This is a genomic window from Paratractidigestivibacter sp., from assembly GCF_963660155.1.
GTDB lineage: Bacteria > Actinomycetota > Coriobacteriia > Coriobacteriales > Atopobiaceae > Paratractidigestivibacter.
The window spans coordinates 1-115,343 of record NZ_CAVKWG010000017.1; the positions used below are offsets into that span (position 1 = coordinate 1).

Annotated in this window: 103 protein-coding genes and 2 tRNA genes (1 of these 105 running past the window's edge); 83 read left to right on the plus strand and 22 right to left on the minus strand. The window is 65.4% G+C overall.

Annotated features, from left to right (window positions below; translation table 11 throughout):
• The first annotated feature begins 104 nt into the window (after positions 1-104).
• Positions 105-1,070: a DNA polymerase III subunit delta gene (gene holA / locus U5709_RS02280; protein WP_321970961.1), complete on the plus strand. Its 966-nt coding sequence runs from the start codon at positions 105-107 to the stop codon at positions 1,068-1,070.
• A gap of 315 nt (positions 1,071-1,385) precedes the next feature.
• Here the strand turns inward: holA and rpsT are convergent, their stop codons facing one another.
• Positions 1,386-1,649: a 30S ribosomal protein S20 gene (gene rpsT / locus U5709_RS02285; protein ID WP_321970960.1), complete on the minus strand. Its 264-nt coding sequence runs from the start codon at positions 1,647-1,649 to the stop codon at positions 1,386-1,388.
• Positions 1,650-1,781: 132 nt separating this feature from the next.
• On the opposite strand from rpsT, the gene lepA reads away from it, so the two are divergent.
• From lepA to mtaB, 7 genes are all read left to right on the plus strand, one after another.
• On the plus strand, positions 1,782-3,593 hold the full coding sequence (gene lepA / locus U5709_RS02290; protein ID WP_321972678.1) for a translation elongation factor 4: 1,812 nt from the start codon (positions 1,782-1,784) through the stop codon (positions 3,591-3,593).
• Positions 3,593-4,696 carry a tRNA dihydrouridine synthase gene (locus U5709_RS02295; RefSeq protein ID WP_321970958.1) on the plus strand — a complete coding sequence of 368 codons (1,104 nt, stop codon included), beginning with the start codon at positions 3,593-3,595 and terminating at the stop codon, positions 4,694-4,696. The genes lepA and U5709_RS02295 overlap by 1 nt, the downstream gene beginning before the upstream one ends.
• On the plus strand, positions 4,689-5,942 hold the full coding sequence (locus U5709_RS02300; protein ID WP_321970957.1) for a coproporphyrinogen-III oxidase family protein: 1,254 nt from the start codon (positions 4,689-4,691) through the stop codon (positions 5,940-5,942). The genes U5709_RS02295 and U5709_RS02300 overlap by 8 nt, the downstream gene beginning before the upstream one ends.
• Positions 5,943-6,029: 87 nt before the next feature.
• Positions 6,030-6,506 carry a dCMP deaminase family protein gene (locus tag U5709_RS02305; RefSeq protein ID WP_321970956.1) on the plus strand — a complete coding sequence of 159 codons (477 nt, stop codon included), beginning with the start codon at positions 6,030-6,032 and terminating at the stop codon, positions 6,504-6,506.
• An 86-nt stretch (positions 6,507-6,592) separates the two neighbouring features.
• Positions 6,593-7,723 (plus strand): DnaJ domain-containing protein, encoded by a 1,131-nt coding sequence (locus U5709_RS02310; protein ID WP_321970955.1) that lies wholly within the window; start codon positions 6,593-6,595, stop codon positions 7,721-7,723.
• A gap of 63 nt (positions 7,724-7,786) precedes the next feature.
• Positions 7,787-8,962, plus strand: coding sequence for a molecular chaperone DnaJ (gene dnaJ / locus U5709_RS02315; protein WP_321970954.1), 1,176 nt, complete (start codon positions 7,787-7,789; stop codon positions 8,960-8,962).
• On the plus strand, positions 8,959-10,236 hold the full coding sequence (gene mtaB / locus U5709_RS02320) for a tRNA (N(6)-L-threonylcarbamoyladenosine(37)-C(2))-methylthiotransferase MtaB (RefSeq protein WP_321972679.1): 1,278 nt from the start codon (positions 8,959-8,961) through the stop codon (positions 10,234-10,236). The genes dnaJ and mtaB overlap by 4 nt, the downstream gene beginning before the upstream one ends.
• A 426-nt stretch (positions 10,237-10,662) precedes the next feature.
• Here the strand turns inward: mtaB and U5709_RS02325 are convergent, their stop codons facing one another.
• On the minus strand, positions 10,663-11,055 hold the full coding sequence (locus U5709_RS02325) for a hypothetical protein (RefSeq protein WP_321972680.1): 393 nt from the start codon (positions 11,053-11,055) through the stop codon (positions 10,663-10,665).
• 247 nt (positions 11,056-11,302) lie between these two features.
• On the opposite strand from U5709_RS02325, the gene U5709_RS02330 reads away from it, so the two are divergent.
• The 5 genes from U5709_RS02330 to recO are packed head-to-tail and all read left to right on the plus strand — an operon-like array spanning position 11,303 to position 14,881.
• The gene (locus U5709_RS02330) at positions 11,303-12,277 is read left to right on the plus strand and encodes a PhoH family protein (protein ID WP_321970951.1); all 975 of its coding nucleotides are present in this window, start codon (positions 11,303-11,305) and stop codon (positions 12,275-12,277) included.
• Entirely contained in the window at positions 12,270-12,779 is a 510-nt protein-coding gene (ybeY, locus tag U5709_RS02335) for an rRNA maturation RNase YbeY (protein WP_321970950.1), read from the plus strand. The genes U5709_RS02330 and ybeY overlap by 8 nt, the downstream gene beginning before the upstream one ends.
• On the plus strand, positions 12,776-13,159 hold the full coding sequence (locus tag U5709_RS02340; RefSeq protein ID WP_321970949.1) for a diacylglycerol kinase family protein: 384 nt from the start codon (positions 12,776-12,778) through the stop codon (positions 13,157-13,159). The genes ybeY and U5709_RS02340 overlap by 4 nt, the downstream gene beginning before the upstream one ends.
• A 39-nt stretch (positions 13,160-13,198) precedes the next feature.
• Positions 13,199-14,122, plus strand: a complete 924-nt coding sequence (gene era / locus U5709_RS02345; protein ID WP_321970948.1) for a GTPase Era — start codon at positions 13,199-13,201, stop codon at positions 14,120-14,122.
• 9 nt (positions 14,123-14,131) lie between these two features.
• On the plus strand, positions 14,132-14,881 hold the full coding sequence (gene recO, locus U5709_RS02350) for a DNA repair protein RecO (RefSeq protein WP_321972681.1): 750 nt from the start codon (positions 14,132-14,134) through the stop codon (positions 14,879-14,881).
• Between the two features lie 92 nt (positions 14,882-14,973).
• Here recO and U5709_RS02355 read toward each other — a convergent pair whose 3' ends face one another.
• The 5 genes from U5709_RS02355 to ppk1 all read right to left on the minus strand — a co-directional run bounded on the left by U5709_RS02355 (position 14,974) and on the right by ppk1 (position 23,436).
• Positions 14,974-15,567 carry a Maf family protein gene (locus U5709_RS02355; RefSeq protein WP_321970946.1) on the minus strand — a complete coding sequence of 198 codons (594 nt, stop codon included), beginning with the start codon at positions 15,565-15,567 and terminating at the stop codon, positions 14,974-14,976.
• A gap of 101 nt (positions 15,568-15,668) precedes the next feature.
• Complete coding sequence (locus U5709_RS02360) at positions 15,669-15,854, minus strand: ferredoxin (protein ID WP_321970945.1); 186 nt, start codon at positions 15,852-15,854, stop codon at positions 15,669-15,671.
• Positions 15,855-16,064: 210 nt separating this feature from the next.
• Positions 16,065-19,283 (minus strand): response regulator, encoded by a 3,219-nt coding sequence (locus U5709_RS02365; protein WP_321970944.1) that lies wholly within the window; start codon positions 19,281-19,283, stop codon positions 16,065-16,067.
• A 315-nt stretch (positions 19,284-19,598) separates the two neighbouring features.
• The gene (rlmD, locus tag U5709_RS02370) at positions 19,599-20,912 is read right to left on the minus strand and encodes a 23S rRNA (uracil(1939)-C(5))-methyltransferase RlmD (RefSeq protein ID WP_321972814.1); all 1,314 of its coding nucleotides are present in this window, start codon (positions 20,910-20,912) and stop codon (positions 19,599-19,601) included.
• Between the two features lie 136 nt (positions 20,913-21,048).
• On the minus strand, positions 21,049-23,436 hold the full coding sequence (gene ppk1 / locus U5709_RS02375) for a polyphosphate kinase 1 (protein ID WP_321970942.1): 2,388 nt from the start codon (positions 23,434-23,436) through the stop codon (positions 21,049-21,051).
• Positions 23,437-23,600: 164 nt separating this feature from the next.
• Here ppk1 and argF point away from each other — a divergent pair, with 164 nt between their 5' ends.
• Positions 23,601-24,596, plus strand: a complete 996-nt coding sequence (gene argF, locus U5709_RS02380; protein ID WP_321970941.1) for an ornithine carbamoyltransferase — start codon at positions 23,601-23,603, stop codon at positions 24,594-24,596.
• 285 nt (positions 24,597-24,881) lie between these two features.
• On the opposite strand, the gene trpS is transcribed toward argF, so the two are convergent.
• On the minus strand, positions 24,882-25,931 hold the full coding sequence (trpS, locus tag U5709_RS02385) for a tryptophan--tRNA ligase (protein WP_321970940.1): 1,050 nt from the start codon (positions 25,929-25,931) through the stop codon (positions 24,882-24,884).
• Between the two features lie 135 nt (positions 25,932-26,066).
• On the opposite strand from trpS, the gene U5709_RS02390 reads away from it, so the two are divergent.
• Complete coding sequence (locus tag U5709_RS02390) at positions 26,067-26,663, plus strand: 5-formyltetrahydrofolate cyclo-ligase (RefSeq protein WP_321970939.1); 597 nt, start codon at positions 26,067-26,069, stop codon at positions 26,661-26,663.
• A gap of 253 nt (positions 26,664-26,916) precedes the next feature.
• On the opposite strand, the gene aroQ is transcribed toward U5709_RS02390, so the two are convergent.
• The 9 genes from aroQ to U5709_RS02435 all read right to left on the minus strand — a co-directional run bounded on the left by aroQ (position 26,917) and on the right by U5709_RS02435 (position 36,675).
• Positions 26,917-27,888, minus strand: a complete 972-nt coding sequence (aroQ, locus tag U5709_RS02395; RefSeq protein ID WP_321970938.1) for a type II 3-dehydroquinate dehydratase — start codon at positions 27,886-27,888, stop codon at positions 26,917-26,919.
• A 451-nt stretch (positions 27,889-28,339) separates the two neighbouring features.
• Positions 28,340-29,623, minus strand: a complete 1,284-nt coding sequence (locus U5709_RS02400; RefSeq protein ID WP_321972682.1) for a shikimate kinase — start codon at positions 29,621-29,623, stop codon at positions 28,340-28,342.
• Positions 29,623-30,774: a bifunctional chorismate mutase/prephenate dehydratase gene (locus U5709_RS02405; protein WP_321970936.1), complete on the minus strand. Its 1,152-nt coding sequence runs from the start codon at positions 30,772-30,774 to the stop codon at positions 29,623-29,625. The genes U5709_RS02400 and U5709_RS02405 overlap by 1 nt, the downstream gene beginning before the upstream one ends.
• A 48-nt stretch (positions 30,775-30,822) precedes the next feature.
• Positions 30,823-31,947, minus strand: a complete 1,125-nt coding sequence (aroC, locus tag U5709_RS02410) for a chorismate synthase (protein ID WP_321972683.1) — start codon at positions 31,945-31,947, stop codon at positions 30,823-30,825.
• A gap of 1 nt (position 31,948) precedes the next feature.
• Entirely contained in the window at positions 31,949-33,235 is a 1,287-nt protein-coding gene (aroA, locus tag U5709_RS02415) for a 3-phosphoshikimate 1-carboxyvinyltransferase (protein WP_321972684.1), read from the minus strand.
• Complete coding sequence (gene aroB, locus U5709_RS02420; protein ID WP_321972685.1) at positions 33,235-34,368, minus strand: 3-dehydroquinate synthase; 1,134 nt, start codon at positions 34,366-34,368, stop codon at positions 33,235-33,237. The genes aroA and aroB overlap by 1 nt, the downstream gene beginning before the upstream one ends.
• Positions 34,365-35,249, minus strand: a complete 885-nt coding sequence (locus tag U5709_RS02425; RefSeq protein WP_321970932.1) for a prephenate dehydrogenase — start codon at positions 35,247-35,249, stop codon at positions 34,365-34,367. The genes aroB and U5709_RS02425 overlap by 4 nt, the downstream gene beginning before the upstream one ends.
• Positions 35,250-35,255: 6 nt before the next feature.
• Complete coding sequence (aroF, locus tag U5709_RS02430) at positions 35,256-36,281, minus strand: 3-deoxy-7-phosphoheptulonate synthase (protein ID WP_321970931.1); 1,026 nt, start codon at positions 36,279-36,281, stop codon at positions 35,256-35,258.
• Positions 36,282-36,598: 317 nt separating this feature from the next.
• A tRNA-Arg gene (locus U5709_RS02435) sits at positions 36,599-36,675 on the minus strand.
• Positions 36,676-36,852: 177 nt separating this feature from the next.
• Here U5709_RS02435 and U5709_RS02440 point away from each other — a divergent pair.
• The 19 genes from U5709_RS02440 to rsfS all read left to right on the plus strand — a co-directional run bounded on the left by U5709_RS02440 (position 36,853) and on the right by rsfS (position 58,177).
• Positions 36,853-39,264 carry an HAD-IC family P-type ATPase gene (locus U5709_RS02440; RefSeq protein WP_321972686.1) on the plus strand — a complete coding sequence of 804 codons (2,412 nt, stop codon included), beginning with the start codon at positions 36,853-36,855 and terminating at the stop codon, positions 39,262-39,264.
• A gap of 854 nt (positions 39,265-40,118) precedes the next feature.
• Positions 40,119-40,664: a peptidylprolyl isomerase gene (locus tag U5709_RS02445; protein WP_321971443.1), complete on the plus strand. Its 546-nt coding sequence runs from the start codon at positions 40,119-40,121 to the stop codon at positions 40,662-40,664.
• 22 nt (positions 40,665-40,686) lie between these two features.
• Positions 40,687-42,042 carry a tetratricopeptide repeat protein gene (locus U5709_RS02450; RefSeq protein WP_321971442.1) on the plus strand — a complete coding sequence of 452 codons (1,356 nt, stop codon included), beginning with the start codon at positions 40,687-40,689 and terminating at the stop codon, positions 42,040-42,042.
• A 38-nt stretch (positions 42,043-42,080) separates the two neighbouring features.
• Complete coding sequence (locus U5709_RS02455) at positions 42,081-43,124, plus strand: rod shape-determining protein (RefSeq protein ID WP_321971441.1); 1,044 nt, start codon at positions 42,081-42,083, stop codon at positions 43,122-43,124.
• 14 nt (positions 43,125-43,138) lie between these two features.
• Entirely contained in the window at positions 43,139-44,146 is a 1,008-nt protein-coding gene (gene mreC, locus U5709_RS02460; RefSeq protein WP_321971440.1) for a rod shape-determining protein MreC, read from the plus strand.
• A gap of 12 nt (positions 44,147-44,158) precedes the next feature.
• A complete protein-coding gene (gene mreD, locus U5709_RS02465) occupies positions 44,159-44,695 on the plus strand; it encodes a rod shape-determining protein MreD (protein ID WP_321971439.1) in 537 nt (178 codons plus the stop codon).
• 9 nt (positions 44,696-44,704) lie between these two features.
• Entirely contained in the window at positions 44,705-46,741 is a 2,037-nt protein-coding gene (gene mrdA / locus U5709_RS02470) for a penicillin-binding protein 2 (RefSeq protein ID WP_321971438.1), read from the plus strand.
• A 9-nt stretch (positions 46,742-46,750) separates the two neighbouring features.
• On the plus strand, positions 46,751-47,968 hold the full coding sequence (locus tag U5709_RS02475) for an FtsW/RodA/SpoVE family cell cycle protein (protein WP_321971437.1): 1,218 nt from the start codon (positions 46,751-46,753) through the stop codon (positions 47,966-47,968).
• A gap of 26 nt (positions 47,969-47,994) precedes the next feature.
• A complete protein-coding gene (locus tag U5709_RS02480; protein WP_321972687.1) occupies positions 47,995-48,990 on the plus strand; it encodes a hypothetical protein in 996 nt (331 codons plus the stop codon).
• Positions 48,987-50,864, plus strand: coding sequence for a TIGR03960 family B12-binding radical SAM protein (locus U5709_RS02485; RefSeq protein ID WP_321971435.1), 1,878 nt, complete (start codon positions 48,987-48,989; stop codon positions 50,862-50,864). The genes U5709_RS02480 and U5709_RS02485 overlap by 4 nt, the downstream gene beginning before the upstream one ends.
• Complete coding sequence (locus U5709_RS02490) at positions 50,861-51,610, plus strand: TIGR03936 family radical SAM-associated protein (RefSeq protein WP_321972688.1); 750 nt, start codon at positions 50,861-50,863, stop codon at positions 51,608-51,610. The genes U5709_RS02485 and U5709_RS02490 overlap by 4 nt, the downstream gene beginning before the upstream one ends.
• Positions 51,611-51,869: 259 nt before the next feature.
• The gene (gene rplU / locus U5709_RS02495; protein WP_321971433.1) at positions 51,870-52,178 is read left to right on the plus strand and encodes a 50S ribosomal protein L21; all 309 of its coding nucleotides are present in this window, start codon (positions 51,870-51,872) and stop codon (positions 52,176-52,178) included.
• Between the two features lie 29 nt (positions 52,179-52,207).
• On the plus strand, positions 52,208-52,468 hold the full coding sequence (gene rpmA, locus U5709_RS02500) for a 50S ribosomal protein L27 (protein ID WP_321971432.1): 261 nt from the start codon (positions 52,208-52,210) through the stop codon (positions 52,466-52,468).
• A gap of 117 nt (positions 52,469-52,585) precedes the next feature.
• Positions 52,586-53,974 carry a GTPase ObgE gene (gene obgE, locus U5709_RS02505; protein WP_321972689.1) on the plus strand — a complete coding sequence of 463 codons (1,389 nt, stop codon included), beginning with the start codon at positions 52,586-52,588 and terminating at the stop codon, positions 53,972-53,974.
• Positions 53,974-55,083: a glutamate 5-kinase gene (gene proB / locus U5709_RS02510; RefSeq protein WP_321971430.1), complete on the plus strand. Its 1,110-nt coding sequence runs from the start codon at positions 53,974-53,976 to the stop codon at positions 55,081-55,083. The genes obgE and proB overlap by 1 nt, the downstream gene beginning before the upstream one ends.
• Positions 55,084-55,096: 13 nt before the next feature.
• Entirely contained in the window at positions 55,097-56,362 is a 1,266-nt protein-coding gene (locus tag U5709_RS02515; RefSeq protein ID WP_321972690.1) for a glutamate-5-semialdehyde dehydrogenase, read from the plus strand.
• The gene (nadD, locus tag U5709_RS02520; RefSeq protein WP_415913444.1) at positions 56,359-57,066 is read left to right on the plus strand and encodes a nicotinate-nucleotide adenylyltransferase; all 708 of its coding nucleotides are present in this window, start codon (positions 56,359-56,361) and stop codon (positions 57,064-57,066) included. Before U5709_RS02515 ends, nadD begins: the two co-directional genes overlap by 4 nt.
• A complete protein-coding gene (gene yqeK, locus U5709_RS02525) occupies positions 57,067-57,711 on the plus strand; it encodes a bis(5'-nucleosyl)-tetraphosphatase (symmetrical) YqeK (protein ID WP_321971428.1) in 645 nt (214 codons plus the stop codon).
• Positions 57,712-57,754: 43 nt separating this feature from the next.
• Positions 57,755-58,177: a ribosome silencing factor gene (gene rsfS, locus U5709_RS02530; protein ID WP_321971427.1), complete on the plus strand. Its 423-nt coding sequence runs from the start codon at positions 57,755-57,757 to the stop codon at positions 58,175-58,177.
• 596 nt (positions 58,178-58,773) lie between these two features.
• Here rsfS and dinB read toward each other — a convergent pair.
• The 3 genes from dinB to U5709_RS02545 form a co-directional block, all read right to left on the minus strand.
• Positions 58,774-60,048 carry a DNA polymerase IV gene (dinB, locus tag U5709_RS02535; RefSeq protein ID WP_321972691.1) on the minus strand — a complete coding sequence of 425 codons (1,275 nt, stop codon included), beginning with the start codon at positions 60,046-60,048 and terminating at the stop codon, positions 58,774-58,776.
• Positions 60,049-60,221: 173 nt separating this feature from the next.
• Entirely contained in the window at positions 60,222-61,457 is a 1,236-nt protein-coding gene (locus U5709_RS02540) for a HAMP domain-containing sensor histidine kinase (protein WP_321971425.1), read from the minus strand.
• Positions 61,458-61,536: 79 nt separating this feature from the next.
• Positions 61,537-62,208, minus strand: coding sequence for a response regulator transcription factor (locus U5709_RS02545; RefSeq protein ID WP_321971424.1), 672 nt, complete (start codon positions 62,206-62,208; stop codon positions 61,537-61,539).
• Positions 62,209-62,442: 234 nt separating this feature from the next.
• Between U5709_RS02545 and rpsP the strand changes: the two genes are divergently transcribed.
• The 29 genes from rpsP to U5709_RS02690 all read left to right on the plus strand — a co-directional run bounded on the left by rpsP (position 62,443) and on the right by U5709_RS02690 (position 92,157).
• Positions 62,443-62,784, plus strand: a complete 342-nt coding sequence (rpsP, locus tag U5709_RS02550; RefSeq protein ID WP_321971423.1) for a 30S ribosomal protein S16 — start codon at positions 62,443-62,445, stop codon at positions 62,782-62,784.
• A 5-nt stretch (positions 62,785-62,789) separates the two neighbouring features.
• Positions 62,790-63,083, plus strand: coding sequence for a KH domain-containing protein (locus tag U5709_RS02555; RefSeq protein ID WP_321971422.1), 294 nt, complete (start codon positions 62,790-62,792; stop codon positions 63,081-63,083).
• A 4-nt stretch (positions 63,084-63,087) separates the two neighbouring features.
• A complete protein-coding gene (locus tag U5709_RS02560; protein WP_321972692.1) occupies positions 63,088-63,609 on the plus strand; it encodes a 16S rRNA processing protein RimM in 522 nt (173 codons plus the stop codon).
• Between the two features lie 3 nt (positions 63,610-63,612).
• Positions 63,613-64,353 (plus strand): tRNA (guanosine(37)-N1)-methyltransferase TrmD, encoded by a 741-nt coding sequence (gene trmD, locus U5709_RS02565; protein ID WP_321972693.1) that lies wholly within the window; start codon positions 63,613-63,615, stop codon positions 64,351-64,353.
• A 5-nt stretch (positions 64,354-64,358) separates the two neighbouring features.
• Positions 64,359-64,922, plus strand: a complete 564-nt coding sequence (gene lepB / locus U5709_RS02570) for a signal peptidase I (protein WP_321971419.1) — start codon at positions 64,359-64,361, stop codon at positions 64,920-64,922.
• 37 nt (positions 64,923-64,959) lie between these two features.
• A complete protein-coding gene (locus tag U5709_RS02575) occupies positions 64,960-65,871 on the plus strand; it encodes a glycine--tRNA ligase subunit alpha (RefSeq protein ID WP_321972694.1) in 912 nt (303 codons plus the stop codon).
• Positions 65,872-67,968, plus strand: a complete 2,097-nt coding sequence (gene glyS / locus U5709_RS02580; protein ID WP_321972695.1) for a glycine--tRNA ligase subunit beta — start codon at positions 65,872-65,874, stop codon at positions 67,966-67,968.
• A gap of 69 nt (positions 67,969-68,037) precedes the next feature.
• Positions 68,038-68,424, plus strand: a complete 387-nt coding sequence (locus U5709_RS02585; protein WP_321971416.1) for a kinase/pyrophosphorylase — start codon at positions 68,038-68,040, stop codon at positions 68,422-68,424.
• A 303-nt stretch (positions 68,425-68,727) separates the two neighbouring features.
• Entirely contained in the window at positions 68,728-71,493 is a 2,766-nt protein-coding gene (ppdK, locus tag U5709_RS02590; protein WP_321971415.1) for a pyruvate, phosphate dikinase, read from the plus strand.
• Positions 71,494-71,621: 128 nt separating this feature from the next.
• Complete coding sequence (locus U5709_RS02595; RefSeq protein ID WP_321971414.1) at positions 71,622-72,620, plus strand: DUF6273 domain-containing protein; 999 nt, start codon at positions 71,622-71,624, stop codon at positions 72,618-72,620.
• A 109-nt stretch (positions 72,621-72,729) separates the two neighbouring features.
• On the plus strand, positions 72,730-73,071 hold the full coding sequence (gene rplS / locus U5709_RS02600) for a 50S ribosomal protein L19 (RefSeq protein WP_321971413.1): 342 nt from the start codon (positions 72,730-72,732) through the stop codon (positions 73,069-73,071).
• 63 nt (positions 73,072-73,134) lie between these two features.
• Positions 73,135-73,926 carry a ribonuclease HII gene (locus tag U5709_RS02605; RefSeq protein ID WP_321971412.1) on the plus strand — a complete coding sequence of 264 codons (792 nt, stop codon included), beginning with the start codon at positions 73,135-73,137 and terminating at the stop codon, positions 73,924-73,926.
• Positions 73,927-74,122: 196 nt separating this feature from the next.
• Complete coding sequence (locus tag U5709_RS02610; RefSeq protein WP_321972696.1) at positions 74,123-74,635, plus strand: YraN family protein; 513 nt, start codon at positions 74,123-74,125, stop codon at positions 74,633-74,635.
• Positions 74,635-76,119, plus strand: a complete 1,485-nt coding sequence (locus U5709_RS02615) for a YifB family Mg chelatase-like AAA ATPase (protein WP_321971410.1) — start codon at positions 74,635-74,637, stop codon at positions 76,117-76,119. The genes U5709_RS02610 and U5709_RS02615 overlap by 1 nt, the downstream gene beginning before the upstream one ends.
• 9 nt (positions 76,120-76,128) lie before the next feature.
• Positions 76,129-77,025, plus strand: a complete 897-nt coding sequence (locus U5709_RS02620; RefSeq protein WP_321971409.1) for a DNA-processing protein DprA — start codon at positions 76,129-76,131, stop codon at positions 77,023-77,025.
• A gap of 38 nt (positions 77,026-77,063) precedes the next feature.
• Entirely contained in the window at positions 77,064-78,383 is a 1,320-nt protein-coding gene (gene trmFO, locus U5709_RS02625) for a methylenetetrahydrofolate--tRNA-(uracil(54)-C(5))-methyltransferase (FADH(2)-oxidizing) TrmFO (protein ID WP_415860333.1), read from the plus strand.
• The gene (locus U5709_RS02630; protein ID WP_321971408.1) at positions 78,380-79,291 is read left to right on the plus strand and encodes a tyrosine recombinase XerC; all 912 of its coding nucleotides are present in this window, start codon (positions 78,380-78,382) and stop codon (positions 79,289-79,291) included. Before trmFO ends, U5709_RS02630 begins: the two co-directional genes overlap by 4 nt.
• A 222-nt stretch (positions 79,292-79,513) precedes the next feature.
• Complete coding sequence (rpsB, locus tag U5709_RS02635; RefSeq protein ID WP_321972697.1) at positions 79,514-80,260, plus strand: 30S ribosomal protein S2; 747 nt, start codon at positions 79,514-79,516, stop codon at positions 80,258-80,260.
• A gap of 47 nt (positions 80,261-80,307) precedes the next feature.
• A complete protein-coding gene (tsf, locus tag U5709_RS02640; protein WP_321972698.1) occupies positions 80,308-81,177 on the plus strand; it encodes a translation elongation factor Ts in 870 nt (289 codons plus the stop codon).
• 176 nt (positions 81,178-81,353) lie between these two features.
• Positions 81,354-82,079 carry a UMP kinase gene (pyrH, locus tag U5709_RS02645; RefSeq protein ID WP_321972699.1) on the plus strand — a complete coding sequence of 242 codons (726 nt, stop codon included), beginning with the start codon at positions 81,354-81,356 and terminating at the stop codon, positions 82,077-82,079.
• 3 nt (positions 82,080-82,082) lie between these two features.
• Entirely contained in the window at positions 82,083-82,628 is a 546-nt protein-coding gene (frr, locus tag U5709_RS02650) for a ribosome recycling factor (RefSeq protein WP_321972700.1), read from the plus strand.
• 1 nt (position 82,629) lies between these two features.
• Positions 82,630-83,409: an isoprenyl transferase gene (locus U5709_RS02655; protein WP_321972701.1), complete on the plus strand. Its 780-nt coding sequence runs from the start codon at positions 82,630-82,632 to the stop codon at positions 83,407-83,409.
• Between the two features lie 49 nt (positions 83,410-83,458).
• Positions 83,459-84,361, plus strand: coding sequence for a phosphatidate cytidylyltransferase (locus U5709_RS02660; RefSeq protein ID WP_321971993.1), 903 nt, complete (start codon positions 83,459-83,461; stop codon positions 84,359-84,361).
• Positions 84,358-85,566 carry a 1-deoxy-D-xylulose-5-phosphate reductoisomerase gene (gene dxr / locus U5709_RS02665; protein ID WP_415860334.1) on the plus strand — a complete coding sequence of 403 codons (1,209 nt, stop codon included), beginning with the start codon at positions 84,358-84,360 and terminating at the stop codon, positions 85,564-85,566. Before U5709_RS02660 ends, dxr begins: the two co-directional genes overlap by 4 nt.
• A gap of 1 nt (position 85,567) precedes the next feature.
• Complete coding sequence (locus tag U5709_RS02670) at positions 85,568-86,953, plus strand: M50 family metallopeptidase (protein ID WP_321971994.1); 1,386 nt, start codon at positions 85,568-85,570, stop codon at positions 86,951-86,953.
• A 3-nt stretch (positions 86,954-86,956) separates the two neighbouring features.
• Entirely contained in the window at positions 86,957-88,057 is a 1,101-nt protein-coding gene (gene ispG, locus U5709_RS02675) for a flavodoxin-dependent (E)-4-hydroxy-3-methylbut-2-enyl-diphosphate synthase (RefSeq protein WP_321972702.1), read from the plus strand.
• Positions 88,058-88,159: 102 nt separating this feature from the next.
• Complete coding sequence (locus tag U5709_RS02680; protein ID WP_415913445.1) at positions 88,160-89,878, plus strand: proline--tRNA ligase; 1,719 nt, start codon at positions 88,160-88,162, stop codon at positions 89,876-89,878.
• Positions 89,879-89,970: 92 nt separating this feature from the next.
• Positions 89,971-90,999, plus strand: a complete 1,029-nt coding sequence (locus tag U5709_RS02685) for an alpha-hydroxy-acid oxidizing protein (protein WP_321971996.1) — start codon at positions 89,971-89,973, stop codon at positions 90,997-90,999.
• Positions 91,000-91,014: 15 nt separating this feature from the next.
• Positions 91,015-92,157: a pyridoxal phosphate-dependent aminotransferase gene (locus tag U5709_RS02690; RefSeq protein ID WP_321971997.1), complete on the plus strand. Its 1,143-nt coding sequence runs from the start codon at positions 91,015-91,017 to the stop codon at positions 92,155-92,157.
• Positions 92,158-92,282: 125 nt separating this feature from the next.
• On the opposite strand, the gene U5709_RS02695 is transcribed toward U5709_RS02690, so the two are convergent.
• Positions 92,283-93,761 (minus strand): DEAD/DEAH box helicase, encoded by a 1,479-nt coding sequence (locus tag U5709_RS02695; protein ID WP_321971998.1) that lies wholly within the window; start codon positions 93,759-93,761, stop codon positions 92,283-92,285.
• 162 nt (positions 93,762-93,923) lie between these two features.
• Between U5709_RS02695 and U5709_RS02700 the strand changes: the two genes are divergently transcribed.
• Positions 93,924-93,999, plus strand: a tRNA-Ala gene (locus tag U5709_RS02700).
• 85 nt (positions 94,000-94,084) lie between these two features.
• Here the strand turns inward: U5709_RS02700 and U5709_RS02705 are convergent.
• A complete protein-coding gene (locus U5709_RS02705) occupies positions 94,085-95,983 on the minus strand; it encodes an acyltransferase family protein (protein WP_321972703.1) in 1,899 nt (632 codons plus the stop codon).
• Positions 95,984-96,152: 169 nt separating this feature from the next.
• Here U5709_RS02705 and U5709_RS02710 point away from each other — a divergent pair, with 169 nt between their 5' ends.
• The 19 genes from U5709_RS02710 to U5709_RS02800 form a co-directional block, all read left to right on the plus strand.
• The gene (locus tag U5709_RS02710; RefSeq protein ID WP_321972000.1) at positions 96,153-98,144 is read left to right on the plus strand and encodes an ABC-F family ATP-binding cassette domain-containing protein; all 1,992 of its coding nucleotides are present in this window, start codon (positions 96,153-96,155) and stop codon (positions 98,142-98,144) included.
• A complete protein-coding gene (locus U5709_RS02715) occupies positions 98,137-98,442 on the plus strand; it encodes a hypothetical protein (RefSeq protein ID WP_321972001.1) in 306 nt (101 codons plus the stop codon). The genes U5709_RS02710 and U5709_RS02715 overlap by 8 nt, the downstream gene beginning before the upstream one ends.
• Before the next feature lie 24 nt (positions 98,443-98,466).
• Positions 98,467-99,168, plus strand: coding sequence for a site-2 protease family protein (locus tag U5709_RS02720; protein WP_321972002.1), 702 nt, complete (start codon positions 98,467-98,469; stop codon positions 99,166-99,168).
• Complete coding sequence (locus U5709_RS02725) at positions 99,169-100,110, plus strand: ScpA family protein (RefSeq protein WP_321972003.1); 942 nt, start codon at positions 99,169-99,171, stop codon at positions 100,108-100,110.
• Positions 100,110-100,850, plus strand: a complete 741-nt coding sequence (gene scpB, locus U5709_RS02730) for an SMC-Scp complex subunit ScpB (RefSeq protein WP_321972004.1) — start codon at positions 100,110-100,112, stop codon at positions 100,848-100,850. The genes U5709_RS02725 and scpB overlap by 1 nt, the downstream gene beginning before the upstream one ends.
• A complete protein-coding gene (locus U5709_RS02735) occupies positions 100,843-101,652 on the plus strand; it encodes a pseudouridine synthase (protein ID WP_321972035.1) in 810 nt (269 codons plus the stop codon). The genes scpB and U5709_RS02735 overlap by 8 nt, the downstream gene beginning before the upstream one ends.
• A 43-nt stretch (positions 101,653-101,695) precedes the next feature.
• Entirely contained in the window at positions 101,696-102,400 is a 705-nt protein-coding gene (gene cmk / locus U5709_RS02740; RefSeq protein WP_321972005.1) for a (d)CMP kinase, read from the plus strand.
• On the plus strand, positions 102,401-103,165 hold the full coding sequence (locus U5709_RS02745) for a lysophospholipid acyltransferase family protein (protein ID WP_321972006.1): 765 nt from the start codon (positions 102,401-102,403) through the stop codon (positions 103,163-103,165). It abuts the gene before it with no gap.
• 2 nt (positions 103,166-103,167) lie between these two features.
• On the plus strand, positions 103,168-104,013 hold the full coding sequence (gene ispH / locus U5709_RS02750; protein WP_321972704.1) for a 4-hydroxy-3-methylbut-2-enyl diphosphate reductase: 846 nt from the start codon (positions 103,168-103,170) through the stop codon (positions 104,011-104,013).
• Between the two features lie 274 nt (positions 104,014-104,287).
• Positions 104,288-105,622 carry a ribosome biogenesis GTPase Der gene (gene der, locus U5709_RS02755; protein WP_321972008.1) on the plus strand — a complete coding sequence of 445 codons (1,335 nt, stop codon included), beginning with the start codon at positions 104,288-104,290 and terminating at the stop codon, positions 105,620-105,622.
• Entirely contained in the window at positions 105,622-106,569 is a 948-nt protein-coding gene (locus tag U5709_RS02760; RefSeq protein WP_321972009.1) for a glycerol-3-phosphate acyltransferase, read from the plus strand. The genes der and U5709_RS02760 overlap by 1 nt, the downstream gene beginning before the upstream one ends.
• Positions 106,566-107,603: an NAD(P)H-dependent glycerol-3-phosphate dehydrogenase gene (locus U5709_RS02765; RefSeq protein ID WP_321972705.1), complete on the plus strand. Its 1,038-nt coding sequence runs from the start codon at positions 106,566-106,568 to the stop codon at positions 107,601-107,603. Before U5709_RS02760 ends, U5709_RS02765 begins: the two co-directional genes overlap by 4 nt.
• A gap of 2 nt (positions 107,604-107,605) precedes the next feature.
• Positions 107,606-108,283, plus strand: a complete 678-nt coding sequence (gene rpe, locus U5709_RS02770) for a ribulose-phosphate 3-epimerase (protein ID WP_321972011.1) — start codon at positions 107,606-107,608, stop codon at positions 108,281-108,283.
• A 6-nt stretch (positions 108,284-108,289) separates the two neighbouring features.
• Complete coding sequence (locus tag U5709_RS02775) at positions 108,290-109,468, plus strand: cysteine desulfurase family protein (protein ID WP_321972012.1); 1,179 nt, start codon at positions 108,290-108,292, stop codon at positions 109,466-109,468.
• A 60-nt stretch (positions 109,469-109,528) separates the two neighbouring features.
• Positions 109,529-110,254 carry a zinc ribbon domain-containing protein gene (locus U5709_RS02780; RefSeq protein ID WP_321972013.1) on the plus strand — a complete coding sequence of 242 codons (726 nt, stop codon included), beginning with the start codon at positions 109,529-109,531 and terminating at the stop codon, positions 110,252-110,254.
• A complete protein-coding gene (gene coaBC, locus U5709_RS02785; RefSeq protein WP_415913446.1) occupies positions 110,255-111,478 on the plus strand; it encodes a bifunctional phosphopantothenoylcysteine decarboxylase/phosphopantothenate--cysteine ligase CoaBC in 1,224 nt (407 codons plus the stop codon).
• Positions 111,479-112,321, plus strand: coding sequence for a deoxyribonuclease IV (locus tag U5709_RS02790; protein ID WP_321972707.1), 843 nt, complete (start codon positions 111,479-111,481; stop codon positions 112,319-112,321).
• 6 nt (positions 112,322-112,327) lie between these two features.
• Complete coding sequence (locus U5709_RS02795) at positions 112,328-114,142, plus strand: ABC-F family ATP-binding cassette domain-containing protein (protein WP_321972708.1); 1,815 nt, start codon at positions 112,328-112,330, stop codon at positions 114,140-114,142.
• A gap of 123 nt (positions 114,143-114,265) precedes the next feature.
• Positions 114,266-115,343: the 5' portion of an NAD(P)/FAD-dependent oxidoreductase gene (locus U5709_RS02800; protein ID WP_321972709.1), read on the plus strand. The gene runs 401 nt beyond the window's last position; 1,078 of the gene's 1,479 nt are visible here — the first part of the coding sequence; the start codon lies at positions 114,266-114,268; the stop codon falls past the right edge of the window.

A 115,343-nucleotide genomic window follows, 5' to 3' on the forward strand; every position in this document is an offset into this window, starting at 1 on the left:
TGCGAAAAGGGGACTGTCCCCAAACCGCAGGCCGCCTGCCCTGAGCCGCAGCGTCGACCCGCGACCATCTCAAGCGCTATTATGGCTAGGTCGAAAGGAACCATATGCCCGCCAACGCCCCGCTCCTCGCCGCATATCTCGCCGTCGGCCCCGACGAGCTCAAGAGAAAAGAGGCGCTCACTCGCCTGAAGGCGCGCGTGGCAGGTCCTTTTGAGGCATTTAACCATGAGGAGATCCAGGTCGCCCCCGACCTTGAGCCACAGCAGGTCACCGCTTCCCTGAACACGTTGCCCATGGGCGCCGATACCCGCATCGTCGTCATCGAGAACGCTGACAAGCTGCCCAGGCCGGTCTCGGAGGCTATCATCGCCTATTTGCGCGATCCTAACCCTGCCTGCACGCTCTGCCTCACGGCCACGACCCTCGCCAAGTCGACGCGTCTCTACAAGGCCGTCGCGAAGGTTGGGCCCAAGGCGATCATCGATTGCGCTGCCAAGAAGGGCAGAGAGCTCGGCCCCTATGTGCAGAAGCTCGCGCGAGCCCACAGCCTGACCATCTCACCCGATGCCGCGACGGAGCTTGTCGCCCGCGTCGGCGAGTCCTCGACCATGTTGGACACGCAGCTCGCGAGCCTGTCCGCGCTTCTCGGCGGGGGAGGAAATGTGACCATCGACCTCATCGAGGCCAACGTCGCGCGCATCGTCGAGGTGAAGCCTTGGGAATTTCTCGATCGCCTCTCGCAGCGAGACCTCAATCGCAGCCTTCAACTGCTCCGTCTTCTGGGCGACGGTTCGCCCATCGGCCTCGTCTCGCTCATAACGGGCCGTGTCCGGGAGCTCATCTGCGCCCAAAGCCTTGCCGCCCGCGGCGAATCCGGCCGCCTTGCATCCGAGCTCAAGAAGGCCGACTGGCAGGTCCGCAACCTCTTCCGCTGGGCCAACGGCTTCTGTGCCGGCGAGCTCGAGCACCTCTTGGCCCTTTGCGCTCAAACCGACGCCTCCCTAAAATCCGGCGCCGACCCTACCTCCGCCCTCACCACCCTAGTCATGGGTTTTGCGAAGCACGCCTAAACGCTTTGCGAAGTCCGTCTAAACGCTTCGCGAAGCAAAGCAACACATTTTATTCCCCTTGCCCAACAGCTTCCAGCAAGTAGCTTCTTTTGGTTTTCGTGCTCTCGGTATCCACCGGGGCCCTTTTGCTATGCGCGCCCCCGGCGCCGCAGCGGGTTTGAAATGAGTTCCGCATGAGCCGAACGTGACTAAATGTCACGTTCGTGCGAAGAGGACTGTCCGAAATTTCAAACCCGCTGCGGCGCCGGGCGCGCGCATAGCAAAAGGGTCCCGGGCAGCACCCCGGGACCCTTAGCACGTTCTTTGTGGAAGAAGCTACTTGATGGTGTTGACGAGCTTCTGGACGCCGGACTTGCGCTGGGCAGCCTGGTTCTTGTGGATGATGCCCTTGGAAGCGGCCTTGTCGAGGAGCTTGCCGGCCTTGTTGGCGGCAGCCTGAGCGGTCTCGACGTCCTCGGCCTCAACGGCGGTGCGGACAGCCTTGACGGCGGTCTTGAGCTCGGAGCGGACTGCGCGGTTGCGAACGCGAGCCTTCTCGGCAGTGATGATGCGCTTCTTCTGCGACTTGATGTTAGCCACGTGCGGTTCCTTTCGATTCCAAATACATGAGCCCTCTTGCGGAACCGATTGTGGGGTTTGTCGGCTCCTGACACGGCGAGGTCAACTTCGCGAGTATAGCATGATGGCCTCGATTTCGCTATGATTCATCCCATGACTACTTTTGATACCTCACATATTCGCAACTTCTCTATTGTCGCGCACATCGACCATGGCAAGTCGACCATCTCGGATCGCATCCTTGAGCTCACCCACACGGTGGAGGAGCGCGACATGGAGGCTCAGCTGCTCGATACGATGGACATCGAGCGCGAGCGCGGCATCACCATCAAATCGAACGCCGTGCGCGTGGCCTATGACGCCGACGACGGCGAGACCTACCAGTTCAACCTCATCGACACCCCGGGCCACGTCGACTTTACCTACGAGGTCAGCCGCTCGCTCGCCGCGTGCGAGGGCGCCGTCCTCGTGGTCGACGCGACGCAGGGAGTTGAGGCGCAGACCGTCTCGAACGCGACGCTCGCCATGAACGCCGACCTCGACATCGTGCCCGCCATCAACAAGATCGACCTGCCCTCGGCCCATCCCGACGAGGTCAAGGACGAGATCGAGGAGGAGCTCGCCATCCCGGCCGACGACGCCGTGTGCGTCTCCGGCAAGACGGGCGAGGGCATCCACGATCTGCTCGAGGCCATCGTCTTTCTTGTCTCGCCGCCTGCAGGCGATGCGAAGGCGCCGCTCAAGGCCCTGATCCTGGACTCCTACTTCGACGAGTACCGCGGCGTTGTCGCCACGGTGCGCATCTTCGACGGCTCCATCAAGAAGGGGCAGTCGCTGCGCATGATGCAGGCCGACCACGACTTTCTGGTCGACGGCGTGGGCGTCAAGCGCCCTGCCGAGCAGCTCCTCGATGAGCTGGGCGTGGGCGAGGTCGGTTTCGTCGTCACGGGTCTCAAAGACCCCGATGCCGTCCGTGTCGGCGATACCCTCACCTACGCCGACAACCCTACCGCGGAGCCCTTGCCGGGTTATCGCGAGGCAAAGCCGATGGTCTTCACGGGGCTTTTCCCCATCGACAACAAGGACTATGAGAACCTGCGCGACGCCCTCGACAAGCTGCACGTCAACGACCCGTCGCTGACGTGGGAGCCCGAGACGTCGGTGGCGCTGGGCTTCGGTTTCCGGGTCGGCTTCCTCGGCCTGCTGCACATGGAGGTCGTCAAGGAGCGCCTCGAGCGCGAGTTCAACCTCTCGCTTATCGCCACGTCGCCCTCGGTGGACTACCATGTCTACAAGACCGACGGCACCATGATCGAGGTCCGCAGCCCTCAGGACCTGCCGGACGTCACGCGCATCGAACGCATCGAGGAGCCTTATCTCAACGCCAAGGTCATCGTGCCGCCTGAGTTCACGGGCGCCGTCATGCAGCTCGGTATCGAGCACCGCGGCGAGATGCGCGACATGGTCTACCTCACCGAGAAGTCCGTCGAGATGCACTTCGACGTGCCGCTCGCCGAGCTGATCCTCGACTTCTTCGACCAGCTCAAGAGCCGCACCAAGGGATATGCGTCCCTGGACTACGAATTCTCCGAGTATCGCGCGAGCGACCTTGTCAAGCTCGACATCCTGCTCTCCGGCGACGAGGTGGACGCGCTGTCGTTCATCGTTCATAAGGACAAGGCCTATAACCTCGCGCGCGGTCTCTGCGACAAGCTCAAGGAGATTATCCCGCGCCAGCAGTTCGAGGTGCCTATCCAGGGCGCCATCGGCAACAAGATTATCTCCCGCTCCACGGTCAAGGCGGTGCGCAAGGACGTCCTGGCCAAATGCTACGGCGGCGACGTCTCACGTAAGCGCAAGCTGCTCGAGAAGCAGAAGGAGGGCAAGAAGCGCATGAAGGCGATCGGCTCCGTCGAGGTGCCGCAAGAGGCCTTCCTCGCGGTCCTCAAGGTGGACGACGAGTAATGGGAGACGCTTTGCACAAGGATTGTTGCAAGCCTACCGACGTCCTGGCCGAGTTCGGTCCGGGCGTCGGTCTTTGTGGGGAGCTTCGGGTGTTCGCCGGTGGCGAGAGGAATGTGCCGCTAGCTGAGCGCCTTGCGAACAACCCGCTGCTCATGGCCCCTATGGCCGGCGTGACCGATTCGGCGTACCGCATGATGGCGCGCGCCGCCGGGGCCGACTTGGCCTACTCTGAGATGGTCTCTTGCGCAGGGCTGCACTACGGCGGCAACGGCAGCTGGGAACTCACGGAGTGCGCCGAGGGGGAGCCCGACCTCGCTGTGCAGCTCTTTGGGAGCAAGCCTGAGCTCTTTGCCGAGGCGGCTACCGGCGTGGCCGAGCACTTGGGCGACAAGCTCGCGCTTATCGACATCAATATGGCGTGCCCCGTGCCCAAGGTGACCAAGAAAGGCGAGGGTGCGGCGCTTATGGAGACCCCTGAGGTCGCGGAATCCCTCGTGAGGGCGTCAGTCGGCGCGCTCCAGGGCACCGGCGTGCCCGTTACCGTCAAGATTCGCCGCGGTCGAAGGGACGGGGCCGAGGTCGCGCCCGAGTTCGCAAAGCGCATGGAGGCTGCCGGAGCGCAGGCGGTCGCTGTGCATGGGCGCTACGCCACGCAGTTCTACACAGGGTGCTCTGACCGGGGGGTCGTTGAGCGCGTCGTCGAGGCGGTCGGCATCCCGGTCATCGGTTCCGGCGACGTGAGGAGCGCCGCCGACGCCGTGGGGATGCTCACCGAGACCGGTGCCACGGCCGTCATGGTGGCCCGAGGCAGCTACGGCAACCCGTGGATCTTCGCACAGGCCAAGCAGATTCTCGCAGGCCTCGAGCCCGAGCCCGTGAGCCTGGTGCGGCGCGTCGAGGCATTCGAGTGCCACATGCGGATGCTCGCCGCGACGGGCGCGCATCTGAAGCGCGGACGGAGCCTGGCCACGTGGTTCTTGCGCGGGATGCCCGAGGCAGCGTATTGGCGCGGGCGCGCGAACGAGTGCGCGACGCTCGAGGAATTCCTCGCGGTGAGCGCGGAGCTCAAGGGCGCTATGGCCGAGGCCGAGATTCATGACTAGCGAGAATTGGGGCGCCCGCCTGCACCAGGCCGGCGCCTATTCCTTATACCTGCACGTTCCGTTCTGTGCCCAGAAGTGCGCCTATTGCGACTTCGCGTCCTGGGCCACCGGAAGGCACGACCCGCTGATAGCGCGCTACGCCTCCGCTCTGTGCTCGCAGATCGATGAGGCGCGCGAGCTCGGGTTGCTCGGGGACGTGCGGACGGCATATATCGGGGGCGGGACGCCGACGATGCTCGGAGCAGGTTCCTTGGGCAGGCTCGTCTCGGCGGCATCGGGGCTCGGAGTGGGTGAGCTCAGTTGCGAGGCGAACCCCGATTCGTTGAGCGATGAGGTTTTAACGTGCATGGTCGATGGAGGCGCGACTCGCGTCTCCATCGGTGTGCAGAGCCTCGACGACTCGGAGCTCAAGGTGCTGGGGAGGCTTCACGATGCGGCTCTTGCCAAGAAACGCGTGCGCGCCGCTGTGGCATCGGGACTTGATGTGTCGTGCGATTTAATGTGCGCGCTGCCCGGGCAGACGGATGTCTCTTGGGCAGCGACGCTCGATGAGTTTTTAGCCCTCGGTGCAGGCCATGTGAGCGTGTATCCCTTGATGATCGAGGAGGGGACCGCCTTCGACAAGCTTTACGGCGATGAGGATTGCGATTGGAACTCCGACGAGGTGCAGGCCCGCCGAATGCAAATGGCTCAAGCTGAGCTTGAGGGTCAAAACCTCAATCGATATGAGGTAGCTAGCTACGCAAAGCCAAACTGCCGTTGCTTGCACAACATCGCGTATTGGACAGGAAGACCTTATTTAGGCCTCGGAACAAAAGCCTCGAGTATGCTTACCCTCGAGGGCTACATTAGGCTTTTAAAGACGGCGTGCAATCTCCCTCCTGCACCTTCCGACACCGCCCGTGTCCGCTTGCGCGCGCTAAACGGGCGAGACGAGATCGCGGCCGACCCTCGCCTCGAATCTCTTCGCTTCAGCATAGAGTTTCTAACCGAAGGGCAGGCGGCGGCCGAGGACCTCATGCTCGGTGCGCGTCTTGCCGAGGGGTTGCACCCCTCGCTCATCGACCACGCGCGCGCTGTCTTGCCTCCAGGGTCGCTCGATGCCTGTTTGGACGGGCTTATTGCCGACGGGTACATCAAATTCGTAAACGGCAGTTACTCGCCTACTGAGCGCGGGTGGCTTCTTGGCAACGAGCTCTACGGACGTTTGTGGGACCTTGCCCCGGGCGATGTTCTTGAAGTCTGACGGCCCGTGCGGGGCGGTCCCGCTTGCATAAATCTCAAGCGTGGCGCATTATTTCGGCAATTACCCACATCTGGACGGGGGAGAGGCATGCCGGGTAAGCGCGAGGGCGTCATCAGCTGGGACGAGTTCTTCATGAAGGTCGCCGTGGCGGCGAAGCTCCGCAGCAAGGACCCGCGCACACAGGTCGGCGCCTGCATCGCCGATCACGATCACCGCATCCTCTCGGTCGGCTACAACGGAACGCCCGCCGGCATAGACGACGACGAGTTCCCGTGGGGGTCCACCGGCGACCCCCTCACCGACAAGCACAACTATGTGATCCACGCCGAGGCCAATGCCATCCTCAACTACCGCGGCTCCAACAAGGACCTTTCCGGCGCGACCATCTACGTCACCCTTTTCCCGTGCCACGAGTGCGCCAAGACCCTCGTGCAGGCGGGGATCGGCGAGGTCGTCTACCTCGATGACAAGTACCACGACACCGAGGACGGCCTTATCTCCCGCTCGATCCTGGACCGTTGTGGCATTCGGTATCGTCAGGTCTGCGTGGATGTGGAGGGGTAGTTTCCCGCGCGAGTTTGGGACCCGCCAAAGCTGGATATACTAAAAGCTGTTGACTATTTGCCCCTATATCAGCAGGAGCCAGCCTTATGGCCTCAATGAACGAAAAGGACTACTACGAGATTCTCGGCGTCGACAAGGACGCGACCACCGAGCAGATCCGCAAGGCATTCCAGCAAAAGGCGCGCAAGCTTCACCCCGACGTGAACAAGGAGCCGGACGCCGAGGACCGCTTCAAAGAGGTCTCCGAGGCCTACGCCGTGCTCTCCGACGCCGATAAGCGCAAACGCTACGACGCGATGCGGTCGGGCAACCCCTTTGCCGGGGCTTCCTCCGGCTCTCCTTCCGGATACGGCTACGGCGACCCCTTCGGCGGCGCCGGCCCCTTCGGTTGGGGCCCCTTCGGCGCGGGCTACAACACGGGCGCAGGCAGAAGCGCCCGCGCCCGCGCTTACCGGCCGTGCGCAGGCAAGGACGTCGTCTTCGAGGTCAGCGTCTCCGCCGAAAAGGCCAAGGAGGGCTGCAGCCGCGGTATCACCTACCAGCGCTACGTCTCGTGCGAGGCCTGCCACGGCCAGGGCTCGGTCCAGGCCGAGCACTCGGAGACCTGCCCTACCTGCTCCGGTTCGGGGCGCATCGAGGTCGACCTCAGCGGTATCTTCGGCGTCGGCGTCATGACCATGGAGTGCCCCGAGTGCGAGGGTGCCGGCAAGGTCGTCGTCGACCCGTGCTCGGCGTGCGGCGGCTCCGGCCGCGTGCTCTCCGCGAGCGAGATCGTCATCAGCGTGCCCGCGGGCAGCCACGACGGCGACGAGGTGCGCCGGGAGGGCATGGGCAACGCCGGCACGAACGGCGAGGCCGCAGGCGATTTCGTCGCCCGCGTGACGGTTCCCGAAGAGCGCCTGAGCGCTCGCGCCACCAGGGGTTTTTACCTGTTCGGCTTCGCCCTGCCCTTCCTTGTGTGCGGCTTTTTCGCCGGAACCTTGGGAACGGTCGCCGCCTTCGTTGCCGTCCTGATGGCCCTTGGCCTCTTCATGGGGTTCCGCGAGGGTGTCCGCAAATCGGGCCGTTGGTGGCGACACGTGGCCGAGGCGGTTGGCAACGGCATAAGCTCCGGCCTCATCCTCGCGCTCTTCTTTACCGCCCTGACTTCTTGTACAGTCGGGCTCGGGCGGTCCGGCTATATGGGGCCTTATGGTGCCGGCGGCATCAGGGGTTAAGTATTTCTTCACAGCTTACCTGCGGTTTATTTGTTTGGCACGAGTTGGTTGGGATTGGTGAGATTGGAACCGAAGAGGGATTACTACGAGGTGCTCGGCGTCGATAAGGACGCCGACGCGAGGACCATCAAGCGCGCGTTCCTCAAGCTGGCGCGGACGCTCCACCCGGACGTGAACAAGGAGCCCGACGCTGAGGAGAAGTTCAAGGAGGTCAACGAGGCCTACTCCGTCCTCTCCGATGATCAGAAGCGCGCTAACTACGACCGCTACGGCGACCCGAACGGCCCCGCGGGCTTCGGTTCCGACTACGTCGACGTCTCCGATATCTTCGGCGGCTCGGGCTTCGGCTTCGGCGACATCTTCGACTCCTTCTTCGGCGGCGGGCGCGGCGGCGCCGGTGCCCAGGCGCGCACGCGTGGCCGCGACATGGGTATCCACCTGCAGATAACCCTCGAGGAAGCCGCCGCCGGCTGCGCCAAGACCCTGAGCTACGAGCGTCTTGCGCCCTGCGACGACTGCAACGGCACCGGCGCCGCGGTCGGCGGGCGCATGCAGACCTGCTCGCGGTGCCACGGCACCGGGCGCGTCGTCGAGGTCCAGCGCACCATCTTCGGCCAGATGCAGACCCAGTCGGCCTGCCCCGACTGCGGGGGCTCCGGCCAGGTCATCGACCACCCGTGCGAGACCTGCGATGGCCAGGGCAGGACGCCTTCCCGCGAGAAGGTCGAGGTCAAGATTCCCGCGGGCATCCATTCCGGCCAGAGCGTCAAGGTCGAGGGCAAGGGCGAGGCGGGCCTTCGCGGCGAGGTCTCCGGCGACCTTGTCGTGAGCGTCGAGATCAAGCCTTCCGAGCGCTTCGAGCGCCAGGGCGACGACCTCTACTGCACCGTCAAGGTCGATTCCCTGCAGGCGATCCTCGGCACCAAGGTCGTGCTCGACGGCATCCTCGAGGGCGAGAAGGCCGAGGTCGAGATCCCTGCCGGCTGCCAGTTCGGCCAGCAAGTCGTCATTGAGCGCCGCGGCATGCCCCGCATGGGCATGATCGCCCGCGGCAACCTCGTTGCCGTGGTCCAGGTGGAGACCCCGACCGACCTCACAAAGGCGCAGCTTCTCTCCATCAGCGCCATTGAGGCTGAGCGCTCGCTCGGGTCAGCTGCCGCCCCTGAGGCAAGCGAGGAGGGCGGCGCCGACGACAAGTGGCGCGCCCCCAAGAACCCGTTCAAGGGCAAAAAGAAGTGAGTTGCCGCGCCGGGTTGGCGAACGTTGCGCTCGTGAACCTCGGGTGCCGCGTCAACCGAGTCGAGCTCGATTCGATTGCCAATAAACTTGAGGCCGCTGGATATGTTCTCACCGGCGACGCCGAGGCCGACGTCATCGTGATAAACACGTGCGCCGTGACGGGCGAGGCCGAGGCCAAGACGCGCAAGGCGATTCGCCATGCCGCCTCGAGGCCTCGCTCGCCGCTCGTGGTGGTCACCGGCTGCGTGGCCTCGCTCTTTTCCGACGAGCTCGCGGCTCTTGCCGATAACGTTGAGGTCGTTGCGAATAAACGCGAGGTCGCGGACTATGTGATCGGCCGGTTCGGGTCATATGAGGCCGAGCCTGCGGCGGCGACCGATGTGCACTTGACGGTGACGCCGACGGGCCGGACGCGTCCCGGCGTCCAGGTCCAGGACGGCTGCGACAACCGCTGCACGTACTGCATCATATGGAAGGCGCGTGGCGCTGCCCGCTCCTTCGACCCCGCGGGCATTATCGACGAGGTCCGGGCGGCCATGGCGCGCGGCGCCCACGAGGTCGTGCTCACCGGCATCAACCTCGGCGATTATCGCTGGGCCGTCGATGGGGGAGAGATGAGGCTCCCCGGCCTCATCGACCATGTGCTTGCGCAGACGGGCGTCGAGCGCCTGCGCCTGTCTTCCATCGAGCCACCCGACGTAGACGGCGAGCTGCTTCGTGCCATGGCGGCGGCCGGCAGCCGCGTGGCCCCGTTCCTGCACATTTGCCTGCAGTCCGGTTGCGACGAGACGCTGCGCCGCATGGCCCGCGTCTACCGCACCGACCTGTTCGCCCGTGCCTGCGAGCAGGCCCGCGGCACGCTTCCCAACGTGGCGCTCGGCACGGACCTCATCGTCGGCTTCCCCGGCGAGACGGACGAGCAGTTCGAGGAATCGCTCGCGTTCTGCGAGCACATGCGTTTTGCCAAGATGCACATCTTCCGCTACTCGAGGCGCCCCGGGACCCCGGCCGCGGGCTGGGATTGCCAGGTCGACTCCAAGGTGATGGCCGAGCGCTCCCGCCGGGCCCATGAGCTTGCCGATCGGATGCGCATCGAGGAGGCTAGCCGGCTCGTCGGTACCGATGACCTGGTACTTGTTCAATATCCGGGCCGCGGTGTCTCCGGCGGGCTCTTCGATGTGGAGGTCGATCCCTCGGTTGCCGTAGACACGCTCTTGCCCGTGCGCCTCACCGATATGCGCGACGACGGCACGCTGAGAGCGGCCGCGCTTTAGGCGGGCGGCTGCAGTTGGGGACAGACACCTTTTGACTGCAATTTGGGGACAGACACCTTTTCGCACACGAACCTCAATTTCGGCGGGTTGGCCCAAAGATTCGGTTACTGCAATTTGGGGACAGACACCTTTTCGCACACGAACCTCAATTTCGGCGGGTTGGCCCAAAGATTCGGTTACTGCAATTTGGGGACAGACACCTTTTCGCACACGAACCTCAATTTCGGCGGGTTGGCCCAAAGATTCGGTTACTGCAATTTGGGGACAGACACCTTTTCGCACACGAACCTCAATTTCGGCGGGTTGGCCCAAAGATTCGGTTACGAGCTTGCAACCGCGACGCGTGTGCGAAAAGGTGTCTGTCCCCAAACTGCAGTCAGGTTCGTGTGCGAAAAGGTGTCTGTCCCCAAACTGCAGTCGCGAGGACTAGAACTGGAGCGCCATCTGGAGCTCGTTCACGGCCTCGACCGTCGTCTTCTTGCGCTTCTTCTTGGCCGGCTTGGGTTTCGGCTGCTCGGCGGCGAAGGCCTTGCCCTCGGCGAAGTAGCGGTTGTAAACGCCGTCGATGACGGTCGAGACGAGGTCGAGCGACTCGGCGGCGGTGACGGCCTCGGCGAGCTTCGGGTCGCAGCAGGTGGCCACGCCCTCCTCGGTGAGCCTGCCGGTCTCGTCTGAGAAGGCCTGGATCCACGTTGCGATCTGGGCGGACATGGTCGTGTTGTTCGCCTCGGCGATTCTGCGAAGGCGCTCGTGCTCCTCGTCCGAGAGCCAGAAGGCCATGCGGTGGCGTCCCTCGGGGTTGTATTGCTTGGTGCCCATAAGCACGTCCTTTCACCTGCGAAAATATATGAATTGCAGCATTGCTTGGCACAAGTATAGCGCATCGATTCCCGGGGTTGTGGCAACACTTGCACAAACGACAGATCGCCCGCTCCGGGCCCCGCCCGCGCCGACGCCCATAACCTCCGTTGCTCGAAACCGCAGCTCGTGGGCCTTGCGCTTACGTTAAGATGTGTTTAGAAAAAGGCGGGCTAGGCCCCGCGAACCCAAACACCTCTGGAGGAGCATGGAGCCCACGCACGTCCGTCTCACCATTCCCGATTCCATAGACCCGACCGAGCTTATGGGCCCCGCCGACTCGTTGCTCCGCCGAATCGAGGCCGCCTTCGACTGCATGGTCTCGGTGCGCGGCAACCACATCTCGCTCGCGGGTGCTCCCGACGAGGTGGAGCTCGCGACCAGCGTCTTCTCGCGTCTGATCCGCGTCGTGGACGCCGGCGAGGGCCTCACCACCGACGACGTCGACCAGCTCATCGACCGCGTGCGCCACGGGGCCTCGCGCATGGATGTGCTTGCCGAGGACGTGCTGCTCACCTACCGCGGGCGTGCCCTGCGCCCCAAGACCGCGGGCCAGAAGCGCTACGTCGACTCAATCCGCCGTAACACCATCACCTTCGGCATCGGCCCCGCCGGCACGGGCAAGACCTACCTCGCCATGGCCATGGCCGTGGCCGCGCTCAAGCGCAAGGAGGTCGGGCGCATCGTGCTCGCGCGCCCCGTCGTCGAGGCGGGGGAGTCGCTCGGATTTCTGCCCGGCACCCTCCAGGAAAAGCTCGACCCCTACGTGCGCCCGCTTTACGACGCGCTCTTCGACATGACGGACATGGAGCGCGGCAACTCCCTCATTGAGCAGGGCGTCATTGAGATTGCTCCGCTGGCCTTCATGCGCGGGCGCACCATGAACGATGCCTTCGTCATCCTCGATGAGGCCCAAAACACCACGCCCGAGCAGATGAAGATGTTCCTCACGCGCCTCGGCTTCAACTCCAAGTTCGTCGTCACCGGCGACGCTTCCCAGAAGGACCTCAAAGGCGCCTCCGGCCTCGACCACGCGCGTCGGGTCTTGGCCGATGTCGACGACATCGAGTTCGTCGACCTCGACCGCAACGACATCGTGCGCCATACGCTCGTTGCCCGCATCGTCGACGCCTATAACGACGACGCGGAGTCGCGAGCCAGAAAGGAAACCCCCAATGCCTAGCTCATGCGACATCTCTAACGACGATGAGCTTGTCTTCCCATTGAATGAAGACCAGGTCAAGACGCTTGTCGACGCAGTGCTCGCCCACGAGGGCGTTGAGCGCGAGTGCTACGTCTCCGTCTCCATCGTCTCCGACGAGGACATTGCCGAGACGAACGCCGAGTGGCGCGGCGTCGAGGCCCCGACCGACGTCGTGAGTCTTGAGTGCGAGCGGCCCGACGACCCTGACCTCGCCGACGGCGAGCCCTGTGAGCTCGGCGACATCGTCCTCGCGCCGGCCTACATCGAGGCCCAGGCGTCCCGCTTCGGCACAACCTTCGCCGACGAGTGCAGGCTGCTTCTCGTCCACGGGGTGCTTCACCTGCTCGGTCACGACCACTTGGACGACGAGTCCGCCGAGGCCATGGAGGCGCTTGAGGACCAGATCCTCTCTTCCGCAGAAAACGACGGCACGCTCGGTCACGTGGTCATCACTCGCCACCGCACGGAGGAGGAGCCATGATCCCCGGTTCTAAAAGCGACCACCCGAGTTTTCGCAAGAGCTTCGGCTTCGCCTTGCAGGGGTTCCGCTTCGCCGTCGCCACCGAGCGCAATATCAAGGTCATGCTCTGCGGCGGCGCGTTCGCGGTTCTCATGGGACTTATCCTGCAGCTAGACCTGGTGAGCTGGGCGATCATCCTGCTTAGCTGCGGAGTCGTCCTCGCCGCCGAGCTCGTGAACACCGCCATCGAGACGGTCGTGGACCTCGTGAGCCCCGAGTATCACCCGCTTGCCGGCCACGCCAAGGATATCGCCGCGGCCGCAGTCTACGTCCTGTCCCTCTTCGTCGCGCTCGTGGGCATCTGCGTCTTCGCGAACGCGATCATTAACAAGTTCTTCTGACCGTAAGTTCTGACGACCGATCGTTAAGGAGCACCTCATATGAGTTCCGAAACCACCGAGCCCACGTTCCACAGCGGCTTCGTCGCCCTCGTCGGGCGACCCAACGCCGGGAAATCCACGCTGCTCAACGCCTGTATGGGCGAGAAGATCGCCATCACGAGCCCCGTTGCGCAGACGACGCGAAAGCGCATGCGCGCCGTTATCAACACGCCGACCTCGCAGCTCGTCATCATCGATACCCCGGGCCTACACAAGCCCAAGGATGCCCTCGGAAGCGAGCTCAACAAGTCCGCTTTGGGCGAGCTCGCCGACGCCGACGTCGTGGCCTTCCTTATCGACGCCACCAAGGCCGTCGGCACCGGCGACGAGTGGGTCGCCAAGCATGTGGCGGCCTCCGACGCAGATTACAAGCTGTTGGTCCTTACCAAGGCCGACATCTCCAAGCCCGAGCAGATGCAGGCGCAGCTCGAGGCCGCGCAGAAGCTCTGCGACTTCGACGACGTCATCGTGACCTCGGCTACCGAGAGCTTCAACGTCGACGGCTTCGTGAGCCTCGTCTCTGAGCACCTGCCCGAAGGCCCGAAGTGGTTCCCCGATGGTATGGACACCGACACGACCGACGAGGAACTCGTCGCCGAGTTCGTGCGCGAGAAGCTCTTCCTCAACCTGCGCCAGGAGCTCCCGCACTCCGTAGGCGTCATGTGCGAGGACGAGATCGAGATCGCTGACGATGGCCATGCTTCCATCGCCTGCACCATCTTGGTCGAGCGCGAGGGCCAGAAAGGCATCGTTGTCGGCAAGGGCGGCTCGATGATCAAGAAGGTGGGCATCGAGGCCCGCCGCGACATCGAGCGCCTGCTCGGGCGCAAGGTCTACCTCGAGCTCAAGGTGCGCGTCGAGCCGCAGTGGCGCCGAAACGCCAACATCATCCAGCGCCTCGGCTACTCCGTCGAGGACGAGTAGGCGAGGAGCTTGGCCGGTCGGCGCACATACCGCTGCCGCGCGATCGTTCTCGACCGGACGAAGCTCGGCGAGACCGACCTGATTCTCACGTTGCTCGCCGATGACGGCCGGCGGCTGCGTGCCGTGGCCAAGGGGGCCAGAAAGCCCGGCGGGAAGCTTGCCGGCAAGGTGCAGCTGTTTTGCGAGTGCGACTTTTTGCTTGCCTGTGGGCGCAGCCTCGACGTGGTGAGCGAGGCGTCGCTCGTGGATGCGCATGCCGGGCTGCGCGGCGACCTCGAGCGCGTGAGCGCCGCCTCCGCGGTTTGCGAGGTGGCGCGCCTTTGTTGCTACGAGGACGCCGAGGACCCGTTTGTCTATGCCATAACGGCGCGGGCACTCTCGACCTGTGAGGAGGCACGCGACCGCTCTCACCTGAACCTTATTGACGCGGCGTATGCTTTTAAGCTGCTCGCGCACTTGGGGTGGCGCCCTGAGCTCGGGTGTTGTGTCGCGTGCGGCGACGAGGCGGCGACCCGCATCTCCTGTGCCGCCGGAGGGGTTCTTTGCGAGAGCTGCGCCAAAGACGTCGCCGGTGCCGAGCCCGTCTCCGCGCCGCAGCTCGCGTGGCTGCGGGCGCTCATCGGGGCCACGTTCGACGACTTGTTGGCGGCGCACGTGGGTGAGGAACTCGCGGTATGGCTGCTCTCGATGGCTCACCGCTGGTGCGCCACGCATCTCGATGCACGCCTGCGGGCGATGGAGTTCGCCATCAGCTGCTGATATAGCTGCAAAAAGGGGACAGTCCCCAAATCGCTGCACATTGGGGACAGTCCCTTTGCGGACAGAAGGGACAGTCCCCGAACGGCAGGTGGTTAGGCGAGAAGCGCCTCGATCTCGCGCGCCAGGCGGGAGACGGGCAGGCCCACCACGCTGAAGTAGTCTCCGCGAATCCCGCGAACGAGCACGCGTCCCTTGCCCTGGATGCCGTAGGCGCCAGCCTTGTCCATGGGCTCGCCGCTCGCTATATAGACATCTATCTGCGCATCGTTCAACGGCCAGAACTCGACGTCGGTCGTCTCGACGAACGAGGCGCGCTTTTTTGCGGCGAGGCCGTCGTCCAGCGCGACGGCGCAGCAGCCGGTCGAGACATGGTGGATGCGGCCCGCGAGCGCCCGCAACATGCGCCGCGCGTCCTCTTCGTCGGCCGGCTTGCCGAGCACGCGGCCCTCGTCGTCCCACACGATGGTGTCCGCCGCGACCAGAAGCCCGTCGGCGTCGACCAGGCCACGCTCTGTGGCCAGAAGGCGACTCGCCTCGGCCTTCTGCTCGGCGAGGCGGCAAACGAGCTCGACGGGAGTCTCACTGGGCTGCGGCGCCTCGTCGATGTCTGCGGGCAGGATGGCGAGCGTATAGCCGAGCTCTTCAAGGAGCTGCCGGCGGCGGGGCGACTGTGAGGCGAGAATCATCGGGGTTTCCTTTCTGCGGGTTTGTCGCACCTAAACATAGCAAAAGGCCCCGCTCGTGATGAGCGGGGCCTTGCGAACCTGCTTTGAGGTTTAGTTCTTGCCTACTCGCACTCGATGGCGGAGACGGGGCAGTTGTCGGCGGCTTCCTGGCAGGCGTCCTCGGCCTCCTCGGGAACCTCCTCGACGGTGGCCTCGGCGACGCCGTCGTCGTTGATGGCAAAAACGTCCGGGCAGGTGCCCTCGCACATACCGCAGCCGATGCAATCCTCGTTGACCGTAGCCTTCATGGTGAATCCTCTCTCTTGTTCGGGCCCCTTACCCGAATTTCCTTTTCTTTGTACCCCGAATGCCGTGCGGGCGCAACAAGTTTTGCTGATAAGCCCAAAAAGTCGCGTACCCATCTAGCTGCGGGAATTCCCACCAGTTAACCGATATTAACTTCACGCCTTTATGCAGTGGGGGGAGCAATAAGACGAGGGGCTGTCCTCTTGTCTTATTTAGCCTGGGAGCACCCTGTCGAGAACCTCTGTGATCGCCTCGAGCGAGATCGGCTTGATGATGTGGCCATCCATGCCGGCCTCCAGGGCCTTCTGACGGTCCTCCTCGAACGCGTTGGCCGTCATGGCCACGATCGGCACGTTCGCCTTCTCGTTGTCCGTAAAGGTGCGAATCTCGCGCGTCGCCGTGTAGCCGTCCATGCGGGGCATCTGGATGTCCATGAGCACGAGGTCATAGGTGCCGGCAGGGGCCTTGTCTATAGTCTCGACGGCCTCGTCGCCGTCCTCCACGGTGTCGAGCATCATGCCGGTCTGGTCGAGAATGGCGCACGCGATCTCTCGGTTGAGCTCGTTGTCCTCGACGAGAAGCGCGCGCTTTCCGACATAGCTGTGCTCGACTCGCTGCTCGTCATCTTTGGGCTCGCTGTCCTCTGCCACCGGTTGCGTGAGGACCTGGCGCAGCTCGCTCATGAAGATCGGCTTGGAGACGAAGGCTGTGACGCCCGCCTCGCGGGCCTCCGCCTCAAAGTCCTCCCAGTCATAGGCGGTAAGCACAATGATGGGCACGTCGTCGCTGATGACCTTGCGGATGCGGCGCACCGTCTCGATGCCGTTCATGTCGGGCATCAAATAGTCGATGATGTAGACCTTGTACTCGTCGCCGGCCTCGGCGGCGTCCTGGGCGCGGACGATCGCTTCCTTACCCGATGAGCTCCAGTCGGGGCGCATCTGGATGTCTCGCAGCATCTTGCTGACGCTGCGGCAGGTGTTGAGGTCGTCGTCGACGACAAGGGCACGGGCACCCGTGAGCTCGGGGATGGGCTCGGTTTTCTGGGGTTCGTTCGCAAGGCGCAGGTGCAGCGTCACGGTGAAGCAGGAGCCCTTGCCCTCCTCGCTTTCCACCGAGATGTCTCCGCCCATCATGTCCACGATGTTCTTGGTAATTGCCATCCCGAGGCCCGTGCCCTGCTCGCCGCTGACGGTCGAGCTGTACTCGCGCGAGAAGGTATCGAAGATGCGCCCGAGGAACTCCTCGGACATTCCGATGCCGTTGTCCTTGACCGAGAACTCGAAGGTGGTGCGCTCTCGCATGGCGCAAGGCTTCTCGACAAGGCGGATGATGATGTCTCCGCCGGGCTGGGTGTACTTGATGGCGTTGCCCACGATGTTGATGAGCACCTGGTTGAGGCGCAGCTTGTCGCAGAAAACGTCCTCGTGCACGACATCCTGCGTGTCGATGAAAAGGTTCTGGTTCTTGGAGCTCACGAGGCCCTGGATCATCGTTCTGAGGTCGTGCAGCAGGTCGGGGATGTGGACGGGCTTCTCGTCGAGCTTGACGGTGCCGGACTCGATGCGGCTCATGTCCAGGATGTCGTTGATCAGGGAGAGCAGGTGCGTGCTGGACGTGCTGATCTTCGTGAGGTAGTCCTGCACCTGGGTGGTGTTGTCCAGGTGCGTCTGCGCCAGCGCCGTGAAGCCGATGATGGCGTTCATGGGCGTGCGGATGTCGTGGCTCATGCTGTTGAGGAACGTGGACTTGGCGCGGTTTGCCTGCTGCGCGGCGGCAAGAGCGTGCGAGAGCTGCTCCTGGTAGGCGAGCTCCTTTTCCTTCTCGTTCGTGTAGTCGCGCGCGACGTAGAGAACCTCGTGAAGCTGGCCTGCCTCGTCGCGCCGCTTGGCGATGAGGCGGGCCTGGAACCAGCGGCCGGCCGGGTTCTGGTACTCGGCGACCACCGTGTTGACGTCGGCCATGCGCTGGGCCAAGGTGCTGAGGTCCAGGAACTCTCGCATGGGCGCCTGGAACTCCGGGGCCATGAAGGCCCCGATGACGGCGTCCATGACTTCGTCCCAACTCTCGCCGGCAGAGCCCGCCACATCGCCCATGAGGGCCACGCTGGTCAGTACCTTGTAGGAGTGCGTGTCCACGTCTACCTGGACGATCGTCGAGTAGATCGTGGAGAGAGACGAGATGACCTCGGTGTGCTCGCGCTCCTCCTCGATGATGCCGTCGATGTTCTGGAAGCCGGCGACGACGTGGGTGTCGTCGACCTTCTTCAGCTTGAACTGGTAGTTGCGGTAGTCGCCCGTCTCGCAGCTGCGGTAGTTGCCCACGCACTCGTCCTGCGTGGCGAAGACGCGTCGAAGGTTCTCGATGCTGATGGCCTGGAGCACGCGGTCGCGGTCGTCGGGGTGGGCGAACGCTTGCCCCCACTGCTGCATAATCGGCTCGAAGGGAAAGGACGTGCCCCTGAGGCGGACCATCTCGTCGTAGCCGTACTCGGAGGGAACACGAATGGCCGTGGCTGTCCTGTCCTCGAGGTTGGCCAGGTAGATGGTCATGAAGTCGCTCGAGAGGGCGTCGATGATGGCGAACTGCTCCTCGAGCTCGCGACGGTGCGCGGCCTCCTGCGCGGCGTGCTCGGCAATGATGCCGTCGATGTTCTGGAAGCCGGCGACGACGTGGCCCGTCTGGTCCATGCGGCACAGGTTGTACTGGTAGTTGTAGACATGGTCCTCGATGAGCATCCGGTAACCGCCGGTCAGCTCGTCTTGTGCGGGGAAGATCTCTCGCAGGTTGGCCAGGCTGAGAGCCTGCGTGAGCGCTTGGCGGTCGTCGGGGTGGACGGCCTCGGAGATCCAGGCGCCAAGGAAGGGCTCGAAGGGGAAGGGCCGCCCCAGTACCTCGTCGAGGCGGCCATCCTGGAACTCGTCCTCGAGCTTCACGACCTTGGCCGAGCCGTCGTTGAGGTCGACCGTGTAGACGTTCTTGAAGTTACGGGAGAGGACGCGCAGTACCGACTGCGACTCCTCGATTCTCTCGGCGGCCTGGCGGCGCTCGAAGACCTCCTGCTTGATATCGGTGAGGGTGCAGGCGCAGATGCCGTCCATGCCGGTGGGGAAAGCAACGATGTGCAGGTACAGGTCGATTTCCTCGGAGAGCTCGTCGAACTCGACGGGAGCGTTCCGGAACGCGGCGCCGCTGTAGTAGTCGAGCCACTTGCGGTTGCCGTCGGGGAAGATGCTGTAGAAGCGCTGGCCAAGAAGCTCCTCTTTGGGCTTTCCCTCAAGCTTGGCCAAGGCGTCGTTGCAGTAGAGGAAGGTGAAGTCCTCGGGACTGCCCGCATCGTCTGTCTCCACCCGTATAAGGCAGAAGGCATTCGGGTTGTAGTCGTTGATGGAAATCGAGAAGTCCTGCGTAACCAGAGCCTCGTTCGACATCGTTTTAACCCCCCCCCGCAGCCATGGTTTGCTTCGGTGCCATAGCCTGCGCGGCCGTAACTAACACAAACCTAATTAATTTAAGGCAAACGCGCTGATAAAGAGTGGTGAAATTGTGTTTATGAGCCACGATTGTGCGCGTAGCGTGAGGGTTGATTGCAGTTTGGGGACAGACACCTTTTGGCACACGCGTCGCGGCTGCGAGTTGGACGCCGAATCTTTGGGTCTATTCGCTGACACTGAGGTTCGTGTGCAAAAAGGTGTCTGTCCCCAAACCGCAGCCAAAAGGGGACTGTCCCCAAACCGCAGGTGGGTTTAGCGGCGCTTGAGGATGGTCACGTTCTCCACGTGGAAGGTCTGGGGGAAGAGGTCGACGGGCGTGATCTTCTCGGGCGAGAAGGTACCGGCCTCCTCGAAGCGCGCGAGGTCGCGGGCGAGCGTGGCGGGGTCGCAGCTCACATATGCTATGGCGCGTGCGGGCTGCTCCGAGAGCTGGGCCACGACGTTCTCGGCGAGGCCCGCGCGCGGCGGGTCCACCACGATGACGTCGGCGCCGGTGTCGGGAAACTCCAGGCCCGCGTCGCCGCCGATGGGGTCGACGTTGTCCAGGCCCGCGTCGCCGAGGTTGCGGCGAAGGTCGCGCACGGCCGGGCCGTAGGACTCCACGGCGCTGACGAAGTCGGCGCGCCGCGCCAGCGGCAGCGTGAAGGTGCCGGCGCCGCAGTAGAGGTCCATAGCCTCCTCGTCCTGCCGGGGTCCGAGCCCCTCGAGAACGAGCTCCACGAGCTTCTCGGCGCCCTTGGTATTCACCTGGAAGAAGGACGGTGCGGAGACGCGCATGTGCTGGCCGGCCACGACCTCTCCCCAAGAGCCCTTGCCGGAGAGCACCTCCACGCCGGCGATCTTGCGCGCCTTGGCCGGGCCCTTCTGCATGACGCGCACGATGGAGGAGGCCTTCACGGCGTCGCCGAGGATCTTGGCGGCCTGCGCGCGGGGGAAGGGGCCGGGGCGGTCCCAGAGCGCGACCTCGACCTCGTTCGTGTTGAGGGCGGCGCGGATCCCCACGCGCTCGAGCTCGAGGCCGTGGGAGTTCGCGAAGTAGTTGAGGGCGCCGGCGACGGCCTTGACGTCCTTGGCGCGTTTCTTGGCGAGAAGGGCGCAGCGGTCCACCTTGACGACGCCCGATCCGTTTGCGGCGTGCATGCCGAGGGAGAGGCGCCCGTTCTGCGCGACGGCGGCGAGCTCGACCTTGTTGCGGTAGCCCCAGGGCTTGCTGGGGGACTCGATGGACCTGACCAGGGCCTCCGCGCGGTCGCGGTCGAAGTGGCCGATGCGCACGAGCGCGTCCACGACCCCGTCGCGCTTGGCGCGCGCCTGGGCCTCGTAGCGAATCGCGGCCCACGGGCAGCCGCCGCAGACACTGGCGTAGGGGCATTCGGGGAGCACGCGGTCGGGGGAGGCCTCCAGGACGGTCTCGACGTGGGCCTTGAGGTAGTTCTTGGCCTCAGCGTCGATGACGGCCTCCACGGTATCGCCGGCGACCGCGCCGGCGACGAAGACGGCCCGGCCGTCCTCGGCGTGGGCGACGCCGTCGGGGCTGTACCCCATGCGCTCAATCTTGAGCTTCATCTTGTCGCCAGCCGCCACAGCTACCTCCATGTATCCGATTCCGCAACCTGAACAGTGTATGCGAAGAGGCGCCCTGTGGCCTCGCGGCCGGGGCGCCTCCATCGATTGAGCTTGGCTTATTTGCGCTGCAAGTGGGTTACTTGCCGCCGAAGAGCGTCTTTATGCCCTCGCCGATGAGGGAGAGGGCGTGCGAGAAGCGTCCGGGCCGGGCGCCTGCGCCCGCGGCGGGCGCGGCGGGGGAGACTTGCGCCGCGGTGCCCGCCGGCTCTGCCGCGCATGCTTGCACAGCCGGGCCAACAGGTAGGCTGAACTGCGTCTCGTTTACATTAAGCTCCTCTTCTGGGCCGTACTCGGGCGCGGGTTCGACCCTCGGTTCCTGTATGGCCCTGGCGGCGTCGGCGGCGTCGCGCGCGCGGGCATAGGCCTCTTGGAAAAGCGTCTCCTGGCTGTTTTCCGGCGCCTCGCCATCGAGGACGGGCACAGGTTGCCACTCTCCGTTCTCGTCGAGCTGGCGGGCCTTCACGTTGTCGGCGTGCTGCAGCTCCATGAAGTGCTTGACGAACTCTCGGCAGGTCGCGTCCAAGATGGGGTAGGCGATCTCGACGCGGCGCTCGGTGTTGCGGGTCATCATGTCGGCCGAGCTCAGGTAGATGAGGTCTGCGTCGGTGCCGAAGGCGTAGATGCGCGCGTGCTCGAGGAAGCGGCCGACGATCTGGCGAACCTGCAGGCCGTCGGTCTTGCCGGGGACGCCCGCCTTGATGCAGCAGATGCCGCGGATGGTCATCTGGACCTCGACGCCCGCCTCGCAGGCCTCCGAGATCTTGTCGATGACGTCGCGGTCGGTGAGCGAGTTCATCTTGAGGAAGATCTTCGCCGGCTCGCCCTTGCGCGCACGGCCGATCTCGCGGTCGATCCCGCGCATGACGAGGGGCTTGAGCGAGAGCGGCGCCACGCCGAGGTACTTGTACTGCCCGCGGAGGTTGCCGAGGCTGAGGTTGCGGAAGAAGACGTTGCCGTCCTCCGCGATGCCCGCGTTGGCCGTGAGCAGCATGAAGTCGGAGTAGAGGCGCGCGGTCTTCTCGTTGAAGTTGCCGGTGCCCAAACACGTGATGCGGCTGATGCCGGAGGCGTCGTGGTAGGTGATCTGGCAGATCTTCGAGTGGCACTTGAAGCCCTCGGAGCCGTAGATCACGGTGCAGCCGGCGTCTTCCAGGCGCTCGGCCCATGCGATGTTGTTTGCCTCGTCGAAGCGGGCGCGCAGCTCCATGAGGACGGTCACGTCCTTGCCGTTCTCGGCGGCGGCGATGAGGCTCTCGCACAGATGGCTGCTCTTGGCCACGCGGTAGAGGGTGATCTTGATGGAGATGCACGAGTCGTCGGCCGAGGCCTCGCGCAAAAGCTGCAGCAAGGGCGCCATGGACTCGTAGGGGTAGGTGAGAAGGACGTCGTGGTCCTCCACTTGCGCGCGCATCGGTTTTCCTGCGTTCACCATGATTGAGGCCTGCGGCTCGAAGGGCGCAAAGACCACGTCCGAGTGGTAGAGGTCGGGGATCTTGGCCTCGATGCCGTAAACGAAGCCCAGGTCAAGCGGGTGCTCGACGCGGAAGACGCGCCGTTGCTCGAGGCCGAGCTCGCCCATGATGAGCTTCTCGAGCTTGGGGTCGATGGAGCCCATGATCTCGAGGCGCACCGGCTGCAGGCGCTGGCGCATCTTGAGGACCTTCTTCATGTGCTGGCGGTAGTCCTCCTCCTCCGCCACGCCCTCGCCGTCCGGATCGATGTCGGCGTTTCGCGTGACGCGCAGGACGCAGGCGTCGAGCGGGCGGTAGTCGCCGAAGCAGGACTCGAGGCAGGCGCGCAGGACATCCTCGACGAGCGTGTAGCGAAAGCGCTTCGGGGTGCAGGCGAGCTCGACCACGCGCTGCTCGGCGGTCGGGACCTCGATGAGGCCGAGAAGGCCCTGCTCCTTGGGGCCGACGAGCGAGCAGGCCACGAAGAGGCGGCCGCTGCGCAGGTTGGGGAACGGGTGGCGCGGGTCAATGACCAGCGGGCTCACGATGGGGGAGAGCTTCGTGTCGAAGAACTTTCGAACGGCGGCAAGGTCGTCGGGGGTGTAGTTAGCGGGCGTCACGCGCTCGAGCCCTGAGGAGGCGAGCTTTCCCTCAACGAGGCGGAAGGCCTCGTCGTGGCGCTGTATGAGCGGCGGCAGCGCGGCGAAGATGGACTCGAGCTGCTCTGCCGGGGTCTCGTTGGAGCGGCAGTCCTTGGGTTGGTTCTTGAGGGAGGCGAGGTCCGAGAGGCCGCCGATGCGGATCATGAACCACTCGGTGAGGTTCGACTCGAAGATCTCGCAGAACTTGAGGCGCTCGAACAGCGGCACGCGCTCGTCGAAGGCCTCGTCGAGCACGCGGTTGTCGAAGCGCAGCCAGCTGAGCTCGCGGTTCTGGGTGTAACTGTAGTCGCGCCCGTCCTTGGCCTGCTTGGCCTTGGGCTTCGAGCCCTTCTCGTTCTTATCCTTGCCCATGGGGCCTCCAATCTGAGGGGTATTTCCAGTTTAGGATACTTGGGGCGGGCGATCGCGGCGCAAAGGGGGAGAAATCGGTGAGGCGAGGCCAAACAAACCAAAGCTCACGGCCCTCTTTGCGATACAATCGTCCAATCACGCAAGACACGAACGAAGGAGAAGCCATGGCAGTCGATCTTTCCGGCCGCAACTTCCTCAAGCTCCTCGACTTCACGCCCGAGGAGATCCAGTACCTCATCGACCTCTCCGCCGACCTCAAGGCCAAGAAGAAGGCCGGCGAGCCGCACCGCTACCTCGAGGGCAAGAACATCGTCCTGCTCTTTGAGAAGACTTCCACGCGCACCCGCTGCTCCTTCGAGGTTGGAGGCCACGACCTTGGCATGGGCGTGACCTACCTCGACCCCGGCTCGTCGCAGATGGGCAAGAAGGAGTCCATCGAGGACACCGCCCGCGTGCTCGGCCGCATGTTCGACGGCATCGAGTACCGCGGCTATGCGCAGGAAATCGTCGAGACGCTCGCCGAGTACGCCGGCGTGCCGGTGTGGAACGGCCTCACCACCGAGTTCCACCCCACGCAGATGATCGCCGACATGCTGACCATCCAGGAGGAGTTCGGGCGCGACCTTTCCGGCCGCAAGCTCACCTTCATGGGCGACGCGGGCAACAACGTGGGCAACTCGCTCATGGTCGTGTGCGCGAAGCTCGGCATGGACTTCTGCGCGTGCGGGCCTGCCGAGCAGATGCCCTCGGCCGAGCTCGTCGCCGAGTGCCGTAAGGTCGCCGAGAAGTCCGGCGCCACCATCACCCTCACCGAGGACGTCGATGAGGGCGCCGCGGGCGCGAGCGTCATCTACACCGACATCTGGGTCTCGATGGGCGAGCCCTACGAGCTCTGGGAGAAGCGCATCGGGCTTCTTGCCAAGTACCAGGTCAACGCGGAGCTCATGGCCAAGACGGCCGACGACGCCATCTTCATGCACTGCCTGCCCAGCTTCCACGACCGCAAGACCACCATCGGCGAGGACGTGTACCAGAAGTTCGGCATGAGCGAGCTCGAGGTCACCGATGAGGTCTTCGAGAGCGAGCGCAGCCGCGTCTTCGACGAGGCCGAGAACCGCATGCACTCGATCAAGGCCGTCATGTACGCCACGCTTAAGTAGGTTCTACCTGCCGCGCATTTAAATTCGGCCCGTCGCTTTCGTGGCGGGCCTTTTTTTGTTGTGCGACTCGGTGCGCGCAAAGAAAACGCCTCCACTTGGTGCCGGCGGGGCAGTGCCGCAAAGAAAACGCCGCGACTTGGTGCTCTGGGGCCTTGTTTGCAAAGAAAACGCCTCCACTTGGTGCGTTTACGACCAAGTGGAGGCGTTTTCTTTGCAAAGCGACCAAGCGGGCGCGATTTCTTGGCAGCAACGGGGCTACGTGACCAAGCGGGCGGTGTTTCTTGGCTAGTACACCATGCCCATGGCCTCGCGGACCTCGGCGAGCGTCTGGGTCGCGACCTCGCGGGCCTGCTGGTTGCCGTCGTGGATCACGTCCTTGATGTAGTCCATGTCCTTGATAAGCTCCTCGCGGCGCTCGCGAATCTCGGCGAAGCGGCCGTTCACGGCCTCGGTCACGACCTTCTTCAGCTGGCCGCCGCCGCCCATGCCGATCTCGTCGGCGAGCTCCTTGGGGTCGCGCCCGGAGCAGATGCCGGCCGTGGTCAGCAGCGCGGAAACCTCGGGGCGGTTCTCGGGGTCGAAGGTGATGTTTCGCTCGGAGTCGGTCTTTGCCTTCTTGATGAGCTTGGCCGTCTCCTCGGCCGTCATCGAGAGGCTGATGGCGTTGCCGTAGGACTTGCTCATCTTGCGGCCGTCGAGGCCCGGCAGCAGCGGCGTGGAGGTAAGAAGCCCCGTGACCTCGGGGAACACCTTGCCGTAGCGCTTGTTGAACTTGCGGGCGATCTTGTTCGTGGCCTCGATATGGGGCAGCTGGTCGCGACCCACGGGCACGATGTTGCCCTTGCAGAAGAGGATGTCGCAGGCCTGGTGCACGGGGTAGGTCAGAAGCAGGCCCGTGAGCTCGTGGCCGGAGGCCTCCTGCTCGGCCTTGACGGTGGGGTTGCGCTCCATCTCGGCCTCGGTGATTAGCGACAAAAACGGCAGCATGAGCTGGTTTTCCTCAGGCACGGCGGAGTGCGTGAAGATCATGGTCTTCTTGGGGTCGATGCCGCACGAGAGGTAGTCCACGACCATGTTGTACACGTTGTCCTGGATGTTCTTGGTCGTGTCGCGGTCGGTGATCACCTGGTAGTCGGCGATTACGATGTTGGTCTTGATGCCCATGTCCTGCAGTCGGACGCGGTCGACCAGCGTGCCGAAGTAGTGGCCGAGGTGCAAACGGCCCGTCGGGCGGTCGCCGGTGAGCATGGTGTACTTCTCGGGGTTGACGAGAAGGTCGGCGTGGACCTCCTCGCTTCGGCGCAGCGACGCCTCGTAGCTTCCCTCGTTGGGCATATGGGCTCCTTTGTAAGGCTTGGATTCACATCAGGCAATATGGTACGTCAAATGCGCGTTAATGGTCACACGGCGACCGGGCTTGCTGCTAGAATGACTATTCGTCTGAACGCAACGCGATGGAGAGGGGCTGGCGTGGCAAGCTCGTATGGTACCGATGCAGATAAGAGCTCGCTTCGCGGCAATTACCTCGCTGCCCGCCGGCGCATCGACCCCGCGACCAAGGCGGCGCTCGACGCGAATATCCTGAAAAACCTCGAGGGCTTCGACATCTACGACGGGGCGCACCTGGTGCTCGCCTACGTTTCGTATAACAACGAGGTCGACACGCGCTCCGTTATCGAATCCGCCTTTGCCGCGGGCAAGCGCGTGGCCGTCCCGCGCGTTACGGCCCGCAAGCACAGCATGTCGTTCTTCGAGATCGAGTCCATGGACGACCTGGTCGAGGGCTACAAGGACATCCTCGAGCCCCGAGCCGACATCACCGCGCCTCTCGGCACCAAGGACTTCTGCGGGTCGGTCTGCCTCGTCCCCGGCCTTGTCTTCGACGCGCAGGGCTACCGCATCGGCTACGGCGGCGGCTACTACGACCGCTTCCTGCCGTTCTACCCCGGCGACAAGATCGCGCTTGCCCGTTCGTCCCAGATGAGCAGCAACCCGCTGCCCGCCGACTCCTGCGACGTCCCCGTGGACTTCATCGTGACCGACACCACCGTCTGGACCTGCCGCTAAAGTCCCGCGGTACTGTTACCGCTCCAGCCACGTTCTCATAACAGGTGGTTCTTTTAGTGTTGCCAGGGTCCTCATCGCAGGTAGCCCGCCCGGTGACCCTCGCCCTCCCCGATAAGCTCCGCCGATACCCTCCCGAGGTCTCGCCCTTCTTCCCCCTCAAAATGAGTTCCGCAAAAAAGCCCCTTGCAAGAGGGGCCTTTTGAGGACTGTCTGAATTTTTTTGGGGGGGGAAGAAGGGCGAGACCCCGTAGCGCTAAAGCCCGAGCTTATCGGCGAGGTCGATGATCGCCCGACGATACCCCTGGATGCCCATCCCCGTGATGGTTTCGAAGCAGGCGGAGCGGATGTAGCTCACCTGGCGGAACTCCTCGCGCTCCTCGACCTTGGAGATGTGCACCTCGACCATGGGAATGTTGACGGCCTTGGCTGCGTCGAGAATGGCAATCGAGGTGTGCGTGTACGCGCCGGGGTTGATCACGATGCCGTCGTACTTGCCGTATGCGCCCTGGATGGCGTCGACGAGGTCGCCCTCGTGGTTGGACTGGAAGCACTGGCAATCATCGAAGCCCAGCTCGTCGGCGGTGTCGCGGCAAAGCTTGAGCAATGCCTGGAAGTTCTCTGTGCCGTAGATGCCGGGTTCGCGGATGCCGAGCATGTTGATGTTCGGGCCGTTGATGACGAGTAGCTTTGCTCTCGGGCACGTCTGCTCGTCGTCGACGCTTTCCGTCGCCTTTTTGGGCCGTGCGGCCCGAGCGTCCGCTTCCACGGCGCCGCTCTTCTCGTTAAGAAGCCAGATAAGGTCCTTTACCTGTGCCAAATCGTCTTTCTCATCTGCTGCGGCGCCCTCGGGATTCTGCGCATAGGCCCTGGCCGAGGGGACTTCCGCCTGAGCGGACTCGTCTCTCTCGCCAGAGACGATGACGTTCATGGGGGAGGTCGCGCGGGCATCGGTGTACTCGTCTATGTCCTCAACACCCGTAAGGTTGGCTATTGCCTCATGGACCTCCTCGGCGCGGCCGGGCCCGAAGACTACCTCGATGCCCTGGTTTCCGTGCTCGACGATGCCCAGCACGCCGCGCATCGACGCGATCTGCTCGGAATCAATGAGGCTGGCGTCCTCGGTACGGATGCGAAGCCGGGTCATGCAGAGCTCGTTGCCGGTGACGTTCTTCTTGCCGCCGACGGCCGCGAGAACCTCTTGTGCTATTTGGAGCGCCTTGCTCACGTGATCGTCCCCTCTGGATCGGGTCCAAGATGTTCGCCGGCCGCGCCCCCGGTGCGGCCAACAGGACGGTACTTTACGGCAACACGTGGTTCTGGTGTTTTTCGCTTCGGCAAAGCGAAATTCCGCGCCGGGCGAGCGGCAATAACGGGCCGGTCAACGGCCTGCCTTCGCTAAAAACCCAATTTCGGCACGTTCCCAGACGTAAAGCGGCGTCTTCTTGGGGGCTGCTGCGAAAAATCCGGGATGGCGGCAGTTTTTTTGCGGACCCTCCGAGTAGCCTGCTATTTGAGCCGAATAAAACCGCAGGTAGAAGGGTTGCCTTGAAATCGGCTACTCGAGCGGTAAGCCAAAAACTGCCGCCATCCCTGTTTTTTGGGCGCACGGGGCCGCGCCGGGCCCTGTGGGCGGCACTCGGCTCCGCGGAAGAGCTAAAGTTTGCGGCGGCAGTGTGCTAGAAGCCCAATTTTTGCGTGATAAGGGCGGCGTCGCCGTCGGCTGTGCCCGTGCACTTGACGATGAGGTCTGCCCAGGAGCGGTAGGCGCCCATGCGCTCGTGGGCGAGCTGCTCGACGCCCTTGGCGCGGCTCATGGGCCGGCCCTTCGACGAGAGCTCGTCGAGCTTCCGGTCAAGCATCACCACATGGCCGTTCTGACGCAGCAGGTCTCGGTTCTCGGGACGCGTCACCACGCCGCCGCCGCAGGCGATGATAAGGCCCGGCTTCGCCGCGACGTCGCCTGTGACCTGGGTCTCGATGGCGCGGAAGGCGTCCTCACCCTCGGATTCGATGATCTGCGCCGCGCTTCGGCCCTCTCGCTGGGCAATGGCCTCGTCGATGTCCACGAAGGGGCGGCCGAGGGCGCGCGCGAGCCGCTTGCCGGCGCTCGTCTTGCCGGCGCCCGGCATGCCGATGAGCACGATGCTCTCGGTCTTTCGGCGGATGGAGGCGAGGATGGACTCGCAGAGCCCCTCGTCGAGCGCCTTGCCCTGGAAGAGCTCGCTCGCGAAGAAGGCCTGTGCCACGAGCATGGGCAGCCCGGTCTCGTAGGCGATTCCCGCCCGCTCCGCGTCGAGGCAGATCTTCGTGCGGCAAGGGTTGTAGACAACGTCGAGGACTCCGACGAGGCCGCCCATGGCCTCGAGCGCGCCGTCCGGCAGGGGAGAGGCGGGGCAGTTGGGGAACATGCCCACGGGCGTCGTGTTCACGATGAGCGCGGCGTCGGCGTGGCGCTCGAGGAGGTTTCCGTAGTTGTCCTCGCCTGAGCGGGAGACCACGACGACATCGGCGCCGGCCTCGCAAAGAGACGCCTGGATGGCCTGCGAGGCGCCGCCCGAGCCGAGCGCCAGGGCCTTCTTGCCGGCGAGCGCGCTCGCCGCGTCGCAGCCGAGCGCCTGCTCGCAAAAACGCCCGAGCATCCAGGAGAAGCCGAGGACATCGGTGTTCTCGGCGAAGATCGTGCCGTCCTCGCGGCGGACGAGGGTGTTCGCGACGCCGAGGGCGGCCACGCGCGGGCTCTGCTCGTCGGCGGCCGCGGCGGCGTCCGCCTTGTAGGGGATGGTCACATTGAGGCCGCGCCAGTCGGTGTTCTCGCGGATAAAGGGCGTCACATCGGCCGGCTCGAGCTCGAGGTGGCTGTACGGCGCGCTGCCGAGCTGCTCGTGGATGGGCCGCGACCAGCTGTGGCCGAGCTTGCGCCCGAGCAGGCCGTAGGGCGTCTGCATCTGCGGGGCCGCCATTAGATGATCTCCGAGTAGCTGCCGAGGTAGCGGAAGTCCTGGCAGAGGCCCTCGATGGTCGACATGAGGGCGCGGAACTCCTCGGAGGCCACGGGGCAGTCGATGTCGAAGTAGAAGCCGAAGTCGAAGTCGCGCTCCGGGATGGGGCGGCTCTCGAGCTTGACGACGTTGATGTCGAGCGCGTAGAACTTTGCGAGCAGCTTGTAGAGGGAGCCCGGCTGGTGGGGCGTGACGAGCGTCATCGAGGAGCGCTCGGCGCCGGGGTAGATCTCGAGCTTCTTGCTGATGCAGGCGAAGCGGGTGTAGTTGTTGTCGCGGTCCTGGACGGCGGAGCCGAGGACCGACAGGCCGTAGAGCTCGGCGCAGTTGCGCGAGGAGAGGGCGGCCACGTCGGCGCGGTCGGAGTCGGCGACCATTTGCGCGGCCACAGCGGTGTTCTCGCAGACGTGGACGCGGGCCTCGGGCATGGTCGCGAGGAAGGCTGCGCACTGGCGGATTGCTTGCTCGTGGCTGTAGATGTCGCGTACGTCTGCGAGCGCGGTGCCCTTCTTGGCGAGCAGGCAGTGGTCGACCTTGACGCGGGTGGAGCGCACGATGTGGAACTCGTGGGCGCCCATGAGGTCGAAGACCTTGTTCACCGAGCCGGCGGTGGAGTTCTCGATGGGCAGGACGCCGTAGTCGACCTCGCCGTCCTCGACGGCCTGGAAGACGTCCTCGAAGCTCTGCAGGTAGCGGATGTCCGGGTGGCGGAAGAACTTCTCGGCGGCGAGCTGGGAATAGGCGCCCTCGACGCCCTGGCAGGCCACGCGGCCGGCGCGGGGGAAGACCTCGGGGGTCTCGCGTCGGGCGGCGTCTATGGCCGCCACCAGGTCGTTGTTGTCGGCGTCGCCGAGAAGCTCGTGCTGGCGGCTGCGCGAGGCCTCCATGAGGAGGTCCATGAGAACCTGGCCGTAGGTGGCGAGGTCCTCGGGCACGCGGGACGCGGCGTCGGCAATCTTTTGGCGCTCGCGGACGGGGTCGAAGACGCGCATGTTGTTCGCGCGCTTGTACTCGGCCACGCCGGCGGCCACCTCGGCGCGCTCGCCGAAGAGCCGGAAGATCTCGGTGTCGATGCGGTCGATGTCCCGCCGCAGCTCGATCAGGTCTTTCATATATCAAACCTCCAATGGGACAAAGGGACTGTCTCTTTGTCCCATTAATTAATTAATGGGGTCGGCAGGCCAGGTGAGGAGGGCGTCGGCGATGGCGCAGGCGGCAACGGCCTCGACGACGGGGACGGCGCGGGTTACGGCCGTGGCGTCGTGGCGGCCGCGGACGGCGAGACGGGCGGGCTCCATGGCCGCGAGGTCGACAGAGTCCTGCTCGATGCCGATGCTGCTGATCGGCTTGAGCGCGCAGCGGAAGTGGAGCGGGGCGCCGGTGGAGATGCCGCCGAGGATGCCGCCTGCGTTGTTCGTCCGCGGCACGCAGGCGCCGTCTCGGACCTCGTAGGGGTCGTTGTTCTCGCTGCCGCGAAGCCGCGCGGCCGCGAAGCCGGCGCCGAACTCGATGCCCTTGACGGACGGGATGCCGAAGACGGCGTAGGCGAGGGTGTTCTCGAGGCCGTCGAACATGGGCGAGCCGACGCCCGCGGGAAGTCCGGTGGCCACGCACTCGATCATGCCGCCGACGGAGTCGTCGTCGGCCTTGGCGGCCATGATGGCGCAGGTCATGAACTCGGCTGCGGCCGCGTCGATGGCCGGGAAGTCGCGGCCGTCCGCCAGGGCGTCCATCTGGGCGGCGAGGCGGGCGTTGGAGGCGGCCGAGTTGTCGAGGGCGCAGAAGGGCTCGTCGGCGACGCCCGCGCACTCGGCCACGTGGGCGCTGACGCGGATGCCGCGCGCCTCGAGCCACTGCAGGCAGATGCCGCCGGCGACGCACAAGGGGCCCGTGAGGCGGCCCGAGAAGTGGCCGCCGCCTGGGATGTCCTGCTCGCCGTGCCACTTGGCCCAGGCGGTGAAGTCCGCATGTCCCGGTCGCGGGACGCCCATGATGTTGCCGTAGTCCTGCGAGCGGGTGTTCGTGTTCTCGATGACGGCGGCGAGCGGCGCGCCGCAGGTGCGGCCATCGGGGTTCAGGCCCGAGAGGATGCGCGGGGCGTCCTTCTCCTTGCGCGGTGTCGTCCACGGCGCGCTGCCGGGCGCGCGGCGGGCCATGAACGCGGCGAGGCGCTCCTGGTCGACCACGAAACCGGAGGGCAGGCCCTCGACGACGCAGCCGACGCCGGCCGAGTGCGATTGGCCGAAGACCGTTACCTTGAGCGTTGTTCCGAAGGTGGACGGCATGCTAAACCTCCTGGCAAGAACCGCCGAGGGCGCGCAGGTCCTCGAAGAATGCGGGGTAGGACTTGGCGACGCACTGGGCGCCGCGGATGGTGGTCGGCGCCTGCGCGCGGGCGGCGAGGATGGCCGCCATCATGGCGATGCGGTGGTCGTTCGCCGCGTCGACCTCGCCGCCGGTAAGAGTGTCGACACCATCGATGACCAGTCCGTCGTTTGTTTGCTCGACGTGCCCGCCGAGGGCGTTGACAGCGTCTTTGACGGTCTGGAGGCGGTCGGACTCCTTAATGCGCAGACGGGCTGCGCCGACGATGGTCGTCTGGCCTTGCGCGCAGGCCGCCATGGCCGCGAGCGGCGGCACGAGGTCGGGGCAGCTCGAGACGTCCAATCGGCAGCCCTTAAGACGATCCGGGCGCACGGTGACGCTTCTCGCCCCGCGCTCGACGCGCGCGCCGAGTAGCGCGAGGGCGCCGAGGATGGCGCGGTCGCCCTGGGTCGAGCGCATGTCGACCCCCTCGACGGTGATGCCGCCCTCAAAGAGCGCGCCCGCTGCGAGCCAGAACGCCGCGTTGGACCAGTCGCCGCCTACCCGGACGCTGCCCGGCGTGCGGTAGCGGGCGCCGGCCGGGATGCGGAAGAGCAGGCCCGACACGCTGTCTTGCGTGTATTTCTCGCGCGAGACCTCGACGCCGAACTGGGCGAGCGCGGCGCAGGTTATGTCGATGTAGGGGAGCGACTCGACGGGCTCGGTGACGAAGACCTCGACGGGGCCGTCCATGAGCGGGGCGGCCATGAGAAGGCCGCTCACGTACTGAGAACTCACGTTGCCGGCGATTTCGAAGCGCCCCGCCGATACCTTGCCGCCGACGGGCATGGGCACGGTGCCCTGGGACCCGAGCTCGGCGCCGTGCTCGATAAGGACCTCGTACAGAGGGGAGAGCGGCCGCTCGGGCAAACGCCCGTGGCCGGTGAGGCTCGCGTCGCAGCCGAGGGCGGCGACGACGGGCAGAAGGAAACGCATGGTCGAGCCGGACTCGCCGCAGTCGAGAAGGGCGCGGCGGGCGGTCGTTGCCGCGGGCACGACGCGGAACCCCTTCTTTGTACGGGTGACGCGCGCGCCGAGCCCGCGCAGGCAGGCGGCGGTGGCGTCGATGTCCTGCGAGGTGGTGTTGCAGTCGATGTCGGTCACGCCGTCGGCGAACGCGGCGCAGATCAGGAGCCTATGGGCCTCGGACTTGGAGGCGATGGCGCCGATGGTGCCGCCGAGGGCGGAGGGATTGACCTGCATGTCCATTAGCGCGCCTCGCCTTCGGGAATCGGCTCGTTGCCCGCGGCGCATCCGCAGCCGAGGTCGACGAGCTCGCGGAGTTCGGCCAGCGTGACCTTGCGGACGCTCACGCGGCCGATCTCGTCGGGGACGACGATGTTCATCGAGTCGCCGTGGCGTTTCTTGTCGTGTGTCATGTAGTCGAAGATGACGTCGTGGGCAAGGGCAGTGTCGGTGGGCAGCCCCTGCGCGGCCATGGCAGCGACGATGGCGTCGCGGGTCCCGGGCTTGCACCAACCCTTGACACAAGCCGCCCGAGCCATGCAGCAGAGCCCGGCGGCCACACAGGATCCGTGGCCCAGGGCGAAGTCGCTCGCGGCCTCGATGCCGTGGCCGATGGTGTGGCCGAGGTTGAGCGTCTGGCGAAGCCCACGCTCCTTCTCGTCGGCGTTCACCACGTCGCGCTTGATCTGGATGTTCTTGGCTACGATTCTGGTAACAAGCTCGTCGGGGTAGCCCGCTCCGTTCATGGGATGGTCGGTCAGGTCGGCGAGCATCTGCGGGTCGGCGAGGACGGCATGCTTTACCACCTCGCCGATGGAGTCGGTGTAGAGCTCTGGCGAGATGGTGTGCAGGCACTCGACGTCGGCCACGACGGCGCTCGGCTGCCAGAAGAAGCCGCAGAGGTTCTTTCCGTGGGCGAGGTCGACGGCCACCTTGCCGCCGACGCTGGAATCCACCATGGCAAGAAGCGACGTCGGCGCCTGGACGACCTGAATGCCGCGCAGGTACATGGCCGCGGCGAGGCCCGCCATGTCGCCCGTGACGCCGCCGCCGAGCGCGATGACGACGTCGTCGCGGGTAAGGGCTGCCTCGGCCAGGCCCTCGAGCAGGCCCTCGAGCGTCGAGAGGCGTTTGTTCTGCTCGCCGGCGGGGAAGGTGAGGGTGCTCACCTCGTAGCCTGCGGCGGCAAGGGAGGACTCGACGCGCGCGGCGTAGAGCGGCCCCACGTTCGTCTCGGTTATGACGCATGCGCGGCTGCCGCCCGCGGAGGCACGCGTGATCTTGCCGATGTTGTCCAGGATCCCGCGGCCCACGTTCACGTCATAGGCGCGCGACGGGGTGTTGACGGGTACCGTGACCTCGTTCTTATTGCTCATCGGCCCTCGATCTCCCTCTTGATGCGGTCGCCGTCGGCAAGCAGCTGCTCGAGCTTCTGGGCGTCGGCGGCGTCGATGGCGTCCTTGTAGTCCTGCAGGTTCTTGATGATGAGGCCAAGCTCGTCGGAGAGGTAGTCGGCGTTGTCCAGGAAAAGCTCGGTCCACATGGGGGCGTTCAGGTGCGCCACGCGCGTGAGGTCGCGGTAGCTGCCGGCGGAGAAGCCGTGGTGGTCGCGCGAGCTCGGGCTCTTGACGAAGGCGTTGCTCACCACGTGGCAGAGCTGCGAGGTGAAGGCGATCATGCGGTCGTGGACAGGCGCCGTGGCCAGCGTGAAGCTGCCGAAGCGGCAGGGCTCCAGGAGCTTCTTCAGGCGCTCGAGGATCTCCACGCGCTCAAAGTCGTCCATGCGCGAGGGCGGCACGACGACCATCGGCGCCCCTTTGAACATCGTGGCGCGCGAGTGGGCGAAGCCCGAGTACTGGGTGCCCGCCATGGGGTGGCAGCCGACGAAGGTCCAGCGCCGGCCAGCGGCGATTCTCTCGCACTCGGCGCAGATCTTTCGCTTGACGCCCACAGTGTCGATGACGATGGCGCCGTCGGCGATTAAATCGGCGTTCTCGGAGAGCCAGTCGACGGCCGACTGCGGGTAGCCGGCCAGTATGATGAGCTCGCAGGCGGGGATGGTCTTCTCGTCGAGCTCGCCGCGAACGGTCTCGATCATCGCGAGCTCGAGCGTGGAGCGCGTACGGTTCCAGGCGAAGACGTCGACGCCCGCCGCCTTGAAGGCGCGGGCGAATGAGCCTCCCATGAGGCCTAGGCCCACGACGCCGATGCGCCCGGGAACGTAGGCCTTGACCTGCGATTCGTTTTTCTTTGCCATAGGGGCCTACGCCTCCTCGATGTCGGCGCACACGGCCTCGCGGATAAGGGCGATGCGGCGCATGGCGTCGGCGAACATGTCGGGCGTGAGGGCCTGGGCGCCGTCGGACCACGCCTCGGAGGGGTTGTTGTGGACCTCGATCTGAAGGCCGTCGGCGCCGGCCGCCGTGGCGGCGTAGGCCGCGGGGCGCACGTAGCGCGTGTAGCCCGTGGCGTGCGACGGGTCGCCGATGACGGGCAGGTGGGTGAGGTGGTGGAGGACCGGGATGGCGTTGACGTCGAAGGTGTTGCGGGTGCGCGTCTCGAAGGTGCGGATGCCGCGCTCGCAGAGGATTACGTTCTCGTTGCCCTCGCTCATCACGTACTCGGCCGCCATGAGGAACTCATCGATGGTCTCTGACATGCCGCGCTTGAGCAGGACCGGGGTGGTCGTCTTGCCGACCTCGCGCAGCAGCGGGAAGTTCTGTGCGTTGCGCGCGCCGATCTGCATGATGTCGACGCCCTTGTCCAAAAACAGCTGGACGTCGCGCGGGTCCATGACCTCGGTGACCACCGGCATATCGAGCTCGGCGCCGGCCTCCATGAGTAGGTCGAGGCCCGCCTCGCCCATACCCTGCGATGTGTAGGGAGAGGTGCGGGGCTTGAAGGCGCCGCCGCGAAGGATCGTGGCGCCGGCGGCCTTGACCGCGCGGGCGATCTGGGTGAGGTTGTCGCCCTCTACGGAGCACGGGCCGGCCATGACCTGGAAGTTGCCGCCGCCGATGAGCACTCCGTGGCCGCAGTCGACCACGGAGTCCTCGGGGTGGAACTTGCGGTTCGCCTTCTTGAAGGGCTCGGTGATGCGCTGGACGCGCTCGATGATGTCCATGCTCTCGAGCAGGAAGGGGTCGATCTTGGTGGTGTCGCCGATGATGCCGACGATGGTGACCTCGTCGCCGCCCGACACGTTGGTCTTATAGCCGCGATCCTCGATCCACTTGACGAACTGAGCGAGTTGCTCGGGCGTGGCGGTGTTCTTGACTTCGGCGATCATGGCTTCCCCTTCTGGGTATACGTTGCAAGTCTAAGCATGGTAACACGCGCCCACGGCCGCCCCACCCGCTGCTACCAGCCCGAAACATCCCCCCGCCCCCTTGCTAAGCGCCCCTCTTTTAAAGTTCGGAAGCCTTCCAAACTTCGGAAGCCTTCCGAACTATAATTAAAATTTACATAACAGCAGGTAGACGTGTTGTTGAGAAGGCAACATCTGGGCAGAAAAAGTTTGGAAGCCTTCCGAACTTTGAAGGGGAATCCCCCTGCGGGGCGCATCGATATGAAAAAGCCCCTCGGGTGAGGGGCTGATTGATCACGTGGCGCGCCCAGGGGGATTCGAACCCACGACCTTTCGCTCCGGAGGCGAACGCTCTGATCCACTGAGCTATGGGCGCAATGTTGAGAGCAGTATAACCCAACGGGGGCGCTTGTGCTCAAAGCATCGTTACGGGTTTGCGAGGTTGGGCCGAGAAGGCCGGCCCGGGGCGCCATGCGCTACCATCTACAAAGCGTTTATCGATGAATTGGGCCGACTTCGCCTGGCTTCGGCCCTCGCTTATATAGGAGTCTCCATGCAAGAGAACCAGCCTGAGCTTACAGGCCTCACTTCCTCCGAGGTCGAGGCGCGCGTCGCCGACGGCCGCATCAACCACGACACCGACGTCAAGACCAAGTCGACCTGGCAGATCTTCGCCACGCACGCGTTCACGCTTTTCAATGCGGTGAACCTCGCCATGGCCGTCGTGATCTTCCTCACCGGCCAGTACCGCAACATGCTCTTCCTCACCATCGTCGCCGCGAACCTCTTCATCGGGGTCTTCCAAGAGGTCCGCGCAAAGAACATGGTGGATAAGCTCACGATCATGACGCAGAAGGAGGTCACGGTCCTGCGCGACGGCGCCGAGTCGAGCATCGCCCCCTCCGAGCTCGTCATCGACGACCTCATGCGCCTCTCCCACGGCGACCAGGTCCCGGCCGACTGCGAGGTCGTCTCTGGCAACGTCTACTGCGACGAGTCCCTGCTCACGGGCGAATCCGTCCCTGTTGCCAAGAAGCCCGGCAGCCCGCTTTACTCCGGCAGCTTCATCGAGAGCGGCAGCCTCGTCGCCCGCGTCACCAAGGTCGGCAAGGACGGCTTCGCGGCGAAGATCAATGCCGAGGCCAAGTACGTCAAGGCGGTCAAATCCGAGATCCTTGCCACGCTCAAGGCCATCATCCGCATAGGCACGATGCTGCTCGTGCCCCTGGGCATCGGCCTTTTCGTCCGCACTTACTTTACCGAGGGGACGACGCTCGTCGAGGCGACGCTCTCCACCACCTCGGCCGTCCTTGGCATGATCCCGCAGGGCCTCGTGCTCCTCACCTCTTCGGTCCTCGCCATCGCGACGACCCGCCTCGGCATGAAGGGCGTCCTCGTCCAGCAGTCCTACTGCGTCGAGACCCTCGCCCGCGTCGACACCCTTTGCCTCGACAAGACCGGCACCATCACCTCCGGCGAGATGGAGGTGGCTCACGTCGAGCCCGTGAAGGGAAGCACCGAGGCCGACGCGGTCTCCGTCTTCGCCGCCATTGCGCGCGCCAACGTCTCCGATGCGAACGAGACCGCCAAGGCGCTTCTCGCCTACGCCGACGCCAACGGCGACGGTGCCCCAATCCAGGTCAGCCGCGCGGTGGCGTTCAGCTCTGCGCGCAAGTACTCCGGCTGCGTCACCGCCGACGGCCGCGGGTTCGTCATGGGCGCCGCGCAGTTCGTGTTGGGCGAGGCCCGCATGTCCGAGGCCGACGCGCTCTGCGAGGGCTTCGACGCCATCGAGCGTCGCATGGTCATCTGCTCCTGCGGCGGCTTCGACGCCTCCGACGCGATTCAGGGCTCGCCTTCGATCATCGGCTGCGTCGGCATTCGCGACAAAGTGCGCGAGACCGCGCCTCAGACCATGCAGTACTTCATTGAGCAGGGCGTTGAGCTGCGCGTCATTTCCGGCGACGACCCCCGAACCGTCTCGGCTATCGCCAAGATCGCGGGCGTGCCGGACGCCGATCGTTACGTCGACGCCGCGACCCTCGACACCCCCGAGAAGCTCGACGCCGCCGTCGACGCTGCGCGCGTTTTCGGCCGCGTGACCCCCCAGCAGAAGCGAGAGCTCGTCGACGCGCTGCACCGCCGCGGCCGCACCGTCGCCATGACGGGCGACGGCGTGAACGACGTGCTTGCCCTTCGCGAGGCGGACTGCTCCGTCTCTATGGCCTCGGGCTCGGCCGCCGCGCGCAACGTCTCCGAGATCGTCCTTGCCGACAACGACTTCTCGCACATGCCCGAGGTCGTGGCCGAGGGGCGCCGCTCCATCAACAACCTGCAGCGCTCGGCTTCGCTGTTCCTCGTCAAGACGGTCTTCACGGCGCTGCTCGCCCTTATCTGCATCGTTATCCCGCCATATCCCTTCATCCCGATCCAGATGTCGCTTATCTCGACCATCGTCATCGGCGTCCCGTCGTTCGTCCTCGCCCTCGAGCCCAACCACGAGCTGGTCAGCGGCAATTTCTTGGCGAACGTCCTCTCCAAGTCGTTGCCGGCTTCGGCCTCGATCACGCTGTTCTTGCTTCTCGAGCTCGTGCTCGGACGCCTGCTCGGGCACGAGTTTGCCGAGATCTCGACTGTCTGCATGTTCATCACCATCGTCGTCGGACTCGCACTCATCTACCGCATCTCGGTGCCGCTCACGAAGCTACGCTTCGCGCTGCTCGTGGCTATGGGCGCGGCCGCTGCCATCGCCTGCACCGCCTTCCGCGACTTCTTCACCGTGGCCTGGCTCCCGCTCGACGTGTTCATCGCCACGGCCATCTTCTGCGCGCTCGCCGTCGTCACCTTCCTCATCCTGGCCGCGCGCTTCGAGCGCAAGGCCGGCGACTCGCGCGTGCTCGCGGCGCTCGTCGAGCGCATCGAGTCCGGCGTCGAGGTGCCCCGCGCCGCCCGTCCGCGCTCCTAGCGCACGGCATTGCGCATAATCCGTCGCGCCTGATCGGGCGCCCGCCTCGGCGGGGTAGCCTTATCGAGACGCACGCCTGTCTCATAGAAGGAACCCGGCATGAACTGCCCCAATTGTCCGCGACCCGTACCAACGGGTTCTTCGAATGCGCCTATCGCCACGAGCCACTGAAAATGAGGCAGCGCATCGGCCTCGACGAGGTGTGCCGATGCTACGTCTGCGGCGCCCTTCTCGCGCCGGGCGCGCGGTCCCGCGAGAAGGGCGGCGCGCCGGTACCCTTGGCGCCGGCGCGCCGCGTCTCTGCGCAAATAGGCCGACGACGACTCGATTTTCAACCCATCTTTGAGTTCGTATGAGCAGCCCAGGTTGTTCGCCGGCCGCATCGATGTCAACGTGGCGGCCCTGCGCTCGACCGGCGTCTCGGTCATGGGAGGAGGAGCGTGCGGCCGACCTCGCCGAAGCCGAGACCCTCCCTGTCGAGGCCTCGTACGCCACCAACACCACCAGGAACGCCCCCGACGGGGCGGGCGCCTACATGCAGGCCATTTCTAACAAGACCAGGCTTGGCAACTGGCTGCTCAAACGCTGCGACGGCGTCACGTCGTGTCGGTCGGTCTTCGCAGCCTCGGGGGCCCGTGCAGGACTCGGCCTCGATCCTCTCGGGCATCTCTGCCAACGTCGGGTACAGGAAGCTCTTCGGGGACAACCGCGCTACTGCCAAGCCGGTTCTTTCGCGAGCCGAATAACGGCCGCTTGTCTACCGATTGTGTGAAATGCCGACGGTACTGGTATCATCGAGAAGTTGAAACGATTCGTGCCGACGCCTCGGCGCAGATGAGAAACGAGGAGAGACAATGGGATTTTTCGGGGAGCCTCTCTATACCCCTGAGTATAAGGTCGCCGGCGACGAGGTCGCCGTGTTCGACACGAGCAAGGGAACGATTCGCGTCAAGCTCGACGGCGCCGGTGCCCCGATCCACGTCGCCAATTTCTGCGAGCTTGCTGGCTCCGGCTTCTACGACGACCTCAAGTTCCATCGTTACGTCCCTGGTTTCGTGATCCAGGGCGGCTGCCCCAACACCCGCGAGATGGACGCCTCCGACGTCGCGCGCGGCGCCGCGGGCCCCGATGGCCGTCCCGGCACGGGCGGCCCCGGCTACCGAATCAAGGAGGAGTTTTCGTCGAACCCGAACAACTCCCATGTCGACGGCGCGCTCGCCATGGCACGTTCCATGGACCCGAACTCGGCCGGCTCCCAGTTCTATTTCTGCCTCGGACCCCAGCACAGCCTGGATTCCGGCTACACTGTCTTCGGCACCACTCTCGAGGGCAAGGACGTTATCTCTCAGCTTCGCGCCGGCGACGTCATCAATTCAATACGCATCGAGCACGCGGCCTAGCTCGCGAACTTAGGAGGAACGCATGGACCAACAGGCATTCGAGAGCGGCAAGGCCGCGTACCAGTCCGGCGACTTGATCTCTGCCATCAGCCTTCTTTCCGACGCCAAGGGCGCAGACGAGCTCAACGGCTCAATCGACCATCTCATCGGCAACGCCTACATGAAGCTCGGTCGCTACGACTCCGCCGCCGACGCCTACGCGAGCGCCCTTTCCGACTCTTCCTATGGCAAGGTCGGTGCCCTTTCGTGTAACCGCGGGCGCGCGCTTCTCGCCGTGGGCCGTGTCCCGGAGGCCATCCAGGCCCTTACCACCGCGGTGCAGGACCAGCAGTACTCGACTCCCTACAAGGCTTATCTTGTCCTCGGCCGCGCCTATGAGTCGGCGGGCGACGTGCGCAACGCCGGCATCGCCTACCGTAGCGCCGCCATCGACGAGAACAACCCCGCGCCAGCCGGTGCCCTTTCCGACCTCGGCAGCTGCTTCATGAGGCTCGGCCGCCCGATCGACGCGGTGGAGGCCTACCGCACTGCCCTCGACTTCACCGCGGCCGGCGAGAGCCAGGCCAAGGTCTATAGCGACCTCGGCCTGGCTTATGTGGCCGCTAACCGCATGCCCGAGGCGGTCGACGCCTTCGGTCACGCGGCCTCCGACCCGAGCTTCTCGCTTTCCCCAGAGGCTCAGGCCTCCTACGATGCCGCGCGCAAGGCCATCGCCGCCGCGGCCGCCAAGCAGGGTGACGCGGCCTCGAGCTCCGACACGGACGGCTTCCTCGCCGCCGCGGGTTACGGCGCGGGAATGGACCCCCTCGACCCCATGGGCTCCTCTGGCGTCCTTATCCCCAGCGCCGAGGACACCGGTTTCTTCTCAGTCACCGAGGAGGAGCTCGTCCAGCAGGGTAAGAAGGAGCGCAAGGTGCGCCGCAAGAAGAAGCGCGGCGGTCTCAAGGTCTTCATTTTGCTGTTCATCTTGGTCGTCCTCGTCGCCGGCGCCGGCGCCTTCGGCTACATGAACGGCTACGGCTGGCCCACCCAGGAGTCTATCGCCGAGTCCCTCTTCAAGGCCAAGACCGACGGCTCCGAGATCGGCAAGTACATCGCCGACTCCGCCCAGAACCAGGCGCAGGCTATCTCCGACACCCTGCCCTCCGGCGCGACCGTCTCCGTCGACGGCGTCGACCGCTCGAAGGACGAAACCACAGTGCACCTCGTCGCCACGCTCTCCGGTGGCGGCCAGCAGCAGTACACCGTCAGCATGGTGCGCGACATCATCTCTTGGAAGGTCACCTCGGTGAGCACCGAGTTCGCCTCTGAGGACGCGTCCGACGCTGCCGACACAACTGCTGCTATCGGCACGACCGCCGTCTCGGCCACCAACTAGTTACCGTGCTCACCCCATGCCCTAGATAAGGAAAGCGGATGTCTTTCTTCGATTCACTGTTCGGCGAATACGGCGGCGACCTCGCCATCGATCTTGGCACCGCGAACACCCTCGTGGCTGTTCGCGGGCAGGGCATCGTCATCAACGAGCCCTCGGTTGTTGCCATCGACAGGTCCGAGAGCCGCGTGTTGGCCGTCGGCGCCGACGCCAAGCGCATGATTGGCCGTACCCCCGGCTCCATCATCGCCGAGCGCCCGCTGAAAGACGGCGTCATCGCCGACTTTGACGTCACCGAGGTCATGCTTCGCTACTTCATCGAGAAGGCCCGCGAGCGCCGATACCCTTGGAGCCCGAGGCCCCGCGTTGTCGTGTGCGTCCCCTCCGGCGTCACCTCCGTCGAGAAGCGCGCCGTATTCGAGGCCACTATCCAAGCCGGCGCCCGTCAGGCGTACCTCATCGAGGAGCCCATGGCCGCCGCTATCGGCGCTGACCTGCCCATCGAGGACCCGACCGGTTCCATGGTTGTCGACATCGGCGGCGGGACCACCGAGGTCGCCGTCGTCTCCATGGGCGGCATCGTCGTTTCGCAGTCCATCCGCACCGCCGGCGACGAGTTCGACCAGACAATCCTCCAGCACGTTCGCGACGCCTACAACCTCTCCATCGGCGAGCGTACCGCCGAGGACATCAAGATCAAGGTTGGCTCCGCGGCGCCCCTGATCGAGGAGCTCGATGTCGAGGTCAACGGCCGCGACGTCATGAGCGGCCTCCCCAAGACCGTCCGTATCGAGTCCGAGGAGATTCGCCGCGCGCTCGACCGTCCCCTCGACGAGGTCACCAAGGCCGTCAAGGACGCGCTCGACGCGACGCCTCCCGACCTCGCCTCCGATCTCATGTACTACGGCATTCTCCTCACGGGCGGCGGCGGGCTTCTCCGCGGTCTCGACCACCGTCTTCGCGAGGAGACCGGCGTGCCCGTCAACGTGAGCCCAACGGCTCTTGAGAACGTCGTCAACGGCTGCGCCAAGGTCCTCGAGGCCAACGCTCTGTCCGGTGGCTTCGTCCAGAGCACCGGACAGTAGGAGACGGTTCGAGAGTGCGTTATTCCGGTCTTGGCCGGGCAGGCGGCCCGGCTCTCGGCAACAATTCGAATAACGGCGGGGGGGCGCGGCTCATCGTCTGCTGCACCGCCTCCGTCGTCCTCTTTACCGCGAGCTGCCGGATGGGTTCGAGCGGTCCCTTGGAGGCTGTCCGCGCGGCGTTCCAGTCCGTGACAACCCCGGTGTGCTATATCGGGGCCGTGATCAGCGTCCCGTTCCAGGGCTTGGGCAACATCTTCGCCAACTTAACGACCGACCAGGAGACCCTCTCCGAGCTCAAGCAGCTGAACGCCGAGCTCCAGGCCCGCAACACTGAGCTCGAGGAGTCCGAGCAGACCGCGAAGCGCCTGCAGGACCTCCTCGGCCTGCAGGATTCCTACAGCCTGCAGTCAAAGGGCGCGCGCATCATCTCCGGCTCGGTAGACTCCTGGACCTCGACCGTGACCATCAACCTCGGCAGCGTCTCCGGCGTCGGGGTCGGCATGCCCGTCACCGCCTCGAACGGCGTCATCGGACAGGTCATCGAGAGCAGCGCTACTACCTCCACGGTCAGGCTGCTCTCCGACGAGAACTCCTCCGTCTCGGCGATGATCCAGTCGACGCGGGCCCAGGGCATGCTCAACGGGTCGGCCACGGGTCAGCTCTCCCTCGATCTGATCACCACCGATCAGACGGTCTCGGTCGGGGACGTCGTCGTTACGAGTGGCCTCGGCGGCGTCTTCCCCAAGGGCCTGCCCCTCGGCAGGGTCACGAACGTCGAGAAGACCCCGGGTGCGCTTTATCTACAGGTTTCCGTCGAGGCCTTCGCCGGTACCGAGAACTTCGAGGAAGTGCTGGTCATCACCTCGCTCACCGAGGAACAGCAGGCCAGCGCCGAGGATATCCAGGAGGCCGACTCGCAGGAGACGTCCGCCGCCAAGGCCTCTGCAGAGACCGGCAACACCGAAGACTCGTCCGATTCCGAGGACTCCGACACAATCTACGACGACGCGCAGGCCGAGTAGGGGGCGATTCGCATGCAGATCAACGACAAGACCCACGACACCGGCGGCCTCGTCGCCTTGGCCGTCATTTGCGCCGTGTGCCAGCTCGCGCTCGCCCCCAACATCGGCATCGCGAGCGGTCGCGCCAACTTCGCGCTCGTGTTCGCCGCCTGCTACGCGCTCACGCGCGGCGGCGACGCGGCCATTTCCGCCGGGTTTTTCGCCGGCCTGCTCTTCGACCTCTCCACGACCGGCCCCATCGGCCTCATGGCCTTCATCCTGACGCTCGTGTCGCGTTTTCTCGGCGCCGAGCAGCGAACCCGCATGGCCGCCGATTTCTCGAGCTGCGTCGTCATGACGTTCGCGGCGAGCCTCGCCTCGGCGCTTGCGTACTCGCTCGCCATGCTCCTCACGGGGAACTCCTCATCCATCCTTGACGCCCTCGTTTTCCGGGCGATCCCGTCGGCGTTCCTCACCATCGTCGCGTTCCTCCCGTTCGCGTATTATTTCTTGCGGGTCCGCTCTGGCTCGTCGCTCGGTGCGGGCCGCTTCTCTTCTAAGGGACTCTAGGGGGAGCACATGGACCTCTCCCTCGTGATCGTCATTGTCTGCGCGCTCATCGCCTGCGTGCTTATCATCCTCTACATCGTCTTCGGGCGCTCCGAGGCGGCCTATACGCTCGACATCGGCGGGGCGGCACCGCGCGCCGCGGGCGGCCGCGATGAGTCGTCGGAGTCTGCCTATTCCTCCCGCCTCATGGGGTTTGCCGTGGTCATCGGCGGCGTCTTCACCACGCTTCTTGCCCGCTTGTGGTCGATGCAGCTCGTCTCGAGCGAGGACTACATCGAGCAGGCCGAGTTGAACCGCACGAGGACCGTCACGACCGCGGCCCCGCGCGGGCGCATCCTCGACCGCAACGGTGAGGAGATCGTGACCAACCGCTCGAGCCTCACGGTCGTCGCGGAGTCCGGCGTGTCTGAAGACGAGATCGAGATGCAGATCCTCGCCAATCTTATCGGCATGCCTAAGCAGGCCGTCTATCGCAAGATCATCGATACCAGCGAGGGAGCGCAGAGTCTGAGGACCGTCTCTACCGATGTCTCGCGGCGCGTCGTCGCCTTCATCGGCGAGCACCCGTCGGTCTTCGAGGGCGTCACCGTCCAGCAGCGCTCGCAGCGCTCCTATCCGCAGGGTTCGCTCGCCGCCCACGTGGTCGGCTACACCGGCACCGTTACCTCAGAGCAGCTGGAGGGCAGCGACTCCGGCGATGACTCGGCCGTCGAGTACAAGTCTGGCGACATCGTGGGGCAGTCGGGCGTCGAGTCGATGTACGAGAGCGTCCTTCAGGGAATCCGCGGAGAGCAGACCGTCTACGTCAACTCCAGCGGCGAGGTCCTCTCGACCTCGACGACCATTGACCCCCAGAGCGGCAGCGACCTTGTCCTCACCATCGACCTAGCTATCCAGAAGGCGGCCGAGGAGTCACTGCAGGCAATCCTCAAGTCCGCGAAGGACCGGGGCAATGACGCCGTCGGCGGCTCCGTGGTCTGCCTCGACTGCACGAACGGCGAGATACTCGCCATGGCGAGCGCCCCGACCTTCTCGCCCTCCATCTTCGTCGGCGGCATCGCGACTTCGGACTGGGAGTCCCTGACCGATGAGGACTCGAATTACCCGCTGCTCAACCGCGCAATCTCGGGTCAGTACCCCTCGGCGTCGACGATAAAGGCGATGACCTCGTTCGCTGCGCTCGACTACGGCGTCGCCACGCCCCAGACCGGCTACGATTGCACAGGCTGGTGGACCGGCTTCGGCGAGTCCTACGGCATGCACTGCTACGACTACTCGGGTCACGGCCACCTCAACCTGCAAGGCGGCATCACTATGTCCTGCGACACCGTCTTCTATGAGATCGGCAAGGGTTTCTACAACTCCAGTAACCAAGAGGGGATGCAGGAGACGTTCCGCAAGTACGGCCTCGGCTCCAAGACCGGCATCGACCTGCCGAGCGAGTCGGAGGGGCGCGTACCCGACGCCGAGTGGAAGTGGAACCACTTCTCGTACCTGCCCGACGTCGATCGCCAATGGCAGCCGGGCGAGTACTGCAACATCGCCATCGGGCAGGGCGACATCCTCGTCACTGCCCTGCAGATTGCGCAGGCCTACTCGAGCATCGCCAACCGAGGCCCTATTTACAAGCCGCACGTGCTCAAGAGCGTCAAGAGCAGCCTCGGCTCCGGTTCGGTCGTCGAATACAGCATCTCGCAGGTCGCCGACATCAAGGAGGACGCCGCCTACCGTACGGTCGTCGAGAATGGTCTGCGCGGCGTCATCTATGACGAGAGCGAGGTCCAGGCTTCCCACTGGAACAACCTCTCCGTCAAGGTCTGCGGTAAGACGGGCACGGGCGAGCAGTCATCGACCGGCAGAAACATCTGCTGGATGGTCGCCTACGCGCCAGCGGACAACCCTAAATACGTCATCAGCGCAAACGTCGACGGCGGCGATTGGGGCTCCACCACCGCGATGTACATCGTCCGAGACGTCTTCGGGCAGATTTATGGCGAGGCCGACGAGATCGACAGGTCCTCGACCTCGAGCGCGACGCAGGATTAGGGGGCGAACATGGCAAACGATATGATCGAGCGCGGCGCGGGCGGCGGCTTTCTCGCCGGTCTCGCCCAGAAGGTCGCTGGCCGCGAGGCGTCCAAGAGGGTCTCCGGCAAGACGAGGCCTCTCTCGAACTTCTATCTGTCGCAGTTGATACCCGCGATGCTGCTCGTCATCATAGGCGTCGTGACCGTTTGGTCTGCTTCGCTCACCATCGCCGAGGCGCGGTTCTCGAGCCACCTCATCGGCATCGCGCTCGGGACCGTTTGCGCGGTGCTCATTTGGCGCTACGATACCCGCGCCCTCTCGGGGATGACGAAGGTCCTGCTCATCGCCGCCTGCGTGCTCATGATCATGCCATACCTGCCGGGCCTCGGCTACGAGGCGAAGGGCATGACGGGTTGGGTGCAGATTCCGATCATCGGGTTCCGCTTCCAGCCGTCGGAGCCCTCGAAGCTCGTCGTCATCTTCCTCATGGCGAGCGCGTGCGCCCAGCACAACGGCAAGATCGAGACGTTCGCCGACTACTGTAAGCTCTGCGGGACGCTGCTTCTGCCCCTCGGCCTGCTCGTCGTCACCGACCTCGGCACGGGCCTCGTCGTCCTCTTCGCGGGCGCGACAATCATCATCTGCTCCGGCGCCCCGGCGAAGTGGGTACTTCCCACCATCGGCCTCATCATAGGCGCCGTCGCCTTGGTCATATGGTCGTCGATGACCGACGGCATGCCCGATATCCTCAAGGATTACCAGCTCAAGCGCCTGCTCGTCTTTATCGACGAGTCGGTGGACCCCACGGGCAGCGGCTATAACCTCGCGCAGGCGAAGATCGCCGTCGGCTCCGGCGGGCTTCTCGGCAAGGGCATCGGCAACGCGAGCCAGGCCGGCAGCGGGTTTCTGCCCGAGGCGCACACCGACTTCGTCTTCGCGCTCTTTGCCGAGCAGTTCGGTTTCGTCGGGTCCGTCGTCCTCCTGATCCTCTTCGTCTGGATGATCCTCGCCACGCTCCTGCTCGCCGTCAAGATGGACAACGTGTTCTGCAAGCTCGTCCTCGTCGGCTGCTGCGGCATGTGGACCTTCCAGGTGCTCGAGAACATCGGCATGTGCATTGGCGTCATGCCGATCACGGGCATTCCTCTGCCCTTCATCAGCTTCGGCTCCTCTTCGATGGTCACGCAGCTCACGGCCGTCGGAATCGTCCAATCTATCTGGCGCCACCGCCAGAAGGCCGCGTAGGCGGCGCATTTCCAAGGAGTATTCGTATGGCGTGTCGCGCGAACAGCTCAAAGAAGAAGGGCTCGGGTTTTTCGGTTTCGACCGTTTTCGATGTGGCCTCCTCTGCCAAGGAGAGCCTCGACTCGATGGACGCCGAGGTCCGGATTCGCGTGCACGTGGGCACGGGCGTTGCCCGCGGTCTGGTCCTGGCGACCAAGGAGGCGCTCACGGCGGAGCGCCCCGGCGGCTCCGTCGAGGTCATGGGGCTTGAGGTCCCGGCGGCCTCCGCGGCCGATCCCGATGCGGTCGTCGTCCTCGCCGCAGCCGACGAGCCCGGCGCGGGGCCGCTCGTCCGCTACTACCTCGCGTGCGGCGTGCCGTGCGCGCTCGTGGCCGAGTCCGCCCTCGATGCCGACGGCCTCGGTGCCGGTAACGAGGCCCTTTTCGGCGTCGTTTCGGCCTCGACGCCCGACGCCCTGCCCCCGAAGCTCGGGGCGTGGCTCGCCTCGCAGGTCGACAATAAGGTGGCCCTCGCTGCTAATTTCGCGTGCTGCCGCCAGGCGGTCATCGACTCCCTCGCGAAGACCTGCGCGGCCGAGAACGCGGCCATCGGCGCCTTCGCGTTCATACCCGGCTCCGATTTCCCGCTCATGACGGTGAGCCAGGCCAAGCTCGCGCTGGACATCGCCGCAGCCTACGGGCGCGGTGTCGAGCCCTCGCGCGCGGCAGAGCTCGTGGGCGTCGTGGGCCTGGGCCTCGCGTACCGTGGGCTCGCCCGCACGGTGGCCGACCTTGTCCCTGGCGCCGGCTGGGCGCTCAAGGGCGCGATGGGCTTCGCGGGCACCATGGCCACGGCCAAGGCCGTCCAGGCACGGTTCGAGGCGGGCGACCTTCTCGGCAAGCGCGCCGAGGGCGATTCCGGCAAGAAGTCCAAGGCCCCCTCGGAGCCCGTCATCGTGCGTCTCCCTGCTGCTTCCGGCGACGCCGAGGTCTCCGGCCGTGACGCCTACCTGGTCATCGGCGACGATCGGGGAGCGCGATGAGGGTTGAGCGAGAAAATCTCTTCCATAGAATCGAGCCGCTGCTTCCGCACGTGGAGCACCCGAGCCGCTACCTCGACCACGAGTGGGGCGCCTGCGAGGAGCAGGACGGCCCCTTCCACCTGTGTATGTGCTACGCGGACGTCTATGAGGTCGGCCAGCCGAACCTGGGCGTAGCCATTCTCTACAATGCCGTCAACGCGCAGGAGGGCATGAGCTGCGAGCGCGCGTACCTTCCGTGGAAGGACATGTCGGCCCTTATGCGCGAGCGCGGCGTGCCCATGCTCTCGCTCGAAGGGGCGGCGCCCCTCGCGTCATTCGACGCCATCGGCTTCACGCTTGCCCATGAGCTCATCTGGACGAACGTCCTCGAAGCCCTTGACCTGGCCGGCATTGCCCTTACGAGCGCCGAGCGCAACGAGGACGACCCCGTCATCCTCGCGGGCGGCCCCTCGGCCTGGAACTGCGAGCCCATGGCCGACGTCTTCGACGCCGTTCTTCTGGGCGACGGCGAGGAGTCGATCGTCGAGGTGTGCGCGAAGATCCGTGAGCGCCGCGCCGCCGGCGACACCCGCGCCGAGCTGCTGCTCGCCCTGTCTCGCCTGCCCGGCGTGTATGTGCCCTCCCTTTACGATATCGTAGTCGACGAGTTTTCGACCCGCTGGGGCTACGCCGTGCCCAAGCAGGGCACGGGCGTGCCCGCCGTCGTCAACAAGAGCTGCATCCCCGACCTCGCCGCCACGCCCGCCGTCGCCGGCAAGATCGTGCCCTACATGGGCATCGTCCAGGACCGCCTCTCTCTAGAGGTGCTCCGCGGCTGCGCGCGCGGGTGCCGCTTCTGCCAGGCCGGCATGACCTATCGGCCGGTCCGCGAGCGTCCCTGTGAGCAGATCGTCGAGGCCGGCGAGGCGGGGCTTCTCACAAGCGGCCACGACGAGATCAGCCTGACGTCGCTTTCGACGACCGATCATTCGCAGTGCGCGCAGATCCTCAACCGCATGCACTCCGACCTGCGCGACCGCGGCATCCGTGTCTCCATCCCGTCGCAGCGCCTCGACTCCTTCGGCGTCGAGATGGCCCTCGCGGTCGGCGGCGGCAAGAAAGGCGGCCTCACCTTTGCGCCCGAGGCTGGCAGCCAGCGCCTGCGCGACGTCATCAACAAGAACGTGACCGACGAGGACCTTGAGCGCGCGGCCCGAAATGCCTTCGAGAACGGCTGGCGCCGCTGCAAGCTCTACTTCATGATGGGCCTTCCCACCGAGACCGACGAGGACATCGTCGGCATAGTGCGCGCTGCCGAGCGCGTGCTGCAGATCGGCCGGGATGTCGTGGGGCGCGGATACAAGAGCGGCGTCTCCGTCTCCATCTCGGTGGCCGTTTTCGTGCCCAAGTGCTACACGCCCTTCCAGTGGTGCGGCCAGCTCGCCCCCGACGAGGTCCGCCGCCGCCAGCAGCTGCTGCTGCATTCGTGCACCGACCGTGGCGTGCGCATCGCCTACCACGATTCGTCCACCTCGCTCATCGAGGGCGCCATCTCCAAGATGGGGCGCGCCGGCTTCGAGCTCATCCGCGAGGCGTGGTCGCGCGGGTGCCGCTTCGATGCCTGGACGAGCGAGTTCTCGTTTGAACGATGGGCCGAGGCTGCCTCTGCCTGCGGTTTCGACCTTGAGGACATCGCCTGCGAGCAGTTCGACCTCAATGCGCGCCTGCCGTGGGACCACACTTCTCCCGGCGTCTCCAAGGGATTCCTTCAGCGAGAGTGGCGCCGGGCCGCCGAGGGCGTCACGACGCCTGACTGCACGCGCGACAGCTGCGTCGGGTGCGGGGTTTGCCCAACCCTTGGTGTAAGCAACGTGATCGTGGAGGAGCGCAAATGAGCGGAGCCAGGCCCCAGCCCTGGGGAGACGCGAAGCCCCAGGACCTCTCGCTGATCAAGGAGCTGCCGCGCCTGCGCGTGGAGTACCGCAAGGACGACCGCCTGGCCTACCTCGGGCACCTGGAGGTCCTCGAGGCGGTGAGCCGCTGCATCCGCCGCGCCCAGCTGCCCTTCTCGGTGGGCAACGGCTTCGCCCGGCGCATGCGCATCCAGTTCTCGCAGGCGCTGCCCGTCGGCGCTTCTTCTGACTGCGAGTACTTCGACCTGCGGCTATCCGAGGACATCGGGCCAGAGGCCGCGCTCGAGCGCCTGCGCGCGGTCACGCCCTCGGCTCTCTCGCCGTCGCGTGCCGCCTACGTCGACGGCCGCGCCCCCGCACTCGAGAGCTGGCTCACTCGCTCTCGCTGGGAAGTGCTCGTCAAGGACTGCTCGCTCGGCCCCGAGAGGCTCGCGAGCCGTATCGCCGATCTTAAGCGCGCGGGAGACCTCGAGTATCTGCGCGGCGAGAAGGTCAAGCACATCGACGTCGCCTCGGCCCTTGTCTCCTTCGAGGCGAGCGGCGCCGAGGGTGGGACGGCGCTTCTTCTCGACACGCGCTCGAGCAATGCCGGGGCCCTTCGCCCCCAGATCCTCATCGACGCCGCGCTCAGGCTCGCGGGGGAGGGCGCGGGTTACGACTGCCTCAAGGTCCGCCGCGTCTCGCAGGCGCACGAGGCCGAGGACGGCTCGCTGGTGCTGCCGCTCTGATCAGCCGCCAGCAGAGCGCTTCTTCGGGCATGTTCCACAACGAATAGTGGCCTTCTTGTGAAACTGCCCGGCATGTTGTCTCCAGGCAGGTCAAGACCTCTATATTTTTACAGGTTGCATGACCGCCGACGAACAGCCGGTACCGCTACCGTTTCCCCGGTGGGACCTGCTGCTCAACAACTTGCTCCGTTGACCGGTCAGAGCGACTTGAGTAATATCAGTACCTGTTGCATCAATGCCAGCAATGAAGGGTTCAAGAATGTACGCAATCATCGCAACTGGTGGCAAGCAGTATAAGGTTGCCGAGGGCGACGTCCTCGCCGTCGAGAAGCTCGACGCGCAGCCTGGCGACAAGGTGGAGCTCCCCGTCCTGCTTCTCAGCGACGGCAAGAGTACTGTCGTTGGCTCTGCCCCTCTTCAGGACAAGACCGTCACCGCCGAGATCCTCGAGCAGTTCAAGGGCGAGAAGGTCCGCGTCTTTAAGTTCAAGAAGCGCAAGCGCTACCAGCGCGACAAGGGTCACCGTCAGCAGCTGACGAAGATCAAGATCGCCAACATCCCCGCGTAGCACTCGTTTTATAGAAGGTAGGTAGCACAATGGCACACAAGAAGGGCCAAGGCACTTCCAAGAACGGTCGCGACTCCGCGGCTCAGCGACTCGGCACCAAGCGCTTCGGCGGCCAGAACGTCAAGGCCGGCGAGATCCTTGTCCGTCAGCGCGGCACCCACATCCACCCGGGCCAGAACGTGGGCATCGGCAAGGACGACACCCTGTTCGCCCTCAAGGCCGGCAAGGTCGAGTTCACCCGTGGCGCCAAGCACATGGTTCACGTCCGCGAGGTCGTTGCCGAGGCTTAAGAGCCATCGAGCTTTTCATTAATTTTTTTGAGAGGGGCCCCGGTTACCGGGGTCCCTCTTTTTGTTCGGGTTTATGCTGGCAAGCGTTGCAATTCGAGTTTTACAGGAGCCATACACGTGGACAACACCTTTACCGACCTCTCCCACATCAACGTCAAGGGCGGAGACGGCGGCGCCGGCTGCATGAGCTTCCGCCGCGAGGCCTTCGTGCCCAAGGGCGGTCCAGACGGCGGCGACGGCGGGCACGGCGGCGACGTCATCGTCGTTGCCGATGCTCAGCTCTCCTCGCTTATCGACTACCGCTATAAGCATCACTTCCGCGCCGGCCGCGGCACCCACGGCAAGGGCGCCCGCCGTCACGGGTCTGCGGGCGACGACCTGATCCTGCGCGTGCCGCTGGGTACCGTCGTGCGCGAGCTCGATCCCGACACGCAGAAACCCGTCTTCGAGATCGCCGACCTCACACAGCCCGGAGAGCGCGTCATCGTGGCCCCCGGCGGCCGCGGCGGCCTCGGCAACACCCACTTCGTCACCTCCGTGCGCCGCGCCCCGGCCTTCGCCGAGAAGGGCGAGCCGGCCCTCGAGCACTGGATCGAGCTCGAGATGAAGCTCATGGCCGACGCCGCCCTCGTGGGCATGCCGTCTGTGGGCAAGAGCTCCATCATCGCCCACATCAGCGCCGCGCGCCCCAAGGTCGCCGACTACCCGTTCACCACGCTCGTGCCGAACCTCGGCGTCGCGCGCGCGGGCAACGGCCAGTCGTTCGTCGCGGCGGACGTCCCGGGCCTCATCGAGGGGGCGAGCGAGGGCAAGGGCCTGGGCCATCAGTTCCTGCGCCACATCGAGCGCACGGCCCTTATCATGCACGTCGTCGACATCACGGGCGGCTATGAGGGCCGCGACGTCGTCGATGACTACAAGACCATCAACGCCGAGCTCGAGGCCTATGCCGCCGAGCTCGCTGAACGCCCGCAGATCGTCGTGGCCAACAAGTGCGATCTTCCCGGCTACGAGGACCAGATCGAGCGCTTGCGTGTCGCAGCGGAGGCCGACGGCCACCAGTTCTTCGCCGTCTCCGCGGCGACTGGCGCGGGCCTCGACGAGCTCGTTACGGTCGTTGCCGGCGAGGTCGCCAAGCTCCGCGTGGAGCTCAAGGCCGTCGAGCCCGAGCGCGACCTCTCCGAGCAGTGGGAGCGCCAGCGCCAGCGTCGCGACTCCTCCATCCGCATCACGCGCGAGGACGGCTGCGCCTGGCGCGTCGAGGGCGGCGCCATCGAGCGAATGGTCATCCAGACCGACTGGGAGAACGAGGACGCCGTGGCCTACCTGCAGCACCGCTTCAACCGCTGCGGCCTCGACGACAAGCTGCGCCGTGCAGGCGCCGCCAACGGCGACGAGGTGCGTATCCTCGGCTTCGAGTTCGAGTACGAGGGCGACGGCCCCGACGACTTCGCCGAGATCGAGGAGGCCGAGGAGGAGCTTCTCACCGATGAGGTGGGGGAGTAGTGGCGGGCAGGCTCATCGTGTTCAAGATCGGCTCCTCCACCTTGGTGGATGCCGAGGGCAAACTCGACAGGCCCTTTATCCGCTCGCTCTGCGACCAGATCGTGCGCCTGCGCGATGCCGGCGATAGGGTTGTCGTCGTCTCTTCGGGCGCCTCTGCCGCCGGCCGCGACGTGCTCGGCTTCTCCGAGCGCCCGAGCGACATCGCGACGCTGCAGGCCTGTGCCTCCGTCGGGCAGACGGCGCTCACCGAGGCCTATGCGGAGGTGCTGCGCGAGCGCGGCATCGCCTGCGGCCAGGTCCTGCTCACCCGCCGCGACGTCGTCGACCGCGACGGTTACCTCAATGCCCGAAACACCTTGACCAGGCTCCTTGAGCTGGGTGCGGTTCCCGTGGTCAACGAGAACGACACCGTCTCGGTCGCCGAGTTCACCTTCGGCGACAACGACATGCTGGGGGCAATCGTCTCGGGTCTCGTGGACGCCGACCTCTACATCATCATGTCCGACGTCGACGGCCTCTACACGGCCAACCCGCAGCGGGACCCGACGGCCGAGCTCATCGACGTCGTTACCGAGGTCGATCACAGCATCTCGGCCATGGCGGGCGACTCCGCCTCGAGTTTCGGCACCGGCGGCATGTCCTCCAAGGTTCGCGCCGCCCGCGCGATGATGGCCGCGGGCATCCCGACCGTCATCTGCGAGGGCCGCCGCAAGGGCGTGCTTCTCGACGTCGCCGCCGGCAAGAAGGTCGGCACCCTTTTCCAGCCGCAGTCCGACGGTGGCCACGAGATGGGGCGCAAGCTCTGGATCGGCCTGGCCGAGGTCGTGCGCGGCACGCTCGTTCTCGACGAAGGCGCCGCCCGCGCGGTGCTCGGCAACGGGGCCTCCATCCTTCCTGTCGGCGTGACGCGCATCGAGGGCGATTTCGCCTCAGGCGAGGTCGTCAACGTGACGAGCCCTGCCGGCGACCTCATCGGCCGCGGCGTCGTGCGATACTCTTCGGAGGACATGGGCCGCGTCCGCGGCCTCAAGCTCGACGTCATCGCCCGTTTCCTCGGCGACGACGCGGCTGTGCCCGCTATCCACCGAGACGAACTTCTCGTTTTCTAAGCAAAGGAGATTCATGGGACAGGCACTCGATAAGGCTAGCCTCGCCCGCGAGGCCTCGTTTGAGCTCGTGAAGGCCTCGGCCGAGGTTCGCTCGAAGGCCATCTCGGCCGCAGCCTCGCTGATGCGAGAGAATGCGGCGCAGGTCGTTGCGGCAAATGCGCTCGATATGGACCGCGCCCGCAAGGCCGGCATGAAGGAGAGCCTGCTCGACAGGCTCTATCTCGACGAGGCGCGCGTGCGCGGCATCGCCGACGCCATGGACGAGGTGGCCGCCCAAGCTGACCCAATCGGCCGCGTCCTCGACGGCTACATCAACGCCGACGGCCTGCGCATCGAGAAGGTCACAGTGCCCCTGGGCGTCGTTGCCATGGTCTACGAGGCGAGGCCGAACGTGACGGCCGACGCCTTCGCGCTCTGCATGCGCGCGGGCAACGCGTGCCTGCTCAAGGGCGGCAGCGCCGCCAACGCGAGCTGCATGGCAATCGCCGAGCTCTGCCGCCGCGCCTGCGTCGAGGCCGCCCTTCCCGCCGATTCCGTGGCCTATATCGAGGACGACGCTGAGCACACCCAGACGGCCGAGCTCCTCGGCGCCGCGGGCCTCGTCGATGTGCTCATCCCGCGCGGCGGTGCCGGACTTATCCAGACCTGTGTTCAGAACGCCAAGGTCCCCACCATCGAGACGGGCACCGGCAATTGCCACATCTACGTGCACGCAGATGCCGACCTGAATAAGGCCATCCCCATACTCCTGAACGCCAAGACGCAGCGCATCGGCGTCTGCAACGCCGCAGAGTCGCTGCTCGTGGACGAGGCGATCGCCGATGTGGCGCTTCCGAAGCTCGTCGGTGCCCTCGCTGACGCCGGCGTGCTCGTCCACGGTGACGAGGCCGCGCGCGCGGCCGCGAAGGAAGCGGGGGCCCTTGAGCACTTCGAGGACGCTACTGAGGATGATTGGGGCCGCGAGTACCTCGCGCTCGAGTTGAGCGTGCGCGTCGTATCCGGCCTCGACGAGGCCATCGCCCACATCAACCGCTACGGCACCCGACACTCCGAGGCCATCGTGACAGAGTCTTACGCGGCAGCTGAGCGCTTCTTGAACGAGGTCGATGCCTCAACCGTCTACGTCAACGCCTCGACGCGCTTCACCGACGGCGGCGTCTTCGGCCTCGGCGGCGAGATCGGCATCTCGACGCAGAAGCTGCACGTACGCGGCCCCATGGGCGCAGGTGCCCTGACCAGCACGAAGTACCTGGTCCGTGGATGGGGGCAGACGCGATGAGCTACGACGCCGAGCGGCTGAGGGAGATGGGCTTGCCCGAGCTGGGCGTGACGCCCGAGAAGACGTACCGTCTCGGCATCATGGGCGGGACCTTCGACCCTATCCACCACGGTCACCTCGTCGCCGCCGAGCAAGCGTACTCCGACCTCAAGCTCAACGTCGTTCTTTTTATGCCTGCCGGGCGGCCCGCCTTCAAGCAGGATAAGGAGGTGACATCTGCCGAGGACCGCTACGCGATGACGCTTCTGGCCACGGCCGACAACCCCCACTTCTTGGCCTCGCGCTTCGAGATCGACCGCGAGGGCGTGACGTATACGGCCGATACGCTTCGACTTCTTCGTGAAGCGTACCCGGAAAACGTCGAGCTCTACTTCATAACGGGCGCCGACGCCATCGCCGAGATCGTCACGTGGCACGAGGCTGCGACCATAGCCGCCAACGCCCACCTGGTCGCGGCCACGCGCCCCGGGTACAATCTCGACCACGCGATGGACGCCATCGAGAATTCCGGCATCGATTTTGACGTCACCTACCTCTCGGTCCCGGCGCTCGCCATCTCTTCCTCCTATCTGCGCGAGCGCGTTGCCGAGGGGCAAGGGCTGCGCTACCTCACGCCGGACTCCGTGACGGGCTATCTCCACAAGCACCGTCTTTACGGCGCCTCTACTCGCCACTTCGGACAGACCGGGGATGTGTTCGCTTAAATGGCATCGAAGAAGAATAAGGCGTCAAAGATGCGCGGCGCTTGTTATACCCCTTCCCAGCTGGCCTTTATTGCCCAAGTAGAGGCCGACCTTGCGATTCAGCTCCAATCAAAGCCCAAACGCCTGGCACACTCGATGTCGGTCGCTTCCACAGCGGAGTCGCTCGCGCTCATGTACGGCGTCGACCCGTTCCTCGCTCGGGTCGCCGGTCTTTTGCACGACTGGGACAAGGTGTTGTCCGACGAAGAGCTCATTGCCCGCGCCGAGGCACTCGAGCTTGATTTCGGGGGAGACGACTACAAGGACGTGAAGCCGCTGCTTCATGGCTGCGTCGCCGCGCGTGAGCTGCCCGAGCGCTACCCCGACCTTCCCGACGAGGTCTGGCACGCCATCAGTGTCCATACGACCGGCGGCTATCGGATGGGCCCGCTCGACAAGGTCCTCTTCGTGGCCGACGGCATCGAACCCTTGCGTCCAGCATCCAAGGGGATCGAGGAGACCCGCGCCCTCGTCGGCCGCGCCTCTCTTGACGACCTCTTCTGGAATTCCTTTGTGGGAGGCATCATCTACGTGCTCAAAGGCGGGCGCCATCTCTACGAGGGAACGATAAGGTTTTATAATGCACTGGCTGCCGAGCGCTCATAGAAGCGCCGCCAGAAACAAATGATCCGTTAGGAGAACCATCTTTATGGCTGCAAGCTCCCTTGACATCGCCCGCGTCGCGGCCCTCGCCGCCGACTCCAAGAAAGCAACCGACATCGTGCTCATCGACCTTATCGGCACGACTGACGTCTGCGACTATTTCCTCATTTGCTCCGGCAACAACAACCGCATGGTCGACTCCATCGTCGATGAGGTCCGCGAGAAGGTCTTCAAGAACTGCGGTATCCGCCCTATCTCGTGTGAGGGTCGCGAGGGACTGAACTGGGTCCTCGTCGATTACGGCTCCGTCTGCGTCCATGTCTTCAACCCCGAGACGCGCGACTTCTACCGACTCGAGCGCCTCTGGGGCGACGCTCCCCGTGTCCATCTCGACCTTGAGGGCGCCATGGCCGACGAGGCCCACGCCGCCGCCCTCGAGGGCGACGAGCCCACCCAGCCCGAGGGATAAGAGGCTGCGTCCACATCACCTGCCCGGGAGCAGCGGATTCTCTCTCATGGCTCAGCGATCGCTTCGCTCGCTGCGCGAAATCGCCCTGAGAGAGAATCCGGTGCTCCCAACCATAAAGCGGGCCGCAAAGAAAACGGTTTCGCTTGGTCCATTGGCGAAGAAAACCTGTCGGCTTGGTCTGTTTTGCCAAGAAAATGGCCCCGCTTGGTCCATTTGCAAAGAAAGCGCCTTCGCTTGGTCTGTTTGGGACCAAGTGAAGGTGTTTTCTTTGCAAAACCACTCCGAGAGCACCAAGCCGAGCCGTTTTCTTTGCGGGCGACCCGGCGGCTCGCCGCCCGGGGCCTTCCGATTCTGCTTTACTGCTCAGAGCTCGCTCTCTTGCGCGAAATCGTAGTAAGGAAGAATCGGGAGGCCCCTACCTATGAGCGGCCCGCAAAGCGGGCTGCAACTGTATTCCCTTCTCTTGTTCTTTGTTGTGGGACGAGAGCCTTCCAACCCTGTAGCCGCCCCGCGCCCCTTTTGGGCGATTTCGCGCAGCGAGTGGACGAAGTGAGCGCTGAGCCCAAAAGGGGCGCGGGCCCGGGGCGGCCCAGTAGCTAGAACTTCTCCTTGTTCATCGGCTGCGTATCGCTGACGCGTCCATCGAAGCGCAGGTCACGCCCATAGCGCACCGAGTCGTCGCCGAACCGCGCCTTCAGCGCGTCTGTCGCCGCCGCCAGCCTCTCGGCCTTCTCGTCGCGCACCTCCTGGTCGGTCTGGAAGAGCCCGAGCTGCACGGGCTCGGCTTCGTCGAACCCCGACACCCCGACCCCGAGCAGGCGCACCTTCATCCCCGGCGACCAGATCTGCGGCAGGAGCCGGAGCGCCTCTCGGCCGAACACGCTCTCCTGGTCGGTCCGGGAGGGGAGGGCGGCCTGCGCCGTGTGGCCCGTGCGGGCGTCGTACTTGAGCTTGAGCGTTACCGTGCGGCCTTTGAGCCCCTTGGTCCGCAGCCGTCTGCCCACGAGCCCCGAGATATGCATCACGGCGGCCTTGACCTCGTCTTCGTTGATAAGGTCCTCGCCAAAGGTGCGCTCGTTCGACACGCTTTTGGGCACCTCGTGTTCCGCTGCGGCGGCCACGGCGCTTCTTTCCAGCCCGGCGGCCCTCATGACCATGCGGGGGCCCGCCACGCCGAACATGCGCTGCGCATCGGTGCAAGAGAGGCGGGAGAGCTGCCCGAGCGTCTTTATGCCCATGCCCTCGAGCTTTGCCTGCGTGGCCGTCCCGATGCCGCTCATGGCTCCCACGGGCAGCGGTGCCAGAAACTTCCTCTCGGTGCCCGGCCACACGGCGGTGAGGCCGCGCGGTTTTTCCTGCTCCGAGGCGATCTTGGCTACGGTCTTGTTCGGGCCTACGCCAATCGAGCACGTGATGCCCAGCTCGGCCACGCGTGCCTGGACGCGGGCGCAGATGGCGACCGGGTTCTCCCGCGAGAAACGGCCGGGCGTCACGTCGAAGAACGCCTCATCTATGGACACCTGCTCCACGAGCGGCGTCTCATCCAGCAAGAAGCTCATAACGATGTCGCTCATCTCGTGGTAGCGCTCGTAGCGTCCCTGCGTCCAGATGGCCTGCGGGCAGAGCCTCTCGGCCTGGAACGCCGGCATCGCTGAGTGCACACCGAAACGCCGCGCCTCGTAGGAGGCCGTGGAGACGACGCCGCGCTTCTTGGACGAGCCGCCCACGATGACGGGTTTCCCGCGCCAGTCGGGGTGGTCAAGCTGCTCGACGGACGCGAAGAAAGCGTCGAGGTCGAGAAGTCCGATGGCCGGCCCCTTCCACTCGAGGGCGCCGTTTTCGGTGTCGCGGTATGTCTCGTGTTGTCCCATAGGGCGATTATAGGTCGGCGGCCCACGACTCGCCTGCCATTTGGGGACAGTCCCCTTTTTGCATGCGACACGTCGTTTCAAGCAAGTCGCCCACCGATCCGGCGACGAGCTCGCGGCCTCCTCGCGCGTGCAAAAAGGGGACTGCCCCCCAAACGGCAGGCGGGCCGTGCATCCTAAAGGGTTACGTGGAAGGTGGTCCCGCTGGCGGCGTCGCTCGTGGCCCAGATCTTGCCGCCGTGGGCATCGACGATGCTCTTGGCGATTGCGAGCCCTAGCCCGAAACCGCCTGTCTCTTCGCGGCTGCGCGCCTTGTCGGTGCGATAGAAGCGGTCGAACAGGTGCGCGAGGTCCTCGGCATCGATGACGGCGCCCTTGTTGTTCACGGTAACGTGCGCCTTCTTGCCGTCGCGCCGGGCGGACAGCTTGACCTCCGAATCCTTCGCCGCGTACTTCGTGGCGTTGTCGACGAGTGTGTTCATCACGCGCTCGAGCTGCTGCTTGTCGCCGGTGACCATAACCTCGGGCTCCGTCTCGCAGCTAATGGTGCAGCCACGCTCGAAAGCGACGGCGTCGAACTCGAGTGCGCACTCGTCGACGATCTCGGAGAGGTCGAGCTCCACCATCGGCCCCGCTGCCCCGACGGATCCCGCCTTGGCCTCGTCGGCGCGCGCGAGGGTGAGAAGGTCCTCGACAAGGCCCTTCATGTGCTCGGCCTCGTCGGCGGTGCGACCCACCCAGCGCATGTCCTCGGCGCTCATATCCTTAGACCTCTGCAGGATCTGCACGTTTGCCAAAATAACCGCGAGCGGGGTCTTGAGCTCGTGCGACGCGTCGGATATAAAACGCCGCTGCGCGTCCCAGGCTTCGCTTACGGGCTTGATCGATCGGTTCGCGAGCGCCCGGGAGACCGCGTAGAGCGCGCAGAGCGACATGAGGAAGATGATGACGCCCGAGATGCCTTGCCTAATGAGCGAGACGTCCCTCGAGTAGGTGTCGCAGATGGCGATCCTCAGGCCATACACGGTGCTCTTCTTGGCCCATGCGAGGTGCCTCGCCCAATTGGTTCCGCTCGTCTCGCTACCCGAGACGGCCTTCGCCACGATCTCGTCGAGCGCGTCCTCGTCGAGGCCGACGGGAGATTCGGACTTGTTGAGGACGATGCCGCTCGGGGTGACGTCGACCGAGACGGTGAGCATCGAGTCTGCGCCCACGGTGCCCTCGCGGTCCTTCGACCCCATCTGCGGGTTCAACGCGTGCCCCACCTCCAGGCCACGGTTGAGCAGCGACATCGTCACGTTGTTTTGCATGGTCACGTTGCTCACGAAGGTCATGACGAGGGCTATGAGCAGGACCACGCCGGAGAGACCGAACGTAATGAGCGTGAATTCGCGTCGTAGCTTGTCGAGCATCGCGTGTCTCCTCGAGCGATGGTTCTTGGCACAAAATAAGGCCGCCGACGAAGCGCCGGCGGCCGCAGTCCCCTAAAGGTTAAAGCACCTCGAGGCGGTATCCAAGCATGCGCAGCGTGGTTACCTGCACCTTGGAACCGACATGGGCGAGTTTCTTGCGAAGGAAGCTCACGTAGGCCTCGACGGAGTTCTCGGAAGCCTCGCCGTCGGTGCCCCACACACGGGTGAGCAGGTCCTGCTTGGACACGACGCGGGAGTTCGAGCCCATGAGGATGCTCAGGACCTCGAACTCCTTGCCGGAGAGATGGACGGACTTCTCGCCGCACGAGAGGTCGTGGGTCGTGAGGTCGAGCACGATGTCGGCGAACTTGATCTCGTCGATAAGGACCTCGCCGCGGCGGCGGGTGAGCGCGCGGAGGCGGGCGAGGAGCTCCGGCGCCTCGAAAGGCTTGGTCATGTAGTCGTCGGCGCCAGCGTCGAGGCCGGCGACCTTGTCCTCGGTGGAGGTGCGCGCGGTGAGCATGAGCACCGGGGTCGCCACGTTCTCGCGGCGCATCTGGTGCACGACGTCGTAGCCGCTCATGCCGGGCAGCATCACGTCGAGCACAATAGCATCGTACAGGCCACTCTTCGCGCAGGTCAGGCCAGCTTTGCCGTCATAGGTGGCCTCGGCGTTGTAACCTTCGTCCTCAAGGATCTTGACGATGGCGTCGGCGAGGTTACGCTCGTCCTCGACAACCAGGATGTTCATGCTCTACCTCCGATTTTTCAGGCAGCTGAGTGCTTTGATTTGCGCCTATACTACCTACAGGCGCTTAAAAACCACTGAACCACAGGTCTCGACCACGATTTCTGCGCGCAGGTTCACAAAAACTGCACCTTGCGCGCCAAAACTTATGTCGTAAGATAAGAAATTGCTTTGTGGCCCTGCGGTGCGGGCCCACCTTTCCTACTTCGCGCACCGCTCGTACAGAGGAGTTTTACTTTGGCAGTCAAGATTCGCCTGGCCCGTCACGGTGCCAAGAAGCGTCCGTACTATCGCGTCGTCGTCGCCGACAGCCGCATGCCCCGCGACGGTCGCTACATCGAGCTCGTCGGTCGCTACAACCCGCTGACCAACCCCAAGACCATCGAGATCAACCTCGACAAGGTCGATGAGTGGATCGGCAAGGGGGCTCAGATGTCTAACGCGGTCGAGCACCTCGTTGCCATCGTCCGCGAGGGCGAGCCGGTCAAGCAGGAGAAGAACAAGATCTCCAAGAAGGCCGCTGCCAAGGCCGCCGCTGCTGCTGAGGCTGCTGCTGAGGCTGCTGCCGACGCCGAGTAGTCCCCATGGAGACCACCGAAAGCGTCGAGCTCTCGGCCACGGACTCCGAGGAGATGCCCTCCGACAAGGTCGCTGACCTGGTCGAGTACATTGTTTGCGGGCTTGTTGACGACGAGGACTCCGTTTCGCTCGATGTCACCGATTCCGAAAGTGGCGCGCTCATCGAGGTTTCGTGCTCCGAGGAGGACGCAGGCCGTGTGATCGGCCGCAAGGGTCGCACCATCAAGGCTATCCGCACGCTTGCGCGCGCCCTCGGGCAGCGCGTTGGCACCGAAGTCGAGGTCGAGGTCTTGGGTTAGGTCCATGCGAGAGCGTTATAGATGCATAGCCCGTGTGCAGAAGTCACACGGTAAAATAGGGGAGGTCGTGGCGGTTCCCGTCCACGGCCTTCCCGCCGTATTGGCCGAGGGGCTCGACGTGTGCGTGGTGCCGCCGCGGCTTAAGGGCGAGCGCTGGAAAACTGTCGAGTCCTGTTTCGAGGACAACCGCGAGGGCAGCCTCATCCATCTTTCAGGGGTGGACGGCATCGACGAGGCCAAAGCGCTCGTCGGCCGCTACCTTCTTGCCCGTGAGTCCGACCTGCCTGACGACATCGACCTGCACGACGTCGATCGGCTCCTCGGGCGCGAGGTCGCAGACGAGAGGCTCGGCCTTAGCGGTCGCATCACCGAGGTCATGCGCGGCGTCGCCAACGACGTCTGGGTCATCGACGCAGGCGGCGAGGAGCTGCTGTTGCCGGTCATCGAGCGCGTCGTGATGGAGGTGCCCGAACAGGGTGCCATCACCGTCGACGCCGAGGGCTTCTACGGCCTCGAGGGGAGGTAGCCCTTGATTTTCGAGACCATCTCCGTCTTCCCGGACGTGTTCGAGCCCTATCTCGGCGCCTCCATCATGGGCCGCGCCGAGAAGGCCGGTATCGCCGAGTTTTGCCATCACGACCTGCGCGACTGGACCCATGACCGTCACCGCACGGTCGACGACGCGCCCTTCGGCGGCGGGCAGGGCATGCTCATGAAGCCTGCGCCCATCTTCGAGGCGGTCGAGGCTGTCCGCGACGGGCGCCCCGAACGGGCCCGCGTCGTGTTCTTCTCGCCGGTCGGCACCCCGTATACCCAGCGCTGCGCCGAGCGCCTGAGCCAAGAGGAGCGCCTTATCTTCGTGTGCGGGCGCTACGAGGGCATGGACGAGCGCTGCTACACCCTCGCCGACGACGTCATCTGCCTCGGGGACTACGTGCTCACGGGCGGCGAGCTGCCCGCGCTCGTGGTCATCGATTCGGTGGTGAGGCTGCTTCCCGGGGCCCTCGGGGACTCCATGAGCGCCGTCGACGAATCGTTCTCCGACTCGGGGCTGCTCGAGTACTCCCAGTACACGCGCCCCGCGAGCTACCGCGGCATGGACGTGCCGCCCGTGCTCTTGTCCGGCGACCACGCCAAAGTGGACGCCTGGAGGCGCGCCGACGCCGTTGAGCGCACCGCGCATTGGCGCCCGGACCTTATCGATGGCGCCGACCTCACCGCAGACGAGCTTGCCCGCGCGCGCTTGTTTATAGATCCGGAAGGGGAGTGAGCCGAATGCCCTCCGACAACAAAGAAGGCCGCGGCGTGCTCGGTTTTATCGTTGAGCTCATCGTGACCGTTGCCATCGCCATCGGCGTCGCCTTCGCGCTTCGCACCTTCGTGTTCGGCGTCTACGTCGTCCCCACCGGCTCGATGCTCGATACCATCCAGAAGGGCGATATGCTCATCGGCGAGAAGGTCACGCTTCACTGGCAATCCCCGCAGGTTGGCGACGTCGTCACCTTCGATAGCCCGACCGAGCCCGGCACGACGCTCATCAAACGCGTCGTCGCCGTGGGTGGCCAGACCATCGACCTGCGCGACGGCAAGCTCTACGTGGACGGCGTCGAGCAGAACGAGCCCTATACAGAGGGTAAGGAGACCGCGTCTTTGTCGGATTACTCCGGCAGCGCCGGGATCACCTATCCCTACACGGTCCCCGAGGGCTATATATTTTGCATGGGCGATAACCGCACGAACTCGCTCGACTCACGTTATTTCGGCCCGGTCTCGGTTGATGCCGTATCATCTAAGGGCCTGTTCATCTACTGGCCGCTCAGCGACGCCCGTCTCCTCTAGGCGCTAAGCGGACACGGCAAGAAGAAGGAAGCGAGAAATGAACAAAGACGCGCTTACGTTCCAGGACATGATCCTTGAGCTCGAGCGGTATTGGGCCGGCCACGGCTGCACGGTCATGCAGCCCTACGACTCCGAGGTCGGCGCCGGCACGTTCCACACCGCCACGACGCTTCGCAGCCTCGGGCCCAACGCCTGGCGCACCTGCTACCCGCAGCCGTGCCGCCGCCCGGCCGACGGCCGCTACGGCGAGAACCCCAACCGCATGCAGCACTACTACCAGTTCCAGGTCATCCTGAAGCCCTGCCCGGTCGATTCACAGGACCTGTACCTGGGCTCGCTCAAGGCCATCGGCCTCGACCCCGCCGAGCACGACGTCCGCTTCGTCGAGGACGACTGGGAAAGCCCGACGCTGGGCGCCTGGGGCCTTGGCTGGGAGGTCTGGATGGACGGCATGGAGGTCACCCAGTACACCTACTTCCAGCAGGTCGGCGGCATCGAGGTCGACCCGGTTCCCGTTGAGATCACCTACGGCCTCGAGCGCATCGCCATGTACGCTCAGGGCGTCGACTCCGTCTACGACCTCATCTGGAGTTACCTGCCCGACGGCACGCCCATGACTTACGGCGATGTCTTCCACGAGAACGAGTTCGAGTTCTCGACCTACAACTTCGAGGTCGCCGACGTCGACATGATGCGCCGCAAGTTCGATGAGTACGAGGCCGAGTGCCACTCGTGCCTTGACCACAAGCTGCCGCTTCCCGCCTACGACTGCGTCATGAAATGCAGCCACGCGTTCAACATCCTCGACGCCCGCGGCGCCATCTCGGCCACCGAGCGCGCCAACTACATCCTGCGCGTGCGCGCCGTCGCCAAGGCGTGTTGCGAGAGCTATCTCGCCGAGGTCGCCGGCAAGAAGGACACGTATTCAACGAAGGGCGAGGTGGCCTAAATGGCAGATACCTTGGATTTCCTGCTCGAGATCGGCGTCGAGGAGATGCCTTCGGCTCCGCTCATCAACGCTTCCAAGCAGCTCCCTAAGCTCGTCGAGTCCCGCCTCGACGCGGCTGGGCTTTCCCATGGCGCCGTCCGCGTCGTGAGCTCGCCTCGCCGCCTCGCCGCCATCGTGGAGAGTGTCGCCTGCGAGACCGAGGCCATCCATGAGTCGTTGCGCGGCCCCAAAGCCCAGATTGCCTTCGACGCCGACGGCAACCCCACCAAGGCGGCCCAGGGCTTCGCCCGTAAGTGCGGCATCGACGCCTCCGAGCTCAGTCGTGCCGTGGCCGATGACGGCAACGAGTACGTCTTCGCCGAGAAGAACGTGCCTTCCGCGCCCGCGATGCCGATCCTGTCGACTCTCGGCCACGACGTCATCGCGGCCATCGAGTGGCCGAACTACCGCTCCCAGCGCTGGGGTTCCGAGCACGAGACCTTCGTTCGCCCGATCCGCTGGATCTGCGCGCTTCTTGGCTCCGAGGTCGTGCCCATGAGCTACGCCGGCGTGACCAGCGCAAACGTCACTTTCGGCCACCGTGTGCTGGCTCCCGGCGCACGCGTGGTCGCAGACCCCGCCGCCTACGAGGGCGTCCTCGAGGCCGCCTACGTGCTCTCCGCTGAGCGCCGCGAGGCCGTCATCCGCGAGAGCATCTCCAAGATCGAGTCCGAGCGGCCGGGCTCCTCGGTCGACACGCCGAAGCGCATCTTCGACGAGGTCGTGAACCTTTGCGAGTGGCCGACGGTCCTCGTCGGCAAGTTCGACGAGGAGTACCTCAAGGTCCCGCAGGAGATCATCTGCGAGTCCATGCTCTCCAACCAGCGCTATTTCCCGATCTTCGACGCCGAGGGTAAGCTCACCCGCGAGTTCGTCATCGTCTCCAACGCCGATCCCAAGGTTTCAGCAACCGTCGTCTCCGGCAACGAGCGCGTCGTGCGCCCGCGCCTCGACGACGCGAAGTTCTTCTTCGAGGAGGATTTGAAGCACCCCATGGAGGACTTCGTCCAGCGTCTCGGCATCGTCACCTTCCAGGAGAAGCTCGGCACCACGCTTCAGAAGGTCGAGCGCATGGAGAAGATCGCCGGCGCCGTGGCCTCCGCGGCGGGGGAGAATGAGCAGGGCGTCGCCGACGCCGTCCGCGCCGCGCACCTCGCCAAGGCGGACCTCGTGTCCCAGGCCGTCGTCGAGTTCACTAACCAGCAGGGCGTCATGGGCGGCTACTACGCCGAGGCCGCCGGCGAGAACGCCGAGGTCGCGTGCGCCATCCGCGAGCACTACCGCCCGCGTTTCGCCGGCGACGAGCTTCCCAGCAACACCTGCGGCAAGTGCGTGGCTATCGCCGACAAGCTCGACACCTGCTGCGGCATCTTTGCCATCGACGAGCCGCCCACCGGCTCCTCAGACCCGTTTGCCATCCGCCGCTCGGCCATCGGCATCATCCAGATGCTGCGCACCATGCCGAGCGTGCACCTGGCCGAGCTCGTCGACCTTGCTCTCGCGTTCTATAAGGAACAGGGCCTCGAGTTCGACGCTGAGGCCGTTTCCAGGAAGGTGTGTCAGTTCTTCGCCGGTCGCCTCAAGTCCATTGCCAAGGACGAGGGCATCCACCTGGACTCCATCGAGGCCGTCTCGGCCGTCGGCGTCATCGACCCCGCCGAGTTCATCGCCCGCGCGCGTGCCCTCGACACGGCGCGCGCCGAGCAACCCGAGGTGTTCGACGACCTCGCCGCCGCGTTCACCCGTGCCCACAACCTCGCCGACGCCTCTCTTGGCACCGAGGTCGACGAGTCCAAGCTCGGCAACGCGGAGCGTGCCTTGCTCAGCGCCTGTGTAGAAGGTGAGGAGAAAGTCTCCTCGGCGCTTGCCGACTCTGATTTCGAGGCCGCTTGCGGCGCTCTCGCGGCCCTTAAAGAGCCCATCGACCGATTCTTCGACGATGTGCTGGTCATGGACGAGCATATTGATGTAAGGGAGAACAGGCTCCGTCTGCTCAACCGCTTCGCCGGCGTCTTCGCGGGCGTGGCGGACATCAGCGCCCTTTCTCGTAAGAAGTAATGTCCGCTCTTCGGCGGCCTTTCCGGCGCCGCCCCCGCGAAAAGCGGGGAAACCATTTGGGGGTAACAGATGGCCAAGCTCGACATCGACGACGATCTCTTCGGTGAGAGCGTTCCTATGATCTACGTCCTGTCGGACGCGCGCGGCGAGACCGCCAACACGGTCGTCATGGCGGCTGCCGCCCAGTTCGGGCCCGAATCCGTCGAGATCGCTCGCCTCTCGAACGTGAACGATGTCGACACCGTTCGCGCTTATTTCGACGACAACTACGATTCCGAGCGCCCGACGGCCGTGTTCCACACCTTCGCTAACGGCACGCTTCGTCGCGAGATCCGCCGCGAGCTCGATCGCAGGGGCATTCCCTCGATCGATCTTCTGGGCCCCGCCGTCACGGTTCTGTCCACTCTCACGGGCGAGGAGCCGACCCACGCGATCGGCGCCACCTACGGCAACTAGCCAAGAAAACGCCCCGTCAGCGAAAAGCCGGCGGGGCGTTCAGTTGCACCCAAGATTTAAAAAACAAAAATCGTTTCTATCGTACAACGAATCCGGCTTTCGCGCTCGCGGGGGCCGAATTCGCTTATTTTTCGCCCCGTTCACCCGCCACACGCTACCAGTTATCAAATGAGTCGCAGCGTAGCGGCCTCATGTTGCTAGAATTCTCTAGTCATGTGAGAGCTATACCTCTCGCGTGACCGTTCGTAGTAAGTGCGTCCGGCTCCAACCGGACGTCAAGCACTCAAGAAGCAAGGGGTAAACATGGCTGAAAAGCACGTGTACCGCTTCGGCGCCGGTATCGACGGCGTCAATGCGACCGAGCCCGCCGGCGAGACCGTCGACGAGGCCAAGTGGATCGTCGGCGGCAAGGGCGCTAACCTCGCCGAGATGGCCAAGATCGGCCTTCCTGTCCCTCCGGGATTCTCCATTACCTGCCAGACCTGCGTCGCGTACGCCAACGCCGGCAACAAGTGGGCCGACGGTGTCCTCGACGAGATTGACGCTGCCCGCGAGAACCTCGAGCAGCGCATGGGCAAGAAGCTCGGCGACGCCGAGGACCCGCTGCTGGTCTCCGTCCGCTCCGGCGCTCCCTTCTCCATGCCGGGCATGATGGACACCGTCCTTAACCTCGGCCTCAACGACATCTCGGTCCAGGGCCTCATCAAGCAGACCGAGAACGAGCGCTTCGCCTATGACTCTTATCGTCGTTTTATCCAGATGTTCTCCAACGTCGTAATGGGCGTCGACGGTGACCTCTTCGAGGATGCTATCAACGCCAAGAAGGCCGAGAAGGGTGTCAAGCTCGACACCGAGCTCGATGCCGCAGACCTCAAGGACCTCGTCGAGACCTTCAAGCAGATTTTCGCCGTCAACGTCGACTCCCAGGCTCACCCCGAGGTCGCTCCCGACGGTCGTGCCGCTTTCCCGCAGGACCCGCTGCTCCAGCTCCGCTTGGCCATCGAGGCCGTCTTCGGTTCCTGGATGAACGAGCGCGCCATCATCTACCGCAAGCAGAACAAGATCTCCGACGACCTCGGCACCGCCGTCAACGTCCAGGTCATGGTCTTCGGCAACAAGGGCGATACCTCCGCTACCGGCGTCGCCTTCACCCGCAACCCCGCCGATGGCACCAAGGAGTTCTACGGCGACTTCCTGGTCAACGCCCAGGGCGAGGACGTCGTGGCCGGCATCCGCAACACCGAGCCGATCGCCGACCTCAAGACCATCCCGGGTCTCGAGGAGGCCGGCCAGCAGCTCGACGACATCTTTGTCAAGCTCGAGGAGCACTACCACGACATGATGGACATCGAGTTCACCATCGAGCAGGGTAAGCTCTGGATGCTGCAGACCCGCGTCGGCAAGCGTACCGCCATGGCCGCGCTCGCCATCGCCATGCAGTTCGAGTCCGAGGGTGCCATCACCAAGGAGGAGGCCGTCATGCGCGTGGCCCCCGAGCAGCTCGACCAGCTCCTCCACCCGCAGTTCGACCCCAAGGCCGACTTCAAGGTCCTCACCAAGGGCATGAACGCTTCCCCCGGCGCCGCCGTGGGCCAGGTCGTCTTTTCCGCTGAGGACGCCGTCCACTGCGCCAACAAGGATCAGCCCTGCATCCTTGTCCGCTGGGAGACCAACCCTGACGACCTCAAGGGCATGGTTGCTGCCGAGGGCATCCTGACCTCCCACGGTGGCAAGACGTCCCACGCGGCCGTCATCGCTCGTGGCATGGGCGCCCCCTGCGTCTGCGGCGCTGAGGCCCTGAAGATTGACGCCAAGGCCAAGGAGGTCGTCGTCTCCGGCACCGACGTCGTGCTCCACGAGGGCGACATCATCTCCATCAACGGCACCACCGGCGACGTCATCCTGGGCGCCGTGCCCCTGACCCGCCCCGAGCTCACTGGCGACCTCGAGACCATCCTCACCTGGGCCGACGAGATTCGCTCCGACGCTTCCCGCGGCCGCAACGTCGGCGTTCGCGCCAACGCCGACAACCCCGAGGACGCCAAGCTCTCCCGTGGCTTCGGCGCTGAGGGCATCGGCCTGTGCCGCACCGAGCACATGTTCCTGGGCGACCGCAAGGAGATTATCCAGTCCTTCATCCTCGCTGAGCGCACCGGCGCCAAGCAGCAGGCCCTCGGCCAGCTCCTCAAGGTGCAGACCGACGATTTCCTGGGTATGTTCGAGGAGATGGACGGCAAGACCGTCATCGTTCGCCTGCTCGATCCGCCCCTGCACGAGTTCCTGGATAACCCCCGCGAGTACGCCGTCGAGCTTGCCCACGCCGAGCACCGCGGTGAGTCCGATATCCAGCTCCAGGCCCGTCGCGAACTGCTCACCCGCTTGGATTCCTTCCAGGAGGCCAACCCGATGCTCGGTCTGCGCGGCTGCCGTCTCGGCATCGTGTACCCCGAGCTGACCGAGATGCAGGTGCGCGCCATCGCTTCCGCCTATGCGCACCTCAAGAAGCGCGGTCTTAACCCCAAGCCCGAGATCATGGTCCCGCTCGTCTCTACCGTCGAGGAGCTCAAGGTCGTCCGTGAGCAGATCGAGAAGGTCATCGCCGCTGTCTCCGAGCAGACCGGCGTCGACATCACCATCCCCATCGGCTGCATGATCGAGATTCCGCGCGCCGCTGTAACCGCCGACGAGATCGGCGAGTACGCCGACTTCTTCTCCTTCGGCACCAACGACCTCACGCAGATGGGCTTCGGCTTCTCCCGCGACGACGTCGAGAGCACCTTCATCCCGCAGTACCTTTCCAAGAAGATCCTCAAGACCAACCCGTTCGAGACGCTCGATGCCGGCGTTGCCAAGCTCGTCAAGATGGGCGTTGAGGGCGGCCACCAGGCCAACGACAAGATCGTCTGCGGCGTCTGCGGCGAGACCGGCGGCGACCCGGACTCCATCCAGATGTACTACGACCTCGGCCTCGATTACGTGTCCTGCTCGCCGTACCGCGTGCCCATCGCCCGCCTTGCGGCTGCCCAGGCCAAGATCAAGTCCAACGGCGGCGCCCAGAAGCTCGCCTAAGGACGCACTCGCTCACATAGCGTTTGTGTAGGGGAGAGGGGCCTTCGGGTCCCTCTCCTTTGTTGTGTGCCACACTCGTTGGGAAGACGGGCCGCGTGCCCGCTGTCGTTTCTTTTGAAAGGTTGCCTATGGCGCGTCGCGCATCTGTTGGCGGGGTTCTGCTCGTCGTCTTCTCGCTGGCCTTCGTCGCCGTGTGCGGTGGGGTGTTCTACCTCGTCTTTACTGGTCAGATGCCGGGTATGCGGCAATCTAGCGGCGGTTCTTCTACAGCCGAGCAGGCCCAGGTCGCCTCGCAGACGGAGGTTGAGCCGAAGGACTTCTCGTTGTACACGTGGGAAGAGCTCGGGCGCATCGCGACGATGATCGAATCCGCGGGAACGCAAGAAACGGGCCTCGCTGTGGCGCAGGAGTACGGCATCGTCTCCTTTGACGGATCGCTTGCCGATTGCGCGCACCAGGTCGTGCTCGCCGACGGCAGCGCGGCGCTCTGCCGCGTCGTGGGAGTTCTTGCCGACGACCTTGCCGACGGGTCGGGCAAGGCCGGCCTCACCTTTATGGTCTCGGGCCTCGGTAGCGCGCCGATGAACTCGACGGCCACGTGCGACGGCGGCTGGGAAGGCTCCGAGCTCCGCGGTTGGCTCAACTCGGATGGATCGTCGCTTCTTCCCGATGACCTTCGCGCGGCCATAAAGTCGGTCTCGAAACTCTCGAACAACACGGGCATCACGAGCGACACGGCATCGGTCACGTCCACCTCCGATGGCCTTTGGCTTTTCAGCGCCTCAGAGATTTATGGTTCCATCACCTGGTACGAGCAGGAATATGGCGACGGCGTCATCTACAACACGGACTACACCGATTTCGCGCCGTACACGCAGATGATCAACTCGGAGGGCTCGCAGTACCTCTACTTCAGCCAGAACGACGTGGCGGACCGCTCGGAATACGCGGCCGTCGCGGGCGCGCTCGGCAAGCTCACCTCGAATTTCTGGCTCCGGACGGCCTATCCTTTGAGCATAACAGGCTCAGACGACGGCCAGTTCTACCAGGTCATGGCCTCCGGCTACCCGTCGACCGTTGCCGTCGCAACGCAACAAAACAAGATTCTCGCAGGATTTTGCCTTTAGTTGTGAATTTTCTTGATAAGCGGAGCCGCGTCGTTTAAACTTTGGCCTCGTGTGTAAGCCTATGTGCCGTTCGCAAGGGCGTCGGCACCTCTAGAGACAAGGAACAACAATGGATTACATTCGCGCCATCGAGCGTCAGCAGATTCGTGAGGACATCCCCACGGTCAAGGTTGGCGACAACGTCAAGGTCTACTATAAGATCATCGAGGGCGAGCGCCGTCGTGAGCAGGTCTTCCAGGGCGACGTCATCCGCATGAGCGGTTCCGGTGCCCGCGAGACCTTCACCGTACGCAAGGTCTCCTTCGGCTGCGGCGTCGAGCGCACCTTCCCGCTCCACAGCCCCAAGATCGCCAAGCTCGAGGTCGTCCGCCACGGCAAGGTCCGTCGCGCCAAGCTTTATTACCTTCGCGATCGCGTGGGCAAGGCTGCTCGTATCCCCGAGAAGCGCTAAGAGCAACACATTCACTCGCAACTGGGCCGTCCCTCGGGACGGCCCTATTTTTAGGGAGAGGGCATGGCCGGTACACGCTCAGGCTTATCGTCGGCGAAAAAGATCGCCGCGCTGCTTTCGGACGCCCCTGATGACGAGGCCCGCGAGATGATCGCGCGCTATGCGGACGACCCGCGCAAGCAGGTGCAGAAGGCGGTCGCCTCCGCCGCTAAGCGGCTCGAGAAGGCCGAGGCGGAGCGCGACCGCGTGCAGGGGATGTACGACCTGCAGCGCGAGCTGGGCGGCGAGGGCATAGTGCTCGGCGTCGACGAGGTCGGCCGCGGCTCGATCGCGGGACCGCTCACCGTGTGCGCCGTGGCCCTGCCCTATGACCCAATGATTCTCGGCATCAACGATTCCAAGCAGCTCGCGCCCGCTAAGCGAGAGGTGCTCGCCGCCCAGATCGCCGACGTGGCGCTCGCTATCGGCACCTGCCACATCGAGCCAGCATCGATCGATGCCGTCGGTATGGCCCAGGCGCTGCGCATGGCCATGAAAGGGGCTATTCATGACGCGGGCGTGGAGCCCGACTGCGTATTGATAGACGGCAACCCCATGCACCTGCACCCCAAGGAGAAGACGCTGGTGAAGGGCGATGCGCGCATCGCCGCCATCGCCGCGGCGTCCATCGTCGCCAAGGTGACGAGGGACCATATCATGGTCGATTACGACGATGAGTATCCCGAGTATCACCTCGCGGAGTGCAAGGGCTATGCGTCCGCCGACCACATCGCCGCCATCAAGGCCCATGGGCTCACGCCGATCCACCGTTTCTCGTTCTGTGGCAATTTCTTGGAGACTCCGGCGCTTTTCTAATCTTCCCGGTTTCGACCTGAATCTGTTTTCAACATGCTCTCGGTCGGCCCGTGTTGGCGATTGTTGAAAACTTTTCTTTGAACCGCTCGTGAGCGGTAAGAATTCTGCAAGATAGCTGCAAGAGTTCGGTAAGACTGCGGTTAGACGCGTCTGCCATGCTCGCTTCCCACGTTTACCGCCAGGGAAGGAGCGACCCATGTGCACCGAATACGAATACGTCTCGACCGTTGAGTTCGAGGAGTCCTATGACGCGCCCGCTGAGGGGCTCGGCGTCTCGAGGTCTTTCTATTTGCTGCCCGCCGAGACGTACAAGTCGCCGAGGCCCGTGAACGAGCTGACGCGCCGCGAGATCGGTCAGCTCGGTGAGGACTTCGCCGTTGCCTTTCTCAAGGAGCGCGGCTACGAGATCCGCGAGCGTAATTGGCGCTGCAGGAGGGGAGAGGCCGACATCGTCGCCGAGAACCCCGAGGGCACCCTCACGTTCGTCGAGGTGAAGACCAGGCGCCACGGCACCACCTTCACCGATTGCGCTCCCGAGGAGGCGGTCACCCAAGCGAAGCAGGACAAGTACGCCCTGCTCGCCGACGTGTATCTCTCAGAGCACCATCTGAGCATGCCGGTGGCCGTGGACGTCGTGTCGATAATCCTCGACGACGACGGCCAGACACGGCTGCGCCTCATGACCGGCTCGATCTTCGTCGACCGCTGATGGGTACCTCGGTAGCGGTCCGCTCCGCGTTCATCCACGGCATCGAGGCCATGCCCGTTTCGGTCGAGGTCGGCACCACCGGCGGCGTCCCCGGGTTCATCTTTGTGGGCAACCCCGACAAACAGATCATGGAGGCCGGGTCGCGCGTGCGGTGTGCCCTCGGGGAGTGCGGCTTCGAGATACCGCAGGTGCGCTTTACCATCAACCTCTCGCCCGGGGAGGCGAGAAAGACGGGCACGACGTTCGATTTACCCATCGCGGTCGGCGTGCTCATCGCCTCCAGGCAGATCCCGGCCTCCGTTGCCGACCATGCGGTCTTTGTGGGGGAGCTCAACTTGAACGGGACCGTCGTACCGTCGAGGGGCTCTGCGGCCTTCGCCCTTCTCGCAGCGGAGCAGGGGCTCGACCTTGTCACCTCAGCCTCGACCTCGGCCCCGGGCCCCTACGCGGCAAATACCTTGGGGCTCGAGTCGATCTCGCAGCTCAAGGCCGGCCTGTCCTGCCTGCGGCCGCTCAGCGCGACCGCGCCCGACACCGAGGCGTCCTCGCCGCCCGACGATCTCGATTACGCCGATGTCATCGACCAGGAGATTCCTAAGCGGGCCATGGTCATCGCTGCGGCCGGCCGCCACGGCATGCTGATGGTCGGGCCTCCCGGCTCGGGCAAATCAATGCTGGCCAAGCGCCTGCCGACGATCCTTCCGCCGCTCACGCCGGAGGAGCAGGCCGAGGCGCTGCTGGTCCATTCGGTCGCTGGGCGGCCCACGGACACCATCGCGGCGGGGCTCCCGCCCTTCAGGGACCCTCACCACACCATCTCGATCGCGGGCCTCGTCGGCGGCGGCTCACCTGTGCAGCCAGGCGAGCTCTCCTTGGCCGACAAGGGTGTGCTCTTTCTCGATGAGCTGCCGGAGTTCGCCAAGAACGTGCTGCAGTCCATGCGCCAGCCCATAGAGGACCATTTCGTGCGCCTCGTCCGCTCGAGCGGCGTCTACACCTTTCCCTGCGACTTCCAGCTCGTGGCGGCAGCGAACCCGTGCCCCTGCGGCCATCTGGGCGACCCCGGCCACGAGTGCACCTGCAATCCAGCCGCCGTCACGCGCTACCAGGGAAAAATCGGCGGGCCGCTCATGGACCGCATCGACGTCGTGTGCGACGTGGCCCGCCCGAGCGAGAAAAGCGTGATCCGCGGGGGCAAGGGCATGGGGTCGCAGGAGATGCGCGAGCTCGTGATAAACGCGCGAGAGTTCAGATCTTGGCGCGAGGCTCGCGAGGACGGACCGGCGGGGCCGGGAGGGGCGAGGCTCAACGACGACGCGCAGAGGATGTTCGAGAGCTACGCGGAGCGTCTGCGGCTCGGGGGCCGCGCGATCGTGAGGGTCGCCCGGGTGTCGAGGACCATAGCCGACCTCGCTGAACATGAGCTCGTGCAGCAAGACGACGTCATCGAGGCACTCGGTTTCCGGTCGCGCTCGAAGCTTTAGGAGGTTCTCATGGCAATCGACGAGAAGTGCTGGGAGCTCAGGCTCGGCGAGGACGGCTACCCCTCGCGCCTTATGGACCTGGCAAACCCGCCGCAGGTCATCTACGGGCGTGGCGACCCTGGGCGCCTCGAGGGCATCTACCTCGGCGTCGTCGGCGCGAGAAGGGCGACGCCCTATGGGCTCGCCATAGCCTCGATGGCGGGCCGCGTCGCCGCCGAGGGAGGGGTCGGCGTCGTCTCGGGAGGGGCCATGGGCTGTGACGCGGAGTCGCAGCGCGCGGCACTTAACGGCGGAGCGCCGACCATCGTTGTCTCGGGCGTCGGCGCCGACTGCGTCTACCCCGATACCTCGCGCGATGTCTTCGAGCGGGCCGTGGCCGAGGGCGGCGCCGTCATATCGGCGGAAAAGTGGGGTTCGCCCCCGAGGCGCTGGGCCTTTCCGAAGAGAAACGCGCTCATCGCCGCGCTCTGCCGCGCCCTCGTGGTCACCGAGGCCGGTTATCGCTCGGGTACCTTGAGCACGGCCGACGCCGCCATCGAGCTCGAGCGCCCGGTCTACGCCATCCCGGGCTCCATCTTCTCGGCGAACTCCCGCGGCACGAACATGCTCATCTCGGAAGGGGCGCAGATCATCCACGACGAGGAGGCGCTTTCGACGGCGCTCGCCCTCGACCTCGGGTTCCTCGTCATGCAGACTAAACCGAAGGCCGAGGCCGACCCCGTCATGGTCGCCCTGCTGGGCTCTGCGCTCAGGCCCGAGGAGCTTGCGCAGGCCATGGGCCAAAAAGTCCTTGAGACCATGCGCCTTCTGGCCGATTACGAAGCGAGAAACCTCGTGGAGCGGCAGCCCGACGGAAAGTACTCGCCCACGAAGGCCTACTACTTGGGTAACAATATGGGGCATTGAACACGCGGCGCCGCCGGGGCGCGGGAAGGATCAGCCTCATGCAGAACACGGTCACGGTCGTCGGCGCGGGCCTCGCGGGCTCCGAGTGCGCCCTGCAGCTCGCGAAGAGGGGAGTGCACGTGCGTCTCTTCGAGCAGCGCCCTAAGTCCACCTCGCCCGCCCACCACACCGACCGCTTCGCCGAGCTCGTCTGCTCCAACTCGCTGAAGTCGACCAAGGCGGACTCCGCTGCCGGCATCCTCAAGGCGGAGCTCGCTCGCATGGGGTCGTTCCTTCTCGGCTTCGCGCGGGAGGCGGCCGTGCCCGCGGGCGGAGCGCTGGCCGTCGACCGCGACCGCTTCTCGGTGCTCGTCACCGAGGCTATTCTCGGCAACCCCCTCATCGAGGTGGCACGGCAGGAGGTGAGCGAGATCCCCGCCGGCCCTTGCGTCATAGCCGCTGGGCCGCTTTGTGCCGACGCGCTCTTCACCGCCGTTGAGGCCGCTGTGGGCAAGAGCCACATGTCCTTCTTCGACGCCGCGGCCCCAATCGTATCGGCCGAGAGCATCGACCGGGACATCGCCTTCTCGCAGTCGCGCTATGAGGAGGGCGTGGGCGACTACCTCAACTGCCCCATGGACAAAGAGGAGTACGAGGCCTTCATCGACGCCCTTCTGGGGGCCGAACGCGTCATCGCGCGCGACTTCGAGCAAAAGGACCTCTTTTGCGCCTGCCAGCCGGTCGAGGAGGTCGCCCGCACGGGCCGCGACGCCATCCGCTTCGGCGCCCTCAAGCCCGTGGGCCTCACCGACCCGCGCACGGGCCGCCGCCCCTGGGCGGCCGTGCAGCTTCGAGCCGAGAACGAGAGCGCCCAGGCGTTCAATCTCGTCGGTTTCCAGACGAACCTCACCTGGCCCGAGCAGCGCCGCGTCTTCCGCATGATCCCAGGCCTTGAGGACGCCGAGTTCCTGCGCTACGGCGTCATGCACCGCAACTCCTTCGTCGACTCCCCGCATGTGCTCGACCGCACCTTCAGGATTCCCGGCACCGAGGCGCGCCTCGCGGGCCAGATCTGCGGAACCGAGGGATACGTGGAGGCCATCGCCTCGGGCCTTCTCGCCGCGCTGAACACCTACGCCGAGCTCATCGGGGCACCGGTGGTGTCGCTGCCGGTTACGGGCAGCCTGGGCTCGCTCGCAGACTACGCGACCGACCCCGCCACCAAGGATTACCAGCCCATGCACGTCAACTTCGGCATCTACCCGCCGCTCGAGCAGCATGTGCGCGACAAGGCCAAGCGACGCCAGGTCTACGCCGACCGAGCCGCGGCGGACCTCGACGCCTACCTGGCCGGACGTTCGGACCTGGGCCTCGCGTGAGCGCCTTCGACGAGTGCGTCGACGCCTTCGCGGGGCAGCTCGCCGATGTGAGGGGCCTTTCGGCCAACACCGAGCGCGGCTATGGGACGGACCTTCGCTCCTACGCCCGCTGGTGCGAGGCGCAGAACGTGGATCCATTCCGCGTGACCCATAAGGAGCTCCGCGGCTACCTCGCCCATCTCTCTTGCGAGCGCTACGCCACGGCGACCATTAACCGGCATCTCTCGGCCATCCGGGGCCTCTACAGCTGGATGGTCGCCCACGGCTACGAGGCGAGCCCGGCCGCGGCCGCCGTCGCGAGCCCGAAGAACGCCCGCCGCCTGCCCAAGACCATGAGCGACGACGATGCCGAGCGCCTGCTCGCCGCCTGTGACGGCCCGGGCCCAAAAGATCTGCGCGACCACGCCTTCCTCGAGCTCCTTTATGCGAGCGGGGCGCGAATCTCGGAGATCTCGGCCCTCGACGTGGGCTCGGTCGATTTCAGCGCGGCCCAGCTCAGGCTTTTCGGCAAGGGGAGCAAGGAGAGGATCGTACCCGTCTATGAATCGGCCCTCGATTGGGTGTCTCGCTACCTCGAGGAGGCTCGCCCGGGGTTTCTCGCCTGTGCCAAGAAGAACGCTGCCGACTCGGCGCGGGCGCTCTTCCTCTCGGCGCGCGGCAACCGGATGTCGGCCGACGCGCTTCGGCGCGTCTTCGAGTCGCGAGTGTCCATGGCGGGTCTCGACTCGGCCCTCACGCCCCATGCCATGCGCCACACCTTCGCAACCGAGCTCCTCTCGGGCGGCGCCGACCTCCGGAGCGTCCAGGAGCTTCTCGGGCACGAGAGCCTCTCGACCACCCAGATCTACACGCACCTGTCGGTCGAGCGCCTCAAAGAGGCCGCTCGCGCGTCCCATCCCCGCGCCTGATATGGCGAGGCTGTGGGCATAAATTGGCCCTGTACAAGAGATTTGTGCCTGCTATACTAAATTGCTGTTGTGCACAAGCACGGCATGCCGGCGACCGCCGGCACCATCACACACGCGCGACGACCCGCCTGCCGTGGTGCCCGAAGGCTCAATAAGCCAGGCCTCGGGTGGCAGTTACCGGGGATGACCTCGCGCGGAGGACCAACCACAGGAGGTTACAAAATGGCTAAAATCACTATCCAGACCCTGCTCGATGCCGGCTGCCACTACGGCCACCAGACCCGCCGCTGGAACCCCAAGATGAAGTCCTACATCTTCGGCGAGCGCAACGGCATCTACATCCTCGACCTCAAGCAGACCATGTACGGCGCCGATAAGGCCTACTCCTTCCTCAAGGATGTCGCCTCCAAGGGCGGCAAGGTCCTCTTCGTCGGCACCAAGAAGCAGGCCCAGGAGCCCGTCTCCCAGCAGGCCGAACGCTGCGGCATGCCCTGGATCAACCAGCGCTGGCTCGGCGGCATGCTCACCAACTTCGTGACCATGCGCTCCCGCATCAACCGCATGGAGGAGCTCGAGGCCATGGTCAACGACGGCCGCATGGCCACCCTCCCCAAGAAGGAGCAGGCCGTCCTCGGCAAGGAGCTCGATAAGCTCCAGAAGAACCTCGGCGGCGTCCGCGACATGACCGCCCTGCCGCAGGCCATCTTCGTCGTCGACTCCAAGCGCGAGGAGATTGCCATCCGCGAGGCCAACCGCCTGCACATCCCCGTCGTCTCCCTGCTCGACACCAACTCCGACCCCGACGTCGTCGATTACGGCATCCCCGCCAACGACGACGCCATCCGCTCCGTCTCCCTCATGTGCGAGCTCATGGCCGACGCCGTCCTCGGCGGCTCCGGCAAAGAGCAGATCACCGCTGAGGAGATGGCCGCTCCCGCCGAGGCTGCCGAGACCGCCGCTGCCGAGTAAGTCCTACGGACACCAGTAATTCAACTTCGACCACAGAGGAGATACCAATGGCTCAGATTACCGCCGCCCTCGTCAAGCAGCTTCGCGAGATGACCGACTCCCCGATGATGGAGTGCAAGAAGGCCCTCGTCCAGGCTGAGGGCGACATCGAGAAGGCTGTCGACGTCCTGCGCACCATGGGCATCGCCAAGGCCGTCAAGCGCGCCGGCCGCGACACCAACGAGGGCACCGTCGCCACTTTCGTCTCCGAGGACGGCAAGACCGGTGCCATCCTCGAGCTTTCCTGCGAGACCGACTTCGTCGGCACCAACCCCAAGTTCACCGGCTTCGCCGCTAAGCTCGCCCAGGTCGTCGCCGAGCAGAACCCCGCCGACGTCGACGCCCTCAAGGCCTGCGAGATGGACGGCTCCACCGTCGACGCCGAGCTCACCGAGATGATCCATGTCATCGGCGAGAACATGAAGGTCATGCGCTTCCAGCGCGTCTCCGTCGAGAACGGCGCCTTGGCCTCCTACATCCACCTCGGCGGCAAGATCGCCGACATCGCCTGCTTCGAGTTCGCCAAGGCCGAGAGCGCCGCTGCCGACGAGTTCAAGACCTTCGCCCACGACGTCGCGATGCAGATCGCCGCTACCGCCCCCGTCGCCGCCTCCCGCGACGATGTGCCGGCCGAGACCGTCGAGCACGAGCTCTCCATCTACAAGGCCCAGGCTGCCGAGTCCGGCAAGCCCGAGGCTATCCAGGAGAAGATGGCCCAGGGCCGTCTGGAGAAGTACTTCAAGGAGTTCGTCCTCTGCGAGCAGGAGTTCGTCAAGGATTCCTCCACGACCATCAACGGCCTCGCCCAGAAGACCTCCAAGGATCTCGGCGACGAGATTAAGGTCAAGTCCTTCGTCCTTTACCGCTTCGGCGAGTAAATCGAGCTCTTAGATCTTTTCGGAGCCGGTCGCATAAAGCGGCCGGCTCCTTTTATGTGCAGGCTCGGCGCCGCTCGGCTGCGCAGGGGTCGCGCCGAGGCCCTCGTCTGCTAGACTCATCAGTTAGCAAAGAAGCGCCCTGCGCGCATGACATTCCGATATGAGTGGAGGAAGTTTTGGCAGACGCTACGTACAAGCGAGTTTTGCTCAAGCTCTCCGGCGAGGCCCTCATGGGCTCCCAGGAATTCGGCATCGACCCCGCGGTCCCCAAGAGGCTCGCTGACGAGATCCGCCCCGTCTTCGAGTCCGGCGTCGAGATAGCCGTCGTCATCGGCGGCGGCAACATCTTCCGCGGCGTCCAGGGGGCTGCAGGCGGCATGGACCGCGCCCAGGGCGATTCCATGGGCATGCTCGCCACCGTGATCAACGCGCTCGCCCTCCAGGACACCTTTGAGCAGGCCGGCATGGACAGCCGCGTGATGTGCGCAATCTCGATGCGCCAGATCGCCGAGCCCTACATCCGCCGCCGCGCCATACGCCACATGGAGAAGGGCCGCATCGTCATCCTGGCCGCGGGCACCGGTAACCCGTTCTTCACCACCGACACCGGCGCCGCGCTGCGCGCCTGCGAGGTCAACGCCCAGATCCTCATGAAGGCGACCAACGTCGACGGCGTCTACGATGCGGACCCCAAGACCAACCCCGATGCCAAGAAGTACGACTCCGTGACCTACGACGAGGTCCTCTCGAAGAACCTTAAGGTCATGGACGCCGCCGCCATCGCGCTGTGCCGCGACAACAATATGCCCGTCATGATCTTCGACATCAATGGCGACGGGAACTTCCAGAACGCTGTCGAGGGCGCCCACGTGGGCACCGTCGTTTACAACAAGGAGGACTAACCTATGAGCCAGCACACCGACTATGCCAAGTCCCACATGGATAAGGCCATCGATGCCCTGAAGACCAACTTCTCCCGCGTCCGCTCCGGACGCGCCAATGCCAATATTCTCGACCCCATCAAGGTCGATTACTATGGCCAGCCTACCCCGATCACCCAGCTCGCCGGCGTGAAGGTCCCCGAGGCCTCCATGCTCGTCATCGAGCCGTGGGACAAGACGTCCTTGAAGGCCATCGAGAAGGCCATCGAGGCCTCCGACCTCGGCATCACCCCGTCCAACGACGGCGTCTCCATCCGCCTGCCCTTCCCGCGCCCGACCGAGGAGCGCCGTAAGGAGCTCGCCAAGGAGTGCTCCAAGCTAGCCGAGGAGGCCCGCGTGGCCATCCGCAACGTGCGCCGCGACGCCAACGGCAAGATCGACCGGGACGAGGAACTCGCCGAGGACGACGCCAGCCGCGAGAAGAAGGCCGTCCAGAAGCTCACCGACAGCTACGTGGCCAAGGTCGAGGACATGCTGAAGACCAAGACCGCCGAGATCATGGAGATCTAGCTTGCGCTACGACGAAGACCTTCTCAAGGAGTACTTCTGCGAGGCTCCCGAGGACATCTCGCTCGACGACGTCGACATGGCCCGTGTGCCGGGCCATGTCTCCATCATCATGGACGGAAACGGCCGCTGGGCCACTGCTCGCGGGCTCGACCGCAGCCAGGGTCACGTGGCGGGCGTCGACTCGCTTCGCGAGGCCGTGACCACGAGCGTCCGCCTCGGCCTCGATGTGCTCTCCGTCTACGCTTTCTCAACCGAGAACTGGAAGCGGCCGCAGAAGGAGGTCAACCTCCTCATGCACCTCTTCGCCACGACGCTTGTCCACGAGCTGCCGCTGTTCCACCAGGAGAACGTGCGGCTTCGCTTCTTCGGCGACCTCACGGCGCTTCCCGACGAGACCCGCGAGGTCTTCCAGAAGGGCCTCGACGAGACCGCCGACCACGACGGCATGACCTTCGCGCTGGCCGTCAACTACGGCTCGCGCGCAGAGATAGCACGGGCGGCACGCGAGCTCGCGGCCGAGGTCGCGGCGGGGGAGCGCGACGCCGACACGATCGACGCCGATGCCGTCGCCGGCCATCTCTACACCCGGGGGCTGCCCGATCCCGACCTGCTCATCCGCACGTCCGGCGAGCTTCGCCTCTCGAACTACCTGCTCTGGCAGCTGGCGTACTCCGAGTTCTACGTGACCCCGACCCTGTGGCCGGACTTCTCGCGCTGGGACATGTTGCGCGCCATCAAGTCCTACCAGTTTCGCGAGCGTCGCTTCGGGGGAGTCAAATAACATGTCTGGCGAGCGCATCGATGAGAAAAATCGGACCCGGAGCGTCGGCTTGGACCGCCAGGTCGATCGTCTCGAGGCTCGCCGCGCCGCCAAGGAGGGCCAGCGGGCCGCAGGAGAACTCCGCGGCCAACGCGCCCGCGGCACCGCGGAGAAGCTCCTGACGCGCACCATGTCTGGCGCCATCTATGCTCTTGTCGTTTTGGCGTGCCTTTTTATCGGTCCCTTCACCACGACGTTGCTCGTCGCCGCCATGGCTTGGCTGTGCTGCTCCGAGTTCTTCCGCATCTGCCGCATGGGCGGGCGCATGCCCAACGAGGTCATGGGTCTCGCCGCGGCAGCTGCGTTTCCAATCGCCGCTTATTTCCAAGGCCCGGCCGGCCTCGCCATCGTCCTGCTCGTCCTGCTCGTCTGCATCGCCTGCTGGTACGTGGCCACCCCGCGCGCGAATATCGCCGACGTCGCCGTGACGGTCTTCGGGCCCGTGTACACGGGCTTCGCGTTCTCGGCGATCCCGCTCATCCGCCTTTCCGACAAGGGCGTCCACGGGGGGCTCCTCACCTTCGGTGTCATGGGCTCGCTTTGGGCAAACGACGCCGTCGCGTATCTCGTGGGCTCGCGCATCGGCGCGCATAAGCTCGCTCCACGCATCAGCCCTAAGAAAAGCTGGGAGGGCTTCTGGGCGGGCCTTATTGGCTCGGCAATCGTGTGGGTGGTCCTGGCGTTCGTTGCCGTGCCCGCCTTAAACCCCCTGCTCGCGGCCTTTGTGGGCGTCGTCGTCGGCATCGTCGGAGTCATCGGCGACCTCTTCGAGTCCCGTATCAAGCGAGGCGCCGGCGTCAAGGACTCGGGCAACCTCATCCCGGGGCACGGCGGCCTTCTCGACCGCTCCGACTCGCTGCTTTTCGGCGCCGTCGCCGCGTACATGATCCTGCACTTCGGAGGAATCCTGTGACAAACCCCATAACTATCTTCGAGGACACCGCGCCGTGCTCGGAACGCCCGCGCCCGGTGCGCGTGGCTGTTCTCGGCTGCTCGGGCTCCATCGGCACCCAGACCCTCGACGTTGCCCGCAGGCACGCCGATAAGGTCCAGGTCACGGCCCTCTCCGTCAACTCCTCGACCGATAAGCTCGTCGCTGCCGCGCGAGAGTTCGGCTGCGCCCACGTCGCCGTAGCGGATGCCGCTCACAGAAACGATGCGTGCCTCGCCGAGCTGCCTTGCGGCTGCGATGCGGGGTTCGGCGCCGAGGCGGTCTCGGCGCTCGCGGCCCTTCCCGACGTCGACATCGTGGTGAACGCCCTTGTCGGTTTCGCCGGTATACACGCCGGCTACGAGGCCCTGCGCGCCGACAAGGTCCTCGCCTATGCCAACAAGGAGTCCATCGTCTGCGGCGGCGACCTTCTCATGCCGATGGCAAAGCCCGGCCGCCTCATCCCTGTCGATTCCGAGCACTCGGCCATCTTCCAGTGCCTGGTGGGAGAGCGTAGCCGCGAGGTCCATTGCATATGGCTCACCTGCTCGGGCGGTCCCTTTTATGGCAAGACGCGCGCTGAGCTCGATGTCGTCACCGCCGCCGACGCGCTCGCGCACCCCACGTGGGACATGGGCGCCAAGATCACCATCGACTCGGCGTCGCTCATGAACAAGGGACTCGAGGTCATCGAGGCCAAGCACCTCTTCCAGGTGCCCGTCGACTCCGTTCGCGTCCTCGTGCAGCGACAGAGCAAGATTCACTCCATGGTCGAGTTCGCCGACGGCGTCGTTAAGGCCCAGCTCGGTGGCTCCGACATGCGCGCGCCCATCCAGTATGCCCTCAGCTATCCCGAGCGCTGGGACGCAAGCGTCGAGCGCGTTGATTGGGGCTCCTGCGCGCCTATCACATTCGGCGAGGCGGACGAGGAGACCTTCGGGTGCCTTCGCCTGGCCAAGGATGCCGGACGAACCGGCGGCACGCTGCCTTGCGCCATGAACGCCGCCAATGAGGTCGCCAACCTTGCCTTCCGCCAAGGTTCGTGTGGTTTCACCGAAATTGAGCGCGTCGTCTCGGCCGTCATGGACCAAACGAGCGTCGAGCGGGTAGAGAACCTCCAACAGCTGCTCGACGTCGACGCCCGCGCCCGCGAGGCCGCTCGTCGCGTCCTTACCGCGGAGGTTTAGCTTGTCTGGCGCGCTCTCGGTCCTCTCGGCCGTCTTCTGGGGCCTCACCGTCCTCTCTTTGCTGGTCTTTATCCACGAGGCCGGCCATTACGCCGCGGCGCGCGCGTTCGGCGTGCGCGTGACCGAGTTCATGCTCGGCCTGCCCTGCCGCTGGCGCCTCTCGCGCAAGAGCCGCAAGGTCGGCACCGAGATCGGCGTGACACCGATCCTGCTCGGCGGCTACAACCGTATCTGCGGTATGGAGCCTTACGAGGAGAAGAACCTCGCGAATGCGCTGGCCTGCGTCCAGAAGCACGGGCGCATCGAGGCGAAGGCCTTGGCCGAGGAGCTCAAGATTTCCGAGGATGAGGCCACGGCCGCCCTGGCCACCCTTTGCGACTGGGCGTCGATTCGCCCGTTCTACAACCCTGACCTCGGCGAGAAGCCCGGGCAGAGCGAGTGGCCCGCGGCTTTCGAGACCCAGGCGCGCGATGCCTGCGGCCTTACTGAGTACGACCGCGGACACGATTTCTCGCGCGAGGGCGCGACCAAGGCCGGCGCGGCCCGCCCACTCGACGGCGACGCGGGCGTGTTCCTGTCGCAGGAACGGGGCCGCACATACCTGGGGACGGGTTTCTTCAAGCGTTTGGTTATGCTCGTCGCAGGGCCCCTTGTGAACATACTCTTCGCATTCGTCGTCGTGGCCGGTGCCTTTATGGTCACAGGCGTCTCGGTCGCGTCGACCGAGCCCGTCGTAGGCGCCGTCACGGAAGGCTCCTATGCCCAGGCCTGCGGCCTTGCGGCCGGCGATCGCATCGAGCGGGTCGGCGATACCGAGGTCGGCTCTTGGTCGACGCTTGTGGCCGCCATGAAACCCTATCTCGAGGGCGGTGTCGATTTCACGATGCTCATCGAGCGCGACGGTTCGGAGGTCGAGGTCAACATCGATCTGAGCGACGGCGAGGCCACAGATGTGCTCGGTATCTCTTCCCAGGTCTCCATCTACCACCCGAACCTCGCCGAGGCTGCGGGACTCACCGTCCGCTACGGCCAGTCCGTCGCCTCTTACGTGATCAAGCTGATCATCCCGCAGGAGACCATGGAGGTCCTCAACCAGTCGACGTCGATCGTGGGCATCTCGGTCATGGCCTCGCAGGCGGCGCAGATCGGTGTCTCGAGCCTCGTGCTTCTCGCCGCCTCGATCTCGATGTCTCTCGGCTTCATGAACCTTTTGCCCATCCCGCCGCTCGACGGCGGAAAGATTCTCATCGAGGTCATCCAGCTCATCATTCGTCGCCAACTCTCGTTCAAGGTCCAAAATGCCATCAGCTACGTGGGCCTCGCGTTTTTCGTCTTTGTGTTCGTCGTCGTGCTCAAAAACGACATTTTCCGCTACGTGATTGGATAGGCCATGACCGATTCCGTGAACAAGCCCGCACACGCCCCGCGAGACCTTACCCGTCCCGTCCATGTGGGCAACGTTCAGGTGGGCGGGGGCGCACCGGTCTCCGTCCAGTCCATGTGCACGACCAAGACGGACGACGCGGCCGCGACGCTCGCGCAGATCGGGCGGCTCGCCGAGGCCGGCTGCGAGATCGTTCGTGTGGCCATTCCGCGCGCCGAGGTCCTCGACGGGTTCCAGGAAATCTGCGGGTCCTCGCCGATTCCTGTGGTGGCCGACATCCATTTCGACCACAAACTGGCCATCGAGGCTGCTCGCCGCGGTGCCGCAGCCCTGCGCGTGAACCCCGGCAACATCGGTTCCTGGGAGCGCGTTGACGCCGTCATTGACGCTGCAGGCGAGGCCGGCATCCCCATCCGCATCGGCGTGAACGCCGGCTCCCTTGATAAGGACATCGACGCCCGCGAGGACCTCACGCAGCCCCAGAAACTCGTGCAGAGCGCCGTCAGCTTCGTGCGCCACTTCGAGGAGCGCGGATTCTCGGACATCGTGATGTCTGCCAAGGTCCACGACGTGCCCGCTACCATCGAGACGAACCGCGAGCTCAGCCGCCTGCTTCCGCATGTGCCGCTCCACATCGGCGTGACCGAGGCGGGCACGTTCGTGCAGGGCACGGTCAAGAACGTGGCCGCGCTCTCGGTGCTGCTTTCCGAGGGCATCGGCGACACCATGCGCCTCTCGCTTACCGCCGACCCCGTCGAGGAGGTCAAGGTGGCCTGGGAGCTTCTCGCCGCGCTCGGCATGCGCCGGCGCCACCCGGAGCTCGTGAGCTGTCCCACCTGCGGCCGCTGCCAGGTGAACATGATTCCCATTGCCGAGGAGGTCTCGCGCCGTCTGCAGGACGTGAACGCCCCTATCTCCGTGGCCGTCATGGGCTGCGCCGTCAACGGCCCCGGGGAGGCCAAGGGCGCCGATATCGGCATGGCGAGCGGCAACGGCCAGGCGCTTCTCTTCGCCAACGGAGAGCCGATCCGCAAGGTCCCCGAGTCCTCGATGGTCGACGAGCTCTTCTCCGAGATCGAGCAGCGATTCGGCAACCGGGAGCCTTAACTCGCGCGAAGCACAAGCAGGCGCGGCTTGTCGTAAACTAAACAGCACGTGAATCGAGCCGGGCCGCGCGCCCGGCTTTGCATAAAACAGATTGGAACAGACGTGAAGCGCTATCAGACCATGTCCAGGCTCTACGCCCCCACGCTCAAGGAGGACCCGACCGAGGCCGAGCTCGTCAGCCACAAGCTGCTGCTCCGCGCCGGCATGATCCGCAAGACCGCTGCCGGCCTCTACAGCTACCTGCCCCTTTGCTGGCGCGTCATCCGCAAGATCGAGGATGTCATCCGCGACGAGATGGAGGGCATCGGCGCCCAGGAGATGCTGACGCCCATCGTCACTCCCGGTGAGCTCTGGGAGCAGTCCGGCCGCTACGCCGCCTACGGGCCCGAGCTCATGCGCCTGAAGGACCGCCACGACCGTGACTTCGTCCTCGGCCCCACCCACGAGGAGACCTACACCGACCTCGTTCGCAACGAGCTGCGCAGCTACAAGCAACTGCCCGTCACGCTCTACCACATCCAGGACAAGTTCCGCGACGAGCTGCGCCCGCGCTTCGGCCTCATGCGCGGCCGCGAGTTCATCATGAAGGACGCCTACTCCTTCTCCGCCACGCAGGAGTCCCTGCAGCAGTGTTATGACGACGAGAAGGCCGCCTACGCCCGCATCGCCGAGCGCTGCGGCCTCAAGGCCCTTCCGGTCGTTGCCGACTCCGGCCAGATCGGCGGCGACACCTCCGTCGAGTTCATGGCGCTGGCTGACGCCGGCGAGGCCGAGCTCGTCTGGTGCGACTGCGGCTTCGCGGCCGACACCGAGGCCGCGACCACCAAGGTCCCCGTGCAGGACGGCCCCGGCCACGGCGAGCTTCGCCGCATCGAGACCCCGGGCACGCACACCATCGAGGAGCTCGCCGAGCTGCTCGAGATCGACCGCAATGCGACCGTCAAGTCCCTCTGCGTCATCGACGCCGAGGGCAAGCCGGTCCTCGCGCTCGTTCCCGGGGATCACGAGCTCAACGACTGCAAGGCCGAGCACGTCTTCGGCTCGGGCTACCGCATGATGACCGACGACGAGCTCAAGGGCTATAAGCTCCCCAAGGGCTCCATCGGCCCCGTCAAGCTCACGGCGGGTATCCGCATCGTCTGCGACGAGTCGCTCAAGGATGCCCACAGCTGGGCCTGCGGCGCCAACGTGGACGGCTACCACTACGTGGGCGTCGAGCCCGACCGCGACTTCACGGTCGACGAGTGGGCCGATCTCATCACCGTGGCCGAGGGCGACCCCTGCCCCAAGTGCGGCTGCGGCCTGCACTCCGCGCGCGGCATCGAGATCTCCCAGGTCTTCCAGCTCGGCACCAAGTACTCCGAGGCCATGGGCGCCACGTTCATGGACGAGGACGGCCGCGAGAAGCCGTTCCTCATGGGCTGCTACGGCATCGGCGTCTCGCGCATGGTCTCGGCCGTGGTCGAGCAGCATAACGACGAGCGCGGCATCTGCTGGCCCGTCTGCGTCGCTCCCTATGAGGTAGAGGTCGTCGCGATGAACGTGAACGACGATGTGGTCTGGCCCGTGGCTCAGAAGGTTACCGAGGAACTCGCCGCCGCCGACCTCGAGGTGCTTCTCGACGACCGCAAAGAGCGCCCGGGCGTCAAGTTCGCGGACGCGGACCTCATCGGCGTGCCCTACCAGGTCATCCTCGGCAAGAAGGGCGTGGCCAACGAGACCGCGGAGGTCAAGGTGCGCGCCACGGGCGAGCGCTTCGACGTGCCGTTCGGCGAGCTCGCCTCGTGGCTCAGCGAGAGGGTCGTGCCGGCCCGCGCGTAGGCGGGGCAAACCGCACATGCGGCCCTCGACCGCTTGGTCGGGGGCCTTTTTGTTACGGCGTCCGGATGCGGCGCTCAATGGGGGGGAAGGACATGAACTATACCGAGCTCGCGGCATCTGCCAGGGGAAATATCGGTCCTTATTGCAAGGCTTGCAACAAGTGCGACGGACGAGGCTGCAAGGCGTCGATTCCCGGTCCCGGCGCCAAGGGGTCCGGCACCGTGGCCGTGCGCAACGCCGACGCCTGGGGCCGTGTCCTGGTCAACATGGATACCCTGCACCCTTATTTCGAGGCGAGCACGCAGGCGACGGTGCTCGGCCGTTCCCTCTCGCTTCCCGTGATGATCGGGCCCGTGGGCGATGTGCAGCGCCATTACGGCGACGGGTACGACACGGTGAGCTACGACGACTGCATCCTGCGCGCCGCCGATTCCGCCGGCACGCTCGCCTGGACGGGCGACGGCCTGAACCCCGACATCATGACCCGCTCCTGCGAGGTCATCGGCGGCCTCGGCGGCGCGGGCGTCGTCGCCTTGAAGCCTTGGGACGAGGTGACGCTCCGGCATAAGCTCGGCCAGGCGCTCGCCGCGAAGCCGGCTGCCGTGGCCATGGATATCGATGCGGCGGGGCTGCCGTTCCTCAAGGGCCAGAACCCGCCCGCGGGCGCCAAGGATGCGTCTCAGGTCGCCGAGGTCGCGGATATATGCCATGAGCAGGGCGTTCCCTTCGTGCTTAAGGGCGTCATGACGCCGCGGGCCGCCGATCGCGCCGCCGCTGCGGGCGTCGACGCGATCGTGGTCTCCAACCACGGCGGGCGCGTGCTCGACGGCGTGCCGGCAACGGCCGATGTCCTGCCCGGAATCGCCGAGGCCGTGGGCGGCGACATCGAGGTGCTGGTGGACGGCGGGATTCGTTCGGGCCTCGACGTCTTCCGCGCGCTCGCCCTCGGTGCCGACGCCGTCCTTATGTGCCGGCCTTTTGTGGTAGCCGCGTTCGGGGGCGGCGAGGAGGGCGTGCGCGCTTATCTCGCGGAACTCGCCTCCGAGCTCGCCGACACCATGGAGATGTGCGGCGCGTCCACGGTCGCGGACATCTCCCGCGACATGATCTTCTCAGCGTAAAGGACGGGGCTATCCATGACCTCAACAAAGAATACCAACTCTGACCTGGCGCTTCTTGCCACCTCAGGCATCCGCCGATTCAACGCGCTGGCAAACCAGACCCCCGGCTGCGTGAAGCTCACCCTTGGCGAGCCCGAGTTCGACACGCCGCAGGCCGTCAAGGACGCCGTTGCCCGCAGCCTCGCCGCCGGCAAGACGCACTACCCGCCGAACAACGGCACGCCTGAGCTTCTCGGCCCCATCTCGGCGTATATGGGGCGGCAGGGGCTCGACTACGCGCCGGCGGAGCTTATCGCCACCTGCGGCGCCACGGAGGCCCTCTCGGCGACGCTCATGGCGCTTCTCGACCCGGGCGACGAGGTCGTCGTGCCGTCGCCGGCCTTCGGGCTCTACGAGACGATCGTGCGCGCGGCCCACGGCACGGTGCGTTTCCTCCACACGGGCAATAACGGCTTCTCCATCAACGAGGGCCAGCTCAGAAGCGTTGTGGGGGAGAGGACCAAGGCGATTGTGATCACCTCGCCGAACAACCCGACCGGCTGCGTCTACGGCGCGGATTCCCTCGATGCTGTGGCCAACGTGGCAGCCGAGATCGGCATCCACGTGATCTGCGACGACGTTTACAACCGCCTGTGCTACACGGATGCCTACGAGCGCTTCGCTGCGCGGCATCCGGAACTGCGCGAGCAGACCGTCGTTGTCGATTCGTTCTCCAAGCCCTGGGCGATGACCGGTTGGCGCATCGGCTGGCTTGCCGCCGCGCCCGAGGTCAAGGCCCAGATCGAGAAGATGCACCAGTACCTGATCTCGAGCATCCCCGCGTTCGTGCAGGATGCCGCCGCAGTGGCGCTGACCTGTGACGTTGAGCCCATGCGCGAGACCTATCGACGTCGCCGCGACCTCGTCGTGAGCCGCCTTGGGCGAATGGGCCTCCCGCTCACGGTGCCGGAAGGCGCGTTCTACGCGTTTCCCGACGTGAGCGGTTTGGGCATGGGCTCCGAGGAGCTCTGCGAGCGTTTGGTGCGCGAGGCGGGCGTCGCCTGCGTGCCCGGCACCTGCTTCGGGTGCGAGGGGTTCATGCGCCTCAGCTACTGCGTGGCTGACGAGGCCCTCGACCTCGGCTTGAGGCGCCTCGAGTCCTTCTTGGCGACGCTTTAGCCCACAACTCAAACGAACCCGCCATTTCGTGCAGCTGCTGGTGACAGGTTCTACGTGCAGGTCCGTCCCAAAAGCGCTGCGGAAAGGGGACTGTCCCCAAATGGCAGGCGCGAACCTGTCAGGGGTTAGTGGATGCCGCTCTTGCGGCCTTTTTGGTCGCCGACCCTGCGGTGGGCGGCGGGAGCCTTCGCTGCCTCGGGCGAGCGTTTGTGCCTGTGGCAGCGCTTTTTCTTCGCGCCGTCGCCGCCGTCGACCGCCATATCGGAGTTGCGAATGCTGCCGATGGTCTTGACCTTGGGTTTATTTGACGGCTGGGTTTTAGCTTCCTTTACCAGCTGGGCTTTTGTCGGCTCCGCCGCCCTCGTCTTCTTCTTACCCTTCTTGGCGCGCCTGCCGGCAAGCGCTGCGCGCACATCGCCGAGCGCGGGCGGCTCCTCGCCGGTCTCCAGGTTCGACTTGGGCTTGTATGCGGGGACCTTCATACCCATCAGCTTCTCGATGTCCACGAGGTCCTCGGCATCGTTCACTGTCACGAATGTGAGCGCCCAGCCGGTCTCGCCGGCGCGGCCCGTGCGACCGATGCGATGGATGTAGTCCTCGGGGTCGCCGGGGACGTCGAAGTTGACCACGTAGCGCACGTCCGAGACGTCGATGCCACGCGCGAGCACGTCTGTGGCGACGAGCACGTCGATCTTGCCGGCGCGGAACTCCTCGAGGGCGCGCTCGCGTTGGCTTTGTTTGCGGTCGCCGTGGATGGGCGCGCAGGTCACGCCGGCGCGGCGCAAGCGGCGGCAACAGGCGTCCGCGCGGTGCTTGGTGCGCGTGAACACGATGGCGCGGCTCGGCCCCTCGCTCTTGAGAACATCGGCGAGCAGCGCGTTCTTCGCCTCGAGCGAGACGGGGAGAACGTATTGGTCGATGGTCTCGGCCACGGCGCCCTTCCGCGCGATCTCGACCGTCTCGGGGTCTTTCACCAGGTCTTTGATGCCGCCGATGGCGCTCTCGTCCAACGTCGCCGAGAAAAGCAGCGTCTGGCGAGCCGCGGGCGTCTGGGCCACGATCTTTCGCATCTGCGGCAAGAAACCCATATCGAGCATGCGGTCTGCCTCGTCGAGCACGAGGACCTCGACCTCGCCGAGGCGCGCGTCTCCTTGGTCAATCAGGTCCACGAGGCGTCCCGGCGTGGCCACGAGGATGTCGCAGCCGCGGCGCAGCGCGGCCTTCTGCGGCTCATAGCCCACGCCTCCGACGACGGTCAGGCTCATGTGGCGAGTGCGCTTCTGGATAACGGAGCACACATCCGTGATCTGCTGCGCGAGCTCGCGCGTCGGGGTGATTACTAGCATGAGGGGACCATGGCCGCGCCCTGCATGGCCAAGGAGGCTCATGGTTGGGAGCAAAAAAGCGGCCGTCTTGCCGGTTCCGGTCTGGGCGGCGGCAAGAAGGTCGCGGCCTTGGAGGATGAGAGGGATGGAGGATGCCTGGATGGGTGTCGGCTCGGTGTAGCCGAGGTCGCTCACGGCGCGAAAAACCTCGAGAGAGAGGCCGAGGTCAGAGAAGGCCGCCGCTCCGTTGGCGACGGCCGGGCTGGTGCTTTGGTTCATGCAAGATTCCTAACAGTAGTGCAGTTTCGGCTTCCAGTATGGTGGCAAATCGCTGTATGGGGAGGCCGAGCCGCCCCGTATTCGCATCGCCCGAAAAAAATTCCAGATTCCCGCTTGACTCGTTTCGCGAGGCCCGATATATTATTCCTCGCACCAACGCACGGGGAATTAGCTCAGTTGGGAGAGCGCGTGACTGGCAGTCACGAGGTCAGGGGTTCGAACCCCCTATTCTCCACCATAAACAATTTAGACCCTCACTTTGGTGTGGGTCTTTTTTTGAAGTGGACAAAGGGACAGCCCCTTTGTCCACTGTCCCGTGCGTATTAGCGGCCGGTGATATAGCGGCGGAGCATCTTGACGTAGGCCTCGGCGCCCTCGGGGCGGACGTGCTCACCGTCGTTCCAGAACCACTCGTCGTGGCCCTCGCTCTCGGCATACCAATCAATGACGGTCGCGTTCTCATACTGCGCCACAACGTTATGAATGATCTCGTTGTTGGCATCCTGCCAGGCGTCGGGGCAACGACAGGTGAGGAAATAGACCTTCTTGGAGGAGTCCACGCACTCTACAAGTGCCCTGACCTGGTCCTCGGTAATCCAGCCGTTGTCGGCGATGGACCAGACCACCACGTCGCCCTCGTGCCCCGCGGCCTTGCACTCCTCGTAGGCCTCGACGCCGGCCGTCATCTGGCGGCCGATCTTGGCGTCCATGTAGCCGTTGGGGAAGATCTCGTAGAACTCGGCGCTCGCGTCCTCGGGGATGGAGTCGCCCACGAGCGTCACGCTGGCGTCCGTGGCGCCCGTCTCGGCGTCGACGGAGAAGTTCGTGGCGTTGATGGATTCCACCGCCTTGGCGAACTCGGTGTCCTTAAAGTATGTGTTCGCGAGGTCGTAGGTCTCCTTCTGGGCCGCTTCCTTCGCGACGGCCACGGCTTCCGCCTGGGCCTTGCGCTCCTCGGCGGTCATGGACTCCGTCTGGGGGCGGGTGTTCGCGGCATCGCCCATGGGCACGACGCACACGGCGGTTGCCACGACCAGGCAAACGGCTTCGAAGACGAGCACAGGTTTCTGCTGTCCGAGGGGCCCCCTCTCGCCAAGGGCGGCCACGCCCTTCTCGAAGACGCTGAACGAGATCTCGGACGCGGCGAGGATGATAAGGATTTCGACGACCCATCCCCACCATGGTATTGCCGTTGTGCGCGTGGCGGGGTTCATGATGAGCAGAAGCGGGTAGTGCCAAAGATAGACGGCGAACGACCGCTGGCTAAGGTAGGCGAGCGGGCGGATGCCTAGGACGCGCCCGACGACGGTCGGCGCCTCATCTTCGGCGAGCACACCGATGAGAAGCGCCGTCAGCACGGCCGCGAGCGCGATGCCCCCGCGATAGGCGAAGGCCGTGTAGCCATTGGAGAACCAAGCGAGCGCGCAGATGCCTGCGAAGGAGAGCGCCGCCACGACCTGGCGCAAGTCGCCCCAGCGCACGCGCAGCGCGGTCGCCACTCCCTCAGGCAGCAGCTCAAAGCCCTTCGATAGGCCTTTGCCGAGGGTCGCCAGGGCCAGCGCCGAGCCGACGAGGAGCTCGCCTGCGCGGGTGTCCGGGCCATAGTAGATGCGCGCCGTGTCGCCGGAAGGGTCGAAGAGGATGCCCATGCACACGGCCGACGCAATGGCCAGAATCAGCGTGACGATGGTCAGCGCGCGTCTTTTCGCGTTGATCTTCCATGCGCCCATAAGCAGAAGCGGCCACACCAGGTAGTACTGCATGAGCACGCCCAAGTACCAGAAGTGCGTGAGCGGGGAGGGGAGGCCAGCCGCGGCAAAGTAGCTCACCTTGCGCACGATGTAATGGACGTTCTGAAAGAAGAGCAGCGCGGGAACCACGTCGGCCTTCTCCTTGGTAAGAAGCGCCGGCGAGAACGCGAGCGCGAGCACGGCTGTTACGGCAACCACGGCGAGCATCGAGGGCAGAAGGCGCGCGACCTTCTTGCCAATGAAGCGCGGGTAGGAGAAGCCCTCGTCGCTCGAGAGCTTGCGCGCGACCGAGAGCGTGGTGAGGTATCCCGCAAGGACGAAGAACACGGTGACGCCAATGAAGCCGCCCGGAAAGCGGGCCTGGTCGGCGTGGTAGGCGACGACGGCAGCGATGGCGAGGACGCGGAGTCCGTCGAGGCCGGCGACTCTCTTCGGTGCCGGCGTATGTTCGGCGTTCTTTAAAAAAGGCATCAAAACTCCAGCCTTAAAGCAATTGATTCGACGGCCTTATTGTACTTAACCCTGCGGACAAGAATGTGGGCATCGCGTTCGGCCTCAACCGATGCCTGTGGCCGCGGGCGCGCATCTCCTATACTTACAAAGTTTGAAAACGCACGGCAACGCATTATTGGAGCAGCTCTTGATAGCCCTCGCAGACAAAGTATCCAAGTCATTCGGCGGCCGCGTCCTTTACTCGGGCGCGACGCTGCAGCTCAACGCCGGTGAGCGCTGGGCGCTCGTCGGCCCCAACGGCTCGGGCAAGACGACCTTCCTCAAGATCTTCATGGGCCTGGAGGGCTGCGACGAGGGCTCCGTGACCTTCGCGAAGGAGACCACGGTCGGCTACCTCGAGCAGGAGACCAAGCTCATGGGCAATAAGTCTGCCCTGGCCGAGGTCGTGGACTCCGCTACCGAGGTCAAGACCTGGGAGAAGCGCGCGGCGGAGCTCGAGCACCAGATCTCGTGTGCGCAGCCCGGCCCCGAGCTCGACCGCATGCTCGAGGAGTACGGACATGCCCAGGACCGCTTCGAGCGCCTCGGCGGCTACGAGCTCGAGAGCCGAGCGCGCCAGATCCTCGCGGGCCTCGGTTTTCCCGTCGAGGACTTCGATAAGCCCGCCGAGGACTTTTCCGGCGGCTGGCAGATGCGCATCTCGCTCTCCAAGCTGCTGCTGCGCCGACCTGACCTGCTCATGCTCGACGAGCCCACGAACCACCTCGACCTCGAGAGCGTCAAGTGGCTCGAGAGCTTCCTTATGAATTACGACGGCGTCGTGCTGCTCGTCTCCCACGACCGCGCCTTCATGGACGCGTGCGTCTCCCATGTGGCGGCCGTCGAGAACCGCCGCATCACCACCTACACCGGCAACTATTCGAGCTACCTCAAGCAGCGCGAGGACAACCTCGAGCAGATGCGCGCCAAGCGCGCCGCCCAGGAGCGCGAGATCGCCCACATGCAGGTCTTCGTCGACAAGTTCCGCTACAAGCCCACCAAGGCCGCCCAGGCCCAGGAGCGCATGAAGAAGATCGAGCAGATCAAAAGCGAGCTCGTCATGCTGCCCGAGGGCTCCAAGCACATGAACTTCAGCTTCCCCGAGCCGCCGCGCACGGGCGACATGGTCATCTCGCTTTCCGGCGTAGGCAAGTCGTTCGGCGAGAACCGCGTCTACGAGGGCGTGGACCTCAAGCTCTACCGCGGCGACCATGTGGCGCTCGTCGGTCCCAACGGCGCCGGCAAGTCCACGCTCATGAAGCTGATCAACGGCAAGCTCGCCCCCGACGCGGGCAAGATCGAGCTCGGCCAGAACGTGACCCAGGCCTACTACGCCCAGCACCAGCTCGAGGAGCTGAACGAGGGCAACACGGTCCTCGCCGAGATGGACACCGTGGCCAAGGGCTGGACGACCTCCGAGGAGCGCCGTCTACTCGGCGCCTTCCTCTTCCACGGCGACGACGTCGAGAAGCGCGTGAGCGTGCTCTCCGGCGGCGAGCGGGCCCGTCTCGCCCTTGCCAAGATGCTCGTCTCGCCCGACCCGCTGCTCATGCTCGACGAGCCCACGAACCACCTCGACATCGACTCGGTCGACGTCCTTGAGCAGGCGCTCGTTAAGTTCCCGGGCACCATCGTGCTCATCAGCCACGACGAGCACCTGGTGCGCGCCGTGGCGAACAAGGTCGTGGACGTGCGCGACCACAAGGTCACCCTCTACGACGGCGACTACGACTACTATCTCTTCAAGCGAGCCGAGCTCGAGGCTGCGGCAGCAGGCGAGGCCCTGCCCGAGTCCGGCCGCCGCGCCCCCCAGGCGCAGGCCGCGCCCGCCGAGCTGCAGGCGGCCGGTCGCAACGTGAAGACCCGCGAGCAGCGCCGCGCCGAGGCCGAGGAGCGCAAGCGCCGCAACAATGCCGTCAAGGCCGAGAAGAAGCGCCTGCGCGAGGTCGAGGCCGCCCTCAGCCCCGCCCAGAAGCGCTACGACGAGCTCGTGGCCCTCATGGCCGACGAGGCGCTCTACAACGACGCCGTCAAGTTCGACGAGTGCATGAGGGAGTACACGGCGCTCTCTAAGAAGATTCCCGCCCTCGAGGAGGAGTGGATGGAGCTCACCGAGAAGATCGAGGCCGCCGGTGCCTAACGCCTCTCACGACAGTGCGCCCAAGGCGCTCATCGGGGCCGTCGGATTCGCCTGCCGCGTGGCCGGTTGGGCCGTGACCTGCCTCGTCATCGCTGATCTTTTGTTCACGGGGGCCGCGCGCTCGACGGTGCTGCCGCTGAACACGCTGCTCTCGAGGGCGATCCCCGAGGCCATCTCGGGCTCGCTCGTCATCGCCACGCCCCTGGGCGGCGCCTTCCGCGGCGATTTTGCCCTCGTTGCGGTACTCTTCTTTGTGTTCGATTGGGTTCTTTGCAAGATTGCGTCCTCGCTGCGTTAGCGCCGCGAGAGGGGAGTTGAACGCGTGAGCCTCCTTTCCACGTTCTCCATCGAGAGGCTGGCGAGCATCGCCATCTCCGTCGTGCTGGTCATGTTCTCGGCCACGCTGCACGAGATCGCCCACGGCTATGCGGCCCTTAAATGCGGCGACGCCACGGCCAAGGAGGCCGGGCGCCTCACGCTGAACCCCGCCGCGCACCTCGACGGCTTCGGATCGATTGCGTTGCCGCTGCTCATGGCCTTGATGGGCGGCCCCATGTTCGCGTTCGCGAAGCCTGTGCCCTACAACCCGCGCCGCCTGCGCAACCCGAGCCGCGACGAGGTCATCGTCGCGCTCGCCGGCCCCGCCTCGAATATCCTTCAGGCGCTCGCGGGCACCGCGGTCTTCGGCCTCGTGTGGGGCCAGCGCCTGGCCATCGCCTCAGCCGTCGGCTCGGTCGGCGTCTATTGGGCCGTGAAGGTCTTCACGTCCTACATTTACGTGAACCTTTCCCTTGCGTTCTTCAACCTGATCCCCTTCCCGCCGCTCGACGGCTCGAAGGTCGTTATGCCCCTGCTCAAGGGTGAGGCCAAGGCGCAGTACTACCGCATCCAGGCCTATGCCATGCCGGTCCTCATCGCCGTGCTCTACGTGCTGCCGAGCTTCCTCAACATCGATCCCGTCGGCAGATTCCTCGACCTCACCGCGGGCAACCTCTACGACCTGCTGCTGCAGGCGGTGATGTAGGTGTCCTACAAGGTTCGCACGCAGGCCTTCTCGGGGCCGTTCGACCTGCTTCTTCAGCTCGTGACGCGGCAAAAGGTGACCATCGGCTCCATCGCTATCGCCGAGGTCGCCAACCAGTATCTCGAGGAGGTCGAGCGGATGCGCGACCTCGACCTCGACGTGGCGAGCGACTTCGTGCTAGTCGCGTCCACCCTCCTGGACATCAAGGCCGCTTCCCTCGTCCCCGACGAGCCCTTCGGCAAGAAGCGCGAGGATTGGGACGACGAGGACGACGACCTCGAGGACATGGACCCCGATGAGGCCCGCGAGGTGCTCATCGCGCGCCTCATCGCCTACAAGCAGTTCCGCAGCGCCGCGGCGGCCCTCGCTGCCAGAAGCGACGCCGAGGCCCGCATGCACCCGCGGACCGTTGGCGCGGACCCCGAGTTCTTGGGCCTTATGCCCGACTACCTCGAGGGCGTCAGCCTAAGGAGCCTGGCCGTCATCTGCGCGGACATCGACTGCAAGCGCGAGACGTTCCTGCTCGAGAGCGAGCACATAGCGCCGAAGCGCCTGCCGGTGGCGCTCACCATCGCCTCGGTCGACCGCTTGGTCCGCTCGCGCAGCCACGTGACCTTCACCGAGCTCGTCGGCGAGAACTCCACGCCCGAGGTCGTCGTCGCGAATTTCCTCGCCATCCTCGAGCTCTACAAGCGGGGCCTCGTGCGCGTGAGCCAAAGCGAGGTTTTCGGCGAGATCGACGTCGACCACATCGAGGGCGCCGAGGCCTACAGGATCGACGCGACGGCGCTGGCCGAGCTCGACGAGGCCACGCGCGACCTCGTCATCGAGTCCGTGGGAAACGACGGCGTCGCCGATGACGTGGCCGAGGCCGAAGGCGGCTCTGACCAGGCTCTGGTTGATTCCTACGCACTGCAAAGCGACAAGAAGGAGGAGGCCTGATGCAGGACCTCGAGACCTTTGATTCCAACACGCTGAAGCCCCTGCTCGAGGCGCTCCTGCTCGTCTCCGACGATTCCGTGCCGGCAACCGAGCTCGCCCGCGCGACGGGCGCGGCCTCCGGTGAGGTCGCCCAGGCGTTGGCCGAGCTCTCGGCCGAGTACTCGGACGCCAACCGAGGCTTCCAGCTGCGCGAGGTCGCGGGCGGATGGCGCCTCTTCACGCACCCCGCCTACCACGACCAGGTCGCCGACTACGTGCTCTCGTGGGACCCGCACAAGCTCTCGCAGGCGGCCCTCGAGACGCTCGCCGTCATCGCGTACCACCAGCCGGTGACGCGCGAGGGCGTCCGCGCCATCCGCGGCGTCAACTCCGACGGCGTCATCGCCTCCCTTCGCGAGAAGGGCCTCGTCCGCGAGATGGGCCACGAGGCCGACCGCGGCCAGGCGGTCCTTTTCGGCACGACCCGCCGGTTCCTCGAGCACTTCGGCCTGAAGTCTCTCCGCGAGCTGCCGCCGCTCGAGGACTTCGCCCCCGATGAGGAGTCGAAGGCGTTCATCCGCGAGCGCCTCTCCGGCCGCCAGATGGAGTCCACCCTCGAGGAGGTTTCCGACGACATTGACGACGAGCGTGAGCTCATGGGCGACGACTTTGAGGATGACGTATCTGGCGCCGACGGCTCCTCGTTGAATGATTCTGCGAACGAAGCGCAGGTAGAAGCTACGGGTGAAGCCGATGAGTGACGAGCTCTACCCCATGCGCCTGCAGCGTTTCCTCGCACGGGCCGGCGTGGCTTCCCGCCGGGGCTCCGAGCGCCTCATGACCGAGGGCCGCGTCCGCGTGAACGGCGAGGTCGTGTGCGAGCTCGGCAGCAAGGTCGACCCCAAAACAGACGTCGTCACCGTCGATGGGCGCCCCTACAGCATCCTCGAGGCGCCGTGCTACCTCATGCTCTACAAGCCGGAGGGCTATCTCACCACCATGAGCGACCCGCAAGGGCGCCGCACGGTGGCAGAGCTCGTGCCCACAAGCGAGTACCCCGGCCTCTATCCCGTCGGCCGCCTCGACATGGACACGACGGGGCTCCTTCTCTTCACCACGAACGGCAACGCGGGACAGGACCTCCTGCACCCGAGCAGCCATGTGGACAAGCACTACGTCGCCTTGGTCAACGGCACCCCGTCCAAGCAGGACTTCTCACGCCTGCGCGCCGGTATCATGCTTGAGGACGGCCCCGCGAGCCCGGCCGAGCCTGAGTTCATCGACGCGCGCGACGCGCTCTTCTCCGTGGTGGCGCCCAAGGGGGCCGGCAAGAACGGCGCGGGGCAGCCCAACGCCGTCGTCGGCCTCACCATCCACGAGGGCCGCAAGCATCAGGTCAAGAAGATGATGCTCGCCTGTGGCCACAAGGTCTTGCGCCTCCACCGCGACAAATTCGGGCCGCTCACGCTTTCCGGCGTGGCCCCGGGGTCTTGGCGACTTCTCAATGAAGCCGAGGTCAAGGCCATTGAATCGCTTTGCAAGAAACGCGAGGGCACGGCCTAGCTAAAGCCGACCCCCCACATAGGCCGGACACGAAAGGAAAACCATGATCGTCGCCATCGACGGGCCGTCAGGCTCCGGCAAGTCATCCATAGCGCGCGCCATCGCCGAGCGCTGCGACCTCACCTTCCTCGACACGGGCGCGATGTATCGCTCCGTGGCTGCCGAGTGCCTGCGCTCGGGCGTCGACCCCGAGGACGCAGAGGCCGTGGCCGAGGTCGCCCGCGCCATCGACATCCGCTTCGGCGCCTCCGAGGCGGGGCAGACCGTCCTCGCCAACGGCCGCGACGTCACGCGCGAGATCCGCACCCCCAAGGTGGAGCTCGCCGTCTCTCCCGTCTCGGCCACGCCGGCCGTGCGCGAGGTCATGGTGGCGCTGCAGCGCAAGGTGGGGGAGAGCGCCGACGTTGTCGCCGAGGGCCGCGACATCGGCACCGTCGTCTACCCCGCGGCTGACGTCAAGGTCTTCCTAACCGCGAGCCCCGAGGCCCGCGCCCGCCGCCGCGCCGTCCAGCGCTCCGGCGGAAACCTCGCCGAGAACCCCGAGGCCATGGCCGACGCCGATGAGCAGGCCAAGATCCTCGCCGACCTCAAGCGCCGAGACGACTACGACTCGAGCCGCGAGGCCTCGCCTCTGCGCCCGGCCGACGACGCCGTGACCATCGACTCCTCCGACCTCACGTTCGAGCAGGTCATCGACAAGATCTGCTCCCTCAACGCCGATCTCGCCGCCCGTCGAAAGGACGCATAAGTGGCCACCGAAGAAACCGAGAGCACCGCCGCGAAGAAGGGCGAGGCCGCGCCCAAGGGCAAGCTCCATGCCTTCGCCGGCAACTCCTACGACGATTACTACGACTCCGCCATGTCCGACTTCCCCTGGACCGCGCGCGTGCTCATGAACATCGTCGTATACGCCTGCTACGCCTTCACCAAGATCGTGTGGCCCTGGAAGATCGAGAACGCCGAGCTCCTCGTCAACGACAAGCGCGGCCGCGTGATCATCTCTAACCACGAGTCGATGGTCGACCCGGTGCTCCTCGTCGTCACCTGCTGGCGCGCCGGCATTCACCTGCGCATCGTTTACAAGAGCGAGTTCGATAAGGTGGCCATTGCCCGGTGGCTCTTCTCGCGCGTGGGTGGCTTTCCCGTGAACCGCGGCGCCACCGACATGAAGGCCGTCCGCCGCGCCCGAGCCGCCCTGCAGCGCGGCGAGTGCCTGCTCATCTACCCCGAGGGCACGCGCGTGAAGAACGACGCCGATGCCCAGGTCCACGGCGGCTACGCCCTCATGGCGCAGCTCGCGAAGGCGCCTGTGCAGCCGATTGCCATGGTGGGCGCCCGCTTCCTCAAGTTCCGCAGCCGCATCGTCGTGCGCGCGGGCGAGCCGATCGAGTGGTCCGAGCTCCAGAGCAAGAAGCGCAAGGAGCAGGTCGCCGAGATGGAGCGGCGCGGCATGGACGAGGTCTACGCGATTCGCGAGGAGCTGCGCCGCGCGTATCCCGAGCTCAAGGAGTAGCCATGGCAAGGATCGTCATCGCGTCCGAGGCCGGCGCCTGCTACGGCGTCGAGCGAGCGCTCAAGATGGTTGAGGAAGCGGCCGACACCTCCGAGGTTCCCGTCCATACGCTAGGGCCCCTTATCCACAACCCGCGCGTGGTCGGAAGCCTCGCCGAGAAGGGCGTGACCGTCGTTTCTTCCCCCGAGGAGGCCGCTGGCCACACGCTGCTGCTTCGCACCCATGGCGTGACCCCGGACGAGGAAGGCCGTGCCCGCGGCCTTTGCCATGAGGTCTTGGACGCAACCTGTCCCTTCGTCAAGAAGGTCCACCAGGCGGCGGCGCGCCTTGCCCGCGAAGGTTACCAGGTCGTCGTGGTGGGGGAAGCCGGCCACCCCGAGGTCGAGGCAACGTTGCCGCATGCCGAGGGGGCCGTCGTCGTAGGAAACGCCGACGAGGCCGCGGCCCTTTCCGAGTGCAAGAAGATCGGCGTCGTAGTCCAGACCACGCAGTCCCGCGCGAACCTCGAGTCGGTCGTCTCCGCGCTTCTGGGCCGCGCCGAGGAGGTCCGCGTCATCAACACCATCTGCGACGCCACGAGCGGCCATCAGGGAGCCTGTGCCGAGCTCGCGCGCGAGGCCGACGTCATGGTCGTCATTGGCGGGCGCATCTCCGCCAACACCAAGCGCTTGGCCGAGATCTCCGCTGAGCTCTGTCCGCGCACCCACCACATCGAGGGCGCCGATGAGCTCGACCCCGTGTGGTTCGACGGCGCCGAGCTCATCGGCGTCACCGCCGGCGCAAGCACGCCCGCAGCCCACATCAGGTCAGTGGTCAGCTCGATCGAGTCCATGGTTCAGCAGAGTTAACCCTGCGCGAGCCCCTGTGGACTCGCCGGCGCCGGCCGACCGCCCCGGGATAGGCGAGCCCCCGCCGCTCCTTGCTTCGCTCACACGATATGCCCACAGGGCCGACGGGCCTCTCGCCCCTTGCCTCCGCGCGCAGTTCCGCACGAGCCGAAGACCACTTAATGTGGTCTTCGTGCGAGCAGGACTGTTTGAGCACGGAGATAAGGGGCGAGAGGCCCTTCTAGCAGGTGGCCATGGTAATCTATTGAGGTCTGTACCGAAGCAAGGAGAACCCATGTCCAAGCCCATCGTAGCTGTGGTCGGCCGCCCGAACGTCGGCAAGTCCACGCTCGTCAACCGCATTGCGCTTTCCCGCGACGCCATTGTCCACGAGTCCCGCGGCGTCACGCGCGACCGCTCCTACCACGAGGCCGACTGGAACGGCCGCGACTTCATCATCATCGACACCGGCGGCATCGAGTCCATCAAGTCCAAGGACGTTTTCGCTCCCGGCATCCGCGAGCAGGCCGTCCTCGCCACGCAGGAAGCCGACGTCCTCGTCTTTGTGGTCGATGGCGCCACTGGCATCACCGACGAGGACGAGGAGGTCGCCCGCATCGTCCGCAAGACCGATAAGCCCGTCTTCCTCGTCGTCAACAAGAAGGACAACCCCGCCCTCGAGCAGGATAACCTCTGGGACTTCTACGCCCTCGGCTGCGGCGAGCCCATGCCCATCTCGGCGACGCACGGTCACGGCACGGGCGACCTGCTCGACCTCGTGGTCGGGGCCTTCCCCGAGGAGGTGGACGAGGACGAGGACGACGATATCCTCTCCATCGCCATCATCGGCCGCCCGAACGTGGGCAAGTCCTCGCTCGCTAACCGCCTGGCCAACAAGAAACGCTCCATTGTTTCCGACGTGGCCGGCACCACCCGCGACGCAATCGACTCGATAATCGAGTGGAAGGGCCAGACAATCAAGCTGGTCGACACAGCCGGCATGCGCAAGAAGAACCAGGTCCACGAGGACGTTGAGTACTACAGCATGGTCCGCGGTCTGCAGGCCATCGACCGCGCCGACGTGGCCATGCTCGTCGTCGACGCCACCGTGGGCGTCACCGAGCAAGACCAGAAGGTCGCCGGCATGGCCATCGACCGCGGCTGCGCCCTTGTGCTGCTCATCAACAAGTGGGACCTCGTCGACACCGAGCAGAAGCGCGACGACATCGTGGCTTCCATCAACAAGCGCCTCTCCTTTGCGCCCTGGATCCCCTATGTAAACATCTCCGCGCTCACCGGCCGCGCCACCGACAAGGTGCTTGAGCTCGCCGTCCGCGCCTCCGAGGCCCGCAAGCAGCAGATCCGCACCACCGAGCTCAACCACCTGCTCGCCGAGATTGCCGAGAGCGGCCACACCGTCTCGGACAAGGGCCGCCGCCTCAAGATGAAGTACGCCACCCAGACGGGCACGAAGCCGCCGGTGTTCTCCATCTTCTGCAACGCGCCTGACCTCGCCGACGACAACTTCCAGCGCTTCATCGAGAACCGCCTTCGCGCCAAGTTCGACCTCACCGGCACGCCGATCCGCCTCAAGTTCCGCAACAAGTCGGGCGAGGGGAGCGATCGCTAGTGGGCGGCTCCCTGAACATCGTTACCTTGGTGGCCTGGACGGCTGTCTTCGTCGTCTTCTCCTACGCCGTGTGCGGCATCCCCTTCGGGCTCGTGGTCGCCAAGGCCATGGGCAATATCGACGTTCGCAGCACGGGTTCCGGCAATATAGGCACCACCAACGTGGCTCGCAGCGTCGGCAAGGGCGCGGCCGCGCTCACGTTGCTGCTCGACCTCGGCAAGGGCCTCGTCTGCATGCTGTTCTCGCGATTCATGATCTCGTTGCTGGTTCTCGGCGAGGCGGGTTTCTCTGGTTCGCTCGCCACCGGTGAGGGCCTCGTGGCCATGACCGTCATCTTCCTTGCCTGCGTGATGGGCCACATCTTCAGCCCCTACCTGCACTTCCGTGGAGGAAAGGGAATCGCCGTCGGTTTCGGCGCGGCGCTCGGCCTCTGGTGGCCCATCGGCCTCGGTCTGCTCGTGGTCTTCACCGTCTTCGCCGTGCCGAGCCGCTACGTGAGCCTGGGTTCTATCGCCGCCGCCTGTTCGCTGCCTATCCAATGCGCCCTGCGGGGATTCCCCGTCGAGGGCGTTCTTGTGGTCGCGGTGGCCGCGATCGTCGTGGTGTGGTCGCACCGAAGCAACATCGAGAAGCTCGTGCGCGGCGAGGAGCGCAAGTTCACCTTTCACAAGAAGGAGGACGAGGGCGCGTTGAAACCGGTCCCCGAAACTAACGAGACGCACGTCTGTGAGGACGACTCCGAGCCTGCCCATGAGCTCTCGGACGGGTCCCAAGACCCGGAGGCCCCCGAGGACATGACGGATTCCGCTTCTGAGGTGGACCTTACTGTCGATACCGAAATCAGCCGACCCCGCGGCGCCCACTTCGCCGCCGAGCCTCCAAACGAAACCGAGGTCAACGATACCGTTAAGGCCGCTGACGACAGCGTTGACGGAGATGACGAGTGAGCACCGGTCGCGCCGATAAGGTAGCCGTCGTCGGCTCCGGCTCCTGGGGCACCGCTTTTACGGGCCTTCTCGCGCCGCATGTCGATGAAGTAGTCCTTTGGTGCCGAAGCGACGAGGTGGCCCGCGCCATAAGCGAGACGCGCAGGAACCCGCGCCACCTCACGGACTATGAGCTTGAGCCAAACGTGGTCGCCACCTCCGACGCCCGAGCGGCGCTCCAGGGCGCGGAGCTCGTCGTTCTTGCCCTGCCTTCCGCGCACCTGCGCGCAACCTGCGCCGCGATAGCCGACGATCTTTCAGAAGACGCCCTCGTCCTCGTGCTTACCAAGGGCATCGAGCCCACATCCCACAAGCTGATGCTCGACGTCGCGGCCGACGAGCTCGGCCTGCCTTCGCGCATGGCGGTCCTTTCGGGCCCGAACCACGCCGAGGAGATCTGCCGGCACCAAGTGTCCGCCGCCGTCATCGCCGCAAACGAGCCCCAGGTCGCAGCGCGCGTGCAGGAGCTCGTCGTCTCGCCGTCCTTTAGAGCTTACGTATCGGCCGATGTGGCCGGTGTCGAGGTCTGCGGGGCCGTCAAGAACGTCGTGGCCATCGCTTGCGGCGTCGCCGCGGGCGCCGGCGCCGGCGACAACACGCTGGCCGTCCTCATGACCCGCGGCATCGCCGAGATCGGTCGTCTCTCGACGGCACTCGGCGGCGACCCGCTCACCCCGATGGGCCTCGCCGGCATGGGTGACCTCGTGGCCACCTGCACGTCCGAGCACTCCAGAAACCGCACGTTCGGCGAGGCGCTCGTGGCAGGGGAGTCCTTGGCGCACTACGAGTCGCGCACCCTCATGGTCGTCGAGGGTGCGCGCGCCGCCATGAGCGTCCACGAGCTCGCTCTTGACCTTGGCATCGAGGCGCCCATCACCGCTGCCGTGCATGGTGTTCTCGTAGACGGCCTCGACGCCGAGGCCGCGCGCGCGGCGCTTCTTGGTAGACTTCCTCGCGAGGAGTTCTACGGAATGTCGGATTCTGGAAAGGAATAAGGATGCAGAGCCAGATTAAAATCGCACCGTCGGTGCTCTCGGCGGACTTCACTAAGCTCGGTGCTGACCTGGCCGATGTGGCCTGCGCCGACTTTATCCACTACGACGTCATGGACGGACACTTTGTGCCCAACGTCTCGTTCGGGCTCGACATCCTCAAAGCCACCAAGCGCGCCACTGATTTGCCGGTCGACGTGCACCTCATGATCTCCAACCCCGACGAGATGCTGCCCGCCTTCATCGACGCCGGCGCCGACCTCATCACCTTCCACATGGAGGCCACGGCGCACGCGAACCGCCTCATCCAGCTGATCCACGCCGCGGGCAGGAAGGCCTCGGTCGCCATCTGCCCCGCTACTCCCGTCTGCATGCTCGAGGACGTCATCGAGGATGTCGATATGGTCCTCATCATGACGGTGAACCCCGGTTTCGGGGGCCAGAGCTTCCTCGAGTCCTCCGCAGCCAAGCTCCGCCGCGTCAAGAAGCTCTGCGCCGAGCACGGCGTGAACCCGATGATCGAGGTGGACGGCGGCATCAACGACGAGACCGCGGCGATCGTCGCCGGCGCGGGCGCGAACGTCCTCGTCGCCGGCAGCGCCGTCTTCGGCAAGGCCGACCGTGGCGCCGCCATCGAGTCCATCCGCACTTCCGCTCAGAACGCTCTTCTAAAGAAGGCCTAGTCAACTATGCCAAACGGTAAAACCGTATATCTCGACTACGCCGCCTCGGCCCCGATGCGCGCCTCTGCGCTCAAGGCCGAGGCGGACTACGCCGCCTCCGAGTACGCCGACGCGAACCCGAACTCGCTCCACACGCGCGGCCGCTTGTCCGCCCGCGCACTCGACCAAGCGAGAAGCGACCTCGCGCGCTCCCTCGGAGGACGATTCCGCCCTTCGGAGGTTACCTTTACCTCCGGCGGCACCGAGAGCAACAACCTCGCCCTCTTCGGCCTCGCGGAAGGTGCCCGGGAGCGCGACCGCAAGCGCAACCGCGTGGTTATCTCGGCCATCGAGCACGACTCGGTGCTCGACGTGGCGCCCGCCCTTCGAAACCTCGGCTTCGAGGTCGCCGTCGTTCGACCTGGGCGCGACGGCAAGGTAACGCCCGAGGCCCTTAAGGCCGAGCTTGGCGATACCTGTGCTTTGGTGTCGGTCATGTACGCGAACAACGAGACGGGCGTCGTGCAACCCGTGCCCGAGCTCGCCGACGTCGCGCACAAGGCAGGCGCCGTCTTCCACACTGACGCTGTGCAGGCCTTCGGCCGAATCCCGCTCGAGCTAGGGTGCGTCGACGCCGTCTCGGCCACGGCCCACAAGATCGGCGGCCCCGTCGGCTGCGGTATCCTCGCCGTCCGCGGGCGCGTTAATCTCCGCCCGCGCCAGTTCGGCGGGGGACAGGAGTTCAACCGCCGGCCAGGCACGCAGGACGTCCGCGGGGCGCTCGCGTTCGCGGCCGCGGCCAAAGAATGCGCATCCGGCCTCGAGCAGGCCCGAGCCGCCTGCTCGGCCAAGGCCCGCAGGCTCTACGCGACGCTCTGCGCTGAAGGAACGGGCATCAAGCCGTCGGTCGACGGCGAGGTGGGCGACGACAAGCTCCCCGGCACGGTGAGCCTGCTCGTCCCCGCGCTCGACTCCGAGACCCTCGTGCTCGCCCTTGATGACGCCGGTTTCGAGGTCTCCGCGGGATCGGCCTGCTCGTCGGGGTCGCTCGACCCATCCCATGTGCTCTCGGCCATGGGCATCCCGCGCCAAGAGGCGCTCGGCTCTCTTCGTGTGAGCTTCGACGAGCGTGCGAGCGACGCCGACCTCGAAGCCTTCGCCCGGGCCCTTCTCGACGTTGTGCAGAAGCGTACTGGCAAGCAATAAATACCAACTCGTAGCCACAAATTTCATAAACCAGCCCCCTTTATCGGAAAGAGGAACACTATGACCGAGGCCTCCGCCCTCCAGCGCCTGCAAGAGATCGACATCGAGCTCCTCCGCAACGCCTCCACGCTGAAGAAACTCCCGCAGCAGGCCAAGCTCAAGCAGATCGACCTCGCGCAGAAGAAGGTCGCCGTCGAGCTCAAGAAGATCACCGGCAAGCGCAAGGACGCCGAGATCGACATCTGCGACATGAACGCCGACATCGCGCACTACAAGCAGGTCCGTGAGCGTGTGCTCGCCGAGGCTGAGGGCAAGGCGCTCACCCACCGCGAGGCCCGCGACGTCGAGGAGCAGCTCACGCACCTCGACAAGGTGACCGAGAAGTGCGAGCACCAGATGGGCCCCTTGAACGAGAATCTCGAGAAGCTCCAGCTCGCTGAGGGCAACGCCCGGAAGATGGCCGAGCGCCTTGTGGCCGAGCGCCAAAACGTCCAGGCTTCCTTCGATGAGGATTCCAAGACGGTCCGCGCCCGTATTATCGAGCTGAACCGCGACCGCGAGGCCGTCGTCGCCCAGGTCTCAGACGAGGTCATGGCGAGCTACGGCGCCGCCCGCAAGCGCTTCGGCGGCCTGGCCGTCGAGACCCTTACCGGCAACGTCCCCTCGACCTGCCGCGTCAAGCTCCAGCCGAGCCTCTACCACGACCTCGCCCGCGGCCCGCAGATCACCGAGTGCCCGTACTGCCACCGCATCCTCATTACCGACGATGCTGAGGCCGAGGCGTAGATGACTTTGAATAAAGACCAGGTCAAGGGCGAGAAAGTCCTTCTTGCCGTATGCGGCGGCATCGCCGCGTACAAGGCGTGCGAGGTTCTGCGGGGCCTACAGAAGGCCGGCTGCGAGGTTCGCGTGGCCATGACGGCCGATGCCGGGCGTTTCGTGGGCAAGGTGACCTTCGAGGCCCTCACCCGCCACGCCGTCTGCGACGTTCTCTACGCCAATCCCGAGACGGCCATCCCGCACATCGACTACGCGGAGTGGGCCGACCTCGCGCTCGTTGTGCCCGCCACGGCCAACGTGATGGCCAAGATGGCCGCGGGCATCGCCGACGACGCGCTCTCGGCGACGCTTCTGGCCTGCCCCTGTCCTGTGCTCGTGGCCCCTGGCATGAACGTCCACATGTGGAGAAACGCCGCCACGCAGGCGAACCTGCGCACCCTCGAGGCGCGCGGCGTCCGCTTCGTCTTGCCCGTCGAGGGGCGCCTCGCGTGCGGGGACGTGGGCGAGGGTAAGCTCGCCGATGTCGAGGACATCGTGGCCGCAGCGCTCGCGCTTCTTTGCGACAAGCTCCCTGAGCAGGATCTCGTTGGCGCGCGCCTCCTTATCACCGCGGGGCCCACGCGCGAGGCCATCGACCCCGTGCGCTACATCGCCAACGCGTCCACCGGCAAGATGGGCTACGCCATCGCAGCCGCCGCTGCCCGCCGCGGGGCGCAGGTCACGCTCGTCTCCGGCCCCACGGCGCTCGCGTGCCCCGAGGGCGTTCGTCGCGTGGGCGTCGTCTCCGCGGCCCAGATGCGGGACGCCGCCGCAGCGGCCTTCGTCGACGCCACGGCGGCCGTCTGCACCGCCGCCGTGGCGGACTACACGCCGGCCCATCCCGCCGATCACAAGCTCAAGAAGGCCCACGAGCACCTCGACTCCATCGAGCTCGTCGAGACGGCCGACATCCTGGCCGAGCTTTGCGCCTGCAAGGGCGAGCGCGTCGTGGTGGGCTTCGCCGCCGAGACGAACGACCTTCTTGCCAACGCTCAGGCTAAGCTCGAGCGCAAGGGTGCGGACGCCATCGTCGCCAATGACGTGAGCCGCGCCGACTCGACCTTCGGCGCCGACACGAGCCGTATCGCCGTCGTCACGTCCGCAGGTGTCGAGCAGCACAAGACGTTGCCGCTCGTCGATGTGGCCGATATCGTGCTCGACCATGTCCGCGACCTGTTGAGGAGCCGATAAATGGCCCGTATCACTATCGGCTGCCATCTGTCGACCTCCGACGGCTACGAGGCCATGGGCAAGACGGCCCTCGCAATAGGCGCCGACACGTTCGCGTTCTTTACCCGAAACCCCCGCGGAGGCAACGCAAAGCCGCTCGATGCGGCAGACGCCGCCGCCCTGCGTGCCCTTATGGAGGCAAACGGCTTCGGCTGCCTCGTCGCGCACGCGCCCTACACCATGAACCTCTGCTCGGCCAAGCCCGAGACCGTCGAGTTCGCTCGCCGCGCCATGGCGGGCGACCTCGAGCGCATGGAGAGCCTGCCCGGAAACTACTACAACTTCCACCCAGGCAGCCACGTCAAGCAGGGCGCCGACGTTGGCGTCCGCCTCATCTGCGAGGGCCTGAACGAGGTGCTTGAGCCCGGCATCCGCACGACGGTGCTGCTCGAGACCATGGCCGGCAAGGGCTCCGAGGTCGGGCGCAGCTTCGAGGAACTCGCGCGCATCATCGATGGGACCGACCACGATGAGCTGCTCGGCGTTTGCCTCGACACATGCCACGTGGCCGACGGCGGCTACGATATCGTCTCCGACCTCGACGGGGTTCTCGACGAGTTCGATCGCGTGGTCGGCTTGGACCGCTTGCGCGCGCTTCACCTCAACGACTCGAAAAACCCGCTCGGCTCACACAAGGACCGCCACGAGAAGATCGGCGAGGGGACGCTTGGCCTTGCCACCTTCCGCGCCGTGGTCTCCAACCCGCGCCTAGCAGGGCTGCCCATGATCCTCGAGACTCCCAACGACCTGCCCGGATATGCCGCGGAGATCGCCCTTCTCCGCAAAATGGCCCAGGAGGCGTAAAAGCACATGGGAATCCTCATCGGTATGGAGCGCGTTGCCCACGAGTGGCCGAACAAGCGCGTGCTCGACGACCTCACCATCGGCATCATGGAGGGCGAGCGCATTGGCATCGTCGGCAAGAACGGCGACGGCAAGTCGACGCTCCTCGAGATCGCGGCCCACGTCGTCGTGCCCGACTCCGGGTCCGTGACGTGGAGAAACAACATCCATGTGGGCTACCTCGGCCAGAGCGACTCCCTCGACGACGCCGAGACCGTGTGCCATGCCGTCGTCGGCGACACCCCCGAGTACGTCTGGGCGAGCGAACCGCGCATCCGCGGCATCATCGACGAGCTCATAGGCGACCTCGAATGGGAGGGCCTTGTGGGCGAGCTCTCCGGCGGCCAGCGCCGCCGCTGCGACCTCGCGCGCGTGCTTATCGGCACCTGGGACGTCATGCTCATGGACGAGCCGACGAACCACCTCGACATGGGAGTCATCACCTGGCTGGCGGGGGCCCTCAAGCGCTACTGGTCGCCCGGCCAGGGCGCCCTTCTCGTGGTCACGCACGACCGCTGGTTCCTGGACGAGGTCTGCGAGCACATGTGGGAGGTCCACGACCGCGAGGTCACGCCCTTCGAGGGCGGCTACTCCGCCTACATCCAGCAGCGCTGCGAGCGCGACCGCCAGGCGGCCGTCATGGAGGAGCGGCGCCAGAACACGCTGCGCAAGGAGCTGAGCTGGCTCGCCCACGGCCCGAAGGCCCGCACGAGCAAGCCGAAGTTCCGCATCGAGGCCGCCCGCGAGCTCATCGCCAACGACCCGCCGCTGAGAAACCCGCTCGAGCTCAAGCGCCTCGCCGTGAGCCGCCTCGGCAAGAAGGTCATCACGATGAAGAACGTCGGCTTCTCCTACCCGGGCACCGAGGCGCCTGTGGTCGACGGCATCGACTGGCTCATCGGCCCCGGCGACCGCTACGGCATCCTCGGCGAGAACGGCGCCGGGAAGTCGACGCTGCTGCAGCTCATGACGGGCCGCCTCGCGCCCACGCGCGGCCGCGTGGAGATCGGCGCGTCGGTTAAGTTCGGATGGATGAGCCAGCACCTGGACGCCCTCTCCGACAAGGAGGACTGGCGCCTGCTCGAGATCCTCTCGCGCTATAAGCGCAGCTACCTGGTGGGCGGCAAGATGCTTTCCCCCACGCAGCTCTGCGAGCGCCTAGGCTTCGACCAGCGCGAGTTCCAGAGCTTCGTCTCGGACCTTTCCGGCGGCCAGAGGCGACGGCTCGCGCTCCTGTGCGTGATCCTGGACGAGCCGAACGTTCTCGTGCTCGACGAGCCCGGAAACGACCTCGACACCGACATGCTGGCCGTGCTCGAGGACCTTCTCGACAGCTGGCCTGGAACGCTTCTGGTAGTGAGCCACGACCGCTACCTCATGGAGCGCGTGACCGACGACCAGTATGCTCTCATAGGCGGCCAGGTAAGGCATGTTCCCGGCGGCGTCGACGAGTACCTGTCACTGGTATCTGAAAAAGCTCTGGGGGTCTCTCGGGGCGCTTCTGCCGGTTCCCCGGAGCCCGGCGACGAGGGCACGGGCGATGGCTCGCCGGCGCTTTCAAATACCGAGCGGCGAGAGCTCAAGAAGCGCTACGACGCGGTCTCTCGCCGCCTCGAGAAGCTCGACGGCGAACCGGACCGCCTCCGTGCCAAGATGGCCGATGTCGATCCCTCCAACTACGCCGGGCTCATGGCGGCGCAGGCCGCGGTGGACGAGTGCGAGCAGGAGCAGGCGGCGCTTGAGGAGGAGTGGCTCGAGCTCTCCGAGAAGCTCGGGCTATAGGGCCGCTGACCTGAGCTTTTGCATACCGTCAATTCGCTACCGCTCACAGTTTAGAGGCGTATGGGCGGCGTGGGGCGGGGGCACCATATCGGCAGTTGGTTCTCTTCTTGAGAGGGGAGAGGAATGGCCGATATTAGTTACGACGTCGTCATCGTCGGGGGAGGTGTCTCGGGCTGCGCCATTGCGCGCGAGCTCTCTCGCTACGAGACCTCGGTTTGCGTGGTCGAGCAGCAAGAGGACGTCTGCTGCGGCACTTCGAAGGCGAACTCCGCCATCGTGCACGCGGGCTTCGACGCCCAGACGGGCTCGCTCATGGCCCGCCTGAACGTCGAGGGCGCGCGCCTCATGCCGGGGCTCTGCGAGGAACTGGGGGTCGATTATCAGCAGATAGGCTCGCTCGTGGTCTGCACAAGCGAGGAGACACGACCGGGTCTCATGGAGCTTCTTTCCAGAGGCGTCGCGAACGGTGTCGATGAGCTGCGCATCATTGACCGAGAGGAGCTGCTTGCGCTCGAGCCGAACGTCTCGGACGAGGCCGTGGCCGCGCTCTGGGCCCCGGCCGCGGGCATCGTCAACCCCTTCCAGCTTACCGTGGCGCTCGCCGAGGTCGCGGTCGTCAACGGCGTTGATTTCCGGTTCAACGAGAAGGTCGAGTCGCTCTCGCGCGAGGAGTCTGGCCTCTGGGTCATCCGCACGAGCGTCGGCGAGCTCCGCTCGCGCTGCGTCGTCAACGCGGCTGGCGTCTTCGCCGACGAGCTGCACAACATGGCCGCCGGGCCCGATGACCGGCTGGCCATCTCGCCTCGCCGCGGGCAGTATTACGTGCTCGACACCGCTGCGGCCGGCTATGTTCGCCATACCGTCTTTGCGCTCCCCACCGCTCTTGGCAAGGGCGTCCTCGTGACGCCGACGACCGCGGGCAACATCCTCGTCGGCCCGACCGCCGAGGACATCGACGATAAGCGCGGCGTCGACACCACAGCAGGCGGCGTGGCCGAGGTTCGCTCGAAGTCCTCAATCACCATGAAAGACGTGCCCTTCCAGCACGCCATCCGCACCTTCAGCGGCCTGCGCGCGCATCAGCCGGGGCACGATTTCATCATCGGCGAGGTCGCGGGAGCACCTGGTTTCGTGGACTGCGCGGCCATCGAGTCTCCTGGCCTCAGCTCCGCGCCCGCCATCGGGAGAACCGTCGCCGACA

Coding starts and splice junctions, on each gene's coding strand:
- holA (WP_321970961.1), top strand. CDS start 105: ATGCCCGCCAACGCCCCGCTCCTCGCCGCATATCTCGCCGTCGGCCCC.
- lepA (WP_321972678.1), top strand. CDS start 1,782: ATGACTACTTTTGATACCTCACATATTCGCAACTTCTCTATTGTCGCG.
- U5709_RS02295 (WP_321970958.1), top strand. CDS start 3,593: ATGGGAGACGCTTTGCACAAGGATTGTTGCAAGCCTACCGACGTCCTG.
- U5709_RS02300 (WP_321970957.1), top strand. CDS start 4,689: ATGACTAGCGAGAATTGGGGCGCCCGCCTGCACCAGGCCGGCGCCTAT.
- U5709_RS02305 (WP_321970956.1), top strand. CDS start 6,030: ATGCCGGGTAAGCGCGAGGGCGTCATCAGCTGGGACGAGTTCTTCATG.
- U5709_RS02310 (WP_321970955.1), top strand. CDS start 6,593: ATGGCCTCAATGAACGAAAAGGACTACTACGAGATTCTCGGCGTCGAC.
- U5709_RS02325 (WP_321972680.1), bottom strand. CDS start 11,055: ATGGGCACCAAGCAATACAACCCCGAGGGACGCCACCGCATGGCCTTC.
- U5709_RS02330 (WP_321970951.1), top strand. CDS start 11,303: ATGGAGCCCACGCACGTCCGTCTCACCATTCCCGATTCCATAGACCCG.
- ybeY (WP_321970950.1), top strand. CDS start 12,270: ATGCCTAGCTCATGCGACATCTCTAACGACGATGAGCTTGTCTTCCCA.
- U5709_RS02340 (WP_321970949.1), top strand. CDS start 12,776: ATGATCCCCGGTTCTAAAAGCGACCACCCGAGTTTTCGCAAGAGCTTC.
- era (WP_321970948.1), top strand. CDS start 13,199: ATGAGTTCCGAAACCACCGAGCCCACGTTCCACAGCGGCTTCGTCGCC.
- U5709_RS02355 (WP_321970946.1), bottom strand. CDS start 15,567: ATGATTCTCGCCTCACAGTCGCCCCGCCGCCGGCAGCTCCTTGAAGAG.
- U5709_RS02360 (WP_321970945.1), bottom strand. CDS start 15,854: ATGAAGGCTACGGTCAACGAGGATTGCATCGGCTGCGGTATGTGCGAG.
- U5709_RS02365 (WP_321970944.1), bottom strand. CDS start 19,283: ATGTCGAACGAGGCTCTGGTTACGCAGGACTTCTCGATTTCCATCAAC.
- rlmD (WP_321972814.1), bottom strand. CDS start 20,912: ATGAAGCTCAAGATTGAGCGCATGGGGTACAGCCCCGACGGCGTCGCC.
- ppk1 (WP_321970942.1), bottom strand. CDS start 23,436: ATGGGCAAGGATAAGAACGAGAAGGGCTCGAAGCCCAAGGCCAAGCAG.
- argF (WP_321970941.1), top strand. CDS start 23,601: ATGGCAGTCGATCTTTCCGGCCGCAACTTCCTCAAGCTCCTCGACTTC.
- trpS (WP_321970940.1), bottom strand. CDS start 25,931: ATGCCCAACGAGGGAAGCTACGAGGCGTCGCTGCGCCGAAGCGAGGAG.
- U5709_RS02400 (WP_321972682.1), bottom strand. CDS start 29,623: ATGGCGGCCCCGCAGATGCAGACGCCCTACGGCCTGCTCGGGCGCAAG.
- U5709_RS02405 (WP_321970936.1), bottom strand. CDS start 30,774: ATGAAAGACCTGATCGAGCTGCGGCGGGACATCGACCGCATCGACACC.
- aroC (WP_321972683.1), bottom strand. CDS start 31,947: ATGCCGTCCACCTTCGGAACAACGCTCAAGGTAACGGTCTTCGGCCAA.
- aroA (WP_321972684.1), bottom strand. CDS start 33,235: ATGGACATGCAGGTCAATCCCTCCGCCCTCGGCGGCACCATCGGCGCC.
- aroB (WP_321972685.1), bottom strand. CDS start 34,368: ATGAGCAATAAGAACGAGGTCACGGTACCCGTCAACACCCCGTCGCGC.
- U5709_RS02425 (WP_321970932.1), bottom strand. CDS start 35,249: ATGGCAAAGAAAAACGAATCGCAGGTCAAGGCCTACGTTCCCGGGCGC.
- aroF (WP_321970931.1), bottom strand. CDS start 36,281: ATGATCGCCGAAGTCAAGAACACCGCCACGCCCGAGCAACTCGCTCAG.
- U5709_RS02440 (WP_321972686.1), top strand. CDS start 36,853: ATGCAAGAGAACCAGCCTGAGCTTACAGGCCTCACTTCCTCCGAGGTC.
- U5709_RS02445 (WP_321971443.1), top strand. CDS start 40,119: ATGGGATTTTTCGGGGAGCCTCTCTATACCCCTGAGTATAAGGTCGCC.
- U5709_RS02450 (WP_321971442.1), top strand. CDS start 40,687: ATGGACCAACAGGCATTCGAGAGCGGCAAGGCCGCGTACCAGTCCGGC.
- U5709_RS02455 (WP_321971441.1), top strand. CDS start 42,081: ATGTCTTTCTTCGATTCACTGTTCGGCGAATACGGCGGCGACCTCGCC.
- mreD (WP_321971439.1), top strand. CDS start 44,159: ATGCAGATCAACGACAAGACCCACGACACCGGCGGCCTCGTCGCCTTG.
- mrdA (WP_321971438.1), top strand. CDS start 44,705: ATGGACCTCTCCCTCGTGATCGTCATTGTCTGCGCGCTCATCGCCTGC.
- U5709_RS02475 (WP_321971437.1), top strand. CDS start 46,751: ATGGCAAACGATATGATCGAGCGCGGCGCGGGCGGCGGCTTTCTCGCC.
- U5709_RS02480 (WP_321972687.1), top strand. CDS start 47,995: ATGGCGTGTCGCGCGAACAGCTCAAAGAAGAAGGGCTCGGGTTTTTCG.
- U5709_RS02485 (WP_321971435.1), top strand. CDS start 48,987: ATGAGGGTTGAGCGAGAAAATCTCTTCCATAGAATCGAGCCGCTGCTT.
- U5709_RS02490 (WP_321972688.1), top strand. CDS start 50,861: ATGAGCGGAGCCAGGCCCCAGCCCTGGGGAGACGCGAAGCCCCAGGAC.
- rplU (WP_321971433.1), top strand. CDS start 51,870: ATGTACGCAATCATCGCAACTGGTGGCAAGCAGTATAAGGTTGCCGAG.
- rpmA (WP_321971432.1), top strand. CDS start 52,208: ATGGCACACAAGAAGGGCCAAGGCACTTCCAAGAACGGTCGCGACTCC.
- U5709_RS02515 (WP_321972690.1), top strand. CDS start 55,097: ATGGGACAGGCACTCGATAAGGCTAGCCTCGCCCGCGAGGCCTCGTTT.
- nadD (WP_415913444.1), top strand. CDS start 56,359: ATGAGCTACGACGCCGAGCGGCTGAGGGAGATGGGCTTGCCCGAGCTG.
- yqeK (WP_321971428.1), top strand. CDS start 57,067: ATGGCATCGAAGAAGAATAAGGCGTCAAAGATGCGCGGCGCTTGTTAT.
- rsfS (WP_321971427.1), top strand. CDS start 57,755: ATGGCTGCAAGCTCCCTTGACATCGCCCGCGTCGCGGCCCTCGCCGCC.
- dinB (WP_321972691.1), bottom strand. CDS start 60,048: ATGGGACAACACGAGACATACCGCGACACCGAAAACGGCGCCCTCGAG.
- U5709_RS02540 (WP_321971425.1), bottom strand. CDS start 61,457: ATGCTCGACAAGCTACGACGCGAATTCACGCTCATTACGTTCGGTCTC.
- U5709_RS02545 (WP_321971424.1), bottom strand. CDS start 62,208: ATGAACATCCTGGTTGTCGAGGACGAGCGTAACCTCGCCGACGCCATC.
- U5709_RS02555 (WP_321971422.1), top strand. CDS start 62,790: ATGGAGACCACCGAAAGCGTCGAGCTCTCGGCCACGGACTCCGAGGAG.
- U5709_RS02560 (WP_321972692.1), top strand. CDS start 63,088: ATGCGAGAGCGTTATAGATGCATAGCCCGTGTGCAGAAGTCACACGGT.
- lepB (WP_321971419.1), top strand. CDS start 64,359: ATGCCCTCCGACAACAAAGAAGGCCGCGGCGTGCTCGGTTTTATCGTT.
- U5709_RS02575 (WP_321972694.1), top strand. CDS start 64,960: ATGAACAAAGACGCGCTTACGTTCCAGGACATGATCCTTGAGCTCGAG.
- glyS (WP_321972695.1), top strand. CDS start 65,872: ATGGCAGATACCTTGGATTTCCTGCTCGAGATCGGCGTCGAGGAGATG.
- U5709_RS02585 (WP_321971416.1), top strand. CDS start 68,038: ATGGCCAAGCTCGACATCGACGACGATCTCTTCGGTGAGAGCGTTCCT.
- ppdK (WP_321971415.1), top strand. CDS start 68,728: ATGGCTGAAAAGCACGTGTACCGCTTCGGCGCCGGTATCGACGGCGTC.
- U5709_RS02595 (WP_321971414.1), top strand. CDS start 71,622: ATGGCGCGTCGCGCATCTGTTGGCGGGGTTCTGCTCGTCGTCTTCTCG.
- rplS (WP_321971413.1), top strand. CDS start 72,730: ATGGATTACATTCGCGCCATCGAGCGTCAGCAGATTCGTGAGGACATC.
- U5709_RS02605 (WP_321971412.1), top strand. CDS start 73,135: ATGGCCGGTACACGCTCAGGCTTATCGTCGGCGAAAAAGATCGCCGCG.
- U5709_RS02610 (WP_321972696.1), top strand. CDS start 74,123: ATGTGCACCGAATACGAATACGTCTCGACCGTTGAGTTCGAGGAGTCC.
- U5709_RS02615 (WP_321971410.1), top strand. CDS start 74,635: ATGGGTACCTCGGTAGCGGTCCGCTCCGCGTTCATCCACGGCATCGAG.
- U5709_RS02620 (WP_321971409.1), top strand. CDS start 76,129: ATGGCAATCGACGAGAAGTGCTGGGAGCTCAGGCTCGGCGAGGACGGC.
- trmFO (WP_415860333.1), top strand. CDS start 77,064: ATGCAGAACACGGTCACGGTCGTCGGCGCGGGCCTCGCGGGCTCCGAG.
- rpsB (WP_321972697.1), top strand. CDS start 79,514: ATGGCTAAAATCACTATCCAGACCCTGCTCGATGCCGGCTGCCACTAC.
- tsf (WP_321972698.1), top strand. CDS start 80,308: ATGGCTCAGATTACCGCCGCCCTCGTCAAGCAGCTTCGCGAGATGACC.
- frr (WP_321972700.1), top strand. CDS start 82,083: ATGAGCCAGCACACCGACTATGCCAAGTCCCACATGGATAAGGCCATC.
- ispG (WP_321972702.1), top strand. CDS start 86,957: ATGACCGATTCCGTGAACAAGCCCGCACACGCCCCGCGAGACCTTACC.
- U5709_RS02685 (WP_321971996.1), top strand. CDS start 89,971: ATGAACTATACCGAGCTCGCGGCATCTGCCAGGGGAAATATCGGTCCT.
- U5709_RS02690 (WP_321971997.1), top strand. CDS start 91,015: ATGACCTCAACAAAGAATACCAACTCTGACCTGGCGCTTCTTGCCACC.
- U5709_RS02695 (WP_321971998.1), bottom strand. CDS start 93,761: ATGAACCAAAGCACCAGCCCGGCCGTCGCCAACGGAGCGGCGGCCTTC.
- U5709_RS02705 (WP_321972703.1), bottom strand. CDS start 95,983: ATGCCTTTTTTAAAGAACGCCGAACATACGCCGGCACCGAAGAGAGTC.
- scpB (WP_321972004.1), top strand. CDS start 100,110: ATGCAGGACCTCGAGACCTTTGATTCCAACACGCTGAAGCCCCTGCTC.
- U5709_RS02735 (WP_321972035.1), top strand. CDS start 100,843: ATGAGTGACGAGCTCTACCCCATGCGCCTGCAGCGTTTCCTCGCACGG.
- cmk (WP_321972005.1), top strand. CDS start 101,696: ATGATCGTCGCCATCGACGGGCCGTCAGGCTCCGGCAAGTCATCCATA.
- ispH (WP_321972704.1), top strand. CDS start 103,168: ATGGCAAGGATCGTCATCGCGTCCGAGGCCGGCGCCTGCTACGGCGTC.
- der (WP_321972008.1), top strand. CDS start 104,288: ATGTCCAAGCCCATCGTAGCTGTGGTCGGCCGCCCGAACGTCGGCAAG.
- rpe (WP_321972011.1), top strand. CDS start 107,606: ATGCAGAGCCAGATTAAAATCGCACCGTCGGTGCTCTCGGCGGACTTC.
- U5709_RS02775 (WP_321972012.1), top strand. CDS start 108,290: ATGCCAAACGGTAAAACCGTATATCTCGACTACGCCGCCTCGGCCCCG.
- U5709_RS02780 (WP_321972013.1), top strand. CDS start 109,529: ATGACCGAGGCCTCCGCCCTCCAGCGCCTGCAAGAGATCGACATCGAG.
- coaBC (WP_415913446.1), top strand. CDS start 110,255: ATGACTTTGAATAAAGACCAGGTCAAGGGCGAGAAAGTCCTTCTTGCC.
- U5709_RS02790 (WP_321972707.1), top strand. CDS start 111,479: ATGGCCCGTATCACTATCGGCTGCCATCTGTCGACCTCCGACGGCTAC.
- U5709_RS02795 (WP_321972708.1), top strand. CDS start 112,328: ATGGGAATCCTCATCGGTATGGAGCGCGTTGCCCACGAGTGGCCGAAC.